General features: G+C 45.3%; 85 protein-coding genes, 2 pseudogenes and 1 CRISPR repeat array (1 of these 88 only partly in view). Of the genes and pseudogenes, 78 read left to right on the top strand and 9 right to left on the bottom strand.

The window, feature by feature from the left end; genetic code table 11:
* On the bottom strand, window positions 1-302 hold a 302-nt coding region (locus BUA56_RS24070; RefSeq protein ID WP_139249483.1), incomplete at its 3' end, for a transposase.
* Between the two features lie 205 nt (window positions 303-507).
* On the opposite strand from BUA56_RS24070, the gene BUA56_RS10690 reads away from it, so the two are divergent.
* The 16 genes from BUA56_RS10690 to BUA56_RS10615 all read left to right on the top strand — a co-directional run bounded on the left by BUA56_RS10690 (window position 508) and on the right by BUA56_RS10615 (window position 16,535).
* Window positions 508-1,716 carry an ROK family protein gene (locus BUA56_RS10690; RefSeq protein WP_072851472.1) on the top strand — a complete coding sequence of 403 codons (1,209 nt, stop codon included), beginning with the start codon at window positions 508-510 and terminating at the stop codon, window positions 1,714-1,716.
* A gap of 38 nt (window positions 1,717-1,754) precedes the next feature.
* A complete protein-coding gene (locus BUA56_RS10685; protein ID WP_072851470.1) occupies window positions 1,755-2,753 on the top strand; it encodes a Gfo/Idh/MocA family protein in 999 nt (332 codons plus the stop codon).
* A gap of 28 nt (window positions 2,754-2,781) precedes the next feature.
* Window positions 2,782-3,996 carry an AGE family epimerase/isomerase gene (locus BUA56_RS10680; RefSeq protein ID WP_072851468.1) on the top strand — a complete coding sequence of 405 codons (1,215 nt, stop codon included), beginning with the start codon at window positions 2,782-2,784 and terminating at the stop codon, window positions 3,994-3,996.
* 4 nt (window positions 3,997-4,000) lie between these two features.
* Window positions 4,001-4,705: a PIG-L deacetylase family protein gene (locus BUA56_RS10675; protein ID WP_072851466.1), complete on the top strand. Its 705-nt coding sequence runs from the start codon at window positions 4,001-4,003 to the stop codon at window positions 4,703-4,705.
* 43 nt (window positions 4,706-4,748) lie between these two features.
* Complete coding sequence (locus tag BUA56_RS10670; RefSeq protein ID WP_072851464.1) at window positions 4,749-5,663, top strand: 6-phosphogluconolactonase; 915 nt, start codon at window positions 4,749-4,751, stop codon at window positions 5,661-5,663.
* Window positions 5,660-6,706, top strand: a complete 1,047-nt coding sequence (locus tag BUA56_RS10665; RefSeq protein ID WP_072851462.1) for a carbohydrate kinase family protein — start codon at window positions 5,660-5,662, stop codon at window positions 6,704-6,706. Before BUA56_RS10670 ends, BUA56_RS10665 begins: the two co-directional genes overlap by 4 nt.
* Window positions 6,707-6,830: 124 nt before the next feature.
* Window positions 6,831-7,835, top strand: coding sequence for a Gfo/Idh/MocA family protein (locus BUA56_RS10660; RefSeq protein WP_278320856.1), 1,005 nt, complete (start codon window positions 6,831-6,833; stop codon window positions 7,833-7,835).
* A 105-nt stretch (window positions 7,836-7,940) separates the two neighbouring features.
* Window positions 7,941-9,143, top strand: coding sequence for a GGDEF domain-containing protein (locus BUA56_RS10655; protein WP_072851458.1), 1,203 nt, complete (start codon window positions 7,941-7,943; stop codon window positions 9,141-9,143).
* Window positions 9,144-9,265: 122 nt separating this feature from the next.
* Complete coding sequence (locus BUA56_RS10650) at window positions 9,266-9,862, top strand: Maf family protein (protein WP_072851456.1); 597 nt, start codon at window positions 9,266-9,268, stop codon at window positions 9,860-9,862.
* Complete coding sequence (locus BUA56_RS10645; RefSeq protein ID WP_072851454.1) at window positions 9,855-10,523, top strand: HAD family hydrolase; 669 nt, start codon at window positions 9,855-9,857, stop codon at window positions 10,521-10,523. Before BUA56_RS10650 ends, BUA56_RS10645 begins: the two co-directional genes overlap by 8 nt.
* Complete coding sequence (locus tag BUA56_RS10640; protein ID WP_072851452.1) at window positions 10,516-11,304, top strand: Cof-type HAD-IIB family hydrolase; 789 nt, start codon at window positions 10,516-10,518, stop codon at window positions 11,302-11,304. Before BUA56_RS10645 ends, BUA56_RS10640 begins: the two co-directional genes overlap by 8 nt.
* Complete coding sequence (locus BUA56_RS10635) at window positions 11,304-11,567, top strand: glyoxalase (RefSeq protein WP_072851450.1); 264 nt, start codon at window positions 11,304-11,306, stop codon at window positions 11,565-11,567. The genes BUA56_RS10640 and BUA56_RS10635 overlap by 1 nt, the downstream gene beginning before the upstream one ends.
* A gap of 116 nt (window positions 11,568-11,683) precedes the next feature.
* Complete coding sequence (locus tag BUA56_RS10630; RefSeq protein ID WP_072851448.1) at window positions 11,684-13,102, top strand: NAD(P)/FAD-dependent oxidoreductase; 1,419 nt, start codon at window positions 11,684-11,686, stop codon at window positions 13,100-13,102.
* A 180-nt stretch (window positions 13,103-13,282) separates the two neighbouring features.
* On the top strand, window positions 13,283-13,864 hold the full coding sequence (locus BUA56_RS10625) for an SCP2 sterol-binding domain-containing protein (protein ID WP_072851446.1): 582 nt from the start codon (window positions 13,283-13,285) through the stop codon (window positions 13,862-13,864).
* Window positions 13,865-13,896: 32 nt separating this feature from the next.
* Window positions 13,897-15,081 (top strand): iron-containing alcohol dehydrogenase, encoded by a 1,185-nt coding sequence (locus BUA56_RS10620; protein ID WP_072851495.1) that lies wholly within the window; start codon window positions 13,897-13,899, stop codon window positions 15,079-15,081.
* Window positions 15,082-15,164: 83 nt separating this feature from the next.
* The gene (locus tag BUA56_RS10615) at window positions 15,165-16,535 is read left to right on the top strand and encodes an aldehyde dehydrogenase (RefSeq protein ID WP_072851444.1); all 1,371 of its coding nucleotides are present in this window, start codon (window positions 15,165-15,167) and stop codon (window positions 16,533-16,535) included.
* Between the two features lie 59 nt (window positions 16,536-16,594).
* Here the strand turns inward: BUA56_RS10615 and BUA56_RS10610 are convergent, their stop codons facing one another.
* Window positions 16,595-17,803 (bottom strand): uroporphyrinogen decarboxylase family protein, encoded by a 1,209-nt coding sequence (locus BUA56_RS10610; protein ID WP_072851441.1) that lies wholly within the window; start codon window positions 17,801-17,803, stop codon window positions 16,595-16,597.
* 243 nt (window positions 17,804-18,046) lie between these two features.
* Between BUA56_RS10610 and BUA56_RS10605 the strand changes: the two genes are divergently transcribed.
* The 5 genes from BUA56_RS10605 to BUA56_RS10585 all read left to right on the top strand — a co-directional run bounded on the left by BUA56_RS10605 (window position 18,047) and on the right by BUA56_RS10585 (window position 23,399).
* A complete protein-coding gene (locus BUA56_RS10605) occupies window positions 18,047-19,171 on the top strand; it encodes a CdaR family transcriptional regulator (protein ID WP_072851439.1) in 1,125 nt (374 codons plus the stop codon).
* Between the two features lie 196 nt (window positions 19,172-19,367).
* Window positions 19,368-20,450, top strand: a complete 1,083-nt coding sequence (locus BUA56_RS10600; protein ID WP_072851437.1) for a TRAP transporter substrate-binding protein — start codon at window positions 19,368-19,370, stop codon at window positions 20,448-20,450.
* Between the two features lie 18 nt (window positions 20,451-20,468).
* Complete coding sequence (locus BUA56_RS10595; RefSeq protein ID WP_072851435.1) at window positions 20,469-20,990, top strand: TRAP transporter small permease; 522 nt, start codon at window positions 20,469-20,471, stop codon at window positions 20,988-20,990.
* A 2-nt stretch (window positions 20,991-20,992) separates the two neighbouring features.
* Window positions 20,993-22,276 (top strand): TRAP transporter large permease, encoded by a 1,284-nt coding sequence (locus BUA56_RS10590; RefSeq protein ID WP_072851433.1) that lies wholly within the window; start codon window positions 20,993-20,995, stop codon window positions 22,274-22,276.
* 97 nt (window positions 22,277-22,373) lie between these two features.
* A complete protein-coding gene (locus BUA56_RS10585; protein WP_103711216.1) occupies window positions 22,374-23,399 on the top strand; it encodes an MtaA/CmuA family methyltransferase in 1,026 nt (341 codons plus the stop codon).
* A 61-nt stretch (window positions 23,400-23,460) separates the two neighbouring features.
* Here BUA56_RS10585 and BUA56_RS10580 read toward each other — a convergent pair whose 3' ends face one another.
* Complete coding sequence (locus tag BUA56_RS10580; protein ID WP_072851429.1) at window positions 23,461-24,153, bottom strand: HAD family hydrolase; 693 nt, start codon at window positions 24,151-24,153, stop codon at window positions 23,461-23,463.
* A 150-nt stretch (window positions 24,154-24,303) separates the two neighbouring features.
* Here BUA56_RS10580 and BUA56_RS10575 point away from each other — a divergent pair, with 150 nt between their 5' ends.
* The 6 genes from BUA56_RS10575 to htpG all read left to right on the top strand — a co-directional run bounded on the left by BUA56_RS10575 (window position 24,304) and on the right by htpG (window position 30,783).
* Window positions 24,304-25,008, top strand: a complete 705-nt coding sequence (locus BUA56_RS10575; protein ID WP_072851427.1) for a lantibiotic protection ABC transporter ATP-binding protein — start codon at window positions 24,304-24,306, stop codon at window positions 25,006-25,008.
* Between the two features lies 1 nt (window position 25,009).
* Entirely contained in the window at window positions 25,010-25,747 is a 738-nt protein-coding gene (locus BUA56_RS10570; RefSeq protein WP_072851425.1) for a lantibiotic immunity ABC transporter MutE/EpiE family permease subunit, read from the top strand.
* On the top strand, window positions 25,744-26,499 hold the full coding sequence (locus BUA56_RS10565) for a lantibiotic immunity ABC transporter MutG family permease subunit (protein ID WP_072851423.1): 756 nt from the start codon (window positions 25,744-25,746) through the stop codon (window positions 26,497-26,499). Before BUA56_RS10570 ends, BUA56_RS10565 begins: the two co-directional genes overlap by 4 nt.
* Window positions 26,500-26,555: 56 nt before the next feature.
* Window positions 26,556-27,218, top strand: coding sequence for a response regulator transcription factor (locus tag BUA56_RS10560; RefSeq protein ID WP_072851422.1), 663 nt, complete (start codon window positions 26,556-26,558; stop codon window positions 27,216-27,218).
* Window positions 27,206-28,588, top strand: a complete 1,383-nt coding sequence (locus BUA56_RS10555) for a sensor histidine kinase (protein WP_072851420.1) — start codon at window positions 27,206-27,208, stop codon at window positions 28,586-28,588. Before BUA56_RS10560 ends, BUA56_RS10555 begins: the two co-directional genes overlap by 13 nt.
* Before the next feature lie 134 nt (window positions 28,589-28,722).
* Entirely contained in the window at window positions 28,723-30,783 is a 2,061-nt protein-coding gene (gene htpG / locus BUA56_RS10550) for a molecular chaperone HtpG (RefSeq protein ID WP_072851418.1), read from the top strand.
* Between the two features lie 54 nt (window positions 30,784-30,837).
* Here htpG and BUA56_RS10545 read toward each other — a convergent pair whose 3' ends face one another.
* Complete coding sequence (locus BUA56_RS10545; protein WP_072851417.1) at window positions 30,838-31,341, bottom strand: DUF5721 family protein; 504 nt, start codon at window positions 31,339-31,341, stop codon at window positions 30,838-30,840.
* Window positions 31,342-31,501: 160 nt separating this feature from the next.
* Between BUA56_RS10545 and BUA56_RS10540 the strand changes: the two genes are divergently transcribed.
* From BUA56_RS10540 to BUA56_RS10445, 20 genes and pseudogenes are all read left to right on the top strand, one after another.
* The gene (locus BUA56_RS10540; RefSeq protein ID WP_072851415.1) at window positions 31,502-32,341 is read left to right on the top strand and encodes a DegV family protein; all 840 of its coding nucleotides are present in this window, start codon (window positions 31,502-31,504) and stop codon (window positions 32,339-32,341) included.
* A 130-nt stretch (window positions 32,342-32,471) separates the two neighbouring features.
* On the top strand, window positions 32,472-32,729 hold the full coding sequence (locus tag BUA56_RS10535) for a hypothetical protein (protein WP_072851413.1): 258 nt from the start codon (window positions 32,472-32,474) through the stop codon (window positions 32,727-32,729).
* 3 nt (window positions 32,730-32,732) lie between these two features.
* On the top strand, window positions 32,733-33,542 hold the full coding sequence (locus tag BUA56_RS10530) for an MBL fold metallo-hydrolase (RefSeq protein WP_072851412.1): 810 nt from the start codon (window positions 32,733-32,735) through the stop codon (window positions 33,540-33,542).
* 24 nt (window positions 33,543-33,566) lie between these two features.
* Window positions 33,567-34,697: a glycerate kinase family protein gene (locus BUA56_RS10525; RefSeq protein ID WP_072851410.1), complete on the top strand. Its 1,131-nt coding sequence runs from the start codon at window positions 33,567-33,569 to the stop codon at window positions 34,695-34,697.
* Window positions 34,698-35,032: 335 nt separating this feature from the next.
* Window positions 35,033-36,187: an ABC transporter substrate-binding protein gene (locus tag BUA56_RS10520; RefSeq protein WP_084067828.1), complete on the top strand. Its 1,155-nt coding sequence runs from the start codon at window positions 35,033-35,035 to the stop codon at window positions 36,185-36,187.
* 77 nt (window positions 36,188-36,264) lie between these two features.
* Window positions 36,265-38,730, top strand: a complete 2,466-nt coding sequence (locus BUA56_RS10515; RefSeq protein ID WP_103711269.1) for an ATP-binding cassette domain-containing protein — start codon at window positions 36,265-36,267, stop codon at window positions 38,728-38,730.
* Window positions 38,730-39,710, top strand: coding sequence for an ABC transporter permease (locus tag BUA56_RS10510; protein WP_072851408.1), 981 nt, complete (start codon window positions 38,730-38,732; stop codon window positions 39,708-39,710). The genes BUA56_RS10515 and BUA56_RS10510 overlap by 1 nt, the downstream gene beginning before the upstream one ends.
* Before the next feature lie 14 nt (window positions 39,711-39,724).
* Window positions 39,725-40,471 (top strand): amidohydrolase family protein, encoded by a 747-nt coding sequence (locus tag BUA56_RS10505; RefSeq protein WP_072851406.1) that lies wholly within the window; start codon window positions 39,725-39,727, stop codon window positions 40,469-40,471.
* A 218-nt stretch (window positions 40,472-40,689) separates the two neighbouring features.
* Window positions 40,690-43,608, top strand: a complete 2,919-nt coding sequence (locus BUA56_RS10500) for an insulinase family protein (protein WP_072851404.1) — start codon at window positions 40,690-40,692, stop codon at window positions 43,606-43,608.
* Between the two features lie 12 nt (window positions 43,609-43,620).
* Window positions 43,621-44,526, top strand: coding sequence for a GTPase Era (gene era, locus BUA56_RS10495; protein WP_072851402.1), 906 nt, complete (start codon window positions 43,621-43,623; stop codon window positions 44,524-44,526).
* 2 nt (window positions 44,527-44,528) lie between these two features.
* Window positions 44,529-45,272, top strand: coding sequence for a DNA repair protein RecO (recO, locus tag BUA56_RS10490; protein ID WP_072851400.1), 744 nt, complete (start codon window positions 44,529-44,531; stop codon window positions 45,270-45,272).
* Between the two features lie 297 nt (window positions 45,273-45,569).
* Window positions 45,570-46,964, top strand: a complete 1,395-nt coding sequence (locus BUA56_RS10485; RefSeq protein WP_072851399.1) for a glycine--tRNA ligase — start codon at window positions 45,570-45,572, stop codon at window positions 46,962-46,964.
* Window positions 46,965-47,084: 120 nt separating this feature from the next.
* Entirely contained in the window at window positions 47,085-47,849 is a 765-nt protein-coding gene (locus tag BUA56_RS10480) for an REP-associated tyrosine transposase (protein WP_423241193.1), read from the top strand.
* 165 nt (window positions 47,850-48,014) lie between these two features.
* On the top strand, window positions 48,015-49,250 hold the full coding sequence (locus BUA56_RS10475; protein ID WP_072851395.1) for a 6-phosphofructokinase: 1,236 nt from the start codon (window positions 48,015-48,017) through the stop codon (window positions 49,248-49,250).
* Window positions 49,251-49,501: 251 nt separating this feature from the next.
* Window positions 49,502-52,123: a pyruvate, phosphate dikinase gene (gene ppdK, locus BUA56_RS10470; RefSeq protein ID WP_072851393.1), complete on the top strand. Its 2,622-nt coding sequence runs from the start codon at window positions 49,502-49,504 to the stop codon at window positions 52,121-52,123.
* 107 nt (window positions 52,124-52,230) lie between these two features.
* Window positions 52,231-53,208: pseudogene (gene cas4, locus BUA56_RS10465) on the top strand (CRISPR-associated protein Cas4); the annotation flags it as partial.
* Window positions 53,205-54,261 (top strand): annotated as a pseudogene (gene cas1c / locus BUA56_RS10460) (type I-C CRISPR-associated endonuclease Cas1c). The pseudogenes cas4 and cas1c, both read left to right, overlap by 4 nt.
* Window positions 54,249-54,539 carry a CRISPR-associated endonuclease Cas2 gene (gene cas2, locus BUA56_RS10455; RefSeq protein ID WP_072851389.1) on the top strand — a complete coding sequence of 97 codons (291 nt, stop codon included), beginning with the start codon at window positions 54,249-54,251 and terminating at the stop codon, window positions 54,537-54,539. Before cas1c ends, cas2 begins: the two are co-directional and overlap by 13 nt.
* Before the next feature lie 170 nt (window positions 54,540-54,709).
* A CRISPR array of direct repeats spans window positions 54,710-55,468; the repeat unit is 32 nt; unit sequence GTCACTCCCCATGCGGGAGTGTGGATTGAAAT.
* A gap of 550 nt (window positions 55,469-56,018) precedes the next feature.
* Window positions 56,019-56,879 carry a DNA-3-methyladenine glycosylase family protein gene (locus BUA56_RS10450; RefSeq protein ID WP_072851387.1) on the top strand — a complete coding sequence of 287 codons (861 nt, stop codon included), beginning with the start codon at window positions 56,019-56,021 and terminating at the stop codon, window positions 56,877-56,879.
* A complete protein-coding gene (locus BUA56_RS10445; RefSeq protein WP_072851385.1) occupies window positions 56,876-57,532 on the top strand; it encodes a peptidylprolyl isomerase in 657 nt (218 codons plus the stop codon). Before BUA56_RS10450 ends, BUA56_RS10445 begins: the two co-directional genes overlap by 4 nt.
* A 193-nt stretch (window positions 57,533-57,725) precedes the next feature.
* Here BUA56_RS10445 and BUA56_RS10440 read toward each other — a convergent pair whose 3' ends face one another.
* Window positions 57,726-58,658 carry an AraC family transcriptional regulator gene (locus BUA56_RS10440; RefSeq protein WP_072851382.1) on the bottom strand — a complete coding sequence of 311 codons (933 nt, stop codon included), beginning with the start codon at window positions 58,656-58,658 and terminating at the stop codon, window positions 57,726-57,728.
* Window positions 58,659-58,948: 290 nt separating this feature from the next.
* Between BUA56_RS10440 and BUA56_RS23860 the strand changes: the two genes are divergently transcribed.
* From BUA56_RS23860 to BUA56_RS10415, 6 genes are read left to right on the top strand one after another with little or no spacing between them, the layout of a single operon-like run.
* The gene (locus tag BUA56_RS23860) at window positions 58,949-59,074 is read left to right on the top strand and encodes a hypothetical protein (RefSeq protein ID WP_278320855.1); all 126 of its coding nucleotides are present in this window, start codon (window positions 58,949-58,951) and stop codon (window positions 59,072-59,074) included.
* The gene (locus tag BUA56_RS10435) at window positions 59,067-60,488 is read left to right on the top strand and encodes an MFS transporter (RefSeq protein ID WP_072851380.1); all 1,422 of its coding nucleotides are present in this window, start codon (window positions 59,067-59,069) and stop codon (window positions 60,486-60,488) included. The genes BUA56_RS23860 and BUA56_RS10435 overlap by 8 nt, the downstream gene beginning before the upstream one ends.
* A gap of 41 nt (window positions 60,489-60,529) precedes the next feature.
* On the top strand, window positions 60,530-61,582 hold the full coding sequence (locus BUA56_RS10430; RefSeq protein WP_072851378.1) for an alcohol dehydrogenase catalytic domain-containing protein: 1,053 nt from the start codon (window positions 60,530-60,532) through the stop codon (window positions 61,580-61,582).
* A 25-nt stretch (window positions 61,583-61,607) separates the two neighbouring features.
* A complete protein-coding gene (locus BUA56_RS10425) occupies window positions 61,608-62,474 on the top strand; it encodes a transketolase (RefSeq protein WP_072851376.1) in 867 nt (288 codons plus the stop codon).
* Between the two features lies 1 nt (window position 62,475).
* Window positions 62,476-63,438 carry a transketolase family protein gene (locus BUA56_RS10420; RefSeq protein WP_072851374.1) on the top strand — a complete coding sequence of 321 codons (963 nt, stop codon included), beginning with the start codon at window positions 62,476-62,478 and terminating at the stop codon, window positions 63,436-63,438.
* A gap of 12 nt (window positions 63,439-63,450) precedes the next feature.
* Window positions 63,451-64,233: an SDR family oxidoreductase gene (locus BUA56_RS10415; protein ID WP_072851372.1), complete on the top strand. Its 783-nt coding sequence runs from the start codon at window positions 63,451-63,453 to the stop codon at window positions 64,231-64,233.
* A 117-nt stretch (window positions 64,234-64,350) separates the two neighbouring features.
* On the opposite strand, the gene BUA56_RS10410 is transcribed toward BUA56_RS10415, so the two are convergent.
* Complete coding sequence (locus BUA56_RS10410) at window positions 64,351-66,594, bottom strand: bifunctional diguanylate cyclase/phosphodiesterase (protein ID WP_072851370.1); 2,244 nt, start codon at window positions 66,592-66,594, stop codon at window positions 64,351-64,353.
* A gap of 247 nt (window positions 66,595-66,841) precedes the next feature.
* Between BUA56_RS10410 and carB the strand changes: the two genes are divergently transcribed.
* The 5 genes from carB to BUA56_RS10385 all read left to right on the top strand — a co-directional run bounded on the left by carB (window position 66,842) and on the right by BUA56_RS10385 (window position 77,187).
* Complete coding sequence (carB, locus tag BUA56_RS10405; RefSeq protein ID WP_072851368.1) at window positions 66,842-70,054, top strand: carbamoyl-phosphate synthase large subunit; 3,213 nt, start codon at window positions 66,842-66,844, stop codon at window positions 70,052-70,054.
* A 221-nt stretch (window positions 70,055-70,275) separates the two neighbouring features.
* A complete protein-coding gene (locus tag BUA56_RS10400; protein WP_072851366.1) occupies window positions 70,276-72,006 on the top strand; it encodes an ABC transporter ATP-binding protein in 1,731 nt (576 codons plus the stop codon).
* On the top strand, window positions 71,999-73,786 hold the full coding sequence (locus tag BUA56_RS10395; RefSeq protein ID WP_072851364.1) for an ABC transporter ATP-binding protein: 1,788 nt from the start codon (window positions 71,999-72,001) through the stop codon (window positions 73,784-73,786). Before BUA56_RS10400 ends, BUA56_RS10395 begins: the two co-directional genes overlap by 8 nt.
* A gap of 120 nt (window positions 73,787-73,906) precedes the next feature.
* Window positions 73,907-76,015, top strand: a complete 2,109-nt coding sequence (locus tag BUA56_RS10390) for a GNAT family N-acetyltransferase (protein ID WP_072851362.1) — start codon at window positions 73,907-73,909, stop codon at window positions 76,013-76,015.
* Between the two features lie 179 nt (window positions 76,016-76,194).
* Window positions 76,195-77,187: an ABC-2 transporter permease gene (locus BUA56_RS10385; RefSeq protein ID WP_072851360.1), complete on the top strand. Its 993-nt coding sequence runs from the start codon at window positions 76,195-76,197 to the stop codon at window positions 77,185-77,187.
* A gap of 140 nt (window positions 77,188-77,327) precedes the next feature.
* Here the strand turns inward: BUA56_RS10385 and BUA56_RS10380 are convergent, their stop codons facing one another.
* Window positions 77,328-77,903 (bottom strand): helix-turn-helix domain-containing protein, encoded by a 576-nt coding sequence (locus tag BUA56_RS10380; protein ID WP_072851358.1) that lies wholly within the window; start codon window positions 77,901-77,903, stop codon window positions 77,328-77,330.
* A gap of 769 nt (window positions 77,904-78,672) precedes the next feature.
* Here BUA56_RS10380 and BUA56_RS10375 point away from each other — a divergent pair.
* The 16 genes from BUA56_RS10375 to BUA56_RS10300 all read left to right on the top strand — a co-directional run bounded on the left by BUA56_RS10375 (window position 78,673) and on the right by BUA56_RS10300 (window position 93,667).
* The gene (locus BUA56_RS10375) at window positions 78,673-79,668 is read left to right on the top strand and encodes a LacI family DNA-binding transcriptional regulator (protein ID WP_072851356.1); all 996 of its coding nucleotides are present in this window, start codon (window positions 78,673-78,675) and stop codon (window positions 79,666-79,668) included.
* An 18-nt stretch (window positions 79,669-79,686) separates the two neighbouring features.
* On the top strand, window positions 79,687-80,580 hold the full coding sequence (gene rbsK / locus BUA56_RS10370; RefSeq protein ID WP_072851354.1) for a ribokinase: 894 nt from the start codon (window positions 79,687-79,689) through the stop codon (window positions 80,578-80,580).
* Window positions 80,581-80,647: 67 nt separating this feature from the next.
* A complete protein-coding gene (gene rbsD, locus BUA56_RS10365; protein WP_072851352.1) occupies window positions 80,648-81,058 on the top strand; it encodes a D-ribose pyranase in 411 nt (136 codons plus the stop codon).
* Window positions 81,059-81,104: 46 nt separating this feature from the next.
* Window positions 81,105-82,592: a sugar ABC transporter ATP-binding protein gene (locus BUA56_RS10360; RefSeq protein WP_072851349.1), complete on the top strand. Its 1,488-nt coding sequence runs from the start codon at window positions 81,105-81,107 to the stop codon at window positions 82,590-82,592.
* Complete coding sequence (locus BUA56_RS10355) at window positions 82,592-83,533, top strand: ABC transporter permease (RefSeq protein WP_072851347.1); 942 nt, start codon at window positions 82,592-82,594, stop codon at window positions 83,531-83,533. The genes BUA56_RS10360 and BUA56_RS10355 overlap by 1 nt, the downstream gene beginning before the upstream one ends.
* A 12-nt stretch (window positions 83,534-83,545) precedes the next feature.
* The gene (locus BUA56_RS10350; protein WP_072851345.1) at window positions 83,546-84,478 is read left to right on the top strand and encodes a D-ribose ABC transporter substrate-binding protein; all 933 of its coding nucleotides are present in this window, start codon (window positions 83,546-83,548) and stop codon (window positions 84,476-84,478) included.
* A gap of 118 nt (window positions 84,479-84,596) precedes the next feature.
* Entirely contained in the window at window positions 84,597-85,454 is an 858-nt protein-coding gene (locus BUA56_RS10345) for a DUF5685 family protein (protein ID WP_072851343.1), read from the top strand.
* Complete coding sequence (locus BUA56_RS10340; RefSeq protein ID WP_072851489.1) at window positions 85,444-86,088, top strand: DnaJ domain-containing protein; 645 nt, start codon at window positions 85,444-85,446, stop codon at window positions 86,086-86,088. Before BUA56_RS10345 ends, BUA56_RS10340 begins: the two co-directional genes overlap by 11 nt.
* A complete protein-coding gene (locus BUA56_RS10335; protein WP_072851341.1) occupies window positions 86,079-86,612 on the top strand; it encodes a hypothetical protein in 534 nt (177 codons plus the stop codon). Before BUA56_RS10340 ends, BUA56_RS10335 begins: the two co-directional genes overlap by 10 nt.
* A gap of 102 nt (window positions 86,613-86,714) precedes the next feature.
* The gene (locus BUA56_RS10330) at window positions 86,715-87,428 is read left to right on the top strand and encodes an IMP cyclohydrolase (protein ID WP_072851330.1); all 714 of its coding nucleotides are present in this window, start codon (window positions 86,715-86,717) and stop codon (window positions 87,426-87,428) included.
* Between the two features lie 234 nt (window positions 87,429-87,662).
* Window positions 87,663-88,409 carry a FadR/GntR family transcriptional regulator gene (locus tag BUA56_RS10325; protein WP_072851328.1) on the top strand — a complete coding sequence of 249 codons (747 nt, stop codon included), beginning with the start codon at window positions 87,663-87,665 and terminating at the stop codon, window positions 88,407-88,409.
* A gap of 14 nt (window positions 88,410-88,423) precedes the next feature.
* A complete protein-coding gene (gene larA / locus BUA56_RS10320; protein WP_072851326.1) occupies window positions 88,424-89,713 on the top strand; it encodes a nickel-dependent lactate racemase in 1,290 nt (429 codons plus the stop codon).
* A gap of 24 nt (window positions 89,714-89,737) precedes the next feature.
* On the top strand, window positions 89,738-90,808 hold the full coding sequence (locus BUA56_RS10315) for a TRAP transporter substrate-binding protein (protein ID WP_072851324.1): 1,071 nt from the start codon (window positions 89,738-89,740) through the stop codon (window positions 90,806-90,808).
* A 32-nt stretch (window positions 90,809-90,840) separates the two neighbouring features.
* Window positions 90,841-91,326, top strand: coding sequence for a TRAP transporter small permease (locus tag BUA56_RS10310; protein WP_072851322.1), 486 nt, complete (start codon window positions 90,841-90,843; stop codon window positions 91,324-91,326).
* Window positions 91,327-91,328: 2 nt separating this feature from the next.
* The gene (locus BUA56_RS10305) at window positions 91,329-92,600 is read left to right on the top strand and encodes a TRAP transporter large permease (protein ID WP_072851320.1); all 1,272 of its coding nucleotides are present in this window, start codon (window positions 91,329-91,331) and stop codon (window positions 92,598-92,600) included.
* A 14-nt stretch (window positions 92,601-92,614) separates the two neighbouring features.
* Window positions 92,615-93,667 carry a uroporphyrinogen decarboxylase family protein gene (locus BUA56_RS10300; protein WP_072851319.1) on the top strand — a complete coding sequence of 351 codons (1,053 nt, stop codon included), beginning with the start codon at window positions 92,615-92,617 and terminating at the stop codon, window positions 93,665-93,667.
* 926 nt (window positions 93,668-94,593) lie between these two features.
* Here BUA56_RS10300 and BUA56_RS10295 read toward each other — a convergent pair.
* On the bottom strand, window positions 94,594-95,838 hold the full coding sequence (locus tag BUA56_RS10295) for a PucR family transcriptional regulator (RefSeq protein ID WP_158640997.1): 1,245 nt from the start codon (window positions 95,836-95,838) through the stop codon (window positions 94,594-94,596).
* 172 nt (window positions 95,839-96,010) lie between these two features.
* Here BUA56_RS10295 and BUA56_RS10290 point away from each other — a divergent pair, with 172 nt between their 5' ends.
* From BUA56_RS10290 to BUA56_RS10280, 3 genes are read left to right on the top strand one after another with little or no spacing between them, the layout of a single operon-like run.
* Window positions 96,011-97,951: an oxidoreductase gene (locus BUA56_RS10290; protein ID WP_072851486.1), complete on the top strand. Its 1,941-nt coding sequence runs from the start codon at window positions 96,011-96,013 to the stop codon at window positions 97,949-97,951.
* Between the two features lie 25 nt (window positions 97,952-97,976).
* The gene (locus BUA56_RS10285) at window positions 97,977-98,765 is read left to right on the top strand and encodes an acetoacetate decarboxylase family protein (protein WP_084067824.1); all 789 of its coding nucleotides are present in this window, start codon (window positions 97,977-97,979) and stop codon (window positions 98,763-98,765) included.
* Window positions 98,766-98,784: 19 nt separating this feature from the next.
* Window positions 98,785-99,540: an SDR family NAD(P)-dependent oxidoreductase gene (locus tag BUA56_RS10280; protein ID WP_072851317.1), complete on the top strand. Its 756-nt coding sequence runs from the start codon at window positions 98,785-98,787 to the stop codon at window positions 99,538-99,540.
* Window positions 99,541-99,642: 102 nt separating this feature from the next.
* Here the strand turns inward: BUA56_RS10280 and BUA56_RS10275 are convergent, their stop codons facing one another.
* Window positions 99,643-99,972, bottom strand: a complete 330-nt coding sequence (locus BUA56_RS10275) for a DUF6951 family protein (protein WP_072851316.1) — start codon at window positions 99,970-99,972, stop codon at window positions 99,643-99,645.
* A gap of 331 nt (window positions 99,973-100,303) precedes the next feature.
* Here BUA56_RS10275 and BUA56_RS10270 point away from each other — a divergent pair, with 331 nt between their 5' ends.
* Window positions 100,304-100,562, top strand: partial view of an HAD family hydrolase gene (locus BUA56_RS10270; RefSeq protein ID WP_072851315.1) — the start only. 542 nt of this gene lie beyond the right edge of the window; the window shows 259 of its 801 coding nt (coding positions 1-259); it begins with the start codon at window positions 100,304-100,306; its stop codon lies beyond the right edge, outside the window.

The raw sequence follows: 100,562 nt of genomic DNA, 5'->3' as shown, positions 1-100,562 counted from the left end.
GTTTCATGATCCATCAGGTACATGTAACGGATGTTGACTTTGCATCGGTCTTCTAATTCCCGAAGGGAAGCGTATCCAGTGTCCATAAAGCCGAACAGGACTGTCTTTAGCATGTTGACCCGATTATATCCGGGCCGGCCCAGTTTATGTGAGGGCTCTGGCCTAAGATATCTTTCTATTCCAATCTCCTCCATGATTCTGTCAAATGCTAATACTGGATCACAGATATCCAGACAATCCGAAAAAAACAGTGGCAGCCTTCCCTGTTTTGCGGTATAATATTTCTCGGTATTATTGTTCATAGTAGATTAATTTTACCACAAAAAGAAGAACGCCTCCAGGTTTGTATACCTGAAAGCGTTCTTTTTTTTACGGCACTTTTTTCACAGCCCCTTTTTGTAAATCTATCTAAAATTGCTTGACAGTTCCCCCGGAAAAAGATACAATGACAATATAATAAAGTGAGTTTAAAAAGTCAATTTAATATATTAACCGGGAGATGAAAAAATGGAGAACAGAGGGTTGGGAACAGGAAGTCAAAAGCATATTAAGGATAATAACAAGAAGGTAATCCTCCGCCTTATGCTGAATCAGGGACCTCTGACCAAGAAAGAGATATCGAAACTGACAAAGCTGAGTGTAGTCAGCGTTACCAGCAATATGGATGAACTGCTGAAACTGGGGGCGATTGTGGAGGAGACACCTAATGAGGAGGCTTCATACGGCAGAAAGCCCATGGTGTATAATGTGAATCCCAGATTCCGCTGCCTGATCAGCGTAGATCTGGGAAAGGAGCTTGTGGATATCAGTCTGGGGGATATGTGTTATCACCTGATAGCCTCTGACACGTATCAGATTACGGAGACGGTGGGAGCGCAGGAGATGATGGAAGATATTATGGTTAAGATTGAGACACTTTTGAATAGATATCAAATATCCCCAGAGCAGATAGGAAGTATGGCCCTTGCCAATCCCGGAGTGGTATACGATGACAGCGGAAGGATACTAAAGCCGGCCAAAATGGCAAAAAAGTGGGCGGATCTCCCGCTGCGGGAGATGTTTCAGGAACGGTTCGGCTGTACCACTGCAGTTATGAATGATATTGACATGGCAGCCCTTGGATATCAGGCTCTCTGCGACAGGGAGGAGTTACCGGAAAATTATCTGTACCTTCGTGTGGATGCAGGACTGGGTATGGGAGTAATTGTAGATGGCCAGCTGCTGAAGTGCTCTTACGGAAGTGCAGGAGAGATTGGATACGCCACGCTTTTGAGGGAGGACGGCAGCTGGGAGACGGTGGATTATGAAACGATTGCCTCCCTGTCCGCACTGCTGGGAAGTGTAAAGGAAAAGCTGGATTTTCACAGAGACAGCAGCCTTTACCAGGCGGCAAAGGGTGAGCCGGAACGGGTTACCCTGGAGCTTATCGCTGAAACGGCGGGAAAGGATGCATGGCTTCAGGCGGAAATCAGCCGTGTGACAACACACATAGCAACCATTGCCGTGAACGGCATGCTGCTTCTGGGAATTAATTCTGTGGTAATCGATGGGGGGATTCTTTTGCTTAAGGAGTGGTTTACGGAACCCTTTTACCGTATGCTGCGGGAAAAAAATGTGCTGAAAAGAGAGCCTCATCTGTATGTGGCAGCGCCTTATTCTGCCATTTACGGAGGCTTGCAGTTAGGAAGGAATCTGGTAATCGAGCATGATTTGTAGGCAATAAAACAAAATCATATAAAAATGGAGGTAATCGTATGGGAAAGCTAAGAACAGGTGTTATTGGAATGGGTTACATGGGGGACGCCCATGCCAGGTTTTATCTGGCCCAGCCGGATGTGGAATTCGTGGGGTGTGCAGAGAGCTTTGACAAAAGAAGGGAAGAGGTAAAGGAACAGCTTGGAGTGGAAGTTTACAAAACTCCGGAAGAGCTGTTTGCACAGGGGCTGGACGCAGTCAGCATCTGTACTCCGGATGATCTGCACAAGGATTTGATATTGAAGGCTTTTGAGAACAAGGTAAAGGTACTGGTAGAAAAGCCTTTGGCCATCTCCAGTGCAGACTGCGAAGAGATTCTGGCAAAGCGCCCGGATCCAACCTATCTGATGGTGGGACATGATCTGCGGTTTGATCCCAGAGCAATTCAGGCAAAACGTGCCATTGACCAGGGAAAGCTGGGGGAGATCCTGCACATTAATATCTGGAGAAATAATACGGTAGCCAATGCCGGCCGTCTGGGGAAGAGAACCAGCATTGCCTGGTTTCTGGGAATCCACGACATTGATCTGGTACTTTGGATGACCGGTTTAAAGGTGAAAAAGGTTGCGGCGGCCAATGGATTTAAATACAACAGTCCTAATTGGGATTACACCTCCTCTCATCTGATTATGGATAATGATGCTCTGGTTGTGATGGAGAATCATTGGCTGCTTCCCTATCAGCACAGTTCACAGGTAGACACCGGTATGAAGGTGGTGGGGAGCAAAGGCATGCTGGAACTGGAGCTGGGATTTTCGGAGGTATCGTTTGCCCCCATGGAGGGAGAAGGTTGCAGATTTTTTGATACCTCATACCAACCGGATGACCTGAACGATGTGCCGTCCGGAGATCTGGGGCGTGAGATACGGGCATTTCTGCGGGCCGTTGCAGAGAATACAGTTCCTCCTATCACGGGAGAAGAGAGCTATGAAGCGGTAAAGGTCATCCACAGAGTTCATGAAGTGCTGGAGAAAACAGGGTACACCATAGAAAAATAATAATAGTAAGAAAGCGGGGATATAGACTATGGAGCTTAAAAAAATAAAAGAATACCGGAAGATGATGCAGAGAGAACTGTTTGACCGTATGCTGCCTTTCTGGGGGGATAAGCTGGATCAGGAATATGGAGGTATGCCCACATTCCTGGACCGGGAAGGAAAACCGTTTTCCAGTGACAAGGGGGTATGGTTCCAGGGGAGAGTCCTGTGGACGTATTCCTATCTGTGTAATGTGTACGGAGCGCGCCCGGAATGGCTTGAGATTGCAAAAAGCTGTAAGGACTTTATGAATAAGCACTGCTTCGACACGGACGGAAGAATGTATTTTCTGGTGACAAGGGACGGCAGACCGGTACGCAAGAGACGGTACTTTTTCAGTGAGACCTTCTATATACTGGGAAATGCAGAATATTCAGTGGCCACCGGTGACAAAGAAGCGCTGGCGGATGCCAGGCGTGTCTACGACAGGGTAGTGGAGCTTTATGAGAATCCGGACAGCGATCCCTTTAAGATGCCTCCTAAGTATAACCCTGAAGTACGGCCAATGCGGGGGCTGGCCAATGTGATGATCCTGCTGAATGTGACTTCTATTATGCGCAGGTGCGACCCCGAAAACAGGGAGAAGTACGATGACCGGAGCAAAAAATACATATCAGATTTATTACAGTACCATTATAATGAGGAGCACCAGGCTTTGTTTGAGAATGTAGGCCCAAATGGTGAATTCATCGATGAGCCTGTGGGCAGAACCATTAATCCCGGACACAGTATTGAGGCCTGCTGGTTTTTGATCCAGGAGGCGGAAGCTATGGGACTGGGCGACGATGTCATTGAAAAATGCCTGAATATATTTGACTGGTCCATGATGCATGGCTGGGATAAAGAGTACGGCGGCATTATGTACTTTGTGGACATAGAGGGAAGGCCCGTAGAACAGTATGAGCATGAACTGAAGCTGTGGTGGCCGGTGAGTGAGGCATTGATTGCTTCCCTGAAAGCATATACCCTGACGAAGGAAAATAAATATGAGACATGGTTCCACACACTTGCAGACTATTCCTTTGAGCATTTTTCAGATCCGGAGTACGGAGAATGGGTGGGGTATCTCACCAGGGAAGGAAAGTGGCAGGAGCCTGTGATAAAAAGCAATCATTACAAGGGTCTGTTCCATGTGACAAGGATGCTGGTAATGTGTGACCACATGCTTGCAGATTTGGAAGCAGAGCAGGAAGAGGAGGAATAAAGGTATGCGGGTTTTAGCGATAGCTGCCCACCCGGACGATATAGAAATATCCTGTGCCGGGACTCTGGCGAGATATAAAAAGATGGGATGGGATGTATTTATGTGCCACGTGTCCAACGGCAACCAGGGACATGCGGTTATTATGCCCGACGAGCTGCGCGCCATACGGAGAAAGGAATTCTTGAATTCCGCTGCTCTTCTTGGAGCCGAGGGACTTACCTGTGATATTGACGATCTCTGCATTTACGGAGATATGCGGGAACACAGGGAAAAAGTGATGGATATTATCCGGTATGCAAGACCGGATGTGATTATCACCCACAGTCCTAATGACTATATGCCGGATCACGTGGCGGTGAGCAAGCTGGTATTTGACGCTTCGTTTGTCTCTACGCTGCCTCACTACACCACCAGGGAAACTTACTATGAGACTTTGACGCCTATTTATTATATGGATACCCTGGCAGGGCTTAATTTTATTCCCACAGAATATGTAGACATTACAGATACGTATGATCAGAAGATGGAAATGCTGAGGCAGCATGAAAGCCAGCTCACATGGATGAAAGACCATGACGGCATTGATTTTGCAGAGTTTGTCAGCACCTGTGCCCGTTACCGGGGGCTTCAGTGCGGAGCCGGCTATGCGGAGGCTTTTACCCCCTGCTATGCCTGGCCGAAGGTAAAAGCAGAAAGATATCTGCCTTAGGGGAAGAAAAGAAAAACCTGCAGCCTGGTAAAGGAGAAAAAATATGATGGATTTAAATAAGTTATACGAATGGTGCAGCATTCCTATGGAAGAGCTTTTGGACCATAAAGACCGTAAGGTACCCCTGCGCATTGTAGAGGACGCGGCTGAACTGGGGGAGGTTATGGCGCGTGACCTGGCGGAGGAGATAAAAGCAGCCAATCTGGAGCAGAGACCTTTTCATTTAATTGTTCCCTGCGGACCAAAGGAGTGGTACGCGCCATTTGCAAGAATGGTAAATGAAGAACGGATTTCTTTGAAAAATATGATCTGTTTTCATATGGATGAGAATCTGGACTGGGAGGGAAAACTGCTTCCGGAAAAGGACCCCAGCAATTTCAGGACATTTATGCATACCTATTTCTATGAGGCGGTTGTCCCTGAACTCAGGGTAAAGGAAGAAAACCGGCACTATCTGACGCCGGATAATGTGAAGGAAATGTCCGAACGGATTGAGAAGACGGAGATAGATTATACCATGGGAGGCTGGGGACAGGACGGCCATATTGCCTTTAACCAGGCGAAGAGAAGTCCGTATTCTGTGGTTACGATCGACGATATCCGCAATTCCACGGCCAGAGTTCAGGAAAATAATATTGACACTATGATCGCCCTGGCCCAGAGAAGCTTTGGGGCGGGCTGGCAGTTTATGCCTCCTATGTCTGTGACTCTGGGAGCAAAAGAATGTCTGAAAGCAAAAAAGATCAGAGTGTACTCGGCAACAGGCTCATGGAAGCAGACGGCTTTGCGGGTTGCACTTTTTTCACCTCTTACAGAAGAATACCCTATGACTCTCCTGCAGGAGCATCCGGATGCCCTGATTACTGCTACCAGAGAGACTGCCTGTCATCCCATCAGCGAGCATCCGGAGTGGGAATTCCGGGGGATTGCCGCCAGCAGAAAGGACGGTAGGGAATGAGATTCAACAAGGTAGTGGGAACCGGCGGTGTAGGGACCGGAATGCTGCTTCTGAGTCCGATACAGGATACCCTGGGACGCAGTGAATCACGTCTGGTACATAGGAGTCCTGCCAGAGACTACTGCAAGCTGCATATTGTATTTCATTATATAGCAGCCTTGATAGGGAAGCAGACAGAAGTCTATCCCCTCAGCTATGTGGGGCAGGATACCATGGGGGAGGAACTGCTGGGGGAAATGAGGCTTGCCGGGATGCACACAGAATATATGGGCAGGTCAGAGGAACTCGGAACTATGCTCAGCGTATGCCTGCAGTATCCGGACAAAGAGGGCTGCAATATGACAGTCATTAACAGCGCTGCTTCCAAGGTCACCCCCGGGTATATCAGATCAAGTATGGAAGCACTGTCCGTGGACGCCAACACGCTTGTGGCAGCTATTCCGGAGGTTTCCCAGGAGAGCAGGATTGCCCTGCTGCGGGAGGGGAAGGAAAAAGGGGCATTTTGCGTACTATCAGTTCCTGCGGCGGAGGCGGAAGCATTTCTGGAGGCGGAAGCATTTACCTTCTGCGATCTCCTGGCTGTGAATGAGGAGGAGGCCAGGGCAGTGCTCGGTGCTATGGACAAAGGGATGAAAGGAGAGACACAGGAAAGTTCTGAGGAGAAGCTGGTGCTGCGATTGTATGAACAGATAAAGAGATTAAATCCTGAGATACAGCTTCTGGTTACCTTTGGAAAACATGGAGCATACACCATGGCAGGGCGGCACCTGGAATATCTGCCGGCTGCTCAGGTCTCCGTGAAAAACACTACAGGTGCAGGAGACGCCTTTCTGGGAGGAACGATTACAGGGCTTTGTCTGGGACTGCCTCTTCAAAAAAGCAGCAGAGAGCCTGCGGCGGGGGAGACAGAGCTTTTAAGTGCGGCAGAATTAGGAACTCTCTGTGCAGGGCTGGCAGTACAGTGTGAAGACAGTATTGCCTGGGAAACAGGGCCGGAAATTCTGGATACTGCAGGAATCAGCTGCACAGACATAAAAGTTTGATCGCACAAAGGTACGATCCGATAAAGAAGAATGATACAGCAGAACGGCATAGTCATTTCGGCTATGCCCTTTTGCTGTACAGAAGGGTTGTACATTATCGCCGGTTTGTGTAGAATAGAAGAAAATAAAGAAAGCGAGGCATACGAGCATGAAGAAAACAAAGATAGGAATTCTGGGGGCGGGTGGGATCGCTGCTCTGATGGCGAAAACAATCACAAGGATGCCCCAGGCTGAGGCATATGCCGTTGCAGCAAGAGATAGTAAGCGGGCAAAAGCATTTGCGGAAACATGGGGGTTTACCTGTGCCTATGGTTCGTATGAGGATATGCTGAAGGATCCCCAGGTGGAGCTTGTATACATAGCGACCCCGCATTCTCATCATTTTGCTCACGGCATGATGTGCCTTCAGCACGGCAAACATGTACTTTGTGAGAAGGCATTTACTGCGAATGCCGCTCAGGCAGAGGAAATGATTGCATTTGCGGAAGAAAAAAAGCTGCTGCTCACAGAGGCAATATGGACCAGATATATGCCGTCGGTATCCATGATCCAGGAAGTGTTAGACAGCGGAGTCATTGGAACGCCCACCCTTTTAACGGCGAATCTGGGATATCTTGTGGCGCAGAATGAGCGCATGATACGCCCGGAGCTGGCTGGAGGAGCACTGCTTGATCTTTCTGTCTATCCGATTAATTTTGCATCTATGATTTTCGGAAAAAATATAACGAATATCACTTCCTCGGCGGTGATGGCAGACACCGGAGTGGATGCTATGGACAGCATTACTCTGTGCTTTAAGGAAGGAAAGATGGCAGTACTTACCTCAACCATGCTTGCGCAGACCGACCGCAGAGGAATTGTATACGGGGAAAAAGGATACCTGGTGGTTGATAATATCAACAATCCCCAGAAGGTAAGTGTATTCTCTCTGGAATGGAAGGAAGTTGCTGCCTACGAGGTGCCGGAACAGATTACCGGCTATGAATATGAAGTGCTGTCGGCAATCAGAGCCATAGAAGAAGGGAGAACCGAGTGTCCGGAGATGCCCCACAGCGAAACCATCCGGATTATGAAAGTAATGGATGAAATCAGGGGATCCTGGGGAATGCGCTTCCCCTTTGAGGCTTAGTGGAAGCTATCTGCAGAAAAGCCGGTGAAGTATTGACTTTTGCTATAACCACATGTATTGTAAAATATGATGCAAGGATTCTGCTCATAAAACGGGGAGGATAGGATGAGAATGCAAGCTATGACGGACAAATTAAAAAGAGTATTTACGAAAACCCTCCCTGAAGAAATGCGTCAGGAATTCGAGACAGAACGGGCAGCCCATACCCTTAGGATCTGCAAGTATTTGTCAGTGGTTGTAATGGTGTTTGAGCTGTTCAACATGTATATGATGGCCTTCGTCCGTGACGGCGGGCTGTCCGTGCACTCTCACAGGGTGTATTTTGTACTGTACATCTTTCTTTTTACCATCAGTCTGGCCGGTTTTGTGTTCTGCCTGATATTTGAAAAGGATGTGGACCGGCATGCGGGACTCTGTTTAAAGCTGGCAGTGGCAGAAAGCGGCCTGTTTTGTCTGTGGGGCACTGCTGTGACTCTGTATGATCAGAGAGTGACGGAGAATGTCAGCGTATATCTGTGCATTGTTCTCTCTGTCTCTGTATTTGTCAGCTATCGGCCATGGGAGGCTATGATTGTTCTTGGCATCAACCAGATAATACTGATGCTTTTGTTTCCCACCTTCCAGCCGGCACCTACAAATAACATAGGGAATTACACCAATACGGCCTGTGCAACTATCATGGCAGTGCTGATTGCGGCTATGAGATATAATAATGGGCTGGAGACCTTTCATTCCAGAAAAATTATTGTAAGCCAGAAAGAGAAAATCGAGGAGATGAACCGCAAACTGCACATACAGGTTTTGACAGATGAGCTGACCAGACTCTATAACAGACGCTATCTGAAAGAAGTGATGCCTCAGGTCTGGGAGCAGTTTCAGAAGGACAGCAGACAGGTTACTTTTGTAATGATAGATATTGATAACTTTAAGATATATAATGACACTTATGGGCACCAGGCCGGGGATGACTGCATTGCCTTAATTGCCGGACTGCTGAAGTCTCATCTGGACATGCCCGATGGTCATCTGCTCCGCTATGGGGGAGAAGAATTTCTTGCTATTATTGCAGGAAAGGATGGGAAAGCGATTGCTGATAAGGTCAACAAGGCCCGGCTGGATCTGGAACAGAGAAAGCTGGAGAACCGGCAGGCTCCATTCCCCTATGTAACCATCAGTGCAGGTATGGTTACACAGACATTGGATCCTTCGATGAGGCTGGAGCACTGCATCCGCCAGGCAGACATTTTGCTGTATCAGGCCAAACAAAAGGGTAAGAATCAGGTGATAATCGGCAAGGATACGCTATAGTTCTTGTCTGCTGTCACAGCGTAGGATATAATATGGTTGGATGACAGGCTGTTCTGTTTCCGGCTGACAGACAGGAGAGCAGAAAATATAAAGAGTGATAGAGCAGACAAGGAGATGTTATTATGGAACCCGTGATACTGGCATCAGCATCGCCGAGACGGAGAGAACTCCTGCAGCAGGCAGGTATTTCCTTTGAGGTAAGGCCGAGTGATGCAGAGGAAACAATTACAAAGACAGAACCCAGTGAGATAGTGGAGGAATTATCCTTTCTAAAGTGCAGTGATATTGCCGAAAAGGTTCGGGGAGACAGAGTTATACTGGGGGCTGATACCATCGTTTTTTTTCAGGGAAAAGTTTTGGGAAAGCCTTCTACAAAGCAGGAGGCGGCAGAAATGCTCGAGAGCCTTCAGGGGAAAACCCATGAGGTCTATACGGGTGTGACTTTTATCGTCCGGAAGGGGAAACACAGTGAGGTCCATACATTTTCAGAAAAAACGGCAGTGACATTTTATCCCATGAATCGGGAGGAGATCCGGGCATATGTAGAGAGCGGTGAACCCATGGATAAGGCAGGCGCCTATGGAATACAGGGGAGGTTTGCCGTATTTGTGAAGGAGATCCGGGGAGATTATAATAATGTGGTTGGGCTTCCTGTCAGCCGCCTGTATCAGGAATTGAAAAGGGCAGGGATTCCCGGAGGAGGGATCTCTCATGTATAAACTGTGTATATTTGATCTGGACGGCACACTGGCGGACACGGTAGAGTCTATTGCCAGAGTAGGGAATATGGTACTGGAGCACTTTGGCCTTCCCCCACAGCCGGTGAAAGATTATAATTATTTTGCCGGAGATGGTGTGGATACGGCACTGAAAAGAGCTCTGGCAGCAGCCGGGGATACCGCAGGGGTGCACTATGAGGAAGGGAAAACTCTTTTTCGAAAGTGGTTTGCCATGGATCCCTTATATCATGTAAAGCCAATGCCGGGGATTTTTCCGGTCTTGGAGGCTGTAAAGCACATGGGACTAGAGATAGCCGTATTTTCCAACAAACCCCACTTGGAAGCGGTTCATGTGGTGGAGACTATTTTTGGTAAGGGTTTCTTCTCCATGATCCAGGGCCAGACGGAGCAGATACCCAAAAAGCCGTCGCCGGACGGAGCACTGTACCTTGCTGAAAAGCTGGGAGTAAAGCCGGCGGAATGTCTGTACCTGGGGGATACGAATACAGATATGGATACAGGAAGAGCTGCAGGAATGGATACCGTGGGGGTAACCTGGGGATTCCGGCCCGCAGAAGAATTAAGAGAACATCACGCTAAGTTTTTGATAGAGCATCCGGAGCAAATTCTGGAGATCCTGGAGGATGGACAGTATGCTTAAGATGATAGCCAGCGATTTGGACGGCACACTTCTGCAGGATGGAAAACGCGATCTGGAACCGGAGATGTGGGAGCTGGTACACCGGCTCACGCAAATGGGAATTTTGTTTGTGGCTGCCAGCGGCAGACAGATTCCCAATCTGGAACGCCTGTTTGCACCTGTGAGGGAAGAAATTGCCTATATTGCGGAAAATGGGTGCCTCTCACAGTATAAAAATAAAATATTACATAAAGATATCCTGCCCAGAGAATTAGGACAGGAGATCATGCATACCATATGGAATAAGGACAATGCAGAGATTCTGCTATCCGGGGAACGTACCTGTTATATTCAGCCGAAGAGCCCCGCTTATTATAATCACATGGTCAATGTTGTCAAGAATCATGTAACCGTTGTAGACGACATTTTCGCAGTAGAAGAAGAATATATGAAGATCTCAGTGTACGACGAAAGGGGGATTGCTCAGTCAGAAGATTACTGGAAGGAAACCTTCGGATCAAAAGTAACTGTAGTCACATCCGGCAGTGTCTGGCTGGATATGACTCCTGTGGGGGCGAATAAAGGCAGCGCTATAAAACGGCTGCAGAGACAGCTGGGGATCCGGCCGGAGGAATGTATGGCATTTGGAGACCACTATAATGACGTGGAAATGCTGCAGGCGGTAAAGTACAGTTACGCTATGACCAATGCCCAGGAAGGGGTAAGACAAATCTGCAGATATTCTGCAGAGAGAGTAGAACCTGTATTAAAGAAAATTATAGAAAAAGGAGGCAGAGTATAATGGAAGAGTACAGTGATGAGTGTTTGGCGTATTTCTTAAGTCATCAAGAACAGTTATTTGATGAACCAGTGGCAGAGACACTGGAAGAAGCAGAGGCGTTTCTGGAGGACTGCATGGCTGTTGTGGTGGATTCCATGGAGGAAGTTCGGGCATATTTTGACGAGAGCGGGATGGATGTAGAAACCATGAGCAATGATGAGCTGGAGGAAGCCAGCGAAGTGTTCAAACTGCCCAACGGGCAGTATCTGATTGTAGAGGGCTGAGAGGCGTTTTACATGGAAAAGACAGAACAGCAGTAAGCTGTCCGTCAGGCCGGCCTTTAGAGGGCAGACTGTCGGGCAGCTTACTGCTGTGAGAGACAGAAAAAGGAGAGACACAAATGGGATGTAACAAATATGATGTAATTATTGTCGGGGCAGGACCATCCGGTATCTTCTGCGCTTATGAGCTGATTCGTCAGAAACCGGATATGAAAATTCTAATGATTGAGAAGGGGCGCTCGATTGAAAAAAGGCAGTGTCCCAAACGGAAAACGAATAAGTGTATGGGATGTCAGCCCTGTGCCATTACCACAGGCTTTGCGGGAGCAGGGGCATTTTCAGACGGGAAATTGTCTTTATCTCCTGATGTAGGAGGAAATCTTCCCGAGATTCTTGGGTATGAGGAAACTGTAAAATTATTGAAAGAATCCGACAATGTTTATCTGAAGTTCGGGGCAGACACAAAGGTGTACGGTGTGGACAAGGAGGCAGAGATCCGAGAGATACGCAGAAAAGCCATTATGGCTAATCTTAAGCTGGTAGAGTGTCCCATCCGCCATCTGGGTACGGAAGAGGGATACAAGATCTATCACCGTCTCCAGGATTTTCTGCTGGAACAAGGGATTGTGATGAAATTCAATACCATGGTGACAGATATTGAGATTACAGACAATCAGGCAAAGGCAGTAGTGACAGAAGACGGGGAACGCTATGAGGGCACAGAATTTGTGGCCGCTGTGGGAAGGGAAGGGGCAGACTGGTTCAGCCACATCTGCCGGGACCACGGCATAGAGACAAATGTGGGAACCGTAGACATCGGGGTGCGTGTAGAAGTGCGGGACGAGGTGATGGATTTTCTGAATAAGAACCTCTACGAGGCAAAGTTGGTGTACCACACACCTACCTTTGACGACAAAGTGCGTACCTTCTGCACAAACCCTTCCGGAGAGGTCGCCACGGAATACTACGAAAATGGATTGGCAGTGGTCAATGGACATGCTTACAAATCTCAGGAATATAAGACAAATAACACCAACTTTGCTCTGCTGGTGTCTAAAAACTTCACGAAACCTTTCAAGACACCCATCGAGTACGGCAAACAGATTGCCCAGCTGAGCAATATGCTCTGCGACGGCAAAATCATGGTGCAGACCTTCGGCGACTTCCGCAGGGGCCGGCGTACGACAGAAGAGCGGCTGTGCAGAAATAACCTGATTCCAACCCTGAAAGACGCAGTACCAGGAGATCTGTCTCTGGTCTTTCCCCACAGGATCATGGTAGATATTGCTGAGATGATTGATGCCCTAGATAAAGTAACCCCGGGGATTGCAAGCGATGAAACCCTTCTGTACGGGGTGGAAGTAAAATTCTATTCCAATAAAGTAGTTGTGGACAGAGAATTCCAGACCAGCATCAAAGGACTGCGGGCAGTGGGGGACGGAGCATCCGTCACCAGAGGGCTGCAGCAGGCATCTGCAAACGGTATCAGCGTTGCCAGAAGTATTTTGGGGACAACTTTTGGGACGTGTTCTTTCTAGAAAGAACACGTCCCAAATTAGGGCAGGGGTGTCCCATTTTCAATTTCCCCTGTCCCCTTTTTATTTCAAATATTTTGTAAATCAAAATAATTGAAATACAAATAAAAATATGATATACTTCCAGCAGATACCAATAAAGAGGTATTCTGTAAACTGAATGAGGACAAAGGTGACGGATCTATGAACAACATGAGTAGGAAAAAGAAATGGAGCAACCGTATAAAGAAGAGAACAGAAAGAATTGTCCTTTATGTTCTCTACGGAGGGCTGTTTGAATTATACAAAAGAGATTCCCGGATACAAAGAGAGGTTGACAGCTGGAAACATGGAATGACATATTGTCTGCAGTGCCAGAAAGATGGTCCGAGTCTATATATCAGAAAGACCGGCAGAGGATTGGAGCGGCTGGATCCCAGGGTACAGTCTGACTATGATACCTGTTTTCAGTTTAAAAGTATTGACAGTGCCTTTTTAGTTTTCACAGGACAGATGGGAATCGCGGGGGCTTATGCCGCCCACGGATTTACCATGAAGGGTGATATTGGGACTGCCATGTCCTTTTCAAGAAGTGTGGATTTGGCGGAAGCATATCTGTTTCCCCAATTTATTATCCGAAGAATTCTAAAGGAGATCCCGGAAAAAGAGATGAGTGCCCTTGGCTTGTACATCCGTATTGCAGGGGGAATTCTGTCAGGACGCTACCGGATGACAAGAGAGAATAAGATTACCTATACTGCCAGAACGGCCGGCGGGGCCAGCTGACGGTGCATCAGAGAAAGGAAAAAGATAAAACTATGATACCAGAATATTATGAATTTCAGAGCTCTGCGAAGATTCTTTCGGGAGCTTTTGCTTTGGAAAATATACCGGTGGAACTAGATAACTTGGGCTGCCTGCGGCCTCTGATTTTGTCGGATCGGATGCTGCAAAAGCTGGGAACCCTCCAGGTGGTGCTGGATGCCCTTCTCTCAGGGGGAACAGAGATTGGGGGGATCTATACAGATATCCCTGCAGACTCTTCCCTGGAAGTCGTTAACCGTATCGGAAGCTATTATAAGGAAAATAACTGCGACGGCATTGTAGCGGTGGGCGGCGGATCCGTGATCGATACTGCAAAAGGCGCAAGGATAATTCTCTCCCAGCATGCGGGGGACATTATGGAAATTCTTGGATGTGAGAGTATGAAAAGAGGAGAGCAGATCCCCTTCATCGCCATCCCCACAACATCCGGAACCGGATCCGAGTCCACTCTGGTGGCAGTAATAAAAAATGAGGCAAGAAAGCTGAAAATGGAATTCATCTCTTACTATCTTCAGCCAGATGTGGCGGTTCTGGATGTCCGTATGACAGAGACATTACCTCCCAGGATGACTGCCTCCACAGGGATGGACGCCCTATGCCATGCCATTGAGGCATACAGCTGCCTTCAGAAAAATCCTCTCAGTGACGCCTATGCTATATCTGCTGTAAAGATGATCGGCACCTACCTGGAGAAGGCCGCCGCAAACGGAAAAAATAAAGAGGCAAGGCTTGCAATGGCAAACGCATCTATGATGGCAGGCGCCGCTTTTTCCAACTCCATGGTAGGTATTGTCCATGCGGTGGGGCATGCCCTTGGGGGTGTCTGCCATATCCCCCACGGCGATGCTATGACTGTACTCCTGCCTTACGGAATGGAATATAACCTGGAAAAATGCAGAAAAGAGTATGGGGAACTCCTGCTGTACCTGGCGGGGGACGACATCTATAGCAGAACACCTGCAAAGGAGAGGGCAGAGCAGCTGATAAGGGAGATACGCAATATAGAAAGCAGACTTCACAATGTCTGCGGCCTTCCCCTTAGCCTGAAGGAATTGGGCGTAAAGGAAGAAGATTTTCAGCAGGCGGCGAACACGGCGGTCAATGACGGAGCAATGATAGTAAATCCCCGGCAGGCCGGAGTGGGAGATATTCTGGAGCTTCTAAAACAAGCATACTAAATTGACAGGACCTGAAAGATGGAGTATACTTACGGTTACCAAATCAGAACAGGCATAGATGCAGAAGTTTCAGGGAGGTATTTATGGAGATTGAAGAATTAGTAAAAAAGCAGAGAGCATATTTCTATACAGGAAAGACCAGAAGCTGCGGGTTCCGAATGAAGGCGCTGGAGCGGCTGGAAGCTTCCATCAAAAGGAACGAACAGGAAATACAAAGGGCTTTATCCTCGGATCTGAATAAATCTTCCTTTGAATCCTTTATGACAGAGGTAGGGCTTACTTTGAGTGAGCTTTCTTATGCAAGAAAGCATCTGGCAAAATGGATGAGAGAACAGAAGGTTCTGACCCCATTGTCTCAGTTCCATGCGAAAAGCTATGTAATCCCCGAGCCGTATGGGGTAACCCTTGTTATGTCCCCCTGGAATTACCCGTTTATGCTGTGCCTGGAACCATTGATCGGTGCAGTTGCCGCCGGCAACTGCTGTGTCCTGAAGCCCTCTGCCTATTCCCCGGCAACCTCAGCGGTAATCAAAAAGATGATAAGTGAGGCTTTTCCGGAAGAGTACGTGGCTGTGGTCGAGGGGGGGCGCCATGAGAATACCCAGCTACTGGAGCAGCGGTTTGACTATATATTCTTTACCGGCGGTGTTCAGGTGGGAAAAATGGTGATGGAAAAGGCATCCAGGTATCTTACGCCGGTTACGTTGGAGCTGGGAGGAAAAAGTCCGTGTATCATAGATGAGACTGCTGATCTGAAGCTGGCTGCCAAACGTCTGGTGTTCGGAAAATATCTGAACAGCGGACAGACTTGTGTGGCGCCTGACTATCTGTTAGTGCATCGTTCTGTCAAAACAGAACTGCTGGGGTATGTTCGGCACTGGATCACCGCAATGCTGGGGAAAGAGCCCCTGAAAAACCCGGATTATCCCAAGATGATCAATGAAAAACATTACCGCAGGGTTCTGGGACTTATTCAGGGGGAGGAGATTCTGGAGGGCGGATATGGCTGTGAAAAGACTCTGCAGATAGCGCCTACGGTGTTGGATCACATTACCGGGGAGTCTCCTGTCATGCAGGAAGAGATTTTCGGACCGGTTCTCCCGGTCCTCACCTATGATACATTGGAGGAGGCTGTCTCTTTTGTCCGGGAGAGAGAAAAGCCCCTGGCCCTCTATCTGTTTACAAGGAGCAGAGAGACAGAAAAAAAGATCCTGGGCAGCCTTTCTTTTGGAGGCGGGTGTGTGAATGACACCATTATCCATCTGGCGACCTCCCGGATGGGCTTCGGAGGTGTGGGAGGCAGCGGTATGGGAAGCTACCATGGGAAGCTTAGTTTTGATACCTTCAGCCATAAAAAAAGCATGGTAAAAAAATACAACTGGATCGATCTCCCCATCCGTTATCAGCCGTATACTTCAGGAAAAGAGAAGCTTTTGAGGATGTTTTTAAAATAGTTCGGAGGAACACAAGGCACAAATCTCAGATGATTTTAGAGATTTGTGCCTTGTTGTATTTATAAGGAAGGCATTACAGGACCAAATTCCCGGGCTTTTTTCTGAAGATAGAGAATCCGCTCAAACTTGGCGGCAGGAGGCACGGTGTCTGCTACAGATAAAATCAAGTGATCTCCCCGCCCGAGATTTTCAAATTTTTGATCTATAAATCTCTGAAACGTCACATCATCCATAGAGTCCTCCAATACGGAGATAGAGGGGATTCCTCCCCAGATGGTACACGTTCCGTCAAAGATGCGCCGGGTATCCTCCAGTGAAATTTTGGTCATAGGTGCAGGGCAGATAGAATCTGCAAGATCAAAACCAGACCGTTTATATAATTCCAGAAGTCCCGTGTTTTCTCCATCTGTATGAGTTGCTATGAATTTTCCTTTGCTGTGGGCGATTTCGGACTGCTGCCTAAGAGCCGGAAGAATATATTCCTCGTACATTGCAGGTGCGGTAAATGATGCGTCATAATTGGCTCCGGACAGAATAATTTCCGCAGGACTATTGATTGCCGCATCAAAAAGTTTCTGGCAAAAAGGAGTGATTTGCTGTATGAAAGCATCCATCTCCTCCGGATTATCGTACTGTTCATAATAATACGTATCAAAAGCCATCAGTTCCTTAATCAGATAATGGCCGGGGGAAGCCCACATGGCAGACAAGGCAACTGCTACCCCCCGATCACCGATGTATTCCTGCTGAAACTGTGAGTAATTGCTGTAATCAGGGATTACTTCCATATTTTCAAAAATATATGCCATAGCAGCATAGTCTTGCGGGGATTTGATGGCATGTTCACGAATCACATACAGTGTAATCCCGTTTTTTTTCATCTCCTTATTGTGCACAACAGTGGTGGTGATATCGCCTTTCGGCGTTTCATATCTGACTTTCAGAATACCATCGCCTGTCCACTGATGGGTGCGTCTGACATTGTGGAGCTTTAACCGGTAAGGGTGGTTCTTCAGATGATAAATACCTATGCCTACATCCAAATCCCCGTCCTCCGGGTTTATAAAATCCTTAAAATCCGGAATAATTGCATGGTATCCCAATTCCAGATCATCGGTTATTTCTTTCAGTGTGGCATGTCTGTAAGGGGCCGGCAAAGTACCATTTCTGGAATTTGCATTGTACCATATATCCAGGCGAGGGACAAAAGGCAAAGCATCCGTGGGCTCCCCCTTCAGAGTAGCCAGAATACGTTCTTTAATAGTCATAGAGTCCTCCTTTTGAATCCACTGCGGGGGTAATGGATCTATTTGATTTTGTTGAGTATATCACAGCCAGGGAATATTCTCATGGGTTAAGAAACCAAATATTGATAGATAAATTGTATTCCTGGAACAGAAAATACTGTAAAAAAATGCCAGATTTATAATCTGCTAGACATTAAAAAAGTGTAATGTTATCATGAAAAGAACTAAAATAGATAGAAAATGTAAAATGAAGGAGATGTTACATTGCTGGATAATTTTTTGGCAGAAAAGTTTATTGAAAAGGCAGGGGAGTCTACGGAATATAATATTAATATTATGGATGAGAGAGGCGTGATTATAGCCAGCAAAGACGCAGAGCGGATTGGAGATTTTCATGAAGTGGCCTACTGGATTATCCATGGGGATGAAGATATTATAGAGGTTCCCGATGGTGGAAAATATTTAGGGGTGCGTCCAGGGGTGATGCTGCCGGTGATTCAAAAGGGAAAACGGATAGGCGCTATTGGTGTCACAGGTGAACCTGCGAAAGTCCGGGAGATAGGTAAAGTGATGCAGTTTGCCATCGAGACTATGTATGAGTTTGAATTGCAGCACAGGCAGAGCGCACAGAGAAAAAGTATGAAGGAGCGTTTTATCTACGGAATACTTACGAATGAAGTTGCAGATATAGAAAAGCTGCGGGAAGATGCAGCGACCCTGGGATGGGAGGAAAAGTATATCCGCCTTCCTGTCTACCTTCTGCTGGACGATATGGCAGATGTTCCAACGGTACAGAGAAAACTGAAAGACAGTGCGTTGTACAGCAGACAGGATATTATATCAGTAGTTCGGGATAAGGAGCTGGTGATCTTTAAGAGCTTTAAGCCTGTGCCAGAGAGCTTATCCAGTTATAAAGAGACGGTGACGGAGTATATCTCGTATTGTAAAAATTATCTGGACATGGCAGGTGCGGGATATCAGTTTTGTGTCGGGACCTTCCAGGACAGGTATGAAAAGTACAGGACAGGCTATCAGCATTGTATCTGGCTGAAAAACAACACAAAAGAAAAGGTATCCTACTTCTACGAACATGTAAATGAATATATGAAAAGTTTAATCGCCATGGTTGAATACAGGGATATCTATGGAGTATATGAAAATATGATGGATGAGAAAACCAGGGAAAATTTCCTGGAGCTCACAGAAACCCTGCAAAAGAACAACTATAATTTTAATATTAGCAGCAAAGAACTCTATGTACATAAAAACACCCTGGTATTCCGTTTTAATAAAATCAGAGAATTATTAGGAGTAAACCCTATGCAGCAGGTTTCAGACAGGGAATTCTTGGAATATCTTCATTACTTTATGAAAAACAATAAAAAATAGATATTTGGTTCATTTCTTATGTTGACAGCACAAAAAACGAAAACATTTTTATGTTATCGCGCGATAGCCTAGGGGAACATATTATTATACAATAACAATACCAAAACTCATAAAAGAGAAAACAATTTTTGCGCACTTCTTCTGCGGGGGCGAAGAGGAGAGGTGAGTTCTCTTAGAACGAAAGGAGAGGTAAGAAATGAAGATGAAAAAGGTAATTGCGTTAACATTGGGTACGATTTTGACATGCAGCTGCTTTTTGGCAGGCTGCAATAAGGCACCGGAGAAACAGGAGACAGAGACAAAGGAAAACAAAGAGGACAGCGGTACAGAAGAAACCGCAGAAAAGGAGAAGCCGGCCTCCGGAGATACCGTAGTGCTAAAGCTGGCGCACCACACAGCCATAGACAGCGCTTATGATGTTGCTATAAAGCATTATGCAGACCTTATCTATGAGAGAACAGACGGGAGAGTCAAGATTGAAGTCTATCCTGCCGCCCAGCTGGGAGGGGAAAGAGATGTGCTGGAAGGCCTAAAGCTGGGAACTATTGATATGACTCTGAACACATCCGCACTCATTATGAATATAACACCGGAATTCGGGCTGTTGGATCTGCCGTTTTTATTTGAGGATTATGACCATGCCAGGGCCAGCCTGGACGGAGAACCGGGTCAGATACTGGCAGACAAACTGCTGGAACAGAACGGAATCCGCATGATGGCCGGATGGTGTTCCGGGTTCCGGGTGATGATGACCACCAACAAAAAAATTGAAAAGCTGGAAGACTTTCAGGGAGTCAAAATGCGTGCGCCTGAGACACCGGTCTATATTGATATGTTCACCGCGCTTGGAGCCAATCCTACGCCTATCCCTTACAGCGAAGTGTATACTGCCATGCAGACAGGTGTGGTAGAGGGAGTTGAGGTGGCTGCAGAGCCCATGTATACCAGCAAATTCCATGAGGTAGGCAAATACATTGCAAGGACCAACCATATTTTCAGCACCATCTGTCCCCTCATCAATGAACAGAAATTCCAGTCACTTCCGGAGGACGTACAGCAGATTATGCTGGATACCATGAAGGAGGCCACAGACTTTGAATGGGAAAAATTCCTGGAGGCAGACGAGGCCGCCCTGCAGGCAATGGTGGATTCCGGATGTGAACTGAACGAAATCGACCGCCAGCCGCTTATGGATGCCTGTGCCTCCGTGCAGGAAAAATATGTAAAGGAACTAAATGCCCAGGAGTTTATGGACAGTATTCAAAAGCTGAAAGAGTAAAGCAGATGAGGTATACATATGGATAAAAAAGCAATTCCGCACAGAATCTATTTTCGGTTTATCTATATCCTTGAGAAAATTATAGAATGGATTTCCGCAGTTACCTTTCTGGGAATACTGGCAGCTACCCTGCTTCAGGTGCTCTTTCGGTATGTATTCAACAAACCGCTCCTCTGGACAGAGGAGATTGCCAGATATCTTGGAATCTTTGCTATCATGATGGCCAGTTCCATTGCACTGAAGCATGACCAGCATATCGGAATCGATTTTCTCTCCTCCAAGCTTCCCGCGCCTGTGCAGAAATGGGTAAAAGCCTTCTATGCGCTGGTCATTATGGGGGTTATGGGATACCTGGGGATTTATACGGCCATATTGATGGGACAGACATTTTTTACCCCCACTCCAGCCATGCGCATACCCATTGGAATTCCCTATCTTGGAATGTTTCTCGGGTATCTCTGTTCCTTTGTGTTTGGGGCCTGCATACTCTATGAAATCTGCTTTCACATTGAGGTCCCGGTACCCGAAGAGGAGGCATAAATATGAAGGTAATACTTGTATTAATTATTCTGTTTTTCGTACTGATGTTTACGGGAATGCCGATTGCCGTGGCCATCGGAGCGTCTTCTATCATCGCTCTGCTGGTACAGGGAAATCTGCCGGGAATCGTGGCGCCTCAGCGAATCTTTGTAATGCTGGATTCCTTCTCCATGATGGCAGTGCCTCTCTTTATTCTGGCGGGGGAGGTGATGACCCGGGGAGGGATCACGAAGAAGCTGGTACGGTTCTCATCTGCGCTGGTGGGACATTTTAAGGGAAGCCATGCGCAGGTTACCATTTTATCCAGTATGCTTATGGCAGGGGTGTCCGGATCAGCGTCCGCAGACTGTTCAGCCATTGGCTCCATTCTCATTCCCTCCATGCTGGATGAGGGATATGACAAAGATTATGCGGTGGCAGTACTGGCCTCTGCGTCTACCATCGGGCCTATCATCCCGCCGAGTATCATGATGGTAATCTATGGCTCTATGACAAGTGTATCCGTGGGACAGATGTTTATCGGAGGCATCATACCGGGACTCATGTTTGGAATTTCCCTGATGGCTCTTTCCTATTATGTGGCGGCGAAAAGGGGTTATCCCACCCACCGGCGTTCCAGCATGAAAGAAATCTGGATTGCCTTTAAGGATGCGTTCTGGGCGCTCTTGATGCCTGTTATAATTATCGTAGGTCTTCTTTCCGGCATTTTTACGCCTACAGAGGCAGGGGCTATTGCGTCCGCGTACGCATTTATCGTGGGATTTGCCAGCGGGAATATCAAGCTTCGGGACATCAAAGACATTCTGTATAAGGCAGCGGTTGCCACCACAATCCCTATGCTGATCATTGGTATCGCCTCTGTCTTCGGCTGGCTTTTAACCATTAATAATTTCCCTGCACAGATTGGAGCTGTACTCCATGGGATCACTGCAGATCCTAATATCTTTATCATTATCATTGTAGTATTTTTGCTTATCATCGGCCTTTTTATGGAATCCAACGCAGCTTTGATCATCATGGTGCCTGTTCTTGCCCCCATGGCAGCCGCTTACGGGTTCAGCCCGGTACATTTTGGCGTTATCACAGTGGTTACTCTGCTTATCGGGGCAGTGACACCTCCGGTGGGGATACTTCTTTTTATCTCCTCCAGCCTTGCGAAGGCTAGAATCGGAGAGGTTATGAGACTGGTCTGGCCGTATGTCCTGGTGCTCAGCGTATTAACCTTTATTATTGCACTGGTACCGGAGCTTGTAACATGGCTGCCCGGCATCCTGATGCCCGCATAAAGCACAGACTGCTTTTGGCCGCAGTCTGCTATCCGGGGCGGCGGCAGAGGAATGTCTGCTAACAGGAGGAAAGAAACAGCAAGGAGGAATCAGTTATATGGAAATGACATCAAAAGAAAGAGTTATGGCAGCTTTTGCAAGAAAGCCGGTGGACAGAGCACCGGTTATTAACCCCACGTCAGTAATTACCATGGACAGTATGCGAGCATACGGCTTAAAATTCCCTGATGTGCATCTGGACGGGGAAAAGATGGCTTTAGCGGCTGCTGCCGGAAGAGAACTTCTGGGATTTGATTCCGTTATGCCGAAGTTCAGCGTTGTGCACTCCGCCGCAGCCTTAGGTGCAGAGGTGGAGTGGGGAAAAGGGGATGCCATGCCTGTGATACGGCGCCATCCCATAAAGGATCCGTCCCAAGTAAAGATACCCTCTGATTTTTTGGACCGGCAGCCGGTTAAGGTAGTGCTGGATGCCATTCGTCTTCTGAAAAAACGGTATGGGGATGAAGTGGCAATCATCGGAAAAGTATTTGGCCCATGGACAACGGCCTATAATATGTGCGGTACCGAGCAGTTTTTATTAGAAACCGCTCTGGACCCGGAGAAGGCGTCTGCCTATCTGGAGGCGTTCGCCCCTGTCTCTGTCATGTTTGCGGAAGCCCAGTTTGAAGCCGGCGCGGATATTATCCTGTGGGGCGATCACGTGAGCGGGGATCTCTGCAGCCCCAAAGCCTATGAAGAGTTCCTGCTGCCAATCCATAAGCGGATAAATCATGGGTGGCTGAAAAAATCAGGCCCTGTGATTATGCATGCCTGCGGAAAGACCTTAGACCGCATTGCCCTCATCAGCGAATCAGGATTTGAAGCCTTTCATTTTGATTCCCGAAATGATGCCGGGGAAATGCTGAAGCTCGCCGGGGATAAGATATTGCTTACAGGGGGAGTGAACAATCCGAAGCTTCTGTTCAAAGGCACGCCGGAGGAGATAAAAAAGCAGGTGTTTGATCTTCTGGATACAGGCATCGTACTGATCTCCCCGGAATGCGCAGTGCCTGTGCTCACGCCGAACCAAAATCTTATTGCTATTGTGGATGCGGTAAAAGAGTACAGTAAGATCCATAAATAGAAGATGTACCTATAAAATACGGCAAGACCGCCAAAACGTCGGGTCTGGCCGTATTTTTTTGTTACCGGAAACCGGGAATGGATAGGAGCTGGGTGAGGGTGTCCAGGCAATGGTCCGCATCCGGGTGTTCTCCCCGGTGGACCAGTATGCCGGGAATCTTCATCTGGCGTGCGCCTTGTATATCAGCAACAGGGTTATCCCCTACCATATAGCAGACTTCGGGAAAGTCAGCAGTCTCTAGGGCAATCTGAAAGATTTCCCTTCTGGGTTTGTCATATCCCACCAGCCCTGAGACGATAATGCCGTCAAAAAAAGAGGTAAGTCCCAGAGCTTTGGCCATTTCCGGCAGTTCCGGATAATTATTGGATAAGATGTAATTGCGATACCCCAGCATCCGGCAGGCATCAAGGACAGAAAGCGTGTCCTCATACAGATGGTATTTTTCTTTTTGAAGGATCTTTTCCCTGATGTGGGTACTTGCCTGCTGTGCAGTATCCAAAGGAACCCCTGCCTCTACATACTTATCAGAGAACCTTCTTTCCATGTGCTTCCACCAGCGGCTTCCTGTGATCTGTGTAAAATCCGCATCCGGGGTATCCCAGGGATAGAGATCAAAGGTCATAGCCCGTATCTCCTCAAAAGTTACCGGCGTGTCAGGAATATAGTGAAGCAGAGTTTCATAGATCGCATTGCTCCAAAGGTGCTGAGAGTGGACTAATGTTCCGTCAAAGTCCCAGAAAATAGCCTTATTCATGTATGTACCTCGCTTAAATTTGATTGATAAGTTTATTGCATAGTATACCATAAGCGGCCGGGAAGAAAAAGGGATTCTGTCTTCAGCATTTCTTCATATTTAACTGTTATGTTTATATTTGAAGTTAGACAGTGAATGGAGGATTTTATTATGAGGGAAATTTTAGAAACCAGAAATCTGACGAAGCGCTTTGGGCAGCAGACCGCGGTGGACCACCTATCCCTGAAAATACAGGAAAACTCTATCTATGGTCTCCTGGGGCCGAACGGGGCTGGAAAGTCAACGGTGCTGAAGATGATTGCAGGGATACTTCACCCGAGTGAGGGGGATATATTGTTCCGCGGTCATCCCTGGAGCAGAAAGGATCTGGGCCAGATAGGATCTCTGATTGAGACGCCCCCTGTGTACCAAAATCTTACAGCATGGGAAAACCTGAAGGTCAGGACAACAATTTTGGGATTGCCTGACACTTGTATCGCCCCAGTGCTGCATATCGTAGAACTTGATAATACAGGAAAGAAAAGGGCAGGACATTTTTCACTGGGAATGAAACAGCGTCTGGGGATTGCCCTTGCTCTTTTAAATGACCCCAAGTTACTGATTTTAGACGAGCCGACAAACGGTCTGGATCCCATAGGAATCCAGGAGCTCAGAGGGCTGATTACTTCCTTTCCGGAGAAAGGAATCACAGTCATATTATCCAGCCATATCCTCTCGGAGGTAGTGCAGACAGCAGACCATATTGGGATTATGGCCGGGGGCGTGCTGGGTTACAGCGGAAGGATTCAGCCGGGGGAGAATCTTGAGGGCTTGTTTATGGAAGTGGTGAAGGAAAATAGGAGGGGGGGCGTATAATATGTGGAGGTTGACAAAAACAGAACACCTGAAATTAAAGCATACCATTGGCAGCAAACTGCCGGCGGTGACTCCGGCGATAACTCTTCTCCTCGTACTGTCTCTGACAGGCGGTATTGAGAATGCCCTCCCCGCCGGTACATGGAATTGGTGGTATACTATGCTGCTTCCTGGTATGATGGCTGTACTCTGTTACCTGTGCATACAGAAGGACAAAGAACTCAACTTCAGTACGATGCTGTCACTTGGTATTCCGGCAGAGGCCGGCTGGATGGGAAAAATAATATACTGCAGTGTATGTCTTCTCCTGTCAAACATCCTTATTTTTGGGGGTACACTTGTGGGAGGAATGGTATTTGGAACCACAATATCTCCTGAGGAAGGCATTTTTGGAGCTCTGCTGCTTAGCATATCCTATCTCTGGGCAATACCGCTTTATTTGTTTTTGAGTGCAAGGTTTGGGCTGTTCGCCTGTGTTTTTTTCAGCATGGCACTGTCTGCAGGGGGAGTTGCCGCTCTTGCGGATACAAAGATTTGGTGGATTTGTCCTTCCGCTATTCCTGTGCGCCTGATGTGCCCGGTGCTGGGAATTCAGCCCAACGGCCTGCCCGTTCCAAAAGGAAGCCCGCTCTCAGGTATGGGTGTGATCGTTCCCGGCGTTCTTCTATCACTCCTGTGGCTTGTGGTCCTGACCTTTTTTACAGTCCGATGGTTTGCTGGAAGGGAGGGAGAAGCATGAGACAGCTGGTTCGGTATATAAAAGCTGATGTAATGAAAACAAGGCGGCTGGGAGTACGGCGGGCACATGGCTTGGTTCCGGCAGGAACAGCAGCTGTCTTTTTGACATATTACGCCTTTGCGCCCTGGAATCCTGTCTCTAAGTTAGAGGCCTATTTTCAGGTTTTGGGAGTTGCTCTTCCCATTCTTCTGGGGGTGTTTTCCGCGATAGCTGTAGAACAGGAAACTGCTTCCGGGGGCCTGCAGAATATGCTTTCCGTCCCCTGCAGGGCAGTGTCTTTCATCAGTAAACTGCTGCAGCTCCTTGTGTTTGAAGCGGCAGCAATATTCATGGCCAGCGCAATGTTCGGAGCCGGAAATATCTGTCTGCTGGGAAGGACTGAGGCAGGGTTTTGGGTTTACTGGATGGCGGGGATGGTGCTGTTTGTGAGCAGTATTTCATTATACACTTGGCATTTGTTTCTAAGTCTGCGGTTTGGCAAAGGAATTTCTGTAGGACTGGGGATCATGGAAAGCCTGGTGTCTGCCCTTCTGCTTACCGGATTGGGGACTTATATCTGGGTGTATGTGCCGTGTGCGTGGATTTCCAGGTTTCCGGGTCTGTATCTGCAGAAATATCTGGGCATACTAGATCCTATCTCTGAAGTCCGGGGAAAGACTGCCGCTGCAGTATGCGTAGGATTTACCATCCTGTCCCTGCTTGCGGGAGTACTCTGGTTTTCCAGGTGGGACGGACGTAAAATTAATGATTAACCTATACTTGTGAGTTACTTGAGGGTATAATTTTTATAAAAGGAGAATAGATAGAGATGGCAAATATTTTAGCAGTAGATGATGAAACCGCAATTTTAACAATGATACAGAAAATATTGTCCAGGGACGGGCACCAGGTGACCGTCGTCTCCGATTCTCAGATGCTTGAAGCCGTACAGTTAGAGCAATTTGATTTGATATTATTGGATATCATGATGCCCGGGAAGGATGGGTTTACCGTGTGTAAAGAAATTCGGGGCAAGACAGACTGTCCGATTTTGTTTCTTACAGCTAAGACGCAGGAGCAGAGTCTTGTGTACGGGCTGCAGACAGGAGCCGACGATTACATCTGCAAACCTTTTGGTGCAAATGAGCTTCGGGCCAGGATAGGAGCGCATCTGCGCAGGGAACACCGTGAACATTATGTACGGCTTTCAGTTCCCAATGCACAGTTTAATCTGTCATCCAAAGAGCTGACAGTGAACGGCACGGTTATGCAGCTGACACCGGCCGAATATGAAATATGCGAATTTCTGGCCCGCAGCAAAGGCCAGGTGTTTTCCAGAGAACAGATATATGAAAATGTATTTGGATATGACGGGGAAAGCAATGACTCTACTATTATTACGCATATTAAAAATATTCGAATAAAATTAGAACAGGCAGAGTATTCGCCTATCAAAACAGTATGGGGGATCGGATATAAATGGGAAGTATAAAGCAAAAAAGAGCAGTCTCCCTAAGCCTGTTCTTTTTAAAGTATTTCATGTATCTTTGTGCGGGGGCACTGCTGACCGCCTTCTGTGCCGTCTGTATATTTAATACTCTTGTTTTTAACCAGATGGTCTATGCTGCTGATTATGCACAGAAGGAGGCTGACCGGGCCTGCGGCCAGATAGCCGCTGCAGGACAGGTAACTAAGGAGGACATTCCGGAATTGTGCCAGTATGCGGTGTTTGATCCGGATGGAACCATGCGTGAGGGAAGCATCGGAAAAAGAGAGAGCGAATATGCATGGAGCGCTGTCCGGGGAAAGAGTGCGGACAGGCTGGGAAATTACTATAAAGTTGCTCCGGTAGCTGACGGGTATTGTGTACTGAGATTTCAAATAATGCCCCAGTTTAAATCAGCGAAACTTAGAAGGTATCTTCCCAATCCACAAAATCTGATCCTGACAGCAGTGCTTGTGATTCTGCTCTCCTACACGTGTTTTATCTCTGTCTGCTTTGGCCGTTCTCTGAAGAAAAAGCTGCATCCTTTGATATCGGCGGCCGGAAAGATACAAAACCGGGAATTGGAATTCTCTATGATGACAAGCAGCATTAAAGAGATCAATACGGTACTTAATGCCATGGAGCAGATGCGCATAGCTTTGAAAGAGTCTCTGGAGAGGCAGTGGAAGCTGGAGCAGTCAAGGAAGGAACAGATGGCTGCGCTGGCTCATGACCTGAAAACGCCTCTCACGATTATCAGGGGCAATACTGATTTGCTTCAGGAGTCAGAACTGACAGAGGAACAGGAGGAGTACTGCGGATATATCCAGAGCAGCATACAGACCATGCAGGATTATGTGAAAGCACTCATAGATATCTCTCAGACAGAGAGCGGTGCTCCCATAGAGATCCGCTGTGTGGACACCCGGGCATTTCTGGAGGAACTGTATGTAACGGTAGAAGGGCTGCTGACGGCTAAGGAAATAGAGATGCGCTGGGACACAGGTGAACTTCCCGCAGCCCTCCACATCCATCAGGGGCTGTTACACAGAGCTCTGTTAAATGTGTTTTCTAATGCCGCAGACTTTACCCCCCAAGGAGGCACCATAGCATTCTATGCTGCTGTAAAGGATGGCACGGCAGTGTTCCGTGTAAGCGATTCCGGACCGGGCTTCTCTCCTAAGGCTCTCACAAACGCAGCAAAAGAATTTTATATGGATGACGAAAGCCGTTCTTCTAATCTGCACTATGGCATGGGGTTATATATTGCCAGTATGGTGGCAAAAAGACATGGAGGCGAACTAATTCTTACTAACGCAGACTATCTTAAAGGCGCAGAGGTTACAATTAAAATTCCTGAATCAATGGTTTGTTAGCACTCAATCAAAATGAGTGCTAATTTTCTCTTGACTTTTCCATAGGAGGGTATTAAAATAAATTCCAGATAAACGAATCAGAGGAAAAGCTAAAGAACATAGAAATTCAGCAGAAAAGGAGAGTGACCACTATCATGGATAATAAACGTGGTAATTTATCAATTAACAGTGAAAATATTTTTCCAATCATTAAGAAATGGCTGTATTCCGATCATGATATCTTCTTCCGCGAGATGATTTCCAACGGATGTGATGCCATAACAAAGTTAAAGAAATTAGAGATTATGGGGGAATACAGCTTCCCGGAAGACTATAAGAGCAAAATAGAGGTTATTGTTAATCCGGATGAGAAGACTTTGAAGTTCATAGACACCGGTATCGGTATGGAGGCCGATGAGGTAGAAGAGTATATTACACAGATAGCATTTTCCGGGGCTACTGAATTCTTAGAGAAATATAAGGACAAGACCAGTGACGATCAGATTATCGGACACTTTGGTCTGGGCTTTTACTCGGCATTCATGGTTGCGGATGAAGTTCATATTGATACCCTTTCTTATAAAGAGGGAGCGGTTCCTGTTCACTGGGAGTGTGACGGAGGAACCGAGTATGAAATCGGTGAAGGAACAAAGACAACTGTGGGGACAGAGATTACCTTGTTCCTGAATGAGGAGAGCCTGGAGTTTGCCAATGAGTACCGTGCACGGGAGGTCATAGAAAAGTACTGCTCCTTTATGCCGGTAGAAATCTTCCTGTCCAAAGCCAATGCAGAGCAGGAATTTGAGACCATTGATGAACAGGACTTAAGAGATGATGATGTTGTTGTAGAGCATATTCATGAGGAAGCGAAGACAGAGGAAAAAGAGAACGAAAACGGGGAAAAAGAAGTTGTAGAGGTTTCTCCTGCCAGAGATAAAGTGAAGATTCACAAACGTCCGGTATCCTTAAGCGATACAAACCCTCTGTGGATGAAACATCCCAACGACTGCTCAGAGGAGGATTACAAGAGCTTTTACCGAAAAGTATTTATGGATTATAAGGAGCCTCTGTTCTGGATTCATCTGAACATGGATTATCCCTTTAACTTAAAAGGAATTCTTTACTTCCCCAAAATCAATACGGAGTATGATTCCATTGAGGGTACTATAAAACTCTATAATAACCAGGTATTTATCGCAGACAATATAAAAGAAGTAATTCCTGAATTCCTTATGCTTCTGAAGGGTGTCATTGACTGTCCGGATCTGCCGCTGAATGTCTCCAGAAGCGCGCTTCAGAACGACGGATTTGTAAAGAAGATTTCAGATTATATCAGCAAAAAGGTTGCTGATAAGCTAACGGGTATGTGCAAGACAGACAGAGAGTCTTATGAGAAATACTGGGATGATATCAGCCCCTTTATCAAATTCGGATGTCTGAAGGATCAGAAGTTCTCAGAGAAGATGATGGACTATATTCTCTATAAAAACATTGACGGGAAATATCTGACGCTGGAGGACTGCATCAAAGAAAACAAGAAAGAGGAAGAGGAAGCGCCGAAGGAAAGTACGGAGGCAGAGGAAACCTCTGATGATGGGGAGGAAAAGAAAGAACCGGAAAAAACCACGGTATATTATGTGACAGACGAGATTCAGCAGAGTCAGTATATTAATATGTTCAGGGAAGAGGGACTGGACGCAGTGATTCTGAAGCACAATATTGATGCGCCGTTCATCTCCCATGTGGAGCAGCTGAAAGAAGAAGTAAAGTTCCAGAGAATAGATTCTGAGCTGGACGCGTCCGTAAAAGAGGACAGCCAGGACGTGCTGGAGGAAGAGACAAAAACGCTTACAGATGTATTCCGAAAGGCTCTGGACAATGAAAAGCTGGAAGTAAAGGTAGAAAAGCTGAAAAATGAGAATATTTCTTCTATGATGACCTTATCCGAGGAAAGCAGAAGAATGCAGGATATGATGAAAATGTACAATATGTATGGCATGGATCCTGGTATGTTTGGAAGCAGCGAGACCTTAATACTGAATGCTAATAACAAGCTGGTACAGTACGTATCGGACCATAAAGAGGGTGACAATGTCAAACTATTCTGTGAACAGCTCTACGATCTGGCGATGCTCAGCCACAAACAGCTGACACCGGAGGCAATGACAAAGTTCATTGCAAGAAGCAATGAGATTATGATGCTTCTGGCCAAATAAAAGGGGATCAATGGTAAGAACCCCGGAATCTTGCAGAAAGGTTCCGGGGCCTTTTTATAGGTTTTGTACTGTGATTTCCTCCCGTTTAAAAAAGTCTCTCAGCATCTCGTCCCAGGCATAATCCAGTGATTTATCCAGTGTGAATACCTTCAGGGAGGTTCCGGTGGTACAGGTAAGCTGACGGCCGTCATACTGGAAGTTCAGGAACAGGCCGTTGATATCTTCAGGCCGGTAAGCCAGCTTTCTGTCTGCCAGCAGTACAGCGGTGTGTTCCGGGGAGAGACGGAAAATGATTTTAAAATGCAGAGGGGTATGTTTTCCCCGCATAATAGAAAAGCAGAAGGGTTTTACTTCTTTCCATAGAGTATAATCTCTCTCCTCGAGATGCAGGGAGTCGGCCAGAGAGGAGTCAAAAAAATCTTTGTGCAGACTCCCGTCTATGGTAAAGGTCACATAGGTGGTAATCGAAGCTTCCACAAACCAGAAGGTATCAAAAGAGTTCCCGCCCAGTAATTTAGACATAAAATTCCTGATATCCAGGATATTCAGAGCAATCATTGGTATCTTTCCTTTCGCTTAACTTACATACCGGATTATTATAAAACAAAAACTTAAAAAATCCTAGAGTTTTCCGGTAAAAAGGCCTTTTCAAAAAATATCTTTTGTGATAAGATAAAACATGGTATTTGATACTACATAGTATAGAAAAGAGGACGATATGAGTTATAAAGTTGTAATTGATAGCTGCGGAGAATTACCAGAAAGATTAAAGGCGGATCCCCGCTTTGACAGAGCATCTCTGACTCTTACGGTAGACGGAGAAGATATTATAGATGACGAAACATTTGATCAGGCATACTTCCTGAAACGTGTGGCAGAAAGTCCTAACTGTCCAAAGTCTTCCTGTCCCTCTCCTGAAAGATATATGAAAGCATTTGAAAGCGATGCGGACCATGTGTATGCAGTCACGCTGTCGTCAGAATTAAGCGGTTCCTATAACAGTGCAGTGCTGGGAATGAATCTGGTCCATGAAAAAAATCCGGATAAGCAGATTTATGTGTTTAATTCCAGATCTGCTTCCGTGGGGGAGACCCTGATTGCCCTGAAAATTGAAGAGTGTGAAGCACGGGGAATGGATTTTGATGATATTATTGACACGGTTGAGGCCTATATTGCGGAACAGAATACGTATTTTGTTCTGGAGAGCCTGGAAACTCTTAGAAAAAACGGAAGGCTCAGTAATCTTAAGGCTTTTGTGGCAACCGCTCTCAAGATTAAGCCTGTCATGGGCGCCACCGGGGAAGGGACCATCTGTCAGCTGGATCAGGCAAGGGGGATGAACAGGGCTCTTGTGAAAATGGTCGACTATGTAGTAGAAAAAGCATCTGACAGTGCGGGCAGGATTCTGGGGATTACGCACTGCAACTGTCCGGAACGGGCGTATATGGTGCGGGATGCCATTCTGCAGAAGATTAAGGTGAAAGATGTTATAATCATGGACACTGCAGGGGTAAGCAGTATGTATGCCAATGACGGAGGCATTATTGTTGTTCTGTAGACAAAAAAGAATAAATTTTTTTAAAATGCTCATAAAAAAATGAGCATTTTTTTGTGAAATATAGTATAATAACTTCGTATGGTGTTCCATACGGGATAAATCTTATTTTAAAAAGGATAAGGAGATACGCATGAGTCAGGAAAAAGTAGATAAATATAAACAGGATAAAGCAAACCGGGAAAAGATTATGAAGAAACAAAAGCGCATCAGTATGCTGCAGAGAGCCGGTGTCGCTTTGGTGTGTCTGGTCATCGTGGGATGGATTGGCTTTTCTGGGTACCGTGCTTTGACAAGAGAAGAAGGTGCGGCTGAACAGGTTACCACGGAGATGGATGTGACTGCAATTGATGAATACCTTCAGGGCCTGTCAGCAGCTGGAGAGGAATAATAAATGGAAAGACTTGTTGTACTGGGAACCGGCAACGCTGTTGTGACCAAATGCTTTAATACCTGCTTTGTACTGGAACGGGATGAGCAGTACTGGCTGATTGATACCGGAGGGGGAAACGGAATTCTGGCTGCACTGGAAAAGGCAGAGGTACCCATTGCCGGTATCCATGATATTTTTATCACCCACGAACACTGTGACCACCTTTTGGGAATTGTGTGGATGATCCGTCTCATAGCCACTGGAATGAAAAAAGGTACTTATGAGGGCGAATGCAACATTTACTGCCATCCGGATCTCATAGAGACCATAGACACCATAGCCCGGCTGACGATTCAGGGGAAATTCTATAAAATGCTGGGAAAGAGAATTTTTTTGGTACCCGTGGAGGATGGGGAGCACAGAAAAATTATTGGCTATGATGTGGAATTTTTTGATATTCACTCAACTAAGGCAAAACAATTCGGTTTTACCACGGTACTGAAAAACGGTAAAAAGTTAACATGCGCCGGGGACGAGCCATATAATGAAGCCAACGAAGAGCAGGTGCGTGGCAGCGCATGGCTGCTTCATGAGGCATTCTGTCTAGATTCCCAGGCGGATATTTTTAAACCGTACGAGAAGCATCACAGTACAGTTAAGGATGCCTGTGTGCTTGCTGACAGACTGGGAATTGAGAATCTTGTGCTGTGGCATACGGAAGATAAAAATTATGAAAACAGAAAAGTGCTTTATATGAGAGAAGGAAAAGAATATTATTCAGGCAATCTGTATGTGCCCTATGACCAGGAAAAAATCATATTGTCAGAGTAATAAGATAAACAGGAGGAGCATGTGATGAAAAAATGTGTGATTATGCCCGATTCATTTAAGGGCACCTTAAGTTCCATTGAGATTTGCGATATTATAAAAGAGAAAGTACTGGAGTTCTATCCTGACTGTCAAGTGAAAGCAGTACCAGTAGCTGACGGCGGCGAGGGGACTGTGGACTGTTTTTTATATGCCATTGATGCAGAGAAGGTGGAGCTTCAGGTACAGAATGCTTATATGGAGCCAGTGGATGTATACTATGCGAAGGTGGGAAGCCAGGCAATCCTGGAGATGGCACAGCCGGCAGGCCTCCCGCAGGCGGAAGGCAGATTAAATCCCAAAGCTACCAGTACATATGGAGTCGGACAGATGATCAGACATGCCGTGGAAAACGGCTGCACGGATATTGTCATCGGGCTGGGCGGCAGCTCAACCAATGACGGGGGAACCGGTGCGGCCGCAGCCCTGGGAACTGTATTTCGCAATGCAGAGGGAGAGGCTTTTATTCCCGCGGGCGGCACGTTAAAAGAAATTGTATCCATTGATAACAGCGAGACAAGAAAGCTTTTAGAAGGTGTTTCTATTACCGCCATGTGCGACATTAACAATCCTATGTACGGACCCCAGGGTGCAGCTTATATCTTTGCACCGCAGAAAGGGGCGGACCCGGAGATGGTAAAGGAGCTGGACAGCCAGCTTATCTATCTCTCTTCGCTTATACAGAAGGATTTGGGTATAGATGTGTCGCGTATGGAGGGAGCCGGAGCCGCCGGCGCATTGGGGGCCGGGATCGTAGCTTTTATGGGCGGTAATCTGAAATCTGGGATTCAGACAGTATTGGATATGATTCATTTTGAAGAATTGGCAGCCGGGGCTGACATGGTATTTACCGGAGAGGGAAGAATTGACAGCCAGAGTCTTGGAGGCAAAGTTGTCATAGGAATTGCAGAGCGTGCCAAAAGGCTGGGCGTGCCGGTAACCGCTGTCGTAGGTTCCATCGGAGACGGTGCGGAAGGTGCATATGAGCTTGGAGTCAATGCGATTTTCAGCATTAACAGAACGGCTGAGGATTTCTCTGTATCCAGATATAAGAGCAAAGAAAATCTTACCGGGACGGTGGACTCTCTGATCCGATTCTACATGGCCGCAGGAAAGTAAGAGAAAGAATAAAGAGGTATCATGAGGTATGAATTTGCCTTATGATACCTCTTTTTTTGCGCCCGGTCTACAGTACAGCTGTTTGCAGATATTCGTTCCTGACTGCAGATAAAGATAATACGTCTGATGAAACAACTGATTAAATTATAAAATTATTTGTAGAAATTTGTTGTCTAAATTTGTGGAAATTGTATAAAGTATAGGGAAATACTAAAAAATAATTATGCAAACCATTGACATTATTTTAAATATATGATATACATTAAACATCAAACGTATAATTATAAAACGGTCAGACGGCAATTTGACCATAAAGAAAAGGAGCGATGGATGGTATGAAAAAGAAGGTATTGAGCATGTTAATCTGCATGACTATGGCATCAGCAATGTTGTTTGGATGCGGTTCCGGCGACGGTTCTGATTCTGCAAGTGCAGACACAAGCAAAACAGAAGAAGCAAAGGACACAGAAAGCACCCCGGCGGCAGACAAGGAAGAAGATGCATCTACGGAAGATGCGGGAGACACTGCTTCTGCAGACGCATCAGGAGTATTAAAAAAAGGTGACTATGTAATCGGTCTTTCTAACTCTTACTTCGGCAATACCTGGCGGAAACAGATGGTAGAGGCATTTACAAAAGCAGCAGATGAGGCAAAAGCTGCAGGCTACATAAAGGATTACGAGGTACAGAATGGTGATAATACGGTCAACTCACAGATTGCTCAGATTAACAGCTTTATTCTGAGCAACGTAGATGCAATTTGTATTTGCGCAGCATCTCCCACAGCTTTAAACAGTACGATTCAGAAGGCTCTGGATGCAGGCATTAAAGTGGTAGCATTCGATTCCATCGTAGATTTAGAGGGTGTGTATACCATGGATTATCCCTGGCAGCAGATTGGAAAAGACAGCGTGGATTTCGTGGCAGAAAAGCTGGGCGGCAAAGGAAACGTGGTTGTCGTAAGAGGCGTATCCGGTGCAGCTCCTGATCAGGGAATTTATGCAGGTATTACAGAGGCTATTAAAAATTATCCGGATCTCAAGATTGTACAGGAGGTAATCGGCGAGGCCAGTGCTACTAAGACACAGGAAGAACTGACAAAAGTACTGCCTTCACTTCCGGATGTAGATGCCGTAATTACTCACTGCGGCGGAGATGCCATCGGTGCTGTCAATGCATTCGAACAGTCCGGCAGAGAGACACCAATTATTATCGGAGATAATACAGCAGAATTTATTAACTGGTGGATGAGTAAAGATGGTTATGAGACATTAAGCCAGGGTTCCACACCGGGCTGCGGCGCGGCAGCATTCTGGACAGCCCTTGATATTTTAAATGGCTATGACGTACCGGAGGAAATGATGATTGCGGTTCCTCATATCACAGCAGACAATCTCAGTGAGTATGAAGGAATGTCAGCAGGTACTTTTGTTTCCCCGGATTTCACAAATGAGTATGTGATTGAAAATATCATTGACGCGGCAAAATAATTAAATCATAAGCCAAGAGGTTGTCGTAAAAGTGAGTCTCACATTTGCGGCAGCCTCTTTTAAAATAAACGAAAGGCATGGTGAAAGGATTGGAAATGCAGACAGAAACAAAGGGACAGCAGGAACTTTTCCTAAAAGCGGAGAATCTGCTGAAGATATATGGTCCCACAACAGCAGTAAATCACCTGAGCATCGAGCTGAAAAAGGGAGAGGTGCTTGCCCTGGTTGGCGGCAACGGAGCAGGAAAGAGTACATTGACTAAAATCCTCTCCGGTGTTATCACATCGAATGAAGGTACACTCTCCATTGAGGGAGAAGCTGTGGATATGAATAAATACACTCCGGCAGTGGCGAGGACAAAAGGCATCCGTGTCGTTCATCAGGAACTGTCTCTGTGTAAAAACCTTACGGTATACGAGAATTTTTATATTGAGCAGTTTCAGAGGTTCGACAAAAAGGATATAAAGTGGCGGAAACAGGCAAAGGAAATGGCGAGAGAAGCTCTGGACCGGGTATTTCCGGACCACGGCATTGATGTGAATGCAGGTCTTGCCACACTTAGCATTGCGCAGCAGCAGATGGTTGAGATCGCCCGGGCTACCAGCGACTCTGAGGTGAAGATGCTGGTGCTGGATGAGCCGACTTCCTCTCTTCCCGCAGAGCAGACGTCTCAGCTACAGGATTACATAAAGAAAAGTGCAGGGGAAGGCATCTCTTATATCTATATTTCTCACAGGCTGAAAGAAATAATGTTCCTGGCAGACCGAATCTTTATCATGCAGAACGGAGCGGAGAAATATCAGTGCCCCATCGGGGAAACCAGCGAGGAGGATATGGTGGCCCGCATGGGCGACGGGGTTGTGGGAGAAAAGGCGGCGGACGAGGAAAAGACAGCTATGGCCCCCATTGAGATTAACAAGAATATAAAAGTTACTTTTGATAATTATTCAAATGGTATGCTGAAGAAAATCTCCAAGGAAATGTATGGAGGAGAGATCATTGCCCTGACAGGGCTGGAGGGCAACGGACAGCTGGAGTTCCTTCAGGAGGTTTTCTTTCAGGCAAGGAAGAAAAAAGCAGGTTTGCACATACAGGGAAAGGTTGCCTATGTGGCCGGAGACAGAAAAAAAGAGGGTATCTTTCCTTTATGGTCTATTACAGACAACACCATTATCTCTAAAATAGCAAGAGGAGCTTTGTTTGCGCCTATTTCTACCGGCAAAACCAATGAAATTGTAGAACAGTGGAACCAGCGTCTGAAGACAAAATGTGCCTCCAATGAAGATCTGATTACCAGTCTCAGCGGCGGGAACCAGCAAAAGGTACTGATAGCCAGGGCTATGGCAGTAGATGCTGATATTATCCTTCTGGACGATCCTACCAGAGGCGTAGATGTAGGGACCAAAAAAGAGCTCTACGGCGTATTCCAGGAAGCGGCAAAAGAAGGGAAACTGGTAATCTGGAGAACATCAGATGATGCCGAACTGGAGTATTGTACCAGACTGTTTGTACTGAATGCAGGCAGTGTGGCCGGGGAATTTAACCACGATGAGTTTGAGCATTCTTCCATGCTGAAACTAGCATTTCAGAACAATGAGAAAAAAGCAGAAAATCTGGAAAAAAAGAAAGCGAAGTCTCCAAAGCTTTATCTGCTTGCGCTGATTGCCATGCTAATTCTGTATGTGGTATGCGGGGCGCTCTCACCGTCCATCTTTACAAAGTTTGGCGTGGAGCTTTTGGCCGTGGGATTTACCCCATTTATATTTGCGGCACTGGCACAGACGTTTGCTATCGGACTAGGACATATTGACCTGGGTGTAGGCGCCTTTATGGGGCTTGTAAACGTAGTATGCGCTACTATTCTGGATCAGAATAATGCATTAGGCATTCTCTGTCTTTTGGGACTGCTTCTGGTATATTCCTGTATGGGACTGATCATTTACTGGAGAGGTGTTCCGCCGATTATTGTGACACTGGGGATGTCTTTTGTATGGACAGGCATGGCGTATGTGCTTCAGGATGTACCGGGCGGACATGTACCGGAATGGATGGTTCATCTTTTCAATGCCAACAATCCTGTACTTCAGGGAATATTGCTCTGGCTGCTCCTTTTTATCGTACTGGCGATTCTTATCTACCGTTCCAGATACGGTACAGTAATGCGGGGGTTCGGCAACAACGATACAGCTATGAGAAACAGCGGTTGGTCGAAAGCCAGGGCATACTGGGCTACCTATCTGATTGCCGGCGTCTTTGCTATGATGGGCGGCATTGCGCAGTCTGCAATTACGGGAGCATCGGATGTCAATGCATCTGCAACTTACACTATGCTTACAGTTGCTGCGGTTATCATCGGAGGCGGTTACTTCTCCGGCGGTGTGGTAACGCATGTGGGTGCTGTATTCGGCGGTATTTCCCTCACTATGGTGAGCGTACTGCTGGGACTTTTAAAAGTGAGTACAGATTATACAGCTACAATCCAGGGACTGGTATTAATCTTAATTCTTTCCTTTAGATTGCTGAGAAAGGAGAAACTGCAGTAATGAAGAAAGTTAAAAAATATATAAAAGAAAACAACTGGGTGTGGGCAGCGGTAGGCGCTTTCCTTCTGTGGTTTGTAATGGGTATCTCTTCTGGCAGGCTGAATCTGGAAAGCTTTTTATCCAATGCTTATACAGCGGCATTTCTGGCAATACTTGCCTTTGGCCAGATGCTGGTGGTAACCTCAGGGCGGGGAGCTATTGACCTTTCCATACCAGGGGTATTGACCTTAATGGCATTTGTCTCTATGAGTATTATTAACGGGGAGAATAAAAATGTTCCTCTGGCAATTCTTGTCATTGTGGTACTCGGAGCGGTGATCGGATTCCTGAACAGTGTGATGGTAATCTATCTGCAAATACCGGCGATTATAGCCACAATGGCGATGAACTATATCCTCACAACAGCCGCCTTGTTAATCAATAAAAACTTTTCTATTTTTGCCATTGCTCCGGTGATTCAAAAGCTGGTTACTACAAGGATATTTGGGGTACAGCTGATGATTTTCCTGATTATTCTTCTGGCGGTGGGATTCTGGTTCCTGCTGAACCGGACTTCTTACGGAAAATCACTTCTGGCAGTGGGCCAGAACAGAGAAGCGGCAAAGCTGGCAGGAATTAAAGTAAACAGGGTGGAAATGCTTACCTATGTATTTTCCAGTATCCTGGCAGCCTTCGGAGGTATGCTTACTACAGCAAGAGTGGGCGGAGCCCTTCTGGGGATGGGAGATTCTTATACGCTGGAAACAGTTGCAAGTATTGTAGTTGGTGGTACCCTGATATCAGGAGGAAAAGCAAATGTACCCGGAACACTGGTGGGATGCCTGTTCCTGGGACTGATAGTAACTGCTATGCAGATTATGGGATTCTCCGTAGGCGCACAGAATATTGCCAAGGGAGCACTGATTATTATTGTACTTCTTCTCAGCTCCGGGGATGCTGTGGAGAAGAAGGTAAAAAGAACTGTGGAGAAAGCAGCATAGAAAGGAGTTAGTCTATGATTATTGATTTACATGCCCATTTGGGTGTTGATGTGGTATTCGATGAGGAACAGTCAGAAGAAGATCTGATTTCCTTTTATGACAAGTATGATGTGGACGGAGCTGTGGTACAGCCGTATCTTCCGAGAATCTATATGGAGGATCACATGGCCATCCATGACAGGATCTATGAGCTGACGAAGAGTACGAAGAAAAAGTTTTGGGGAATGGCATCTATCAATCCCCACTTCCGGCCGGACGATTATGACAGAGAAGCCTTCAGATGTATCAAAGAGCTGGGGTTTGTGGGCATTAAAATTACACCTATCGGTCATGCAACCCATCCTTCTTCCAGGGATGCCCTTCACGTATGGGAAGTGTGCAGGGAGCTGAAAGTACCCCTGATGGTTCACACAGGAGCAGGTATTCCGTTTTCAGATCCCATCAGTGTGGAAAATGCCCTTGAGAGCTTTCCTGATGTTCCTTGTATTCTGGCTCATGCAGGTTCAGAGATGCACAATCAGCAGGCTATTTATCTGGCAAGAAAGTTCGAGAATGTTTACCTGGAACCAAGCTGGGTAGGTGTAATTGGGGTGAGTAATATGGTAAAACAGGTTGGATGTGATAAGATTATGTTCTCCTCTGATAATATTTATCAGATTCCTGTTGAGCTTGCCAAATATCGCTCTGTGATCACCAGGGAAGAGGATTTGGAAAAAGTGCTTTACAAAAATACAGCCAGGGTATATCAGCTGGATCTATAAGAAGCCTGTATTTTTTACATTCACAATATAATTATAGAAGGAACAGGGACTGAATTCTGCAGAGACAGCCCCTGTTCCTTTTTCCGCGTTCTGTTTTTTTCCATGCCTTGTGGGAGTTATCCGGAAATGGTATAATATGCCTGATACGTCTTTGAACAGTTAGAATAAGCCCCGGAATCCGGGAGAAGATAAAAATATAAAAGAATTGGAGGCAATTTATGCAGATAGAACAGTTACCGGAATATGAACTACTTCAGGAGGAGATGATTGAGGATATCCATTCCAGAGGATACCTGCTGAAGCATAAGAAAAGTGGTGCCAGAGTTATGCTTCTGGAAAATGATGATGAGAATAAGGTGTTTAATATTGCATTTCGCACACCGCCCGCAGACAGTACGGGGGTAGCACATATATTGGAGCACAGTGTTCTGTGCGGATCCAAGCACTTTCCATTAAAGGATCCTTTTGTTGAGCTGGTGAAAGGGTCTCTGAATACCTTTTTGAATGCTATGACCTATCCGGACAAGACCATGTATCCTGTGGCAAGCTGCAATGACCAGGATTTTCAAAATTTGATGCATGTGTATCTGGATGCCGTATTTTTCCCTAATATCTATGAAAAGGAAGAGATTTTCCGCCAGGAGGGGTGGAGCTACCAGTTGGAGAATCCCGAAGATCCCCTCCGCTATAACGGAGTGGTATATAATGAAATGAAAGGCGCATTTTCCTCCCCGGAGGAGGTGCTGGACCGGGCAATTTTAAATTCCCTTTTTCCGGATACCCCCTACGGTGTGGAATCCGGGGGAGATCCGGCAGATATTCCAAACCTGAAGTATTCTGAGTTCTTAGGATTCCACAGCAGGTATTACCATCCCTCAAACAGCTATATCTATCTCTATGGAAAGATGGACATGGAGGAGAAGCTCAGGTGGATGGACCGGGAGTATCTGTCCAAATATGATGCCATGCCTGTGACTTCCCAGATACCAAAACAGCCTGCGTTTTCTCAGGTAAAAGAGGTTGTGCTGGAATATCCGGTGGCAGAAAATGAGCCGGAGGAAGAGAATACGTATCTTTCTTACAACGTTGTCGTGGGAGACAGTCTGGATGTTGAGCTCTGCGTTGCATTCAGTGTTCTGGATTATGTGCTGCTAAGCGCACCGGGAGCTCCTCTAAAGCAGGTACTGCTGGACGAGAAGATAGGCAAGGATATTATGGGCTCCTATGATGACGGGATTTACCAGCCGTTTTTCTCAGTAATCGCCAAAAATGCCCGTCCGGAACAGAAGGATAGGTTTTTGTCCTTAATCCGGGAGACTCTGGAAAAAATCTCACAGACAGGCATTGACCAGAAGGCTGTGGCAGCCGGCATTAATTCTATGGAATTCCGTTTCCGGGAAGCCGATTACGCATCTTATCCTAAGGGCCTGATGTATGGGATTGATGTATTCGACAGCTGGCTTTATGATGATGAAAAACCTTTCGTGCACCTTGAACAGCTGAAGATTTTCGAGCTCCTGAAAGAAAAAGCAGGGCAGGGATATTTTGAAGGGTTGATTCGGACGTATCTTTTAGATAACACTCATGCCTCTGTGGTGATTGTAAATCCAAAACGGGGACTGGCAGCTGCCAGGGAAAAGGCTCTGGAGGAAAGGCTTGCGGCCTACAAAGCCTCTCTTACATCTGCTGAGATAGAGGAACTGGTGAAAAAAACACATCATCTGACAGAGTATCAGGAAGGGGAGGAGTCCCCTGAGGCACTGAAGTGCATTCCTATGCTGAAGCGATCCGATATCTCCAGAGAAGGGACGAAGATTTATAATACGGAAAAGTATGTGGGAGATACGCTGGTTCTGCACCACAATATCTACACCAACGGCATCGGATATCTTACCCTGCTTTTTGACACAAAGGATGTTCCCTCCCATCTGGTACCCTACATGGGGATTCTGAAATCCGTTCTTGGGTTTGTGGATACAGAACATTATTCCTATGGGGAATTATTTAACGAGATTAATGCCAACACCGGGGGCATAAGCTGCGGACTCCAGGTCTTCGGCAATACCAAAGACAGGCATGATACGAAAAATATGTTTGGGGTGAGGAGTAAAACACTATACAGTAAACTTCCTTTTGTATTTTCTATGATCCGGGAGATTCTTTTCACTTCCAAATTGAGAGATGAGAAGCGTCTGTATGAGATAATCGCAAAATTAAAATCCAGGCTTCAGATGTCCCTGGCCAGTGCGGGACACTCCTCGGCTATGCTCAGGGCAGTCTCTTATTTTTCCAAAACGGCCTATTTCCAGGATCAGATTGGCGGGATTGCGTTCTATGACTTAATTGATACTATTGAGAAGAATTTTGAGCAGGTAAAAGAAGATGTATTCTCCAAATTGGAGCAGCTGATGAAGATGATTTTCCGCCCGGAACATCTGGTGGTGAGCTATACTGCAGATGAAGCGGGATATGAGGGGATTGAGGCTTTGATAACAGAGCTGAAAGAGGGACTGTATACACAGCCTGTGGAAAAAGGGGCTTTGGAATATGATTTCCGTCCGAAAAATGAGGGCTTTAAAACTTCCGGACAGGTACAATATGTGGCCAGTGCCGGTAACTTTGAAGATGCAGGGTATCACTACACAGGGGCACTTCGTATTCTGAAGGTGATCTTGAGCTATGAATATCTCTGGACGAATATCCGTGTTAAGGGCGGGGCTTACGGATGCATGAGCGGTTTCCGCAGATCCGGGGACGGATTCCTGGTATCCTACAGAGATCCCCATCTGAAGAATACGCTGAAGGTATTCAGGGAGACTCCAGCGTTTATCAGGAATTTCCAGGCAGACGAGAGAGAGATGACAAAATATATTATCGGCACCATCAGTGAACTGGATGTTCCTATGAACCCATCCACAAAAGGGGCCATGAGCCTGAATGCGTACTTTGGTAAGCTCACAGAGGAGGATATCCGCACAGAGAGGGAAGAGATTCTGAATGCTTCCGTAGAAGATATTCAGAGGCTGGGGGATATTGTAGAGTCGATAATGAATCAGAATATGATCTGCGTCATCGGAGGCGAAGGAAAGATCGAAGATAACAAAGAACTGTTTAAAGAAGTAAAACCACTGTTTTAGGAAGAGGAAGGTATGAACACAAATTACAAATCCGGTTTCGCAGCATTGATTGGCCGGCCGAATGTGGGAAAATCAACGCTGATGAATCAATTAATCGGGCAAAAGATCGCAATAACTTCTAAAAAGCCTCAGACTACCAGGAATAAGATTCAGACGGTTTATACCTGTGCTCAGGGACAGATTGTTTTCCTGGACACGCCTGGGATTCACAAGGCTAAAAATAAGCTTGGGGAGTATATGGTTCACGTGGCAGAGCGGACTCTGAAGGAGGTAGACGTAATTTTATGGCTGGTGGAGCCATCTACTTTTATTGGAGCCGGTGAGCGGCATATTGCAGAACAGCTGGAACAATGCAATGTCCCGGTGATTCTTGTAATAAACAAAGTAGATACGGTTAAGAAGGAAGAGGTGCTTGCCTTTATTGATGCCTATCGGAAAATCATGGATTTTGCTGAGATAATTCCTGCTTCTGCGCTGCGGGGGCAAAACACAGAGGATATTATACAGTGCATTTTCAAATACCTTCCCTATGGTCCCCAGTTCTATGATGAGGATACTGTAACCGATCAGCCTCAGAGGCAGATTGTTGCTGAGATTATCCGGGAAAAGGCGCTTCATGCCCTGGACGAAGAGATTCCCCATGGAATCGCAGTTGCAGTAGACACCATGAAAGAAAGACGCCATGGGCATATTGTGGATATTGACGCTACAATAATCTGTGAGAGGGATTCCCATAAGGGAATCATTATCGGAAAACAAGGGGCTATGTTAAAGAAAATAGGAACCAATGCCAGATATGAGATTGAGCAGATGCTGGAAGAGAAGGTCAATCTTAAGCTCTGGGTGAAGGTGAAAAAGGACTGGCGGGACAGTGATTTTCTTATGAAGAACTTTGGATATGATAAAAAGGAAGTATAGAGATGACAGAAACCATAACCGTGACCGGAATGGTGTTATCAGCCATGCCCGTAGGGGATTATGATAAACGGTTAGTCCTGCTTACAAAAGAGCGGGGAAAGATCACAGCATTTGCAAGGGGGGCCAGAAGGCAGAACAGCCCCCTTTTGGCAGCGGCCAATCCCTTTGTATTCGGAAGCTTTATCTTGTACGAAGGGAGGACCGCCTACCAGATGCAGCAGGCACTGGTAAAAAACTACTTTACAGAACTGGCTGTGGCTCAGCCGGGGGTTTATTACGGGTTTTATTTTCTGGAATTTGCAGACTATTATGGCAGAGAATATACAGATGAAAGGCAGATGCTCAATCTTCTCTACGTTACTTTGAAAGCGCTTCTCAATGAGAGACTGGATAACCGGCTGATCCGCTACATATTCGAACTGAAGGCCATGGTTATCAACGGTGAATATCCCCAGGTGTTCGAATGCGTAAGCTGCGGGAAAAAAGAATCTCTGGATACCTTCAGCGTCCGTAAAAGCGGAGTGCTCTGCCCAAACTGCAGGAAAAATACAGAGGATGGAATGGTAATAGATGAAACCGTGAGGTATACCATGCAGTATATCGTAGCATCTCCCCTGGAAAAGCTGTACAGCTTTACTGTATCAAAAGAAGCATTGTATCATCTGGGCAGAATAGTCGGGGCATATACGGGGAAATATATAGATAAAAAATTCAAAAGCCTGGAGATACTGGAGCAGATGACGTAACAAAAAAAGGGGACGAAAAAGGGGAAAAAGGGGACGTGTTCTTTCTGGAAAGAACACGTCCCAAAATAGGGAAGGGGTGTCCCAAATTCGGAAAGCCCTGTCCCTTTTTCAGCTTCCATATAAGGAGGAGTAGAATCCCTGAAGGATAAGCTGAAAGTTTAGTATTCCTCTTATTTTTTTCATTTCTACACGTATAAACAGGTACAAATTCTACGGGTTAGAACTTGAAAAGATCATATACAAAGGTTATAATAAGACAGATTGATTACGAAGTTTGGAAAGTTAGGAGAAAGAATAATGGAAAAAACAATGGAAAAGATTGTCGCTCTGGCAAAATCCAGAGGTTTTGTGTATCCGGGTTCTGATATCTACGGCGGCCTTGCCAATACCTGGGACTACGGCAATTTAGGTGTGGAATTAAAGAACAATGTTAAGAAGGCCTGGTGGCAGAAATTTATTACGGAGAGCCCATATAATGTGGGCGTGGACTGTGCAATTCTGATGAATCCTCAGACATGGGTGGCATCCGGACATCTCGGTGGATTTTCTGATCCGCTGATGGACTGCAAAGAGTGTCATGAAAGATTCCGCGCTGACAAGATTATTGAAGATTACTGTGCGGAAAAAGGAATCGATATTGATGGTTCAGTAGATGCCTGGTCACAGGAAAAAATGAAAAGTTTTATCGACGAGCATCAGATTCCATGTCCTACCTGCAAAGCTCATAACTTTACAGATATCCGTCAGTTTAATCTGATGTTTAAAACCTTCCAGGGTGTTACAGAAGACGCAAAAAACACTGTATACCTGCGTCCTGAAACAGCACAGGGTATTTTTGTTAACTTTAAAAATGTACAGAGGACTTCAAGAAAGAAAATACCCTTTGGCATTGGACAGATAGGTAAATCTTTCAGGAATGAGATTACACCAGGCAATTTTACTTTCCGTACTCGTGAATTTGAGCAGATGGAATTGGAATTCTTCTGTGAACCAGACACAGATTTGGAATGGTTTGACTACTGGAAAAATTTTTGCCTGAACTGGCTTAGCACTCTAGGATTAAAAGACGACGAAGTTCGTTACAGAGATCATGATAAAGAAGAGTTAAGCTTTTACAGCAAGGCGACTACAGATGTGGAATTCCTTTTCCCCTTTGGCTGGGGTGAGCTTTGGGGAATCGCAGACAGAACAGATTATGACCTGACACAGCATCAGAACGTATCCGGCCAGGATCTTACTTATTTTGATGATGAGAAGAAACAAAAATATATCCCTTACGTAATTGAACCGTCTCTTGGTGCGGACCGCATGGTACTTGCCTTCTTATGCAGTGCCTATGATGAGGAAGTTCTGGATGAAGAAAAGGGAGATGTACGTACGGTCCTTCATTTCCATCCCGTACTTGCACCTGTTAAAATTGGAGTTCTGCCTTTGTCAAAAAAATTAAATGATGGAGCATGGAAAATCTATGAAGAACTTTCAAAGAAATATAATTGTGAATTCGATGACAGAGGAAATATAGGAAAACGTTACCGCCGTCAGGACGAAATAGGTACACCATTCTGCATAACTTTTGACTTTGAGTCTGAGCAAGATGGAGCGGTAACAGTAAGAGACAGAGATACGATGGAACAGGAAAGAATTAAAATAGAAGATTTGAAAGCATATTTTGAGGATAAATTTACGTTCTAATGTGCAGAGGGGGACGTGTTCTTTCTAAAAAGAACACGTCCCAAAATACATCTGGGGTGTCCCATTTGAAAGCAGACCTGTCCCATATGCAGATAATAAAAACCAATTGAAAGAAGGTGAATATTTATACCGAGAACGGCAAGAAAAAGAAGTTCTACAGATCTTTACCATGTTATGGCGAGGGGAATAAATAAAGAAGACATATTTCATGACAAAAATGATAAAAAAGTCATGCAACTCCTTATTAAAAAGTATCTGGAAAAAGTTTCAGTGGAAATACATGCGTACTGTATTATGAGCAATCATCTCCATATTTTAATAAAGGCAGAAATGGCGGAATTATCAAAATACATGGCTTATATTTTATCTGCATTTGCGGAATATTATAATAGAAAAAAGAATAGATCCGGCTATGTGTTTCAGAGTCGTTATAAAAGCCAAAGTATAGAGGATGAAAGATATTACTGGAGTTGCCTTCGATATATTCATATGAATCCAGTAAAAGCAAATCTAACAAAGGACATAAGATCCTATCTCTTCTCCAGTTTCGGAGAATTTTCCAGTCCAAATTCTAATATTATACATGAAAATGCTAAGAGACGATACAAGGAGACTTTTAAGGGGCAAAAAGAATTTTTATGGTTTCATAACCAGCCGAACAGGATACTCCTGGATGACGTAGAATCTGATATGGATATAGTCAGAGTCGATATCTCTATGGAAATCTTAGCGGATTTGCAGGAAAAAGCATCTGGAATACCAATGAAAGAGGTATTAAAAATGCCACTATTTAAAACAAATTTCAGGAGAGAAATAAGAAAAACGCTTCATCTTTCCGATAAAAAAACTGATGTTTTGATTAAACAAATAGAGAAGGTTTTGTAGGTAAAAGGGACAGGCGTCGCTCAAATTGGGACACCCTTCGATGAATTTGGGACGTGTTCTTTCTAGAAAGAACACGTCCCCTTTTCTTCAAAATACACTTGTATAATTTGTACATTTTTGATATAATTATGCGTAGAAATTGTGCAAAATATGGAGGTGCGGAATATGAAAGGTAACGTTATTGTAGGACAATCAGGAGGACCCACCGCGGTCATTAATTCTAGCCTGGCAGGTGTATATAAAACAGCGATTGACAGAGGAGCAGCTAAAGTTTACGGTATGAGATACGGCATTCAGGGATTTCTGGATGAGCAATATGTAGATTTATCAAAGCATATTAAGAGTGATATGGACATTGAACTTCTAAAGAGAACACCCTCTGCCTACCTTGGTTCCTGCAGGTATAAACTGCCGGAAATCCATGAAGACAAGGCTATTTATGAGAAGATTTTTGAGATTTTGAATCGCCTGGAAATTGAATGCTTCATATATATCGGCGGCAATGATTCTATGGATACGATAAAGAAATTATCCGACTATGCGATTATTACAGGACAGTCACAGAAGTTTGTGGGGGTTCCCAAGACGATCGATAACGATCTCGCTCTTACAGATCACACTCCAGGATATGGGAGCGCAGCTAAATATATCGGAACTTCGACGAAGGAAATTATTCGTGACGGAATGGGCCTTTCTTATAAGAAGGTTCTCATCACTGTGATTGAAATTATGGGAAGAAATGCGGGCTGGCTTACAGGGGCTTCTGCTTTGTCTGTGGGTGAAGACTGTGACGGACCAGATCTTATCTATCTTCCAGAGATACCATTCGATATAGATAAATTTATGGAAAAGATCAGAAATCTGATTAAGAAAAAGAATAATGTTGTAGTCGCAGTATCCGAGGGGATCAAGCTTAAAGATGGCCGGTATGTCAGCGAGCTTTCCGGAAATGCCGAGTATGTGGATGCGTTTGGACATAAGCAGCTCACAGGTTCTGCTACGTATCTCTGCAATTTGATCAGCTCAGAAATAGGATGTAAGACTCGTTCTGTGGAGTTTAGCAGCCTCCAAAGAAGTGCGTCTCATCTTGCCTCCAGAGTAGATATTAATGAAGCGTTTATGGTTGGAGGAGCTGCCGTTAAGGCCGCAGACGAAGGGGATACCGGCAAGATGGTCGTAATAGACAGAGTATCTGATGATCCCTATCAGTGCGCCACTGGAATCTACGATGTACATAAGATTGCCAATGATGAGAAATTGGTACCGAGAGAATGGATAACGAGAGACGGCACTTATATCACAGAGGATTTCCTTAATTATGTAAGGCCTTTGATTCAGGGAGACTACGCTCCGTTTATGGTAAATGGAATCCCAAGACACTTATATTTTCCGAAGAAATAAGAGTTAATGCAGGCAAAAGGGCGAGAACCGTTGTGGATTTCGCCCTTTATTTTATGACTTTTTTAGCTGCTTTTGAGTAAATGTATGAAACTGGGAAAAACTTATAAATGACACTTGACTATGAAAAGTCTTGTGTTAAAATGATTTATGTGCGATTATTCGTAGACAAGGTAACTATTGAATATTTTTCGAATTCATGGCAGCGGAAAATATTCAAAAATTATACATTTACATTTAGGAGGAATTATCAAATGGCAAAATGGGTTTACTTATTTAAAGAAGGAAACGCAGATATGAGAAACCTTCTTGGCGGAAAAGGAGCTAACTTGGCAGAGATGACTAATTTAGGCCTTCCTATCCCTCAGGGTTTCACAGTTACAACAGAAGCTTGTACTGATTATTATGAAAGTGGTAAAATGATCACCGATGAAGTACAGGGCCAGATTTTCAAAGCTTTAGAAGAGCTTGAAAAAATGCAGGGTAAAAAATTCGGTGACACAGAAGATCCATTGTTAGTATCTGTACGTTCCGGAGCAAGAGCATCTATGCCTGGCATGATGGATACCATCTTAAACTTAGGGTTGAACGATGTTTCCGTAGAGGGCTTTGCTAAGAAAACAGGAAATCCAAGATTTGCATATGATTCCTACAGAAGATTTATTCAGATGTTCTCCGACGTTGTTATGGAGATGAGCAAATCATTCTTCGAAGGAATTTTAGACGAAGTAAAAGCTGAAAAAGGCGCAAAATTCGATACAGATTTAACAGCCGATGACTTAAAAGAAGTAATCGCTAAATATAAAGCAATTTATAAAGAAAAAATGGGAGATGAATTCCCGCAGGATCCCAAGGTTCAATTAATGGAAGCCGTAAAAGCAGTATTCCGTTCCTGGGACAACCCACGTGCCATTGTATACCGCCGTATGAATGATATCCCCGGCGACTGGGGTACTGCCGTTAATGTACAGGCAATGGTATTCGGCAACATGGGAGAAACCTCCGGTACAGGTGTTGCCTTCACACGTAACCCATCCACCGGCGCAAAGGGGATCTATGGTGAATACTTAATCAACGCACAGGGCGAAGATGTAGTTGCCGGTATCCGTACTCCTCAGCCAATCTCCAAATTACAGGAAGATATGCCGGAATGTTATGATGAATTTATGAAAATCGCTCATAAACTGGAAGATCACTATCGTGATATGCAGGATATGGAATTCACCATCCAGGAAGGCAAATTATACTTCTTACAGACACGTAACGGTAAGAGAACAGCTCCTGCTGCGATCCAGATCGCTTGTGACCTGGTAGACGAAGGAAAGATCACGAGAGAAGAAGCTGTCTGCAGAATTGACGCTAAATCTCTGGATCAGTTACTGCACCCAACTTTCAATGCAGACGCATTAAAAGCAGGCCAGGTAATCGGTTCCGCTCTTCCCGCATCTCCAGGTGCAGCAGCAGGTAAAGTATACTTTACAGCAGATGACGCTAAAAATGCAGCAGCAGCCGGCGAAAGAGTAGTCCTGGTTCGTCTTGAGACCTCACCGGAAGATATCGAGGGTATGCATGCAGCAGAGGGTATCTTAACAGTTCGCGGCGGTATGACATCTCATGCTGCGGTTGTGGCCCGTGGAATGGGAACAGCCTGCGTATCCGGATGCGGTGAAATCCAGATTGACGAAGAAGCAAAATACTTTGAGCTTGGCGGACAGAAAATCGTGGAAGGAGACTACATCTCTTTAGACGGATCCACAGGTAAAATTTATTTAGGCGATATTAAGACAGAGGAAGCTGCAATCAGCGGAAACTTTGACAGAATCATGAGATGGGCTGACAAGTTCAGAACATTAAAAGTAAGAGCAAATGCAGATACTCCTCTTGATACAAAGAATGCAATCAAATTAGGTGCTCAGGGAATCGGCCTCTGCCGTACAGAGCATATGTTCTTTGACGCTGAGAGAATTCCAAAGATCCGTAAAATGATCCTCTCTGATTCTGTAGAAGCAAGAGAAGCAGCCTTAAATGAACTGATTCCTTTCCAGAAAGCAGACTTCAAAGCAATGTATGAGGTTCTGGAAGGCAAGCCAATGACTGTTCGTTACCTGGATCCGCCTCTTCACGAGTTTGTACCTACAGATCCGGAAGATATCGCTGCATTAGCAAAGGATATGGGCTTAACTCCGGAAGAAGTAAAAGCAAAATGTGACGACCTCCATGAGTTCAACCCAATGATGGGACACAGAGGCTGCCGTCTTGCAGTAACCTATCCTGAAATCGCTAAGATGCAGACAAGGGCTGTAATGGAAGCAGCAATCGAAGTATCCAGAGAAAAAGGATTCAAGATTGTTCCGGAAATTATGATTCCGTTAGTTGGAGAAAAGAAAGAGTTAAAATTTGTAAAAGATGTAGTTGTTGAGACCGCTGAAAAAGTGAAGGATGAAAAAGGCTCTGATATCCAGTACCGCATCGGAACTATGATTGAGATTCCCCGGGCTGCTTTACTGGCCAATGAAATTGCGGAGGAAGCTGAATTCTTCTCCTTTGGAACCAACGACTTAACGCAGATGACCTTCGGTTTCTCCCGTGATGACGCCGGCAAATTCTTAGATGCTTACTACAAAGCTAAGATTTATGAGTCCGATCCATTTGCAAGATTAGATCAGAACGGTGTAGGACAGTTAGTAGAAATGGCTGCTAAGAAAGGCCGTTCTACAAAAGCAGGCATTAAGTTGGGAATCTGTGGTGAGCACGGCGGAGATCCAAGCTCCATCGAATTCTGCCATAAGATTGGTCTGAACTATGTATCTTGTTCACCATTCCGTGTGCCGATTGCTAGATTGGCAGCAGCTCAGGCGGCTTTGAACAATAAATAATTTACAATGTACAAAAAGAACGTTTATTTTCTAATAGGGGTAAACGTTCTTTTTTGTTTCAAAAGTACAGACATCAACAAATCCCACAAATTATTTCAAGAAAAATGTTTGCGAGAAGTGTGGATCCCATAATCAGCCAGGAGGTTACAATTACCCGTGTTGCCATCACCACTGAAAAGGACGCCGAAAACAAAAGTACGGAAATGGGACGCAAGAGTATTGTAACGTATGCTTTATATAGGGCTGAGGGCTATATATCTGCCAATCTAGCCAGAAAAGTTACAGGATTTTCGGAAGAAGATCTGGAATTTCTTTGGGAGGCAATTATAAATATGTTTGAGATCGATCACTCTGCAGCCAGAGGAAAAATGTCTGTAAGGGAACTGATTGTATTCAAGCACAGTAAGGTATTAGGAGACTGCCCTGCTTATAAATTATTTGATGCAGTTGAAGTGAACAGAAAAGATGGCGTTATTTATCCCAGAAAATACAGTGATTATGTCGTAAAGCTGAATGAAGAGCAGATACCCGGGACGGTAGAGGGAGAATTGCTCCATAAAAGAGCTCATGATACATATTCCCCGGAAAAAAGAAAGGATGTCATTATAAGCAGAGGAATGCCGGTCCACTCAAAGACTATGGGAGTGTCAGGAGTATGTGACATTGTAGAATTCAGAAAAAGTAAAGATGGCATCCAGCTCTTTGGCAAGGAGGGCTATTATCAGGTATATCCGGTAGAATATAAAAAGGGTAAGCCCAAAGATACGGAGATAGATATTCTGCAATTATCTGCTCAGACTATGTGTTTGGAGGAGATGTTTTCTACGGATATTATGGAAGGTGCCATCTTTTATGGTGAAGTGCGGCACAGAGAAATTGTTAAGATTGATGATGCGCTCAGGGAAAAAGTCAAAGACTCATTTTTGGAAATGCATCAATTAATTGAAAGGCGCTATACACCAAAAGTAAAATGGTCAAAATCCTGTAATGGCTGCTCATTAAAAGAAATTTGTATACCGCGTCTGGGAAAAACAGTATCTGTGAGCAGCTATATAAAGAGTGCGTTAGCGGAGGGCGAAGATTGAAAAAGCTTTTGAATACCTTGTATGTAACATCAGAAAGCAGCTATTTATCTTTAGATGGAGAAAATATAGTAATACTTGATCAAAATGCAGAGGTCGGGAGGATTCCATTACATAACCTGGAAGCAATCGTTTCTTTTGGATACAGAGGGGTTAGCCCTGCCCTTATGGGCGGATGTGCAGAGCGAAATATTTCCCTGTCATTTATGACTCCTCAGGGGAAGTTTCTTGCCAGAATATCAGGTGGTGTGAAAGACAATGTCACATTGAGAAAGAAACAATATGCTGTCTCTCAACTGCCAGGAGAAAGCTTGAAAGTTGCAAGAAATTGTATTTTGGGTAAAGTATATAATGCACGGTGGGTCTTAGAGAGAGCCGTGAGGGATCACAGTAAACAAATAGATGCTGTAAAGATGAAGCATGCAGCAGATAAAATGCAAAAGTCGCTTACCCTGATTCAAAAATGTGATAATATAAATCAGCTCAGAGGTTATGAAGGAGAGGCGGCCAGGACTTACTTTGGGGTTTTTGAACAATTGGTGCTGCAGCAGAAGAAAGATTTCATATTTCAGGGGAGGAATAAACGTCCTCCTCTGGACAACACGAATGCCTTGCTGTCATTTGTATATACCTTATTAACCGGAATGACTGCATCGGCTCTGGAAACCGTGGGATTAGATCCTTATGTTGGTTTTATACATACCGATAGACCCGGAAGAATCTCTCTGGCTTTGGATTTAATTGAAGAACTGCGACCTGTGCTGGCAGATCGGTTCGTCTTAACCCTGATTAATAAAAAGATAGTCAATGGAAAGGGATTTACAAAAAAAAGAAGATGGTGCGGTTGTGATGGATGATGCGACGAGAAAAATAGTGCTCACAGAATGGCAGAACAGGAAAAAGGATATAATTACCCATCCATATCTTGGTGAAAAGATAGAGTGGGGGATGGTACCGTTTACTCAGGCAATGCTGCTTGCCAGGTATTTGAGGGGAGACTTGGATGAATACCCACCATTTTTTGGAAGTAAGAGAGGTTTTATATGCTTGTCTTGATTACATATGATGTCAATACAGAAACAAATGCAGGTAAGGCTCGTTTAAGAAAGGTAGCAAAACAGTGCATGAATTACGGAACTCGTGGGCAAAATTCAGTGTTTGAATGTATTTTGGATAACACCCAATGTGTTACATTAAAAGCAATCCTATCAGAAATTATTGATGAAAATGTAGACAGCCTGCGGTTTTATTATCTGGGGAATAATTTTAAAAACAAGGTTGAACACATGGGTGTGGAGCGCGGAATTGATGTTGTTGATACATTAATATTTTAGTGCGAATGTAAAGTGAACATAAAAATCCCGGGGGATTCGCACCTCAAAAAGCAAGAGAATGTATTATAAAAGTAGACAAAATGAATGGCAGATGATATGCTGAGAAGATAAAAGTGTAGAAAATGTATATATGTTTTGTTGTGAATACTGATGTTTTGTGCACTTTTGCAGTCACTCCCCATGCGGGAGTGTGGATTGAAATCCTTACCTTGTCTTTATCTACCACGGGGGGCTGAGTCACTCCCCATGCGGGAGTGTGGATTGAAATTCCGATTCCCATTCTAATAACATACTTTAGCTCAGTCACTCCCCATGCGGGAGTGTGGATTGAAATTAAATTGTCCAAACTGTGGTTGTCCTGTTGGTAGTCACTCCCCATGCGGGAGTGTGGATTGAAATTTAAATAATCCTCGAAAGCTCTTTCTTCCTTTGGTCACTCCCCATGCGGGAGTGTGGATTGAAATGCTCCCCCACCCTTAAACCCAGGTAAAAGTTTAGTGTCACTCCCCATGCGGGAGTGTGGATTGAAATCTACCGGGTCTAGGGATATGCACACTCCCAGCCCAGTCACTCCCCATGCGGGAGTGTGGATTGAAATAGCTACCCACTTACGCACCGTTTCCGGCTGGCATGTCACTCCCCATGCGGGAGTGTGGATTGAAATCTTAACTGCCTCCGCCCATTTGACTAAAGCATCCAGTCACTCCCCATGCGGGAGTGTGGATTGAAATTTCTGTGCCCTGTATGATACGGAAATCTCCGGCTGTCACTCCCCATGCGGGAGTGTGGATTGAAATTCATCTATTTTATCCCCCTAAGAGGTGTAAGTTTGTCACTCCCCATGCGGGAGTGTGGATTGAAATATAAGGGACTTCTGGGATTTCTGTACCGTCTTATGTCACTCCCCATGCGGGAGCGTGGATTGAAATTGCATGGCAGGGGCTTTGGTAGGCCTCCCCATAACGTCGCTCCCCATGTGGGAGTGCCATTTGAGTACTTTTTATTACGCCTGACAAATGGAAATCGGCAATTTTCCTGCCAGTGTGTAGTGGTATGCTCCGTTTACTGCCGGCTTCTGGGCTGTAGACTTTACAGATGGCAATGCAACTCTACTACTTTTTTAACTGCTTTATCTGCTTGATAGGGTAATCAGAGAAACTAAGGGAGAGAGGGCTTGTACTTAATTCATATATCCTAGATACACTAATTTACAGTTGAAGATAAAACGATAAAATGATAACATAGACAAGTAATATTTTCTCTTTCAAAAAGAGAAGCTAGGATTTTGCACCTCTATAGTTGGAGAAGTGACTCGCCAAATGCAAGAGCAAAGGCAATTGCCGGCGAATAGGAGTGGGTATTCCTTATTGACCAAAGGTCAATCCGCGCATTTATAGAAGTTTAGTCTTACGGTGCAAAAGTGACGAATTTGGAGTGAAGCAAGAGAAACGGCAGTTATCTTTAGAAAAAGAGGAGACAATGATACATAAAAATATAAAAGACCTGGATCTGCAGCAGATTGCTCAATCGGGTCAATGCTTTCGTATGGAGAGACAGAACAGTAGTACATTTTCTATTATCGCCTACGGTGAGTATCTGGAGATCACCCAGCACGGGGAGGATTATACGCTATCCTGCTCTGAAAGGGAATTTCAGAAGCTGTGGAGGGAATATCTGGATTTGGATACGGATTACGGAGAAATAAAAAATTCTATAGATACGGAGGATTCGTACCTAATCAGCGCAGCGAACTATGGCTGGGGAATCCGTATATTAAAGCAGGATTTATGGGAGATGATAATTACATTTCTTATTTCTCAAAATAATAATATACCGAGAATCAGAAACAGTGTCCGGCGCCTCTGCGAAGCAGTTGGGGAAAAGAGAGACACAAAGCAGGGAAGTGCATATTTTACATTTCCTTCGCCGGAAGCAGTACTGGAGGCAGGCCCTGAAGTTTTAGGAAGCCTGGGGCTGGGTTACCGGGAAAAGTATATCTGCCGGATGGCTGAATCTGTGGTTGAAGGAAGTCTGGATCTGGAGAAGCTGAAAAAAGCAGATTATGAAAGCGCGCACAAAGAATTGATGCTGCAATATGGGATAGGCAGGAAAGTGGCAGACTGCATCTGCCTGTTTGGCCTATATCATGTAGAAGCCTTTCCGGTGGATACACATATAAAAAAGATATTGGATCTGCACTATCCCGAGGGTTTTCCCTACTTGCGGTACCAGGGGTATGCGGGGGTTTTGCAGCAGTATATGTTTTATTATGACCTGAATCAAGAGGGCAGAGAGAAAAAAGAGAATACCATAAGTTATAAGAGAGGTTGTACAGCATGAAAAAATTAATAACACTACTTGTAATGGCTGCCATGGCGGCTGCTTTCATAACCGGATGTGGAAAAACAGAGAATACAGAAGAAAATAAGACAGATACAGAGTCTGCCGGGACACAAGAGGAAGCAGACAAAGCAACTTCCGGTGAAGAGCAGCAGACAGGGACACATCATGTTAAAATTAACATAAAGGATTATGGAACCATATCTGCAGAACTGGAGGGGGACAGTGCGCCTATAACCGTGACTAATTTTATGAGGCTTGCGGGGGAGGGATTTTATAACGGACTGACATTCCACCGCATAATCAGCGGTTTTATGATTCAGGGTGGAGATCCTAACGGAAATGGCACCGGAGGGTCTGATGAGACCATAAAAGGTGAATTTTCAAATAATGGGGTGGACAATCCACTGTCACATACCCGTGGGGCGCTTTCAATGGCCCGTGCCAGGGAGATGGACAGTGCCAGCTCTCAGTTCTTTATTGTCCATCAGGACAGTCCTTCTCTGGACGGGGATTACGCTGTGTTTGGATATGTGACAGAAGGGATGGAAATTGTAGATAAGATCTGTGAAGATATCCGGACAGAAGATGCGAACGGAACAGTGGCTGCTGAGAACCAGCCGGTGATCGAGAGTATTGAGGTTATTGACTAGGATAAAATGATTTGGATTAAGACGTTATATGCTGCCAAATCCTTCCGTACGGGTCGCCCCTCATTTATGTCAGGGGAATGCGGGGTGACATTAAGTAAAAGAATATTTGAATAAAGTAAGCTGCAGGGACGATATGGGTTCATCTGATGAAGATGAGCCAATACCGTCCCTGTTGTTATGATCCGGAGGTGCTCTATGGCTGAGAGTCCAGATTCTGTGCAAGAAGCTTTTGCTGTTTGCACAGATACCGGTATTCAGAGATATTAATCCCTTCCGTCTCCTTAAAAAGACGGGACAGCGTGCTGGCAGAGCTAAAGCCTACGGCGTCAGCGATCTCGTCAACAGAATAATCTGTATCCAGGAGATAATTTTTGGCATAGCTGATTCGGTACTGGGTCAGGGTCTTGGAAAGACTTGCTCCAAAATATTCCTTAAACAGCCGGTTGGCGTGTCTGGGAGTCATGTAAAAATGATCTGCCAGATCTTTCAGTGCCAGATCCTTGTTCTGATAGTTAGCGTGCAGAAATTTAGTGAATGCAATAGGCAGCGTTGTGGCTTCTGCCTGGGAGGTTGTGTGGGTAGGAGGCATAAAGTTCCTGATGATAGACAGCAGAAAGGCAGTGTAGTGGGACTTCAGCATATAAAACCATCCCCACTCCTTTGTCACAGCCTCTTCTTCCATCCAGGGAAGGTATTTGGAACAGTTATAATTATCTTTACAGATTAAAAAGCTCTGCTTTTGAGCAAATTTAAAAAAAGTATCCATATGTATCGGTTCGAATTCCACGGTATAGTCATTTGAGTAGGGGGAGGTCCTGGGATAGATATTAAAAACTACGGTGATGTACACCTTTCGCTGTTCCGGCTTGTACAGCGTACCGTGCTTTACCCCGGGATTCAAAAATAAAAACTCTCCCGCTTTGACATTTTGCGGTGTCCCTTCCACCAGATTATCTAATTCCCCCTCCACAACATAATATACTTCAAATTCCTTTGGATGACTGTGGGGAAATTCCACCGTGTTTTCGTCATGACGGTCTACATAGCTGATACATAAATCATAGGAATTCAGAGAGACCGTGTTTGTGTTAGGATTGCAAAGCGGGTGTATAGGCTGATGGTACATGACAGATTCCCTCCTTTAAATAATGATAGCCAATAATGCCATATAGAAAAAGAATTCTGAAAAGAAAAACCTTTAGATATTATAACACAATAAGTAAAAAATGGAATCTGTTTTGTCGTAATTGATTTGATATTTTATCAACAATCTTATTCAAAAAGGACGAAATTGAATTTCTACGTGTCCTTTTGAAGAATGGTAAAAAGCGGTTGTGCAATATATACTAAATACAACAAAGATAAGCTGCAAAACAAGTTATATTACCGAACGCGCTGGAGGAGAAGGAAAAAATAGTGGTTAAAATAACGGGAAGAGCATGCGGCTTATGGAATATGTACCGGACAAAGGCAGTACAGGGCGCCCAAGTATCCGCTATCGTCCAGAAATCCAAATCAGACGGAGGAAATTTCTATGAGTAAAAACCTTAAGGACCCCGCTAACTGGGTGAAGACCAGTTCACAGTATGGTTACTACAAGTTGGAAAAAAGAGAAATACTGGGATATTCATCGGTAGACTTTGCAATGAATCTGGTGTTTCAGTGTATTGCCTTGTATATCAGCTATTTCTATACAGACATTTTCGGACTGAAAGCATCTCATGTTGCTATGCTGTTTGCGGTTTCCCGTCTCTGGGATGCCATCAATGATCCTATGATGGGAACTATATGTGAACGGCTGAATCCCAAAAAGGGTAAGTACTGGATATACATTATGTATGGGGCAATTCCTTTCGGTGTGGTAGCAGTGCTTACGTATACTACCCCGGGATTTGCGTATAACATGAAGCTTGTGTGGGCGGCTATTACATACAATCTCTTAAATATGCTGTATACCTTTATTATTCAGCCATATATATCCGCGGCCTCCCTCATGACAAACGATCAGGATGAGAGAACGAAGCTTCAGTCCACACGAATGATGTTCGCACAGTCCGGCGGTGTTCTCTGCGCCATTATGCTGCCAAATTTAAGCGGTTTCTTTACGAGATATATGACACTTGCTCAGGGATATATGGTAACAACTGTTATTATGGCGGTTATCATGGTAACAATTTTACTTTGGGCGTCCCATCAGATCGTTGAGAGGGTTCCGGCCCCGCCGATTGATCCTAATAACAAGGCAAATATTAAAGATGTATTTACCCTTTTATTTACGGTAGGACCTGTATTCCTTATGTTTGTCCTGTTTCTGGGTGTATATACCTTAAGTCAGGTACAGTCCACTATGGGTGCCTATTATATTAAATACTATGCCGGAAGAGAGGATATGCTTTCCTGGTTCTCTATGATGATGATGCTACCCTCTGTATTTGGCGTACCCTGCGTACCTTTCCTGACAAAGAAGATTAAGAAAAAAGGTACGGTTATGCTAGGGCTTGCTCTGGCAGCAGCCGGGTCTCTGCTTCTCTACTTAATGCCTCCGTCCGCGATTGCCGGAATGATGGCATCACGGGGAGTAACAGCATTTGGATATGGTATTTTAATGGGAATTTTGTGGTCTATCATTACTGACCCGGTAGAATATGCGGACTTAAAAACCGGGAAGAGATACACAGCCATTGTAATGACCTTAATTGGATTAGGAATAAAATTTGCGATGATTATCGGCGGTTCTCTGCCTACCGCAGTTCTGAGTGCTTCAGGCTATGTGGCAAATGAAGCTCAGACAGAGAGCACTCTTGCAGCTATCAGGAATCTTACATCCCTGCTTCCTCTTGCAGTGGTGGTAGTCACCATGGTTATCTTCGGAGCCTTCTATCACCTAAATGAAGAAAAGGTAGTTGAGATTCAGAAGCAGATAGCAGAAAGAAATGCAGCCAGAAAATCAGCATAATAAGTAAAAATAGATCAAAAAAAGGAAATGGAGGGATTGATTTGAAATCAATATCAGTAGTTAAAGTGGGAAGTTTAAGGGACCCGGACGAGAGTAAGAGAGGAAAAGTAGCTGTTCTGGACATTCCGGAACAGGAAGTAGGGCCGGAGGATGTAAAAATCAAAGTCGCATACTGTGCAATCTGCGGTTCGGATCCTCATCTGGTAGAGAATATCTTTGGATGGGACCCCCCCTTTGGTCTGGGGCATGAAGTATCCGGCGTTATCGTAGAGCTGGGGGAAAAAGCAACCCAGAAAGGTTTAAAAGTGGGGGATAGGGTTGCCGGCAATTTTCTCAGATTCTGCGGTACCTGCTATTACTGCCAGAACGGACAGCAGCAGTTCTGTGAGCACGCAGATGAGTATAACCGCCCGGGAATGAGTGAATATATTGTCTGGCATGAATCTCAGGTATATAAACTTCCTGACGATGTAAGCCTTGAGGAAGGATGCCTGCTGGAGCCAATTTCCATTGCCGTTCGTCTGATGGATAAGGTAAGTCCCAGATATGGGGAGAGAATCGCTATATCCGGGGGAGGCCCTATCGGACTTCTGGCACTGCAGTCATTAAAAATGTATGGGGCTACCAGTTTGACCTTGATAGAGCCTATCCCTGAGCGAAGAGAGCTGGCTTTGAAATATGGAGCGGAATATGTGGTTGACCCTGTGAACTCCAGCACAGTGGAAGAGGCAATGAAAATTACAGACGGAAGAGGCTTTGACACAGTTATCGACTGCTCCGGTTCTGTAAGAGCGGTATACGATTTGCCGAAGATTACGGCAAAAGGCGGAAAACTGATTTACGGTGCTATGTATCCAAATGATTTTGAGATGCCATTTAATCTGTATAAATACTGCTATTTTAATGAATTGACAGTAACCGGTTTTTATGTGGCGCCCTACACCTTCCCCAGGGCAGTGCAGGTCTTATCCAAATATGATCTTTCTGATTTTACCAGCAAGATTTTCTCAATCGATGAGGCAGAAGAGGCATTCAGGGCCCAGGTATCCGGGAAGTATCCGAAAATATTAATCAAATGCAGCGAGGACATATAAAGAAGGTCTGGAAAGGAGTTATCAAATGAGTACAGTAGAAATGAAACGTGTAATTGAATTAGAGGATAAGTGTCTAAAAATCAGAAAGGATCTTTTGAACTTTATCTACCGCATAGGAATGGGGCATCTGGGAGGGGAATTATCCATCGTTGAGATGGCAGTCGCCCTGTACTATGAATACATGAATTATGATCCGGCGGATCCGAAGATGGAAGACAGAGATCGCTTTGTATTGAGCAAGGGGCACTGCAGCGAGACATTATATACGATTTTCCAGGATATGGGGATGTATACAATGGACTACATGGTAGAGCATTTCGAAACCTTGGATACAGCAAAATTCGGTATGCATTCGAACAGAAAATATGTGCCTGCCATAGAAGTATCCGCGGGCTCACTGGGGCATGGGCTTCCCGTTGCAGTGGGCATGGCACTGGGAGCACGAGCAAAAAAAGCACCCTGGAGAACCATTGTTATGGTAGGAGACGGTGAGATGGACGAGGGTACCAACTGGGAGGCAATTATGGCAGCGGGCCATTACCAGCTGGGAAATCTGGTTGCTATCGTGGATAAGAATCAGGTACAGATGACAGGTCCTACAGCCAATGTTATGAACCTGGACCCATTGGATAAAAAATTAGAGGCCTTTGGCTGGGAGGTCATCAATGTGGAGGACGGCAATGATATGCTTCAGGTATGTGAAGCGCTGGAGAAGCTTCCGAAGGCGGATCCGGTTACTCCAAGGAAACCTATTTTTATTATATCCAATACCGTAAAAGGCAAAGGCGTTGACTTTATGGAAGGCAATTATAAATGGCACGGAGGCGGAATCGCAAAAGAACAGTTGGAAGAAGCACTTGCTGATGTAGAAAAGAATAGGAAGGTGAGATAGTATGGCAGTACAAACAACTTTTGATTTTGACCAGATGTTATCCAATGCAAGAGAGGCATATGGAGAAGAATTAATGAAACTTGCAGATGAAGGAAGAGAATTCCTCTTTACATACAGTGATAATGTTGCGCCATCCTCCAGTGCAGGAAAAATGGTTGCAAAGTATCCGGACAGATGCTTTAACTTTGGGATTGCAGAACCAAACCAGGTAGGCGCCTCCGCAGGCATGGCCCTGGCAGGACACGTTGTATTTGCTCAGGTGTTTGGCCCCTTCCTTCCGCTGCGTGCAGCAGACCAAATCCATACAGATATTGCGTACAATGATGTGAATGTACGTCTGATAGGAACCCATTCAGGTGTTACCGCAGGGGGAGGCCCCACCCATAATGACATTGCAGATCTGGCTTTATACCGTGCCATCCCTAACCTTACAGTGGTAGTTCCTGCTGACGCGGACCAGTGCAGGAAGGTTATCAGGAAGTCTATGGACCATGAAGGTCCTATGATTATCCGGATAGACAGGGCAGGTTCACCTAATATTTATGCGGAAGACTACGAATATGAGATCGGCAAAGCCATTGATGTGCTGGAAGGCAGGGACGCCGCAATTATTTCCACCGGTTCAAGTATCTATGAATCCATGATGGCGGCTAAGCTTTTAGGTGAGGAAGGACTCAGTGTAGGTGTCCTGGATATGCACACGATTAAGCCGCTTGATATAGAAGCGATCTTAAGAGTTGCCAATACTACCGGAAACGTTGTGACAGTGGAGGATCACTCCATCAACGGCGGTCTGGGCGGAGCAGTTGCCGAGATTCTGTGCGAGGCCGGATACAGAGGAAAATTCAAACGGATTGGAATGCCGGATCAATTCTCTGTTCTGGGAGATCCCGACGAGATTTATAAATACTATGGCATGGACCGGGCAAGTATCGCTAAGACAATCAGAACCATGCTGGGATAGGAGGCAAGACGAATGACGGATTTTGGAAATTTTACCCTGGACTTTTTTAGTCTGAAGGGAAAGGTAGCAATCATCACAGGAGCCAATCAGGGACTTGGAATGGCATATGCGGCAGCTTTTGCAAAGGCCGGGGCAGATCTTTTTATTCCACACTTTACACCAGACACTGCAGAGGTAAAGCAGTTGGTAGAGGCAGAAGGCAGACGGGTAGAATTCCTTCAGGGTGATCTTACCAAAAAGGACTACATTCAGCAGGTGGTAGACACCTGTGTGGAGAAGTACGGAAGAATCGATATCTTGGTGAACAATGCAGGCGCCAGTGCTTTTGCCCCATTTGATGAGTACCCTGACAAATACTGGGATATGTGCATCAATCTGGATCTGAACGCGGTATATTTCCTGTCTCATGCAGTTTCTAAAATCATGAAGCAGCAGGGCGGAGGCAAGATTATAAACATAGGTTCCGCACTGTCTTATACCGCTGATAAGCACTGCCCTCCATACACAGCAGCAAAACACGGTGTCATCGGATTGACCAGAGTGTTTGCCAATGAGCTGGGAGAATTTAATATACAGACAAATGCGATTTCGCCTGGATTTCTGGCCACTGAAGTAAATGCAGAGCTTCGCAAAGACCCTGCCTTTTACAATAAGATTACTAACCGGATTCCGGCAGGACGCTGGGGTGAGATGGAAGATCTCATGGGGACCATAATTTATCTGGCCAGCAGGGCATCTGACTATGTAAACGGCTGGAGCATCAGCGTTGACGGCGGTTTTACGACGACCTTATAATCCTTTCCTCCTATAGTGTATACCCAGGGGGCCCCCAATTAAACTCCTGGGTACAAAGTAAGAAAAACGGCATAAAGCATGCCGTTTTTCTGTGTGTAAAGAAATTAAGAGATGCCGCTATCTGGCGCAGAAAGCCTCAAATTCCTTTGGCGGCAGGGGTTTGGAGAAAATATATCCCTGTACCAGATCACAGCCTATCTCTCTAAGATAATCCAGCTGCTCCTGCTCTTCAATTCCTTCGGCCACTGTGCGTACATTCAGTTTCTTTGCAAGCTCAATTAAGCAAGCAATCACGTCTCTTGATTTCTCTTTAGAGATGTCGAGGAAAAACTGGCGATCCAGTTTTATAGTGTCTACATCAAATTCTTTTAATAAGCCCAGAGAGGAGAAGCCGGATCCAAAATCGTCCAGAGAACATAGAAAGCCCAGAGCATGCATTTTTTGAATACTTATTTTCACAACCTCAATCTGCTGAGGATCAAATAGAATTGACTCTGTCAGCTCAAATTCAATGGTATTTGGAGGAATATGGTATCTTTCGGCAATCTCAGAAAATGCTTTCAGAAACTCTGGATTTTTAAAATGCTGCCGGGACAGATTGACAGATATGGGGATCCAGGGCTGCCCCTTTTGATTCCATTGTTCCAGCAGCCTGCATACTTCCTCGAACATATAGAGATCCAAATGACAGATTTTTCCGTTGTGTTCAAAAATAGGAATAAAATCAGATGGAAAGATAATTCCTTTTTGAGGATGTATCCAACGGACCAGAGCTTCTGCTCCGGCAATACCGCCATCAAGCAGTCTGACTTTGGGCTGCAGGTATACCTTAAAATCGTGATTCTTCAGTGAATGTTCGAACAAGTCGTTGAGCTCCTGCTCTGTCTGCAGCTGCTTTGTAAAATCAGCATCATAGAAGGCACATGCCGGATGAGTCCCGGAGTCCTGGTTCTGATAAGCTGTTCTTGTGCGATCCTGGATAATTGTGAGTTCCAGGGTGGGATCATCTACCAGATAGGCACCTTGCAGAATCATAAGATAGTAAGGCGTCTCCCTGGTTTCGTTAAAAGAATTAATATCATGGATTATGGCATCAAGTCTGAACTGAATGGTCTGCTTCTCCATCTCTTTGATACACAAAAAGAAATTGTCTGCCTCATTGCGGGCGGCAAACTCTCCGGATTCCATATGGCGAAGCAGAATCCTGTAGATGTAGCGCAGGGTATCATTCCCTGCCGAAGTGCCATAATTTTCGTTTATAAGCTTAAAACCCTTTACGTTGAGCATGATAACAGTATAAGTAAGAGGGGGTGCTGCTTTAACAAGTTCCTCATACTGAAGCTGAAAGGCAGAATAATTCATACCGCCGGTAACCGGATCAGAAAATGCAAGCTGCTCCAGATACCTCCTGTGGTAGCTGTAAAAGCGGAGTATAGAAACCAGGAACAGAATAAAAACAGCCGCAATGCCTCCGATAATAAGGAACGTCTTTACGGTGTAAACGTCAGCCCCATGGGAGATCAAGTCCGCAGGGATTAAAGTCAAAAGTACCCATTGATTCACATTGAGAGGGTGATAGGACATAATCAGCTCATCTCCGTTTACTGCTGTAAAAGGGAATACCCCACCCCGATTCGCCTTCATATCATCCATCATTTTAAGAATTTCATTTTCAGTATTCCGGTCTTTTCCGCTTTTAAATATATCGTTTAATTGCAGAAACGGTTTTAATTCTGTGGGAGAGACTACGACTTCCCCGCTGTTATCAACGATACAGGTCAGGCTTTCTCCTGAAAAGGCCTTGGGCTGAATCAGAGACTGAATGCTTTCCTTTTTGCGGATTCCTGTTAGAACACCGGTAATCTCACTGCCGGAATAAACCGGAGTGGAGTAGAGAAGGCTCTGTCCTTCTATGTAGGTTACCTCAGAATTCCCCTGAAGAGAACCCTGGACACTGGGCAGATTCCAAAGGTCCCGGGCGTCAGATACAGAAGGAATTGCGTTTCCTTGCGCATCTAAAAAAATAATCGTATCAAAGTCCAGAATCTCGGCCTTTCTGTTAAGAAATTCCTTCAGCGCCGCTGTGTCTGTACGGTAATCGATTTTGGATATGGAGTCTGCAAGCAGAATCATATACTGCTGATTGCTCTCCAGGCGTGCTGCAATATCATCTGCCAGCTGGCAGGTGACATCTTCTGCATAATTTTCTGTACTGTAGTTGATCACGGACCGCAGATTCGAAGTATTCCAAAGTGTTAAAACAATAATGATAATTAAAATAACAGAGAGAATACTGAGCTGCAATCCTGTGGTAATAACTGGCCTGCGGCGGTGGGATAAACTCATCTGTGTTTTGTGCATTTTTATATATCTCCAGTTTACGAAAACTATTTTGTTTGAATTAGAGAAATTGTATCTGTTTTCTATATATTTTATAACTTTGTTTCAAGGAAAGCAAGAGACTATCTGCATATCTATACATATAGTACGAAAAAATACTTTCTGTGACAGATATAATCTACAGCAACTTTCATTCCCTTTGATTGCGTTAATAAACATCTCATGGTAAACTACTATTATCTAGAGAGAAAAGGAGATACACTACTTTATGAAAAGAGAAGATATTCACAAAGTACTGATAATCGGTTCCGGACCAATTATCATCGGACAGGCCTGTGAGTTTGACTACTCAGGAACTCAGGCCTGTAAGGCATTAAAAAATCTGGGTTATGAAATTGTACTGGTCAATTCCAATCCCGCGACCATTATGACAGACCCGGAGACTGCTGACGTAACTTATATCGAACCTCTGAATGTAAAAAGGCTGACTCAAATTATCGAGAAGGAGCGCCCCGACGCACTTCTTCCCAATCTGGGAGGACAATCTGGGCTGAACCTTTGTTCCGAGCTGGCAGCTGCAGGTGTATTGGAGAAATATAATGTAAAGGTAATTGGCGTACAGGTAGACGCTATTGAACGAGGAGAAGACAGAATCGAATTCAAGAAAACCATGGCTGGCCTGGGCATCGAGATGGCCAGAAGCGAGGTGGCTTATTCTGTGGAGGAAGCTCTGTCCATTGCAGAGAAATTGGGGTATCCGGTTGTTCTGCGCCCCGCCTATACCATGGGAGGTGCAGGGGGAGGCCTTGTATATAATGTGGAAGAGCTTAAAACTGTATGTGCCAGGGGCCTTCAGGCCAGCATGGTAGGACAGGTGCTGGTAGAAGAATCTATACTGGGCTGGGAAGAGCTTGAGCTGGAAGTGGTAAGAGATGCTAAGAACAATATGATAACCGTATGTTTCATTGAAAACATTGATCCTCTGGGGGTTCACACAGGAGATTCCTTCTGCTCAGCTCCTATGCTTACCATATCTCAGGAGGTTCAGGACCGCCTTCAGGAGCAGGCATACAAGATTGTGGAGGCAATTGAGGTAATCGGCGGTACAAATGTACAATTTGCCCATGATCCGGTCTCAGATCGTATTATTGTGATAGAAATCAATCCGAGAACCTCCCGCTCCTCGGCATTAGCCTCCAAGGCCACCGGGTTTCCAATTGCACTTGTCTCAGCTATGCTCGCCAGCGGACTGACTCTGGATGAAATACCATGCGGCAAATATGGTACTTTGGACAGATATGTTCCCGGCGGTGACTATATTGTGATTAAGTTCGCCCGCTGGGCCTTTGAAAAGTTTAAAGGCGCTGAGGATAAGCTCGGCACACAGATGCGTGCAGTGGGGGAAGTCATGAGTATTGGAAAAACCTATAAAGAGGCCTTTCAGAAAGCCATCCGTAGTCTGGAAATCGGAAGAGCCGGATTGGGAGGAGCCAGGGATTTTGCTGCAAAAAGTAAAAAGGAGCTTCTGAAAATGCTGGCGACACCAAGCAGTGAGCGCCACTTCATTATGTATGAGGCATTACGAAAAGGTGCGACTGTAGAGGAAATCTTTGAGCTTACCCAGGTAAAGCGGTATTTTATTGATCAGATGAAGGAATTGGTAGAGGAGGAAGAGGCGTTAAAGGCAGAGAAAGGAAGGATTCCTGCTAATGATGTGCTTCGTCAGGCAAAGCTTGACGGATTTTCTGACAAGTATCTGGGCCAGATTCTGGAAATTCCGGAGGAGCAGATTCGTACAGCCCGCACTGAGGCTGGCATTGTGGAAGCGTGGGAAGGAGTGCATGTCAGCGGGACCAAGGACGCTGCGTATTACTATTCCAGCTACCATATCAAAGATGAGAGTCCTGTGAATACAGACAGGCCCAAGATTATGATTCTGGGCGGGGGTCCCAACCGAATCGGACAGGGTATTGAATTTGACTACTGCTGTGTGCATGCGGCTATAGCATTAAAGGAGCTGGGATTCGAGACAATCATTGTTAACTGTAATCCGGAGACTGTTTCTACGGATTACGATACCTCAGACAAATTATATTTCGAGCCGCTGACCCTGGAAGATGTGCTCAGTATTCATGAGAAAGAAAAACCGGTGGGAGTCATTGCGCAGTTTGGCGGGCAGACCCCTCTGAATCTTGCGGAAGATCTAAAAAAGGCCGGGGTAAATATTCTGGGTACTACTCCTGAGACTATTAATATGGCAGAGGACAGAGACCTGTTCCGGGCCATGATGGATAAGCTGAATATCCCCATGCCTGAAGCGGGGATGGCGGTTGACGTGGAAGAGGCGCTTGCCATTGCTGAGAAGATCGGATATCCGGTTATGGTACGTCCATCCTTTGTCTTGGGCGGACGCGGGATGGAAGTGGTTCACGACGCAGAGGCATTGACTTATTACATGAAGGCAGCGGTAGGAGTAACACCGGACCGTCCTATTCTGATTGACCGTTTCCTCCACCATGCCACAGAGTGTGAGGCGGATGCCATAAGCGACGGTACAGATGTCTTTGTTCCCGCTGTTATGGAGCATATTGAGCTTGCCGGGATTCATTCCGGGGACTCTGCCTGCATCCTTCCTTCCAAAAATCTGACCCCGGAACAGGTGGCAACGATCAAGGAATATACCAGAAAAATTGCTGTAGAGATGAATGTTGTCGGACTTATGAATATGCAGTATGCTATTGAGGACGGTGTGGTCTATGTGCTGGAGGCCAATCCAAGAGCATCCAGAACCGTACCCCTGGTATCAAAGGTCTGCAACATAAAGATGGTGAAACTGGCCACGGATATTATGACTTCACACCTTACCGGCAGAAAGTCTCCGGTTCCGGAACTGAAAGAAAAAACCTTCTCCCATTATGGGGTGAAAGAGGCCGTATTCCCATTTAATATGTTCCAGGAAGTAGACCCTCTTTTAGGGCCGGAGATGCGTTCCACCGGGGAGGTCTTGGGAATGGCTGAGAATTTCGGGGAAGCGTTTTTCAAAGCGCAGGAAGCTACTAAGACAGAGCTGCCTCTGGAGGGAACTGTGCTTATCAGTGTCAGCGACAGGGATAAGCCTGAGGTGGCAGAGGTGGCCCGTGGACTGCATGAACTGGGATTCAGACTTATGGCCACAGGCAGAACGCAGGAATTGATCGCAGACGCGGGAATTCCGGTTAAGAAAATTGCTAAAATAAATGAGGGAAGACCTAATATACTGGATGAGATGACAAACCAGAAGATTTCTATGGTAGTGAACACTCCAGTGGGCAAGAAGGGAGCTGTGGATGACAGTTACATCCGAAAGGCGGCTATCAAGTATAAGATTCCGTATGTGACAACCATGGCTGAAGCCAAGGCGACGGTGGAGGGAATCAGAGCGGCAAAAGCCGGGAAATTCTCGGTTCAGTCACTTCAGGAATTCCACAAAAATATAAGATAAACAGATTTCCGGTAGAGAATGAGGGCTTGCGCCTTTTCTTTACCGGATTTTTATATTTCAGGGATTGTAATAAATGGGAATACTCGTTATAATAGAACTACTACTCATAAGTGGCTTCATCTGATGGAATAGGGTGCAGGACAGAAACTTTCAGTTTCCCATGTGCCTATTTTTTTGACCGCTTTTGAGAGTTTCTGTGAGAAAAGAAGGGAGGAAGAAACATGAGACTCATAGCAAACTATCTGAAAAACTATAAAAAAATCTTTCTGCTGAATCTTCTCTCGGTCTTTGGCTTCGCCTTAGTGGAACTGGGGATTCCCACTATCGTGGCCCAGATGATCGACAAAGGAGTGACCACAAATGATCCATCCTATATCTTAAAGATGGGGGGAGTGATTGTTATCATATCTATTGTGGGAGTAGGAGGAACGATCCTGATGGGATATTGCTGCGCATTTATCTCCACGGGGATCACCTGCGATATCAGGAATGATATGTTTCGTAAAATTCAGGGATTTTCCAACAGTGAGTACCAAAAATTCGGGGCGGCATCACTGATTACAAGGACGAACAATGACGCGTTTCAGATCCAGATGTTTATGAATATTCTTTTCAGAACAGCGCTTATGACACCTGTGATGATATTCGTTAGCTTTACTCTGGTACTTCGGACTTCTCTGCCCCTGTCCCTGATCATTATTTCTACGGTTCCGGTGATAATCATTGGGGTGCTGGTGGTGGCAAAAATTTCTGAGCCGCTCAGTGAGAATCAGCAGCTGTCCATGGAGGCAATTAACAGAATATCCAAGGAAAATCTGAGCGGAATCCGGGTGATTCGGGCTTTTAACAATGATCCTTATGAGCAAAAAAGGTTTAATGAGGCGAATAACCAGTATATGAAGTATTCGAAGAAGCTCTTTAAGCTCATGTCGCTGACCCAGCCTATTTTCTTTTTCCTGATGAATATAGCTGGGATGGGAATCTTCTGGGTGGCTGCTAATATGATACACACGGGTCAGCTGGAGATTGGTCAGCTGGTGGCTTTTATGGATTATCTGTTCCATGCTATGTTTTCCGTTATGCTGTTTTGCCTGGTATTCATGATGTACCCCAGGGCAAGAGTCAGCGCAAAACGGATTGAAAAGGTTATGAACCAGGAGGTAGCCATTAAGAATCAGGAAGACGGTATCCCTCTGGAGGGTGAAGTGGAAGAGGTGGTCTGGGATCACGTTACCTTTGTCTATCCGGACGGGGAAGAAGCAGTTCTGAAGGATATATCCTTTTCTGCCAAAAAGGGGGAGACCATCGCCTTTATCGGCAGCACAGGTTCCGGTAAGAGCACGCTAATTAATCTGATTCCAAGAGCGTATGACGTCAGCGGGGGAAGCATCCGGATCAACGGCAGGGATATCCGTGAATTTAATCTGGCTTCGCTGAGGGATGCAATTGGCTTTATTCCTCAGAAAACCATGTTGTTCAGGGGAACCATAGCCGACAATATCCGATTCGGCAAAGAAGATGCCACGGATCAGGAAGTGGAACAGGCGGCAAGAACTGCCCAGGCCTATGACTTTATTATGGAAAAGGGAGGCTTTGACGAGAACATCACGGAGAGCGCCACAAATATCTCCGGCGGACAGAAACAGAGGCTTTCCATTGCCAGGGCACTGGTAAAGCGTCCGAAGATTTATATATTTGACGATTCCTTCTCTGCTTTGGATTTTAAGACGGATGCGACCCTGAGAAGAGAACTGAAGAAGGAGACAATGAATGCGATTGTTATGGTAGTTGCTCAGAGGGTTGCCAGCATTATGGACGCAGATCAGATTGTCGTGCTCAACGAAGGAAAGATTGTGGGGATGGGAACCCACAGAGAATTGCTGAAATCCTGCTCCATCTATCATGAAATCGCAGTTTCCCAGCTGAGTGAGGAGGAATTGGCGAATGCATAAAAGGCTACAGAAATTAAAAGAGAATATCGCCCAGCTGAGTCCTTTTATCGCCCCATATAAGTGGGGGTTCTGGGGAGCTGTGCTCATGGGAATCATCTCCATTGCAGCCATGACTACAGCCCCGAGAATAGAGGGTATGATTACAACCCAGCTGGCAAAGGATGCCTCGGATCTTATGAAGAAACTGCCGGGAGCCGGCGTCCATTTTAAAACCGTACTGCATATCCTGACCGTGCTGGCTGTGATTTATCTGGTAAAAACGCTTGCTCAGGCAGCCAGCGCCATTATGCTGACGAATTCCATACAAAATGCTATGCACGATATGAGAAATGCGGTGCAGGATAAAGTGAGAAGACTTCCGGTTCGATATTTTGATTCCAACAGCTTTGGGGACGTACTGAGCCGAATTACCAATGATATTGACACCATATCCAATGCACTGCAGCAGAGCTTCATGCAGATCATCAACGGGATCCTCACTTTGATTTTGGCGATTGTTATGATGTTTACGATACAGCCTGTGATGGCGTGCATGGCTCTGGTTATTATTCCTCTTAGTCTTCTGATTACCAGATTTATTATAAAAAAGAGTCAGAAGCAGTTTAATGCCCAGCAGAATTCCATGGGAGAGCTGAACGGTGCTATTACTGAGATGTATACCGGATTTCGGGAAATTCTGTTGTTTAACCGTCAGGCAGACTCTGTAAAGGAATTCGAGGAGATCAACGACAGACTGCGGAAACATGCTTTTTCCGCCCAGTTCCTTTCCTCCATGCTTTCTCCTCTAATCTCATTGGTTACTTATCTGACCATAGGCGCGATAGCTGTAACCGGAGCACTGTTTGCGTTAAGGGGCGTGATTACCATAGGGAATCTCCAGGCCTTTATCCGGTATGTATGGCAGATCAACGATCCTCTGTCTCAAGTTTCCCAGCTGTCTGCACAGATTCAGGCAGCCTTTGCGGCCATGGACAGGGTATTCGGGATCCTCAGGGAAGAGGAAGAGGTGAAGGAGGCCGATCCGCCTGTGATTTTGAAAAAGGCGGAGGGAAATGTTACCTTTGACCATGTCTCCTTTGGATACAGGGAACGCCCGGTGATCCAGGACTTTACCATTGAGGTCAAAAAAGGGCAGATGGTTGCAATTGTAGGGCCCACGGGAGCGGGAAAAACCACATTGATTAATCTTTTGATGCGTTTTTATGATGTGAATAAAGGCAGCATACGAATTGACGGGGTTGATATCAGAGATATGAAGCGGAGGGATCTGAGGAATATATTCGGAATGGTTCTGCAGGATACCTGGCTGTTTTCCGGAAGCATATTTGACAATATTCGTTATGGGCGGCTGGATGCCAGAAAAGATGAGGTGATCGATGCGGCAAAGGCGGCTAATATCCATCACTTTATACGTACTCTTCCGGGAGGATATGATATGGTAATCGACGAGGAAGGAAGTAACATCTCTCAGGGGGAAAAGCAGCTGCTTACCATTGCCAGGGCTATCTTAAAGGATCCGGATATTCTGATTCTGGATGAGGCTACTTCATCGGTTGACACCAGAATCGAGCGGATACTGCAGGATGCCATGCAGAGGCTTATGGTGGGAAGAACCAGCTTTGTAATTGCCCACCGGCTGTCTACCATTAAAAATGCAGATATGATTCTTGTGATCAAGGACGGAAATATTGTTGAACAGGGAACACATGCGTCTCTTTTGGCAGCACATGGGTTTTACGAACAGCTTTACAATTCCCAGTTTGCGGGAAAACAGATATAGAATATGGAAAAAGAAAAAGAACTTCTGTGATGCTTGCAGGAAGTTCTTTTTCTTATGGTATAAGGAAAATTTAATCTGGTTAAGCTGTTAAGTAGAACATACTTGGGATTGGAGGAAATTATGGTTACATTTCGGGATCTCACCCTGGAGGATCAGGATATGATAAGCAGCTATTTTGAGAGACTTCAGGCAAATAATTCAGAATGCAGTTTTACAAATTTATTTATATGGAGAAAATGTTACCACGTCCAGTGGGCGATTGTGGAGGGATATCTGGTGATTCTGACTACGGTCAGAGGAAAAAGCTGGATTCTGCCCCCGTTCGGCAATTATCACGATGGTGATTTGAAAAAAGTAATGGAACTTCTGAAAGCATATTTTCAGGAGAAAGGGATGCCATTTGTAATCCGGGCCATTCCGGATACGGCGGCTGAAGCACTGAAGAAAGAGGTCCCCGGATGGTTCTGGCTGGAGGAGGAGAGAGAAATATTTGATTACATCTACCGGGGGAATGATCTCAGACTTTTAAAAGGAAAGAAATATCATGGAAAGCGCAATCACATCAATCAGTTTAAAAAGCGATATTCGGATTATGGGTATGAGAAAATTACTGTCGGGAACATTCCGGAAGTGAAGGAATTTTTGGAGCGCTGGTGCTATTACCGGCAGTGCAAGAGTGATTTTGACAGAGAGCTGTATTGTGAAAAAAAGGCTATTTATGAGGCATTTTCCTGTTGGGAGCAGTTAAAATGTACAGGCGGCGCTATGAGGGTAAACGGAAAAATTGAGGCATTTACCATAGGAGAGCAGCTGAATAAGGACACAGTCCTGATTCATATAGAGAAAGCAAACGTAGAGATACCTGGTTTGTACGGGGTGATTCACCAAGAGTATCTCCTTCATGAATGGCCGGATATCCCATATGTTAACCGGGAAGAGGATATGGGAGATGAAGGGCTGAGAAAGGCGAAGCTTTCTTTTTATCCTGCTGCGTTCGCCAGGAAATGGAGGGCGGAGTACCAGGAGAAGGATACACTTTACTGTCATAGAGCAGCGGAAGAAGATAAGGAGAAGGTGAAGCGCCTGTGGGAATACTGTTTTACGGATACCAGAGAATTTACTGAATGGTATTTCAGCAGATATTACAGGACAGAGAGAACCTATGGGGCCTTTTTTAATGGTGAGCTGACCGCCAGTGTGCAGATGATTCCCTACGAACTCCTAGTAAGAGGGAAAAAAATGAGGGCCTCCTATGTGGTGGGGCTGGATACTGCCCCGGAATACCGCAGAAGCGGAGTGGGAAGAAAACTTCTGAAGTACAGTCTGGGAGAAATGCGCAGAGAGAAGCGGTCTATCGGTCTTCTGATGCCATTCTCGCCGGATTTCTATCTTCCACTGCAGTGGACTTTCTGCTATTTCAAACAAAACTATGTGTTAGACCCTTGGGATTTAAACTATGCCAGAAAGCCTCAACTCCGAGGAGCAGAACAGGAACGCGGGACTTTTCGCCGGGTACGGATGAATGAGGCAGTTCAGGTGATGCAGAACATTTATCTCTCCTATCAGACCAGGAGAAACGGCGGCATTCTAAGAGGGGGGGAACAGTGGGAGCTTCTAATGGAGGGCTGGGAAGTGGAGAATGCAGTCTGCTATATTCTTTCTGTGAAGGAGATTCCTCAGGCATATATGGTATACTCCATAGAGGGTACGGTGATGCGTATCCATGAGATGATATACACAGGCGAAGAGGCTAAACGGGAGTGTTTGGACTTCATCTACGGACACCGCTCGCATATTGTTAAGGCAGAATGGGCGGCAGAAAACGGGGACACAACATTTTGTTATCTCAATCCCGGCAGAAGTGTATGCACTTTACAACCCTTTCTGATGGCCAGAGTTGTGGATGTCATACAGGCATGGAGAGAGTTTGCAGTGCTTACCATGAAAGAACCTGTGACCATCCGCATTGAGGATGAGCTTCTGGAGTGGAATAATGACGTGTTCAGGCTTTGGGAGACGGATGGAAAAAAGGAGTCTCAGAGGCTTGGGGAGGAAGCTCAGTGGGATTACAGGATGGGAATTGAAAGCTTTACACAGCTGCTGCTGGGAGCTTCCTCTTTTGAAGAGTTACTGACCCGGGGCGCAATCGTATGCGGCAGAGAACTGGAGGCGGAACCCTTAAAAAACCTTTTTCCAAAATGGAATAACGATATCCAGGAATACTATTAAGATTGAAATTTTTCTCCTTATGGGGTAAACTGTTGAATAAATGGAACCTTTGCTTCTGTTTTTGCGCAGAAGACAGAAGCAGATGGGAACCATTTGCAGGAGTATAAATAATGCCGGTGCAGAAACAGGGGAGCAGTATCGGCTGAAAGTGCACAGGCACTGTACGAAGGGAGGAAATCATGAACTACATAGGAAAATATCTGGGAGATCTGGGGGGATTGACCGATAAGTACAGCAGTATACTGATGACAGTAGGAATTGTATTCGCACTTTTGAACTGTTTTTTCGGGTATAAATTAAGAAAGGTATGGATTACCCTGGTAGGTGCGCTGGCGGGTGCTGCCGCAGGAGGCGCTGCAGGATATTACTTTTTAAAGGATGTGAAACTGTCCGCTGCCGCTGCTGCAGGCGGAGCGATTCTTCTGGCGGTATTTGCATTCCAAATCTATCGTCTGGGACTCTTTGTCTTGTGCGGGGGGCTTACCTATTGGATGCTTGGACAGCTTTTTGCAGCCGATACCTCTATGGCCAGAGGAATTTGCATCGTGGCAGGGGTAGTGATAGGCGTTCTTGCACTCCAGTACGAGAGAATCATTGTGATTCTGACAACAGGAATCTGCGGAGGCTTTGGAGCCTCCAGGCTCTTATTTACAATGACTGGCCGGGGTGCTGGTTTTCTTGCTGTACTGGTGGGGCTGATCCTTGCAGCTTTGGGGATCCTGTTTCAATACCAGCTTGGGACGAAGAGAGGAAAAGAGGAATTTGAAAAAGATTCCCAGTCTCTGTTTCACAGAGACGGCAAAAGCCGGGGGCGCAGCCGGAGAAGAAAGAAGAGCTTAAGGGATTACCTGCCTTCCCGCAGGAAGAAAAAAAAGAAGAAACGAGTAATGACGGATACCACGGAGAATGTTCAGACTTCCTCCAGCCGGCAGAGCAGGGGGACAGGGAGCACAAAGAAAAAAAGCGGAACCAATTCTGAGAGGCCGCAGTCATCAAACAGAAATAAGTTAAATCAGGAACCGGAAGCAGAGAATTTGGAAGAGTCCAATTTCCCTGAGAGTAGTCAGAAAAGAACTCGGGAGGGGTATGAGAATCCTCTGGATATGGACGAGATTGCAAAGATGATTTCAAAAGATGTACAGAAGATTTATGAGGATCAAGATGAAAAATAAGCCATTGTAAACGATGAATCACTCTGTTGTTATGTGCGGCAGGGCACACGACGGCTTTTATTTTGCCGTCATGCGTAATTATTTACTTAAATAAAGGCAGTACGATTTTCCCTGACAATACGGCATAAATGAACAGGCTGCTAAAATCCTATCCACAAAACTATTTGGGAATCAGCATCCCAGAAAAGCAAGGCGAATGCAGCTATCGACGACATGAACAAAATGGCATTGGCCACGTAAGCAAGTTTCTGCATAAGTAATTCTTTTTGAGTGAAATAGGATAATGTGCCCCAGGATGCAAGCATTACAATTGTTAACAATAAATTAGAAAGTACAGGATTACCTTCAAAATGTATACCTCCCACACTTATATTTACAGACAAAGTTATAAGTGTAATACCGAGTGTAAAATATTTTAGGAAGGTAATCCTGTAATCTTTTTTTTGAACTTCAGAAGCGAAGCTTGTAAGGGACTCTTCCGTTTTCTTTTCATTGTATGCAGGTGCAGTTTTTTCTCCGGCAAACAACTCGCTTAATGATATTTGGAGTAAAATGCAGATATCCTCAAATAAGGCCGCGTCTGGCAGGCATTTACCCGTTTCCCATTTAGAAACTGCTTTATTTGTCACGCCGAGCTTTTCGGCAAACTGCATTTGTGTCATATCCTGTTCTTTTCTGCGTACAGCAATAAACTTTCCAATTTTGTTTTGGTCCATATTCTTCTCCTTTCAAGTCAATGATAACCTTTTCTCCGGCAGAATAAAATCCACCAGAGGTAGAACAAGGGGAATTAAGGGGAAAAAGAGGTGTTAGATTCCCTTACATACTTTCAATATTTAATAATTATAGTTTTTCTGCCTGAATAGTTCAAGATATCTAAAACAATGTTATCCTGCATGTGAGCCGACACCGAGCAAAAAAATATATCTGAATAATAAACAGATAAAATAATAAAAAATATAAATAAGTATTGACAAAAACACGCAAAAGAGGTAATATAACAATATAAAATAACAAAAGAAATAAATAACAGATTAAATGCTTTATTCCTTTTGTTATTCAATTTAAGATAAGGAGGTACGGACCGCCAAAACCTTAAAGTAACAAACCCAAAGAACTGTAAAACTTTACTTATACTTTTAATGGGAGAAAGGTGATGTCAACCACAGAATCCTGGTGAAAGATGAGAAAAGGTTTTATAGAGAAAGAGGTACAAGAATGATTGAAGAATCAAAGTGAGATGGGTATCGATGAGATAATAGTCGATGCCCATCTTGCTTTTGTCTGCAGGTATATGAATCTGATACTATGAAAAGTATATAAAAAATCAGTTGTCAGGCAGGAAGAATTCTTATAAAATTTATGCAAAACAGCAAAAAAAGTATAAATTGAGAAATCAATATTGACAGATATATCGTCAGGATTTATAATGAAATCATCTTGAAACGGGTTTCAAATAACAAAGTGACATAAAAGGAGTACATGATGACAAGTATTCGGGATGTGGCAAAGCTGGCAGGGGTGTCTCCGGCAACAGTATCCAGAGTAATGAACAATACAGCAAATGTGGACAGTGTGAAGCGGCAGAGGGTTGAGCAGGCGATTAAGGAAACCGGTTTCAAACCCAATGAGGTAGCCCGCTCCTTATATAAAAAGTCCTCTAGGATTATAGGAGTGATTGTACCGAATATCGAGAATCCATTTTTCAATGAGCTGGCGGGGGCAATCGAAGAGGAGTGTGACAAAAAGGGGTATCGCCTGACTTTGTGTAATTCCAATAATGATTTGGAAAAGGAAAAACGAAATATGAATCTCCTGAGCAGGATGAATGCAGACGGGATCATTCTTATGACGAATCAGAAGGAGATAAAAGAGGAAGTAAGAAAGTGTCAAATACCGGTCATTATGCTGGACCGCCAGGTGGGAACCGGAAGTGAGATTGCATATATCCAGTCGGACCATTATATGGGTGGCCGGATGGCTATGGAACATCTTCTGGACTGCGGATGCAGAAACATTGTACAGATGAGCGGTCCGAACCGGTTTTCCAGTGCCAGACAGAGGTTTCAGGGATACACAGACGTTTGCAGAGAAAGGGAAGTGACGGCAGTTACCTTAGAGTGTGAGTATGATTATGAGGACGGGCTAAAAAAGGCAGAGGAACTCATAGAGAGATATCCGGATACCGATGGAATTATAGCGGCGAATGATATGGTAGCCATTTCTGTATACAAAGTGCTGACAAAGAAAGGATACCGGATCCCCCAGGATATTCAGCTGATTGGATTTGACAATATTAATTTGAGCAGACTGTTTACTCCTGAGATTACTACTATAGAACAGCCCATTGCCCAGATGGGGCAGGAGGCAGTCAAAGTGCTTACTGACTATATTGAGGGAAGAGAGATCCGGCGGCAGAATGTGTTCCCGGTCAGATTGATTCCGAGAGAGACTACCGTGGAGAAGCCGGCGAATAAATAAAGAAAAGGAGCAGACAGAATGAAAACAGCAGTTGTGGGAAGCATTAACATGGACATGACAGTAACAGCGGAAAGAATTCCTCTGAAAGGGGAGACCTTAAAGGGAGATGAGCTTCATTATATTCCCGGAGGTAAAGGCGCCAATCAGGCTGTGGCAATGGCAAAGCTGGGAGCAGAGGTAGAGATGTTCGGATGCGTTGGTGATGACGAGGCAGGGCAGAAGCTTGTAAAGAATCTGCAGGAGGCTGGGGTCAGTACTGGCCACATTCGAATTGTAAAGGGTGTCCCCACGGGCATCGCCCTGATTACAGTGGGTGAGAATGACAACACTATTATCGTGGTGGCAGGCGCTAATAACTGCGTGGATAAAGAATATGTGGACAGTATAAAAGAGGAACTTTTCCAGTGTGATATCGTGCTACTGCAGCATGAGATTCCTCAGGAGACTGTAGAATATGTGGTTGATATCTGTACGGAGCGTGGGATTAAAGTGGTGCTGAATCCCGCACCTGCAAGACCTGTAAAGCAGGAGATTCTGGAAAAGGTTACCTACCTTACCCCTAATGAACACGAGGCGGCTATTTTATTTGGAAATGATTGTTCCACAGAAGAACTCCTGAAAAAGTATCCGGAAAAGCTTGTGATTACCCAAGGTTCCAAAGGTGTTGCTGCCTGCAGAAAAACTGGTGAGATTCTTTTGGTTCCGGCCAGAAAGGCAGATGTAGTAGATACCACAGGGGCTGGTGACACGCTCAACGGAGCTTTTACTGTAGAGGTTGCAAAAGGCAGGGATATAGAAAGTGCACTAAAGCTTGCCAATACAGCAGCCAGCCTGTCCACAGAAAAGTTCGGGGCACAGGGAGGTATGCCTACTCTGGAAGAAGTAATCAAAGAAATGAAAGCATATAAATAAAATCTAAGGCCGGTATAGATTTCTTGTGGGAGAAATAGATACCGGCAGACAAAGCGGAGGAAAAAGAATGAAAAAACATGGAATACTAAACAGCGATATATCCAGGGTACTCAGCTGCATGGGTCATACAGATACCATTGCGGTGGGAGACTGCGGTCTGCCTGTTCCCGACGAGACGGAGAGAATTGACCTGGCGCTTACTTTGGGAAGACCTGGCTTTATGGAAGTTTTGAAAGCGGTTTCAGGAGACATGAAAGTAGAAAAGATTGTATTGGCTGAAGAAATTAAAGAAAAGAATCCAGTCATCCTGAGTGAGATTAAAGAACTCTTTCAGGATGCAGAAACCGGTTTCAGTGTGGAGTTTGTTTCCCATGAAGAACTAAAAAAACAGACGAAAAAATGTAAGGCAGTTATTCGTACCGGTGAGACAACGCCGTATGCGAATATTATTTTGCAGTCTGGGTGTATATTTTCATAATTAGCAATGCTGTGTAAGACAGCAAGATGGAAGGGAGGAAGCTGCCATGCAGATAGAGATGAAGGGGATTGACAAATCCTTTGGACAGAATCAGGTGCTGAAGAATGCCGGATTTGTGCTGGCTCCCGGCGAGGTGCATGCATTAATGGGAGAAAACGGTGCCGGCAAGTCTACGTTAATGAAAATTCTCACAGGAGTGTATACCAGAGATGGGGGAACGGTAACCGTAGATGGAAAAGAAGTGCTTTATAAAAATCCTCAGGAGGCTGAGAGAGCCGGAATTGTGTTTATCCATCAGGAATTAAATGTACTGTTTGACCTTACGGTGGAAGAGAACTTGTTTCTCGGCAAAGAGATCAGAAACCGGCTGGGGATGTGCAATCAGAAGGCCATGAGAAAGAAGGCGGAAGCAACCCTGGAAAAGCTTGGGGTTCAGATCCCGGTGGACCGGGTAATGTCTGAGCTTTCTGTGGGTCAGCAGCAGATGATTGAAATCTGCAAAGCCCTCATGGTGGATGCCCGGGTGATTATTATGGATGAACCCACGGCTGCCCTCACCCAGAGTGAGACGGCGGTGCTATTTGAAGTGATTCAGTCTCTGAGGAAAAAAGGGGTTTCTATTGTCTATATCTCTCATCGGATGGAAGAGATCTTTGAATTGTGCGACAGAATCACCGTGCTCCGGGATGGAACCTATATAGGGACAAAGAAGATTCCAGAGACCAATATGAATGAAATTGTTAAAATGATGATTGGGCGTGAAATCGGGGAGCGTTATCCGAAAAGAGAGGTTACCATAGGAAGAGAGATGCTCCGGGTAGAAGGACTGACAAAAAAGGGAGTGTTTGAGGATGTGAACTTTTCTGTGCACGCAGGTGAGGTGCTGGGAGTATCCGGACTGATGGGGGCAGGCCGGACAGAGATTATGCAGGCAATCTTCGGAAATCTGTCCTTGGAGCGGGGAGATATTTATATTGACGGCCGAAAGGCCACGATAAAGAATCCGCTTCATGCCATGGAGCACGGCATTGGTTTTATCACAGAGGACCGAAAGACTGAGGGACTTATGCTGGAGGAGAGCATTAAAAATAATATTTCCCTGGCAAATCTGGGGCGGATCTCAGGAAGGGCCGGAGTTATCAGCAAAGCGGCAGAGGATGAGCTTGTGAGCAAAGCGATAGAAGAGCTTCACATCAAATGCTTTGGGCCTTTTCATGAATGCAATAACTTAAGCGGGGGAAACCAGCAGAAGGTAGTCTTTGCCAAATGGATTTATACGAATCCCAGAATTCTAATACTGGATGAGCCAACCAGAGGTGTGGATATAGGCGCAAAAAAGGAAATATACAGTATTATCAATGAGCTGGCAGCTAAGGGCGTAGCAATTATCATGGTGTCATCAGAACTGCCGGAAATACTCGGAATGAGCGATCGGATTATGGTTGTGCGGGAAGGGCTGATTCGGGGAATCATTGCTCAAGAAGAGGCAAATCAGGAAAAAGTAATGACATTAGCTACGGGAGGTACCTTATAATGAATGAAAATAAGAAAAAAGTTTTAAATTATGCCCAGGACTTCGGAGCCCTGATTGCTCTGGTGGTATTAATCCTGGGAATCAGTATCGCAAGCCCTGAGTTCAGAACCTGGTCCAACTTTTTATCGCTGCTGCGCCAGTCTTCCATCAACGGACTGATAGCATTTGGTATGACATGTGTAATTCTCACAGATGCCATTGACCTGTCTGTAGGTTCCGTGCTGGCGCTCAGTACCGCTCTTTGTGCTGGTATGATTACAGCCGGAGTGCCGGCAGGGCTGGCTATGATTCTGGCACTTGTTCTGGGGGCTGCCCTGGGTGTTGTCAGCGGTGTTCTGGTTACTAAGGGACGTCTCCAGCCTTTTATCGCTACGCTGATCACTATGACCGTATACCGGGGGCTGACCATGATCTTTACCAACGGAAAACCCATATCCAATCTGGGTGACAGCTTTGTCCTTAAATTAGTAGGAAAGGGGAATTTTTATCATATACCTATCCCGGTCATTCTTCTGATTCTTATTTTCCTGATCTTCTTCTTTCTGCTGAATAAAACAACGTTTGGAAGGCGGGTTTACGCAACCGGCAGCAACTGGAAGTCTGCGAAGCTGGCAGGGGTCAATATACATAAGACAAAGATTATCGTGTATGGTATCTCAGGCCTTATGGCGGCGCTCTCCGGATTGATTCTTCTCTCCAGGCTAGGATCTGCCCAGCCCACACTGGGGGACGGGTATGAACTGGATGCTATCGCTGCGGTAGCCCTGGGCGGAACCAGCATGAGCGGAGGCAGAGGTAAGATTTACGGAACCTTTATTGGTGTGCTGATTATAGCGGTCCTGAACAATGGTCTGAACATTGTTGGGGTATCCTCTTACTATCAGGATGTCATCAAAGGCCTGGTTATTCTTGTAGCTGTATTATCTGATAGAAAGAGATAGGGGGAAGAATTCATGAAAAGATTTACGTTCCTTAAAAAATGTGCGGCACTTGCGGCAGCCATCGTTTTGGCTGCCGGTCTCGCGGGATGCAACGCGATTACGATCGACGGGGAAGATACATCGGAAGGCTCTGCAAAAGGAGGAAATGCCATTGGTTTTTCAGTCTCGACCCTGAATAATCCATTTTTTGTATCACTGGCAGACGGGGCTAAAGCTAAGGCGGAAGAAGAGGGCGCAAACCTGATCGTAGTAGATGCAGGGGATGACGCGGCAAAGCAGACCAGTGACATAGAAGATTTAATCTCCAGAAATGTAGGGGTATTGATTGTAAACCCGGTGGATTCCGACGCGGTTGCCCCGGCTGTAAAAAATGCGGTATCCAAAGGGATTAAAGTTATTGCCGTAGACCGGGTGGTAAACGGCGTGGAGGTTGACTGCCAGATTGCGTCAGATAATGTGGCGGGTGCCAAAATGGCAACGGAATATCTGGAAGAGCTGATCGGAAAAGGCGCCAAGGTTGCGGAGCTGGAAGGCGTGCCGGGGGCATCTGCCACCATTGACAGAGGAGAAGGTTTCCACCAGGTGGCAGATACGGATTTTGATGTGGCTGCAAGTCAGACGGCAAACTTTAACCGTGCGGAGGGCATGACGGTAATGGAAAATATCCTGCAGTCAGACAGCAGTATTCAGGGGGTATTTGCCCACAACGATGAGATGGCGCTGGGGGCTGTGGAGGCGATTGCCGCCTCAGGAAAAGATATTAAAGTAGTAGGATTCGATGCCACGGATGATGCCCAGGAGGCTGTAAAAGCAGGCAAGATGGCCGCAACAGTAGCTCAGAAGCCTGACAAGATGGGAGAAACCGCTGTTGCAGCTGCGCTTCAGATTCTGGCAGGAGAAACCGTAGAACCATCCATACCGGTAGAGGTAGAACTTATAAAATAGCAGAAGAAAAATAGGTTAGGACGTTGTTTTTATGAAAAAATGACGTCCTAAATTGTATTTTAAATAATTATGTAGTATAATCCGGTATAAAGGCTAAAAATAAGTGGAGAACTAATAGATGTTTGGATATGTTACGATTTATAAACCTGAGCTGAAAGTAAAGGACTACTATAAGTATAAAGCATACTACTGCGGCCTGTGCCAGACCCTGAAAGAAAAATACGGGTTTACAGGACAGATGACTCTGACGTATGATTTTACTTTTGTTACCCTTTTATTGACATCTTTGTATGAAAGTGAGTCCAGGATGTCTATGAAACACTGTAAAGTGCATCCGGTGAAAAAGACCGGGATGCTGCAGAATGAAATTACGGAATATGCCGCAGAGATGAATCTGCTTTTAGCCTATTATCATTTCCTGGATGACTGGAGGGATGAAAGAAAACTAACCGGCCTGTCCGGGATTCATGCTTTAAAAAGGAAAGCGTCCGCGGTCATCAGGAAATATCCGAAAAAATGCAGAAAAATTTATGGCTGCCTGGAAGAACTGTCCCGCTGTGAGGAGACAAATGAGAAAAGTATCGATAAAGCGGCGGGATGCTTCGGCAGACTTATGGAAGAGCTCTTTATCTATCGAAGGGATCAGTGGGAGGAAGGCCTTAGAAGGCTAGCCTTTTATCTGGGGAAATTTATCTACATTATGGATGCCTATGATGATTTAGAAAAGGACAGGGAGAAAGGAAATTACAATCCTCTGAATTTCCTTTATGAAAAAGAAGAAAATGAAGTCTATGAAGAAGAGTGCCGGCAGATGCTGACGATGATGATGGCGGAATGCAGCAGTGAATTTGAAAAGCTGCCCTGCCTGTTAGACGCGGATATCCTGAGGAATATTCTGTATGCAGGTGTCTGGACCAAATATGATAAAATTCAAAAAGACAGGAAAGAAGGAAAGGAACAAAAAAATGGTAAATGATCCATACAGCATTTTGGGAATCTCACCAAATGCCTCCAATGATGAAGTAAAGAAGGCTTACAGGGATTTGAGCAGAAAATATCATCCGGATTCTTATGTGGATAATCCTCTGGCAGATCTGGCGGAGGAGAAATTTAAAGAAGTGCAGGAAGCCTACGATCAGATTATGAAAGACAGAGAGGGAGGATATACCGGTGCGGGATATTCCCAGGGCGGGCAGAGCGGTTATCAGGATGCCGGAAGAAGCTACAGCCAGGACAGCAGTGAGGATATGGTACAGCTGAATGCGGCTGTGAATTATATAAACTCCCGCCACTACCGGGAGGCTCTGAACGTTTTGTCACGGATGAGCAGAAGAAGTGCCAGATGGTACTACTGCAGCGCTGCGGCCAATGCAGGAATCGGGAATAATGTGGAGGCTTTGAATCATGCCCGCCAGGCTGTAAATATGGAACCCAACAATCCGGAATATACGAACCTGCTGAACCAGCTCCAGTGGAGCTCTCAGAGGTATCAGACGAACAGCTACGGCGGCGGCCGGCCGGCATATTCTACCGGGAATTTCTGCTGTGATTTGTGGTGTGCTGACAGTTGCTGTGAATGTATGGGAGGGGATCTCTGTCCATGTATCTAAAAGGAAAGAGGATGGCAGTTGCAGGCCTGTCACTGGCCCTTGCGGTAGTATTCATTGTGCTCAGCGGCATCATTGAGACCAATACACTGTTTCTATTAGCTGCCGCATCTTTTTTTGTGGGAATTATCATCCGTGAATTTGATCTGCGGATGGGAGTGGCATTTTATATTGCCGCGATTATATTAGGAGTACTGGTTGCGCCTAACAAGCTGTACTGTATTACCTTTGCAGCCATGGGATTCTATGTCCTGATGGTAGAAGCATCCTGGGCGGCCCTGGGGAAAACTACACGGTTTCAGAATAGAAAAGCGGTTTTCTGGATAATGAAATATATCGTTTTTAATATTATGTACCTTCCTATGCTGTACTTCTTCCCCAAACTCCTATTTGCGGGGGAAGTGCATGGGGGAATAATGCTGGCTTTTATCGCAGGCGGTCAGGTGGTTTTGTTTATATTTGACAGGGCATACGAATATTTTCAGGTACAGGTGTGGAATAAATTCAGAAAGCGTCTGGGGCTTTAGCTTAGGCGGATTGTGTTGCTGCATATTATTCCTTCACGGGAATGGTATTTATAGAAAGAACATGAAAACATTACCAACAATAGCAAAAAAGGAGAGAAATTTATGGAAATGGTGTCAATCGCAAAGGAATTACAGGAAAATGCATATCCGGGACGCGGTATCGTTCTGGGTCGATCGGCAGACGGAACGAAGGCAGTGGCAGCTTACTTTATTATGGGCAGAAGCGAGAACAGCAGAAACCGTATCTTCGTAGAAGACGGAGAAGGAATCCGCACACAGGCATTTGATCCCTCTAAGATGCAGGATCCCAGCCTTATTATCTATGCACCGGTAAGGGTGCTGGGCAATAAGACCATTGTCACAAACGGAGATCAGACAGACACAATCTACGAGGGAATGGATCGGCAGATGACCTTTGAGCAGTCCCTCCGTTCCAGAGAATTTGAGCCGGACGCACCCAATTATACCCCAAGAATCTCCGGTGTTATGCATGTAGAGAACGGAACATACAGCTATGCGATGTCTATCTTAAAAAGCAACAACGGAAACCCTGAGTCCTGCAACCGTTATACCTTTGCTTATGAAAATGCAGCAGCAGGGGAAGGACACTTTATCCATACATATAAATGTGACGGAAATCCTCTTCCAAGTTTTGAGGGAGAGCCTACATTGGTTGATATTCCGGATGACATCGACGCTTTTACCGATACGTTATGGACCAGTCTGAATGAGGACAATAAAGTTTCCCTGTTTGTACGGTTTATTGATATTGCTACGGGAGACTACGAGACAAGAATTGTGAATAAGAATAAATAATAAGTTTGGTGCATTTTGGGACGTGTTCTTTCTAGAAAGAACACGTCCCAAAATCGATCCGGCCTGTCCCCTTTTATGGGAATAGCGTGTGTAAAAAATAAAGGATAGAATAATACAGTAAGTGTTGACTAAAGTCTGATAAGTTTCAGTTTATGAAGAACGTTTCAAAATATATTGACATATTAAAGGTATTATGATATTATCGGCCTATAAAGAAACTTGGATGGTGATGATATGGCAGGGAAAAAGTCAGGTATGCTTCAGGCAAAAACGAAATGTGACATTGTAGTAGAGGAAATATTATCAATGATCAGCAGAGGTGAATACTCGGAGAATGAGAAGCTGCCGCCGGAACATTATTTTGTGGACTACTTCGGCGTAAGCCGTGTGACGATCCGGGAAAGCTTCAAAAAGCTTAACATGCTTGGGGTTGTAACAATAAAGCAGGGAGAGGGGACCTTTGTCAACAGAATTGACTTCGGCACAATGATGAAACCACTTTTTTCTGCTATAGTTTTGGATAATCTGGGGATTAGCCAAATCTATGATGCAAGGCTGTTTGTGGAATCCGGGAATGCCAGACTTGCTGCCAGAAATCGGACGGAAGAAGAACTAGAGAATTTAGATGATCTGTTGCGGAAAATGAGGGAGGTGGTGAATCATAAAGATACCAACCGTTTTAACCAATTAGATATTTTATTTCATGAGATGATTGGAGAAATGTCCAGAAATCACATTATGTCTGCTACCTACAAGACAATTAAGGATATCCTGAAAAATTATATTACACAGAGTAATCTTTCTTTCTCTACAGTGGAAAGTTCTTTGTTACAGCACATAGAGATTGTGGAAGCCATTAGAGAACATAACGAGGAGAAAGCCAGGATTGTTATGGAGAACCATGTAGAGCAGAGAAAACTGGCCTTAATTAAGCAGTTTAACGAGGAAGGTGCACCGGATTATATTAAAGTAGAAAGTTAGAGTGGGGTAAAATTATGGGACGTGTGCAAAAATTACCTTATGGGAAAAGCTTTATTGAGCTGGATATGGACAAATTGGGCAATGTCCAGCTCATAGAACCAAATTGTGTTGTAAATGAACAGGATGAGGAGGCTATTGTAAGAGAAGCTTTGGAGCATCCAATGGGCTCTTTAAGTTTAAAAGAACTAACAAAGGGTGCAAAAAAAATTCTGATTATAACAAATGATAATACTCGTCCAATGCCAAGTAAAGTTACGATTCCTGCCATTATTAAGAGTTTTTATTGCGATGAAAGGTATTATGATATTACTATTCTCATTGCCAATGGCCTCCACAGGGAGATGAGAGAAGAAGAAATGCGGGAACAATTCGGGGAGGAGATCTGCAGCAAATACAGAATTATGAATCATAATGCTTCGGATCGTACACAATTAGTTAATTTGGGCAGATTGTCGTCGGGCAACATACTTTGGCTGAATAGGCTTCTTACGGAGCATGACTTAATTATCTCAGAGGGCTTTATAGAACCTCATTTTTTTGCCGGTTACAGCGGAGGACGAAAAAGTATACTGCCGGGGGTTGCAGGAGAAGAGACAATATTACATAATCACAGGCCTGAAAATATAGCAAGCCCATATGCAGCAGGAGCTACCTTAGACCGCAACCCCATACATCAGGAATGCCAGGAAGCGGCAAAAGTGGCAAATCTTGCATTTATTTTAAATGTGGCGCTGGATTGCAATAAAAAGATTGTGGGGGCTTTTGCAGGAGATCCGGTTAAAGCCCATGCATACGGGTGTGAATATGTTAAGAGAATGATGTCAGTTCCGGCGAAACGAACGGATATTGTCATCACTACTAATAACGGCTATCCATTAGACCGAAATTTGTACCAGGTTGTAAAAGGGATAGATACAGCTTCAAAGATTGTAAAGGAAGGAGGGGTAATAATAGTTGTTGCAGAGTGTATGGAAAAAGTAGGGCATAAAAAGTTTGAGGAGTTGATCCTTTCCTGCCGCAGTGTTGAAGAGCTGTACTTCAAAATGTCATCTCCGCCCTCAACGGCAGACAAATGGCAGGTACAGATTCTTGCCAGAGCATTAAAGAAGTATAAAGTAATTCTGGTTAGTGACGGTATTGATCAAGCACTTTCAGAAAGGCTTTTTCTAATCCATGCAGTCAGCATAGAGGAGGCTGTGAAGAAAGCTTTTGCGCTTAAGGGAACTGGAGCAAGTGTGACTGTGATGCCGGAAGGCCCGGTCACAATCCCAGTAGTAAATGATGAAGTACGGTGTCTGGGTTGAGAAGATGAAAAGGAGAGGGATTATATGAAAAACAATGAGAAGTTTTTTAGAATTACTGCGGTAATTTGTATGACAGCGTTAACCTGCGGGCTTTTGACGGGATGCTTTGGAAACTCTAAATCAGATGCAGATACAGCGAAAAAAGAAGACACAGCTCAGGCGTCAGACAAGGCGTCATCCGGAGAGAATACAGTAGAACTTTCTATTGCTCATATTGGGGCTTTAGAATCTCCCTCGAATCTTGCAGTGGAGCACTTTATAGAACTTGTAGAGGAAAGATCCGGGGGTTCCATAAAGATCACGAATTATCCTGCCAGTCAATTGGGCGCGGACAGAGATATTCTGGAGGGTATCGTGGGAGGCACTATTGATATGGGGATTCCTGCCGCTGGAATTTCGGCACTCTATCTTCCCGAATATTATATTTTCGATGCAATGTATATGTTTGAGAGCGAAGAACATTTAAAAAAAGTGGCGGAAGGGGAACTAGGGCAGGAAATCGCGGATAAGTTCCTGGATAAGACAGGAGTGCGTGTCCTTACTCAGAATTGGGAACGGGGTACAAGACAGAGCATTTTCTCTAAGGACGTGGAAGATCTGCCGGATTTTGCAGGAGTAAAAATCCGATTGCCGGAAATAGATTCCTATTTGAAAGGGTATGAACTGCTTGGTGCAAAGCCTACAATCATTGCCTTTAACGAGACCTATTCCTCACTGCAGCAAGGTGTTGTTGACGGTATGGAGTGCCCCTTGGATTGGATTTATGATAATAAATTTTATGAAGTGTGTAAGAATCTGGTTATGACAAATCATGTGTATTCCGTAATGACTGTACTGATTAACGATAATAAATTCAATACTCTGTCCGATGAACAGAAAAAAATATTGGAAGAAGCATCCGTAGAGGCAGGAAACTATCAGAATGATCTGCTGCATGAAAAAGAAGAGGAATATTTGAAGATGATGAAAGAGGAAGGGGTTAAAGTATATGAGCCTGACTTAAAGCCATTCCGTGATGCAGTGGAACCAATGCTTCCTGACATGGTGAATGAATGGGGAGACGGCCTATATGACAAGGTAATGTCGTACAAGTAAATACTGCAGGAACCTTCGAAAGGAGCTGACTTATGAAAAAAATCATTCAGAAAATGTCACAGGGACTTGAATGGATAGGCGGTTTAATGATTTTGCTGATGACGGTTGTTGTCCTGCTTCAGGTGATTATGAGATATATATTTAACTCCCCGCTGACATGGACGGAGGAATTCGCAAGATATCTGTTTGTATACATAACATTTCTGGGCGCTGCACTATTAATCTATGAACGGGGACACTTATACGTTGAGATTATTTTCAACAATCTGCCAATAAGAATAAGAAAAATCCTACAGCTTATTCTCGATGTGATAATACTGGGATTTTCTGTTTTTCTTGCGATTTCAGCGAAGGCCTCTATGGATGTGGCAGAAGGATCCTTTTCTACTGCTATGCACATACCCATGAACTACATAGGTTTTAGCGTATTGCTCGGAGCATTGCTAATTATTCTCTTTTCCCTGTGGAATATTGTTCAGGATGTTAAGTGTGCATTCAGCAGAGGAGGGGAGGATTGAGTATGGCACTTCTTATTATTTTATTTTTTGGCCTGATGCTGCTTGGGGCACCTATAGCCATAGCCATGGTATTATCCTCAGCTGTAGTGTTTGGACTGCAGACGGAAATGCCTATTCAAATAGTGGCCCAGCGTATGCAGTATGGCGTAGATTCTTTTTCACAGCTGGCCATTCCTTTTTTTATACTGGCTGGGCAATTTATGAACCATGGGGGCATCAGCAACCGGATCATAAAATTTGCATCTACCTTAGTAGGTCATATTAAGGGGGGACTTGCCCAGGTCATGATACTGGCAAGTATGCTGTTCGCGGGGATTTCAGGTTCTGCCTATGCAGATGCCTCTATGCTTGGAACCGTTCTTTTGCCGCGAATGAAGGAAAAAAAATATCCTGTAGCCACCAGCACAGTGATACTGGCAGCAGGAGCTACCATCGGACCTATTATTCCGCCCAGCATACAGATGGTTATCTATGGGGTTACAGCCAGCGTATCCGTGGGCCAGCTTCTGATTGCCGGCTTTTTCCCGGGCATTGTCATGGGAGTCATGCTGATGCTGATAACTGGGATTATTGCTAAAAAAGAGAAGTGGCCGAAAGATCCAAAGGCCTCCTGGAAAGAAAGGGGCAAAGCGTTTTTAGATGCTCTCTGGGCCCTGTTAATGCCGATTCTGATTGTAGGCGGTATGCTGACTGGTATATTTACCCCTACAGAAGCAGCAGTAATCGCCTCATTATATGCATTTTTGGTAGGTAAATTTGTCTACAAAGAGCTGAAATTAAAAGATGTTCTCCCAATCTGCCGACAGGTGTTCAGACAAACCGCTCAGGTTACAATTATAATTGCTGCAGCTGGGGTGCTAGGTTGGCTGATGACAAAAGAACGGATACCAACTATCCTCAGTGAGGCACTGCTCTCTGTCACTGACAATAAGGTTATTATTCTGCTGCTGGTGAACCTAATACTATTAGTGCTGGGATGTTTTATGGAAACAACTGCAATAGTGCTCTTAATGACACCAGTTTTGCTGCCGCTAATGACGACTTTGGGAATCAGCCCGGTACATTTCGGTGTGTTTATGATATTAAATCTCTGTATTGGCCTGATTACGCCCCCTGTTGGAATGTGCATGTATATCGGATGCGGAATCAGCGGCTGTTCTATCGGGGAATTCAGCAAAAAATTGTGGCCGTTTTTTGCGGCGCTGGTAATTGCACTTTTAATTACAGTATTTTGTGAACCGGTATCAATGTTTTTACCGAAGCTACTGTTTTGATGGGAGGAATGCATATGCAAAATGCGGAACGTATTGTGACTGCTCTTAAAGGGGGCAAACCGGATAAAGTACCATTTATCTTAAACACTGTTATGATAAATGTTCAGGAACAAATCGTCGGACACAAAATTGAGGATCCTACCTACAATGGCCTAAATAATGCAGGATGGCTCGGGGGACTGGAAGAAACTGCAGAGGTAGTGCCGGCATTGACAGTAATACCTGAGGCGGCGGAAAAGATTGGACTGGATGCCGTTCAGATACAGGTTTTGCCCCCTATGTTTGTGAATTGGGTGGTGAAAAACGGTGATGCCTGTGTCAGTCAGGGACTGATAGACGGGGCGAGTGCTCTAAGACAGATCCGAATGCCAGATCCGGACGATGAAAGGCTTCTGAAATCTATTGATGAGATGATAAAGCGTTATAAAGGTGACCTCGCCATGGGCGCCAGAATCCGCCTGGGAGTTTCTCCCGCCCTCCTGAGCATGGGAATGGAGAATATTGCCGCATTCTATGCAGATGAAGACGAGACGCTGCCCAGAACCATCGAAATGTTTACAGACTGGAGCCGCAGAATGAACAAAAACCTCAGTGAATTGGACTTTGATTTCTTCTGGGCCTTCGACGATGTGGCATTTACCTCAAGTCTTCTGATATCCCCGGATATGTTCAGGGAGTTTTTCAAGGATAATATGAAAAAGGCTGCATCCACCATAAGCAAACCGTGGATTTATCACAGCGATGGAAATTATCAGCTGCTGCTGGATGATATTGTGGATATCGGAGCTTACGGAATACATCCCATAGAAAAGGGCTCTATGGATACCAGATGGCTGAAGGAGACATATGGGGAAAAGCTCTGTATGGTAGGGAATGTGGATATTAATTACATTCTGAAAGATGCTCCTTTAGAAGAGGTAGATCGGGAAGTTAAAAACTGTATGGATTTGCTGGGACCTGGGGGAGGATATATTATATCAGACTCTAACAGCATACCGGCGTGGTGTTCGCTTGAAAACGTGATTGAAATGGGGAGGGCCGTGGAGAGATATAGATATATTTATTAGATGGGGCAGTTGTTACTAATTGGGATTTAAGGATATAGAAGGATATAGCTACGTGGACTTCGGCTCAAGATGCTTCAGGACGGCAGGTGTTGTGCGGCAGGGGGACGGTGAGCGGAATCCCGCGGCAGCGAACTGGCTGGCTCGGACAGGAGGGAGGCTTAAGTTCCGGGGACACCTCCGTCGCGAAGAGAGTCTAAGACAAAACCGGAATCCCCGCCGGAGCACCGTTCGTATGTGCAAAGAATGCTTGATGTGCATTCTCTGCCCATGCTCACTTTTTTTCGGCCCTGACTGCCGAAAAAATCTCCTGCGGGAATCCCGTTTTTGCCTAAGACTCTCTAGTCACTCCTGCGGAATCGTCCGCGGAACTTAAGCCTCCCTCCCAACCCAGCCCGCTGCCGCGGGATTTCTCTCACCTGAGTATAGGAAAGTTCCAGGGTGTAGACTTATCAGAAGGGGAATGATATATTTCACATAGAATATTGATATAATATTGCCAGACAGAGTGGAATTAATAATTGCAGCTGGTTTGGTTGTTTATCCAAACATCAAATTACCAATATTGATGAACAAGGTGAAAAATGTACAACTCTCGACCTTCCCCGCCCGTTTTCCATATGCCTGAAGTGAGGGTAAAGCAGGTCAAGGGAGGGGGTCTTGGAGCCGGGGAACGGAAGGGGCAATACGTGGAGCTGCGCAGACTACGGAGTGCGTCCGAAGATCCACTGCCAGCGGTCACTTAGGAGCGAAGGCTCTCCTGAGCTTCTTAGTGAACGGCTAAGCAGTTAGCTGAGGAGAAACGCAGTAGCAAGCAGATCCCGTATTGCCCCTTCCGTTCCCCGGCTCCAAGACCCCCTCCCTTGACCGTCCGTCAGCGACGCTCTGCTTGCCGACTCTATACCTCCGAACTTTAGGCATATAAACCATCATTTATGCCTTTCTTTCTCCCTCAAATAATTCATGATCCGATAAGAGATAAACACATTCGATATCTCCGCAATATTGGAAAAATCAATGGGCACCAGTTCTTGTATCTTATCCATCCGGTACCGCACGGTATTCCTGTGTATAAACAAATCTGCAGCTGTTTTCTGTATATTTCCGTCATTAATAATATATTGGTAAAGTGTATCAAATAAGTTATTATTGTGGGCATTATCATACTCCCTCAGTGTGAGAAGATAAGGGTGGCACAGACTGTCACTGTCCAGGGGATAATCTGCCATTTCCAGGAATTCGTAGTACTGTACCCTGGAATAGTAAATGATATATTCGCCCGGACATGCGCAGCGGCCCAGAGTGATGGCTTTGAGAGACTGCTGGTAGTATTTATAGAAATCCTCTATCCGCCGAAAGCACCGGCTGATGCCCACATAAATGTGGTTTGTGCATAGAAATTCCTGAATTTTGCTGAGCTGTTCCTCTAATTTATCTCCGTCGCAGACGGCAATAAAATGTTCACGGTAATAGACTGCGGGAAAACGGTGAAACAGGTAACTGCAGTTATCCCGGATATCATCCAGAGAACAGTCACTGCTGTTAAAATTTCCCGGATTCATGGACAGGACGTACATCCGGGAGGGAAAGGTAAGCTTCCCCAGTTCCAAATAGGAAAGAATCTCTTCTCCGGACAGATGCTTTCTTTCAATCAAGTCCAGGAGCAGGTTTTCGTAGTATACAGACTGGGGGCGCTGATGGGTGGGCTTCTGATGCTCCGTCAGCTTCATGCTGTATAGGGCGGCAACCTTTTCCAGAATGGTATAATCCTCTGTGCGGATGTCTCTTTTACATCCCATCATAATAACATTTCCGATGGGAATATCTTTGTTTTTCAATTTAGACACAAGCTTTTTGTTCTGGCTTTCCTCGCACCATACCTCATAGGTGTTTTCTTTGCGCTTTCCTTCTTTTACACAGGGAAGCGTATTTACTTTTACGATGAATTCATAGGGACAGAATCCGTTTTTAATATGATCCAGCCAGAAAGGATCTGCAATCTCCAGGATATTGGAGTGCCCGATAATCTGGTAGCTGACATTAATGACTATAATAGGATTTAGCAGCAAATCCGCGGTCAGCTGGATTAAGGCCTGGAGGCTTTCGCCATTTACGTAGGCTTCAAACAGTCTGGCATAGATATGGTCCCGGGAGGGAATCTGTGAGAGTTCCATAGGCAGTCTCCTCATAATAATTATGCACAGTGCACCATTGGAATAGGCATTTTTGGCACTGGTTAACATAGGAATTTGTTCCTCTATTGACTATAATTCAACTATAACACAGAGAAATTGATAAGGCAATGAGGGGAAAGAGAGAATATCGTCAGAAAGGATGGGAGCGGCAATGAAGTATCAGAGATTATTTGAGAGGGGACAGATTGGATGCCTGGAGACAAAGAACAGGATTGTGATGCCGGCAATGGGCACCAATCTTCCTGGATGCAATGGTGAGGTTAATGAGGAGATTATCCGTTACTATGAAGAACGGGCGGAGGGCGGCTGCGGTCTGATCATCACAGAGATTACCAGAGTGGATGATGAAACTGGGATCGGCACTCCCTGTCAGCTGTGTGCAAACCATATCCGCTATATTCCCGGGCTGGAGCGTTTGGCAAGGCGGATTCACAGATATGACACCAGGATTTTTCTTCAGCTGCATCACCCCGGAAGAGAAAACCGCTCCAAATTTATAGACGGAAGGCAGATTGCAGGTCCAAGCCCGATCATGAGCAGCGCCATCGGAGAGATGCCAAGAGAGATGACCACAGAAGAAGTGGAAGGAATGGTAAAAAAATTCATCATAGGGGCAAATATCGCTAAGGCAGCCGGCATGGACGGGGTGGAGATTCATGCGGCTCATGGATATCTGGTAGGATCCTTTTTAAGCCCTCAAAGCAATATTCGTACAGATAAATATGGAGGAAGCTTTGAAAACCGGTTCCGCTTTCTGGCAGAGATCGTGGGGGGGATTAAAGCCTCCTGCGGAAAAAAGTTTCCGGTGTCTGTAAGAATCGACGGAGATGAATTCGTGCCGGGGGGATTTGGACTTGAAGATGCGGTAAAGACAGCGGCAGCTCTGGAACAGCTGGGGGTTGATGTCATTAATGTGAGTGCAGGGACTTATGAAACAGTGAATACCATTATTGAGCCTACTTCTTATCCTCAGGGATGGAAAAAGCATCTGGCGGCAGCGGTGAAAAAGGCCGTACATATACCTGTGATTGCCTGTGACGTGATCAGAAAACCTGATTTTGCAGAACAGCTTCTGGAGGAAGGTATTCAGGATTTTGTGGCATTGGGAAGAGCACAGCTGGCGGATCCTCAGTGGGGAAATAAAGCCAGGGCGGGTAAGGAGGAAGAGATTCGCCCTTGTATTTCCTGCCTGTACTGTATTGAGGATGTGTTGAACGGAAAAATCATAAAGTGCGCTGTAAATGCCAGGTGTGGTCGTGAGACTGAGCTGACCGGGCTGTCAAAGGACGGAGCAGGCAGACGTGTCGTTATACTGGGAGGAGGACCGGCTGGTATGGAAGCAGCCAGAGTTCTGGCTATACGGGGATTTATACCCGTGCTCTTTGAAAAACAGCCGGTATTGGGAGGAAGCGCAAGGCTTGCGGCGGTTCCCCCGTTAAAGGAAAAAATCACCTGGTACTTGGAATATCTGGAGCATGAGATCAGAACCCTGGGTGCAGAGATTCACCTGGAGCGGGAGCCGGATCTGGAGGAGATTAAGGCCATGGAGCCTTATGCCGTATTTTCCGCAGTTGGGGGGACGAATATTATACCTCCGCTTCCGGGAATTCAGGGAGAGAATGTATGTACAGTAACGGATATTCTGAGAAAGAGGGTAACAGTAAAAGAAAAAAATGTGGTCATGGTGGGAAGCGGTATGACAGGGCTGGAAACAGCAGAGTTCCTGGCAGAGCAGAAAAATAAAGTGACAGTCATAGAGATGCTTCCTAATATCGGGCCCGGTATGTACACACCTAACCTTATTGATATTGTTACCAGACTGAAAAAATACGGGGTGACACTGATCCCTTCCTGCAAACTCTGCGAAGTGACCAAGGCAGGTGTAAAGGCAGAGAATATGAAGGATCATACCGCTGTAGAAATCCCGGCGGATCAGATCGTACTTTCTCTGGGAGTAAAAAATGATCCTACGTTCAGCAGAGTACTCAGAGAGAACTTTGAGCGGGTATGTATCCTGGGAGATGCGTCAAAGGTTGGGCGGATCGCCCAGGCCGTGCAGGCGGGCTATGAGGCAGCCAGTGATTTGAGATAATCAGGTGATTAAAGGAGGTAATTGTATGGGTAGCTTTATTAAAACAATGGAACAGTTACAGCAGACAGCCGGAGGGAAAACCATATTTTTTGATGCCCGGATGCTGACCGTATATTGGGAGACAAAACCGGAGATTATTGAAAAGATTCTGCCGAAATGTCTGAAACCAGGGCCGGTGCCTCTGGTAAACGCTTTTATTGCAGACTATCCCAGAACTAGTTTCTGCCCTCCCTATAAGGAGGCGGGTATTTTTGTACTGGCGGAAAAAGACGGGGTGCTGGGAAACTACTGTCTGGATATGCCTATAACCGACGGCATGGCCATGGCTATGGGACGGGAGATCTGCGGACTGCCAAAAAAACCTGCGGATATCCGGATGAACTGTGACGGAAAAAAGCTGACCGGCAGCATTGCCAGAAACGGCATTGAGTTCTTTCGCATTGATGCAGAGATTGCCGGAAAAATGAATGCGGAGGAAGGAAGAGACGTGGTGGACGCCCAGATTGGTGACGGTGTTCCTATGTATAACATTAAGTATTCCAAGGCGGTGGACGGCAGCGGTTTTGACCTTCCTCCAACCCTTGTACGGCAGAGACTGGTCTATAATAATAAGGAAAAAGACATGGCAGTATGTCAGATGGCGCTTACAGACTCCCCGCACGACCCGTGGGCTGAGCTTGAGGTGGTTAAGATGCTCGGAGGAATCTATACGGTGGGAGACAATGTGCTGGAATCCGGTGAAAATCTGGGACAGATAAATCCTATGGAATTCCTGCCGTATTCCTACATCCGCTGGGACTGGTGGCTGAAATAAAAAGAGGAGGTTTTATGATATGAGATTAGAGGGAAAGGTAGCAGTAATCACAGGATCAACCAAGGGAATCGGAAGAGCAGCAGCCAGGCTGTTTGCGGAAGAAGGCGCAAAGGTAGTCGTAGTGGGAACCAGCGAAGAGGCCGGGAACTCCTGTGTGGAAGAGATTAAGGCGGCAGGCCGTGAAGCCTTTTATCAGAAAACAAATGTGGCCTCCGAGGAGGAACTTGACGGACTGGTGAAGGCATGCCTGGAGACTTATGGCCGGATTGACATTCTGGTGAATAATGCCGGTGTGGGCGGAAGTCTGGCGAACATGGATGATATTACTTATGAAGAGTGGAATAAGGTTCTGGCGGTTAATCTTACAGCGCCCTTCTCCCTGTGCAAAAGGGTAATTCCTATTATGGAAAAGCAGGGAGGGGGAAATATTGTGAATGTTGCTTCCATGGCATCCACTGCAGCGGGAAGGGGAGGCCTTGCTTATACCACAGCAAAGCACGGGCTTCTTGGACTGACCAGACAGATGGCAATGGATCATGGCCCCAGAGGGGTCCGCATTAACGCAGTGCTTCCAGGGCCCATTGATACGCAGATGATCGCCCGGATTCTTCAGATGCCTCAGCATCCGGTATCCATGAAAATTAAAATGGATCCTGCAGGTCGTCCGGGACAGCCGGAGGAAGTGGCAAAAGCAATTCTCTTTCTGGCCAGTGACGAATCTTCCTTTATCTATGGCACGGGGCTTGCAGTGGATGGGGGATATACCATTTTTTAATCAGCAGGGAAAGGAAATATAACAGCGCGGGCGTCGGGAAATTTCCCGATGCCCGCGCTGTTATGTTACTTTCTTTTGAGATTCCGAAGCCAGAGAAGCGGCTTATTCTTCTATAAATTCTATGGAAGCATCCTTCTTTAATGCCAGCTGCTGTTCCGCCTCGATGCATTTCGTGATTCCGGCCAGAATAGGACATCCTGCGTGCACCGGGAAATTGGTTTTTGCATACTCAAAGAAGGGACCCTCCCCCGGTTTCACAAGGCAGACCTCATAGGCGTCAAAAGTATCACCCAGCACCTCCATCATTTTCTTGACACTTGGGCAGCCGCTTTTTACCTTTACGGTTACCTCAGTTTCTTCTTCGTCAGAACGCTCGGCGATTACAGTGGTTACAAAATTACAGATTCCAGGTTTAATTCTTACTTTCGTCATAGCTTATCCTCCCAATTCTACATCATACTGAGGAGCCCTCCCTGTCTTCCTTTTTAAGGCGGGGTACGGCGTTCACCGTACTTTTTCTCCCTTATGCACATCATACACCTAAAAACGGTCAGAAGCAATCAGAGTCTTGGCTGGATGATATTCTCTGCAATATACACTTTTTAAAGCGTGTTACCGGGCTTGAAATGAACAGTAATTCTTAAATTATTATGATAAGAAAATAAAAAGTGTAGATATAAGAAGTAAAATCAAATATAATAGGGATTGACAAAATAACAAACACTAATATATAGTATTTTATCAAGATTCAGAGGAGAACGTTATGATAAAATTAGTCGCCACCGATATTGACGGAACACTTCTGGACGAGGGGACAGACAGATTGAATCCGGAATTATTTGATTTAGTCAGAAAATTAAAAGAAAAAGGAATTATATTTGCGGCAGCCAGCGGGCGGCAGTATGCCAGTATTCGAAGACTCTTTGATCCTGTTGCTCATGATATGATTTTTATTGCGGAGAACGGAGCCTATGTTGTGTGCCGGGATGTGGATATGCTGGAAGTGAAGATGGACAGAAATA

It is taken from the genome of Lactonifactor longoviformis DSM 17459, from assembly GCF_900129135.1.
Lineage (GTDB): Bacteria > Bacillota > Clostridia > Lachnospirales > Lachnospiraceae > Lactonifactor > Lactonifactor longoviformis.
This window is presented reverse-complemented; position numbering and strand designations above follow the sequence as displayed.

Excerpts from the sequence above, each read along its gene's own strand:
- BUA56_RS10690 (WP_072851472.1), top strand. The coding sequence starts at position 508 with ATGGAGAACAGAGGGTTGGGAACAGGAAGTCAAAAGCATATTAAGGAT.
- BUA56_RS10685 (WP_072851470.1), top strand. The coding sequence starts at position 1,755 with ATGGGAAAGCTAAGAACAGGTGTTATTGGAATGGGTTACATGGGGGAC.
- BUA56_RS10680 (WP_072851468.1), top strand. The coding sequence starts at position 2,782 with ATGGAGCTTAAAAAAATAAAAGAATACCGGAAGATGATGCAGAGAGAA.
- BUA56_RS10675 (WP_072851466.1), top strand. The coding sequence starts at position 4,001 with ATGCGGGTTTTAGCGATAGCTGCCCACCCGGACGATATAGAAATATCC.
- BUA56_RS10670 (WP_072851464.1), top strand. The coding sequence starts at position 4,749 with ATGATGGATTTAAATAAGTTATACGAATGGTGCAGCATTCCTATGGAA.
- BUA56_RS10665 (WP_072851462.1), top strand. The coding sequence starts at position 5,660 with ATGAGATTCAACAAGGTAGTGGGAACCGGCGGTGTAGGGACCGGAATG.
- BUA56_RS10655 (WP_072851458.1), top strand. The coding sequence starts at position 7,941 with ATGAGAATGCAAGCTATGACGGACAAATTAAAAAGAGTATTTACGAAA.
- BUA56_RS10650 (WP_072851456.1), top strand. The coding sequence starts at position 9,266 with ATGGAACCCGTGATACTGGCATCAGCATCGCCGAGACGGAGAGAACTC.
- BUA56_RS10645 (WP_072851454.1), top strand. The coding sequence starts at position 9,855 with ATGTATAAACTGTGTATATTTGATCTGGACGGCACACTGGCGGACACG.
- BUA56_RS10640 (WP_072851452.1), top strand. The coding sequence starts at position 10,516 with ATGCTTAAGATGATAGCCAGCGATTTGGACGGCACACTTCTGCAGGAT.
- BUA56_RS10635 (WP_072851450.1), top strand. The coding sequence starts at position 11,304 with ATGGAAGAGTACAGTGATGAGTGTTTGGCGTATTTCTTAAGTCATCAA.
- BUA56_RS10630 (WP_072851448.1), top strand. The coding sequence starts at position 11,684 with ATGGGATGTAACAAATATGATGTAATTATTGTCGGGGCAGGACCATCC.
- BUA56_RS10625 (WP_072851446.1), top strand. The coding sequence starts at position 13,283 with ATGAACAACATGAGTAGGAAAAAGAAATGGAGCAACCGTATAAAGAAG.
- BUA56_RS10620 (WP_072851495.1), top strand. The coding sequence starts at position 13,897 with ATGATACCAGAATATTATGAATTTCAGAGCTCTGCGAAGATTCTTTCG.
- BUA56_RS10615 (WP_072851444.1), top strand. The coding sequence starts at position 15,165 with ATGGAGATTGAAGAATTAGTAAAAAAGCAGAGAGCATATTTCTATACA.
- BUA56_RS10610 (WP_072851441.1), bottom strand. The coding sequence starts at position 17,803 with ATGACTATTAAAGAACGTATTCTGGCTACTCTGAAGGGGGAGCCCACG.
- BUA56_RS10600 (WP_072851437.1), top strand. The coding sequence starts at position 19,368 with ATGAAGATGAAAAAGGTAATTGCGTTAACATTGGGTACGATTTTGACA.
- BUA56_RS10595 (WP_072851435.1), top strand. The coding sequence starts at position 20,469 with ATGGATAAAAAAGCAATTCCGCACAGAATCTATTTTCGGTTTATCTAT.
- BUA56_RS10590 (WP_072851433.1), top strand. The coding sequence starts at position 20,993 with ATGAAGGTAATACTTGTATTAATTATTCTGTTTTTCGTACTGATGTTT.
- BUA56_RS10585 (WP_103711216.1), top strand. The coding sequence starts at position 22,374 with ATGGAAATGACATCAAAAGAAAGAGTTATGGCAGCTTTTGCAAGAAAG.
- BUA56_RS10580 (WP_072851429.1), bottom strand. The coding sequence starts at position 24,153 with ATGAATAAGGCTATTTTCTGGGACTTTGACGGAACATTAGTCCACTCT.
- BUA56_RS10575 (WP_072851427.1), top strand. The coding sequence starts at position 24,304 with ATGAGGGAAATTTTAGAAACCAGAAATCTGACGAAGCGCTTTGGGCAG.
- BUA56_RS10570 (WP_072851425.1), top strand. The coding sequence starts at position 25,010 with ATGTGGAGGTTGACAAAAACAGAACACCTGAAATTAAAGCATACCATT.
- BUA56_RS10565 (WP_072851423.1), top strand. The coding sequence starts at position 25,744 with ATGAGACAGCTGGTTCGGTATATAAAAGCTGATGTAATGAAAACAAGG.
- BUA56_RS10560 (WP_072851422.1), top strand. The coding sequence starts at position 26,556 with ATGGCAAATATTTTAGCAGTAGATGATGAAACCGCAATTTTAACAATG.
- BUA56_RS10555 (WP_072851420.1), top strand. The coding sequence starts at position 27,206 with ATGGGAAGTATAAAGCAAAAAAGAGCAGTCTCCCTAAGCCTGTTCTTT.
- htpG (WP_072851418.1), top strand. The coding sequence starts at position 28,723 with ATGGATAATAAACGTGGTAATTTATCAATTAACAGTGAAAATATTTTT.
- BUA56_RS10545 (WP_072851417.1), bottom strand. The coding sequence starts at position 31,341 with ATGATTGCTCTGAATATCCTGGATATCAGGAATTTTATGTCTAAATTA.
- BUA56_RS10540 (WP_072851415.1), top strand. The coding sequence starts at position 31,502 with ATGAGTTATAAAGTTGTAATTGATAGCTGCGGAGAATTACCAGAAAGA.
- BUA56_RS10535 (WP_072851413.1), top strand. The coding sequence starts at position 32,472 with ATGAGTCAGGAAAAAGTAGATAAATATAAACAGGATAAAGCAAACCGG.
- BUA56_RS10530 (WP_072851412.1), top strand. The coding sequence starts at position 32,733 with ATGGAAAGACTTGTTGTACTGGGAACCGGCAACGCTGTTGTGACCAAA.
- BUA56_RS10525 (WP_072851410.1), top strand. The coding sequence starts at position 33,567 with ATGAAAAAATGTGTGATTATGCCCGATTCATTTAAGGGCACCTTAAGT.
- BUA56_RS10520 (WP_084067828.1), top strand. The coding sequence starts at position 35,033 with ATGAAAAAGAAGGTATTGAGCATGTTAATCTGCATGACTATGGCATCA.
- BUA56_RS10515 (WP_103711269.1), top strand. The coding sequence starts at position 36,265 with ATGGTGAAAGGATTGGAAATGCAGACAGAAACAAAGGGACAGCAGGAA.
- BUA56_RS10510 (WP_072851408.1), top strand. The coding sequence starts at position 38,730 with ATGAAGAAAGTTAAAAAATATATAAAAGAAAACAACTGGGTGTGGGCA.
- BUA56_RS10505 (WP_072851406.1), top strand. The coding sequence starts at position 39,725 with ATGATTATTGATTTACATGCCCATTTGGGTGTTGATGTGGTATTCGAT.
- BUA56_RS10500 (WP_072851404.1), top strand. The coding sequence starts at position 40,690 with ATGCAGATAGAACAGTTACCGGAATATGAACTACTTCAGGAGGAGATG.
- era (WP_072851402.1), top strand. The coding sequence starts at position 43,621 with ATGAACACAAATTACAAATCCGGTTTCGCAGCATTGATTGGCCGGCCG.
- recO (WP_072851400.1), top strand. The coding sequence starts at position 44,529 with ATGACAGAAACCATAACCGTGACCGGAATGGTGTTATCAGCCATGCCC.
- BUA56_RS10485 (WP_072851399.1), top strand. The coding sequence starts at position 45,570 with ATGGAAAAAACAATGGAAAAGATTGTCGCTCTGGCAAAATCCAGAGGT.
- BUA56_RS10475 (WP_072851395.1), top strand. The coding sequence starts at position 48,015 with ATGAAAGGTAACGTTATTGTAGGACAATCAGGAGGACCCACCGCGGTC.
- ppdK (WP_072851393.1), top strand. The coding sequence starts at position 49,502 with ATGGCAAAATGGGTTTACTTATTTAAAGAAGGAAACGCAGATATGAGA.
- cas2 (WP_072851389.1), top strand. The coding sequence starts at position 54,249 with ATGCTTGTCTTGATTACATATGATGTCAATACAGAAACAAATGCAGGT.
- BUA56_RS10450 (WP_072851387.1), top strand. The coding sequence starts at position 56,019 with ATGATACATAAAAATATAAAAGACCTGGATCTGCAGCAGATTGCTCAA.
- BUA56_RS10445 (WP_072851385.1), top strand. The coding sequence starts at position 56,876 with ATGAAAAAATTAATAACACTACTTGTAATGGCTGCCATGGCGGCTGCT.
- BUA56_RS10440 (WP_072851382.1), bottom strand. The coding sequence starts at position 58,658 with ATGTACCATCAGCCTATACACCCGCTTTGCAATCCTAACACAAACACG.
- BUA56_RS10435 (WP_072851380.1), top strand. The coding sequence starts at position 59,067 with ATGAGTAAAAACCTTAAGGACCCCGCTAACTGGGTGAAGACCAGTTCA.
- BUA56_RS10425 (WP_072851376.1), top strand. The coding sequence starts at position 61,608 with ATGAGTACAGTAGAAATGAAACGTGTAATTGAATTAGAGGATAAGTGT.
- BUA56_RS10420 (WP_072851374.1), top strand. The coding sequence starts at position 62,476 with ATGGCAGTACAAACAACTTTTGATTTTGACCAGATGTTATCCAATGCA.
- BUA56_RS10415 (WP_072851372.1), top strand. The coding sequence starts at position 63,451 with ATGACGGATTTTGGAAATTTTACCCTGGACTTTTTTAGTCTGAAGGGA.
- BUA56_RS10410 (WP_072851370.1), bottom strand. The coding sequence starts at position 66,594 with ATGCACAAAACACAGATGAGTTTATCCCACCGCCGCAGGCCAGTTATT.
- carB (WP_072851368.1), top strand. The coding sequence starts at position 66,842 with ATGAAAAGAGAAGATATTCACAAAGTACTGATAATCGGTTCCGGACCA.
- BUA56_RS10400 (WP_072851366.1), top strand. The coding sequence starts at position 70,276 with ATGAGACTCATAGCAAACTATCTGAAAAACTATAAAAAAATCTTTCTG.
- BUA56_RS10395 (WP_072851364.1), top strand. The coding sequence starts at position 71,999 with ATGCATAAAAGGCTACAGAAATTAAAAGAGAATATCGCCCAGCTGAGT.
- BUA56_RS10390 (WP_072851362.1), top strand. The coding sequence starts at position 73,907 with ATGGTTACATTTCGGGATCTCACCCTGGAGGATCAGGATATGATAAGC.
- BUA56_RS10385 (WP_072851360.1), top strand. The coding sequence starts at position 76,195 with ATGAACTACATAGGAAAATATCTGGGAGATCTGGGGGGATTGACCGAT.
- BUA56_RS10380 (WP_072851358.1), bottom strand. The coding sequence starts at position 77,903 with ATGGACCAAAACAAAATTGGAAAGTTTATTGCTGTACGCAGAAAAGAA.
- BUA56_RS10375 (WP_072851356.1), top strand. The coding sequence starts at position 78,673 with ATGACAAGTATTCGGGATGTGGCAAAGCTGGCAGGGGTGTCTCCGGCA.
- rbsK (WP_072851354.1), top strand. The coding sequence starts at position 79,687 with ATGAAAACAGCAGTTGTGGGAAGCATTAACATGGACATGACAGTAACA.
- rbsD (WP_072851352.1), top strand. The coding sequence starts at position 80,648 with ATGAAAAAACATGGAATACTAAACAGCGATATATCCAGGGTACTCAGC.
- BUA56_RS10360 (WP_072851349.1), top strand. The coding sequence starts at position 81,105 with ATGCAGATAGAGATGAAGGGGATTGACAAATCCTTTGGACAGAATCAG.
- BUA56_RS10355 (WP_072851347.1), top strand. The coding sequence starts at position 82,592 with ATGAATGAAAATAAGAAAAAAGTTTTAAATTATGCCCAGGACTTCGGA.
- BUA56_RS10350 (WP_072851345.1), top strand. The coding sequence starts at position 83,546 with ATGAAAAGATTTACGTTCCTTAAAAAATGTGCGGCACTTGCGGCAGCC.
- BUA56_RS10345 (WP_072851343.1), top strand. The coding sequence starts at position 84,597 with ATGTTTGGATATGTTACGATTTATAAACCTGAGCTGAAAGTAAAGGAC.
- BUA56_RS10340 (WP_072851489.1), top strand. The coding sequence starts at position 85,444 with ATGGTAAATGATCCATACAGCATTTTGGGAATCTCACCAAATGCCTCC.
- BUA56_RS10335 (WP_072851341.1), top strand. The coding sequence starts at position 86,079 with ATGTATCTAAAAGGAAAGAGGATGGCAGTTGCAGGCCTGTCACTGGCC.
- BUA56_RS10330 (WP_072851330.1), top strand. The coding sequence starts at position 86,715 with ATGGAAATGGTGTCAATCGCAAAGGAATTACAGGAAAATGCATATCCG.
- BUA56_RS10325 (WP_072851328.1), top strand. The coding sequence starts at position 87,663 with ATGGCAGGGAAAAAGTCAGGTATGCTTCAGGCAAAAACGAAATGTGAC.
- larA (WP_072851326.1), top strand. The coding sequence starts at position 88,424 with ATGGGACGTGTGCAAAAATTACCTTATGGGAAAAGCTTTATTGAGCTG.
- BUA56_RS10315 (WP_072851324.1), top strand. The coding sequence starts at position 89,738 with ATGAAAAACAATGAGAAGTTTTTTAGAATTACTGCGGTAATTTGTATG.
- BUA56_RS10310 (WP_072851322.1), top strand. The coding sequence starts at position 90,841 with ATGAAAAAAATCATTCAGAAAATGTCACAGGGACTTGAATGGATAGGC.
- BUA56_RS10305 (WP_072851320.1), top strand. The coding sequence starts at position 91,329 with ATGGCACTTCTTATTATTTTATTTTTTGGCCTGATGCTGCTTGGGGCA.
- BUA56_RS10300 (WP_072851319.1), top strand. The coding sequence starts at position 92,615 with ATGCAAAATGCGGAACGTATTGTGACTGCTCTTAAAGGGGGCAAACCG.
- BUA56_RS10295 (WP_158640997.1), bottom strand. The coding sequence starts at position 95,838 with ATGGAACTCTCACAGATTCCCTCCCGGGACCATATCTATGCCAGACTG.
- BUA56_RS10290 (WP_072851486.1), top strand. The coding sequence starts at position 96,011 with ATGAAGTATCAGAGATTATTTGAGAGGGGACAGATTGGATGCCTGGAG.
- BUA56_RS10285 (WP_084067824.1), top strand. The coding sequence starts at position 97,977 with ATGGGTAGCTTTATTAAAACAATGGAACAGTTACAGCAGACAGCCGGA.
- BUA56_RS10280 (WP_072851317.1), top strand. The coding sequence starts at position 98,785 with ATGAGATTAGAGGGAAAGGTAGCAGTAATCACAGGATCAACCAAGGGA.
- BUA56_RS10275 (WP_072851316.1), bottom strand. The coding sequence starts at position 99,972 with ATGACGAAAGTAAGAATTAAACCTGGAATCTGTAATTTTGTAACCACT.